Source organism: Flavobacterium sp. SORGH_AS_0622 (genome assembly GCF_030818825.1).
Taxonomy (GTDB): Bacteria; Bacteroidota; Bacteroidia; order Flavobacteriales; family Flavobacteriaceae; genus Flavobacterium.
This window is the reverse complement of the sequence record NZ_JAUTAX010000001.1, coordinates 2595218-2710560: the sequence shown is the minus strand read 5'-3', so window position 1 is coordinate 2710560 and position 115343 is coordinate 2595218. Positions and strand designations below refer to the sequence as shown.

Annotated in this window: 85 protein-coding genes, 4 tRNA genes, 5 rRNA genes and 1 pseudogene (2 of these 95 running past the window's edge); 47 read left to right on the top strand and 48 right to left on the bottom strand. The window is 34.2% G+C overall.

The features are described from left to right. A 23S ribosomal RNA gene (locus QE431_RS11830) occupies window positions 1-1686 on the top strand; it begins 1196 nt to the left of the window's first position. A gap of 170 nt (window positions 1687-1856) precedes the next feature. After that, window positions 1857-1966: ribosomal RNA gene (gene rrf, locus QE431_RS11825) — 5S ribosomal RNA — on the top strand. 166 nt (window positions 1967-2132) lie between these two features. On the opposite strand, the gene QE431_RS11820 is transcribed toward rrf (QE431_RS11825), so the two are convergent. From QE431_RS11820 to QE431_RS11800, 5 genes are all read right to left on the bottom strand, one after another. Then, window positions 2133-3368: a response regulator gene (locus QE431_RS11820; protein WP_134142912.1), complete on the bottom strand. Its 1236-nt coding sequence runs from the start codon at window positions 3366-3368 to the stop codon at window positions 2133-2135. Between the two features lie 9 nt (window positions 3369-3377). Beyond that, the gene (locus QE431_RS11815; RefSeq protein WP_307296041.1) at window positions 3378-9743 is read right to left on the bottom strand and encodes a HAMP domain-containing protein; all 6366 of its coding nucleotides are present in this window, start codon (window positions 9741-9743) and stop codon (window positions 3378-3380) included. A 59-nt stretch (window positions 9744-9802) separates the two neighbouring features. After that, window positions 9803-10237, bottom strand: a complete 435-nt coding sequence (locus QE431_RS11810) for a response regulator (RefSeq protein WP_134142910.1) — start codon at window positions 10235-10237, stop codon at window positions 9803-9805. Further along, window positions 10234-11685 (bottom strand): ATP-binding protein, encoded by a 1452-nt coding sequence (locus tag QE431_RS11805; RefSeq protein WP_307296038.1) that lies wholly within the window; start codon window positions 11683-11685, stop codon window positions 10234-10236. Before QE431_RS11805 ends, QE431_RS11810 begins: the two co-directional genes overlap by 4 nt. Window positions 11686-11796: 111 nt before the next feature. Beyond that, window positions 11797-12174, bottom strand: coding sequence for a response regulator (locus QE431_RS11800; protein WP_057114997.1), 378 nt, complete (start codon window positions 12172-12174; stop codon window positions 11797-11799). Between the two features lie 520 nt (window positions 12175-12694). On the opposite strand from QE431_RS11800, the gene QE431_RS11795 reads away from it, so the two are divergent. Next, window positions 12695-13072 carry a nuclear transport factor 2 family protein gene (locus QE431_RS11795; protein WP_307296033.1) on the top strand — a complete coding sequence of 126 codons (378 nt, stop codon included), beginning with the start codon at window positions 12695-12697 and terminating at the stop codon, window positions 13070-13072. A 95-nt stretch (window positions 13073-13167) separates the two neighbouring features. On the opposite strand, the gene QE431_RS11790 is transcribed toward QE431_RS11795, so the two are convergent. Beyond that, window positions 13168-13800 (bottom strand): DNA-3-methyladenine glycosylase, encoded by a 633-nt coding sequence (locus tag QE431_RS11790; protein ID WP_307296030.1) that lies wholly within the window; start codon window positions 13798-13800, stop codon window positions 13168-13170. A 285-nt stretch (window positions 13801-14085) separates the two neighbouring features. Here QE431_RS11790 and egtD point away from each other — a divergent pair, with 285 nt between their 5' ends. Both egtD and egtB read left to right on the top strand, forming a co-directional pair. After that, window positions 14086-15078: an L-histidine N(alpha)-methyltransferase gene (gene egtD / locus QE431_RS11785; protein WP_307296027.1), complete on the top strand. Its 993-nt coding sequence runs from the start codon at window positions 14086-14088 to the stop codon at window positions 15076-15078. Window positions 15079-15089: 11 nt separating this feature from the next. Then, entirely contained in the window at window positions 15090-16271 is a 1182-nt protein-coding gene (egtB, locus tag QE431_RS11780) for an ergothioneine biosynthesis protein EgtB (RefSeq protein ID WP_307296025.1), read from the top strand. A gap of 53 nt (window positions 16272-16324) precedes the next feature. Here egtB and QE431_RS11775 read toward each other — a convergent pair whose 3' ends face one another. Further along, entirely contained in the window at window positions 16325-17311 is a 987-nt protein-coding gene (locus QE431_RS11775) for an SDR family NAD(P)-dependent oxidoreductase (protein ID WP_307296022.1), read from the bottom strand. 309 nt (window positions 17312-17620) lie between these two features. Here QE431_RS11775 and QE431_RS11770 point away from each other — a divergent pair, with 309 nt between their 5' ends. Next, window positions 17621-18634: an aldo/keto reductase gene (locus tag QE431_RS11770; protein ID WP_307296020.1), complete on the top strand. Its 1014-nt coding sequence runs from the start codon at window positions 17621-17623 to the stop codon at window positions 18632-18634. Window positions 18635-18698: 64 nt separating this feature from the next. On the opposite strand, the gene QE431_RS11765 is transcribed toward QE431_RS11770, so the two are convergent. Together QE431_RS11765 and QE431_RS11760 are read right to left on the bottom strand one after the other, a co-directional pair. Then, window positions 18699-19394 (bottom strand): LytTR family DNA-binding domain-containing protein, encoded by a 696-nt coding sequence (locus tag QE431_RS11765; protein ID WP_307296017.1) that lies wholly within the window; start codon window positions 19392-19394, stop codon window positions 18699-18701. Beyond that, complete coding sequence (locus QE431_RS11760; RefSeq protein ID WP_307296014.1) at window positions 19391-21037, bottom strand: histidine kinase; 1647 nt, start codon at window positions 21035-21037, stop codon at window positions 19391-19393. Before QE431_RS11760 ends, QE431_RS11765 begins: the two co-directional genes overlap by 4 nt. Window positions 21038-21161: 124 nt before the next feature. Between QE431_RS11760 and QE431_RS11755 the strand changes: the two genes are divergently transcribed. Further along, the gene (locus tag QE431_RS11755) at window positions 21162-23537 is read left to right on the top strand and encodes an outer membrane beta-barrel family protein (protein WP_307296012.1); all 2376 of its coding nucleotides are present in this window, start codon (window positions 21162-21164) and stop codon (window positions 23535-23537) included. 459 nt (window positions 23538-23996) lie between these two features. Here the strand turns inward: QE431_RS11755 and QE431_RS11750 are convergent, their stop codons facing one another. Then, entirely contained in the window at window positions 23997-24812 is an 816-nt protein-coding gene (locus QE431_RS11750) for an AraC family transcriptional regulator (RefSeq protein WP_307296006.1), read from the bottom strand. A 29-nt stretch (window positions 24813-24841) separates the two neighbouring features. Continuing rightward, entirely contained in the window at window positions 24842-25837 is a 996-nt protein-coding gene (locus tag QE431_RS11745; RefSeq protein WP_307296004.1) for an SDR family NAD(P)-dependent oxidoreductase, read from the bottom strand. A gap of 244 nt (window positions 25838-26081) precedes the next feature. Here QE431_RS11745 and QE431_RS11740 point away from each other — a divergent pair, with 244 nt between their 5' ends. Next, on the top strand, window positions 26082-26441 hold the full coding sequence (locus tag QE431_RS11740) for a hypothetical protein (RefSeq protein WP_307296002.1): 360 nt from the start codon (window positions 26082-26084) through the stop codon (window positions 26439-26441). A gap of 50 nt (window positions 26442-26491) precedes the next feature. On the opposite strand, the gene QE431_RS11735 is transcribed toward QE431_RS11740, so the two are convergent. The 4 genes from QE431_RS11735 to QE431_RS11720 all read right to left on the bottom strand — a co-directional run bounded on the left by QE431_RS11735 (window position 26492) and on the right by QE431_RS11720 (window position 31946). Continuing rightward, entirely contained in the window at window positions 26492-27016 is a 525-nt protein-coding gene (locus QE431_RS11735; protein WP_307296000.1) for a PPC domain-containing DNA-binding protein, read from the bottom strand. Window positions 27017-27033: 17 nt separating this feature from the next. Beyond that, on the bottom strand, window positions 27034-28566 hold the full coding sequence (locus tag QE431_RS11730) for a glycosyl hydrolase family 32 (RefSeq protein ID WP_307295997.1): 1533 nt from the start codon (window positions 28564-28566) through the stop codon (window positions 27034-27036). 127 nt (window positions 28567-28693) lie between these two features. Further along, on the bottom strand, window positions 28694-30874 hold the full coding sequence (locus QE431_RS11725; protein ID WP_307295994.1) for an HAD-IIB family hydrolase: 2181 nt from the start codon (window positions 30872-30874) through the stop codon (window positions 28694-28696). Between the two features lie 172 nt (window positions 30875-31046). Next, window positions 31047-31946, bottom strand: a complete 900-nt coding sequence (locus QE431_RS11720; RefSeq protein ID WP_307295991.1) for a carbohydrate kinase family protein — start codon at window positions 31944-31946, stop codon at window positions 31047-31049. Window positions 31947-32318: 372 nt separating this feature from the next. Between QE431_RS11720 and QE431_RS11715 the strand changes: the two genes are divergently transcribed. The 5 genes from QE431_RS11715 to QE431_RS11695 all read left to right on the top strand — a co-directional run bounded on the left by QE431_RS11715 (window position 32319) and on the right by QE431_RS11695 (window position 44221). Then, window positions 32319-33947, top strand: a complete 1629-nt coding sequence (locus QE431_RS11715; RefSeq protein ID WP_307295989.1) for a T9SS type A sorting domain-containing protein — start codon at window positions 32319-32321, stop codon at window positions 33945-33947. Window position 33948: 1 nt separating this feature from the next. Next, on the top strand, window positions 33949-39393 hold the full coding sequence (locus tag QE431_RS11710) for a DUF5977 domain-containing protein (protein WP_307295986.1): 5445 nt from the start codon (window positions 33949-33951) through the stop codon (window positions 39391-39393). A 34-nt stretch (window positions 39394-39427) separates the two neighbouring features. Further along, complete coding sequence (locus tag QE431_RS11705; protein ID WP_307295984.1) at window positions 39428-42880, top strand: DUF6443 domain-containing protein; 3453 nt, start codon at window positions 39428-39430, stop codon at window positions 42878-42880. Window positions 42881-42884: 4 nt separating this feature from the next. Further along, the gene (locus QE431_RS11700; RefSeq protein ID WP_307295979.1) at window positions 42885-43328 is read left to right on the top strand and encodes a hypothetical protein; all 444 of its coding nucleotides are present in this window, start codon (window positions 42885-42887) and stop codon (window positions 43326-43328) included. Between the two features lie 638 nt (window positions 43329-43966). Continuing rightward, window positions 43967-44221: a hypothetical protein gene (locus tag QE431_RS11695; protein WP_134142913.1), complete on the top strand. Its 255-nt coding sequence runs from the start codon at window positions 43967-43969 to the stop codon at window positions 44219-44221. Window positions 44222-44316: 95 nt separating this feature from the next. On the opposite strand, the gene QE431_RS11690 is transcribed toward QE431_RS11695, so the two are convergent. From QE431_RS11690 to QE431_RS11670, 5 genes are all read right to left on the bottom strand, one after another. After that, entirely contained in the window at window positions 44317-44967 is a 651-nt protein-coding gene (locus tag QE431_RS11690) for a hypothetical protein (protein WP_307295974.1), read from the bottom strand. A gap of 2 nt (window positions 44968-44969) precedes the next feature. After that, complete coding sequence (locus tag QE431_RS11685) at window positions 44970-45956, bottom strand: hypothetical protein (RefSeq protein ID WP_307295971.1); 987 nt, start codon at window positions 45954-45956, stop codon at window positions 44970-44972. 232 nt (window positions 45957-46188) lie between these two features. Further along, window positions 46189-46998, bottom strand: coding sequence for an SDR family NAD(P)-dependent oxidoreductase (locus tag QE431_RS11680; protein ID WP_057115009.1), 810 nt, complete (start codon window positions 46996-46998; stop codon window positions 46189-46191). 67 nt (window positions 46999-47065) lie between these two features. Next, the gene (locus QE431_RS11675) at window positions 47066-47653 is read right to left on the bottom strand and encodes a TetR/AcrR family transcriptional regulator (RefSeq protein WP_307295966.1); all 588 of its coding nucleotides are present in this window, start codon (window positions 47651-47653) and stop codon (window positions 47066-47068) included. 678 nt (window positions 47654-48331) lie between these two features. Beyond that, a complete protein-coding gene (locus QE431_RS11670; RefSeq protein WP_307295964.1) occupies window positions 48332-50686 on the bottom strand; it encodes a mechanosensitive ion channel family protein in 2355 nt (784 codons plus the stop codon). 443 nt (window positions 50687-51129) lie between these two features. Between QE431_RS11670 and QE431_RS11665 the strand changes: the two genes are divergently transcribed. Continuing rightward, window positions 51130-51423, top strand: a complete 294-nt coding sequence (locus tag QE431_RS11665) for a helix-turn-helix domain-containing protein (protein WP_057115013.1) — start codon at window positions 51130-51132, stop codon at window positions 51421-51423. 138 nt (window positions 51424-51561) lie between these two features. Here QE431_RS11665 and pdeM read toward each other — a convergent pair whose 3' ends face one another. From pdeM to QE431_RS11635, 6 genes are all read right to left on the bottom strand, one after another. Beyond that, a complete protein-coding gene (pdeM, locus tag QE431_RS11660) occupies window positions 51562-52197 on the bottom strand; it encodes a ligase-associated DNA damage response endonuclease PdeM (RefSeq protein WP_307295960.1) in 636 nt (211 codons plus the stop codon). Window positions 52198-52203: 6 nt separating this feature from the next. After that, window positions 52204-54663, bottom strand: coding sequence for a ligase-associated DNA damage response DEXH box helicase (locus QE431_RS11655; protein ID WP_307295958.1), 2460 nt, complete (start codon window positions 54661-54663; stop codon window positions 52204-52206). Further along, window positions 54664-56265: an ATP-dependent DNA ligase gene (locus tag QE431_RS11650; RefSeq protein WP_307295955.1), complete on the bottom strand. Its 1602-nt coding sequence runs from the start codon at window positions 56263-56265 to the stop codon at window positions 54664-54666. A gap of 227 nt (window positions 56266-56492) precedes the next feature. After that, complete coding sequence (locus QE431_RS11645) at window positions 56493-57497, bottom strand: ligase-associated DNA damage response exonuclease (protein WP_307295953.1); 1005 nt, start codon at window positions 57495-57497, stop codon at window positions 56493-56495. 48 nt (window positions 57498-57545) lie between these two features. Beyond that, the gene (locus QE431_RS11640) at window positions 57546-57932 is read right to left on the bottom strand and encodes a YidH family protein (RefSeq protein ID WP_307295951.1); all 387 of its coding nucleotides are present in this window, start codon (window positions 57930-57932) and stop codon (window positions 57546-57548) included. Window positions 57933-57949: 17 nt separating this feature from the next. After that, a complete protein-coding gene (locus QE431_RS11635; RefSeq protein ID WP_057115019.1) occupies window positions 57950-58267 on the bottom strand; it encodes a hypothetical protein in 318 nt (105 codons plus the stop codon). Window positions 58268-58471: 204 nt separating this feature from the next. On the opposite strand from QE431_RS11635, the gene QE431_RS11630 reads away from it, so the two are divergent. Further along, the gene (locus QE431_RS11630) at window positions 58472-58603 is read left to right on the top strand and encodes a hypothetical protein (RefSeq protein ID WP_262487354.1); all 132 of its coding nucleotides are present in this window, start codon (window positions 58472-58474) and stop codon (window positions 58601-58603) included. Between the two features lie 84 nt (window positions 58604-58687). Here QE431_RS11630 and QE431_RS11625 read toward each other — a convergent pair whose 3' ends face one another. The 6 genes and pseudogenes from QE431_RS11625 to QE431_RS11600 form a co-directional block, all read right to left on the bottom strand. Further along, window positions 58688-59317, bottom strand: coding sequence for a DsbA family protein (locus tag QE431_RS11625; RefSeq protein ID WP_057115021.1), 630 nt, complete (start codon window positions 59315-59317; stop codon window positions 58688-58690). A gap of 391 nt (window positions 59318-59708) precedes the next feature. Beyond that, entirely contained in the window at window positions 59709-60827 is a 1119-nt protein-coding gene (dnaN, locus tag QE431_RS11620; RefSeq protein WP_307295948.1) for a DNA polymerase III subunit beta, read from the bottom strand. A 107-nt stretch (window positions 60828-60934) separates the two neighbouring features. Then, window positions 60935-62620 (bottom strand): gliding motility-associated ABC transporter substrate-binding protein GldG, encoded by a 1686-nt coding sequence (gene gldG / locus QE431_RS11615; RefSeq protein WP_307295946.1) that lies wholly within the window; start codon window positions 62618-62620, stop codon window positions 60935-60937. Beyond that, window positions 62620-63345, bottom strand: a complete 726-nt coding sequence (gldF, locus tag QE431_RS11610) for a gliding motility-associated ABC transporter permease subunit GldF (RefSeq protein WP_307295945.1) — start codon at window positions 63343-63345, stop codon at window positions 62620-62622. The genes gldG and gldF overlap by 1 nt, the downstream gene beginning before the upstream one ends. A gap of 73 nt (window positions 63346-63418) precedes the next feature. Beyond that, window positions 63419-63716, bottom strand: a pseudogene (locus QE431_RS11605) (putative quinol monooxygenase). Between the two features lie 211 nt (window positions 63717-63927). Further along, window positions 63928-64755, bottom strand: coding sequence for an S-adenosyl-l-methionine hydroxide adenosyltransferase family protein (locus tag QE431_RS11600; RefSeq protein ID WP_057115025.1), 828 nt, complete (start codon window positions 64753-64755; stop codon window positions 63928-63930). A 273-nt stretch (window positions 64756-65028) separates the two neighbouring features. Between QE431_RS11600 and QE431_RS11595 the strand changes: the two genes are divergently transcribed. From QE431_RS11595 to QE431_RS11575, 5 genes are all read left to right on the top strand, one after another. Then, window positions 65029-65979, top strand: coding sequence for a PhoH family protein (locus QE431_RS11595; RefSeq protein WP_134142876.1), 951 nt, complete (start codon window positions 65029-65031; stop codon window positions 65977-65979). Window positions 65980-66383: 404 nt separating this feature from the next. Further along, the gene (locus QE431_RS11590) at window positions 66384-66746 is read left to right on the top strand and encodes a DUF1801 domain-containing protein (protein WP_307295942.1); all 363 of its coding nucleotides are present in this window, start codon (window positions 66384-66386) and stop codon (window positions 66744-66746) included. 139 nt (window positions 66747-66885) lie between these two features. After that, the gene (locus QE431_RS11585) at window positions 66886-67716 is read left to right on the top strand and encodes a Cof-type HAD-IIB family hydrolase (RefSeq protein WP_134142872.1); all 831 of its coding nucleotides are present in this window, start codon (window positions 66886-66888) and stop codon (window positions 67714-67716) included. Between the two features lie 136 nt (window positions 67717-67852). Then, window positions 67853-68806, top strand: coding sequence for a phosphoribosylaminoimidazolesuccinocarboxamide synthase (locus tag QE431_RS11580; protein WP_307295937.1), 954 nt, complete (start codon window positions 67853-67855; stop codon window positions 68804-68806). A gap of 287 nt (window positions 68807-69093) precedes the next feature. Next, the gene (locus QE431_RS11575; RefSeq protein WP_307295935.1) at window positions 69094-69474 is read left to right on the top strand and encodes an ankyrin repeat domain-containing protein; all 381 of its coding nucleotides are present in this window, start codon (window positions 69094-69096) and stop codon (window positions 69472-69474) included. Between the two features lie 61 nt (window positions 69475-69535). On the opposite strand, the gene QE431_RS11570 is transcribed toward QE431_RS11575, so the two are convergent. Then, on the bottom strand, window positions 69536-70078 hold the full coding sequence (locus QE431_RS11570; RefSeq protein WP_307295933.1) for an SRPBCC family protein: 543 nt from the start codon (window positions 70076-70078) through the stop codon (window positions 69536-69538). A gap of 359 nt (window positions 70079-70437) precedes the next feature. On the opposite strand from QE431_RS11570, the gene QE431_RS11565 reads away from it, so the two are divergent. After that, window positions 70438-70818, top strand: a complete 381-nt coding sequence (locus QE431_RS11565; RefSeq protein WP_134142868.1) for an ankyrin repeat domain-containing protein — start codon at window positions 70438-70440, stop codon at window positions 70816-70818. Window positions 70819-70986: 168 nt separating this feature from the next. Here QE431_RS11565 and QE431_RS11560 read toward each other — a convergent pair whose 3' ends face one another. The 6 genes from QE431_RS11560 to QE431_RS11535 form a co-directional block, all read right to left on the bottom strand. Then, window positions 70987-74085, bottom strand: coding sequence for an efflux RND transporter permease subunit (locus QE431_RS11560; RefSeq protein ID WP_307295931.1), 3099 nt, complete (start codon window positions 74083-74085; stop codon window positions 70987-70989). Window positions 74086-74092: 7 nt separating this feature from the next. Further along, complete coding sequence (locus tag QE431_RS11555; RefSeq protein ID WP_307295930.1) at window positions 74093-75175, bottom strand: efflux RND transporter periplasmic adaptor subunit; 1083 nt, start codon at window positions 75173-75175, stop codon at window positions 74093-74095. Window positions 75176-75187: 12 nt separating this feature from the next. Further along, window positions 75188-76435 carry a TolC family protein gene (locus QE431_RS11550; protein ID WP_307295928.1) on the bottom strand — a complete coding sequence of 416 codons (1248 nt, stop codon included), beginning with the start codon at window positions 76433-76435 and terminating at the stop codon, window positions 75188-75190. An 85-nt stretch (window positions 76436-76520) separates the two neighbouring features. Next, window positions 76521-77882 carry a HAMP domain-containing sensor histidine kinase gene (locus QE431_RS11545; protein WP_307295927.1) on the bottom strand — a complete coding sequence of 454 codons (1362 nt, stop codon included), beginning with the start codon at window positions 77880-77882 and terminating at the stop codon, window positions 76521-76523. After that, complete coding sequence (locus QE431_RS11540; RefSeq protein ID WP_307295925.1) at window positions 77879-78559, bottom strand: response regulator transcription factor; 681 nt, start codon at window positions 78557-78559, stop codon at window positions 77879-77881. The genes QE431_RS11545 and QE431_RS11540 overlap by 4 nt, the downstream gene beginning before the upstream one ends. 59 nt (window positions 78560-78618) lie before the next feature. Next, a complete protein-coding gene (locus QE431_RS11535) occupies window positions 78619-79707 on the bottom strand; it encodes a M42 family metallopeptidase (RefSeq protein ID WP_307295922.1) in 1089 nt (362 codons plus the stop codon). Window positions 79708-79788: 81 nt separating this feature from the next. On the opposite strand from QE431_RS11535, the gene QE431_RS11530 reads away from it, so the two are divergent. The 9 genes from QE431_RS11530 (at window position 79789) to QE431_RS11490 (ending at window position 87545) form a co-directional block, all read left to right on the top strand. Continuing rightward, on the top strand, window positions 79789-80472 hold the full coding sequence (locus QE431_RS11530; protein ID WP_134142859.1) for a DUF4294 domain-containing protein: 684 nt from the start codon (window positions 79789-79791) through the stop codon (window positions 80470-80472). Window positions 80473-81475: 1003 nt separating this feature from the next. Next, window positions 81476-82989, top strand: a 16S ribosomal RNA gene (locus QE431_RS11525). Between the two features lie 125 nt (window positions 82990-83114). Further along, window positions 83115-83188, top strand: a tRNA-Ile gene (locus QE431_RS11520). A gap of 155 nt (window positions 83189-83343) precedes the next feature. Beyond that, a tRNA-Ala gene (locus tag QE431_RS11515) sits at window positions 83344-83417 on the top strand. Between the two features lie 127 nt (window positions 83418-83544). Continuing rightward, window positions 83545-86426: ribosomal RNA gene (locus QE431_RS11510) — 23S ribosomal RNA — on the top strand. 171 nt (window positions 86427-86597) lie between these two features. Further along, window positions 86598-86707: ribosomal RNA gene (rrf, locus tag QE431_RS11505) — 5S ribosomal RNA — on the top strand. The 16S, 23S and 5S rRNA genes sit together here with 4 tRNA genes alongside, the layout of an rRNA operon. 59 nt (window positions 86708-86766) lie before the next feature. Continuing rightward, window positions 86767-86839 (top strand) — tRNA-Phe (locus QE431_RS11500). A gap of 6 nt (window positions 86840-86845) precedes the next feature. Continuing rightward, window positions 86846-86931 (top strand) — tRNA-Leu (locus QE431_RS11495). 179 nt (window positions 86932-87110) lie between these two features. Continuing rightward, complete coding sequence (locus tag QE431_RS11490) at window positions 87111-87545, top strand: nuclear transport factor 2 family protein (RefSeq protein ID WP_307295915.1); 435 nt, start codon at window positions 87111-87113, stop codon at window positions 87543-87545. Here the strand turns inward: QE431_RS11490 and nth are convergent, their stop codons facing one another. After that, the gene (gene nth / locus QE431_RS11485; RefSeq protein WP_307295913.1) at window positions 87546-88196 is read right to left on the bottom strand and encodes an endonuclease III; all 651 of its coding nucleotides are present in this window, start codon (window positions 88194-88196) and stop codon (window positions 87546-87548) included. It lies immediately after the preceding gene. A gap of 47 nt (window positions 88197-88243) precedes the next feature. Further along, window positions 88244-89110 carry an alpha/beta hydrolase gene (locus QE431_RS11480; RefSeq protein WP_057117848.1) on the bottom strand — a complete coding sequence of 289 codons (867 nt, stop codon included), beginning with the start codon at window positions 89108-89110 and terminating at the stop codon, window positions 88244-88246. Window positions 89111-89224: 114 nt separating this feature from the next. Between QE431_RS11480 and QE431_RS11475 the strand changes: the two genes are divergently transcribed. From QE431_RS11475 to QE431_RS11450, 6 genes are all read left to right on the top strand, one after another. Then, on the top strand, window positions 89225-90652 hold the full coding sequence (locus QE431_RS11475) for a glycogen synthase (RefSeq protein WP_307295911.1): 1428 nt from the start codon (window positions 89225-89227) through the stop codon (window positions 90650-90652). Next, window positions 90642-91922, top strand: coding sequence for a glucose-1-phosphate adenylyltransferase (locus QE431_RS11470; RefSeq protein ID WP_281865725.1), 1281 nt, complete (start codon window positions 90642-90644; stop codon window positions 91920-91922). Before QE431_RS11475 ends, QE431_RS11470 begins: the two co-directional genes overlap by 11 nt. Window positions 91923-91985: 63 nt before the next feature. Then, window positions 91986-93890, top strand: coding sequence for a 1,4-alpha-glucan branching protein GlgB (gene glgB, locus QE431_RS11465; RefSeq protein WP_307295908.1), 1905 nt, complete (start codon window positions 91986-91988; stop codon window positions 93888-93890). Between the two features lie 205 nt (window positions 93891-94095). Beyond that, entirely contained in the window at window positions 94096-96495 is a 2400-nt protein-coding gene (locus QE431_RS11460; RefSeq protein WP_307295906.1) for a glycoside hydrolase family 31 protein, read from the top strand. Between the two features lie 83 nt (window positions 96496-96578). After that, window positions 96579-97388 carry a M48 family metallopeptidase gene (locus QE431_RS11455; RefSeq protein WP_134141160.1) on the top strand — a complete coding sequence of 270 codons (810 nt, stop codon included), beginning with the start codon at window positions 96579-96581 and terminating at the stop codon, window positions 97386-97388. A 161-nt stretch (window positions 97389-97549) separates the two neighbouring features. Next, window positions 97550-98875: an MFS transporter gene (locus QE431_RS11450; RefSeq protein WP_134141161.1), complete on the top strand. Its 1326-nt coding sequence runs from the start codon at window positions 97550-97552 to the stop codon at window positions 98873-98875. Window positions 98876-98959: 84 nt separating this feature from the next. Here the strand turns inward: QE431_RS11450 and QE431_RS11445 are convergent, their stop codons facing one another. Genes QE431_RS11445 through QE431_RS11430 form a run of 4 tightly spaced genes read right to left on the bottom strand, consistent with a single transcriptional unit; the run spans window position 98960 to window position 101854 of the window. Further along, entirely contained in the window at window positions 98960-99691 is a 732-nt protein-coding gene (locus tag QE431_RS11445) for a head GIN domain-containing protein (protein ID WP_307295902.1), read from the bottom strand. Window positions 99692-99710: 19 nt separating this feature from the next. After that, entirely contained in the window at window positions 99711-100769 is a 1059-nt protein-coding gene (locus QE431_RS11440) for a hypothetical protein (RefSeq protein ID WP_307295901.1), read from the bottom strand. After that, a complete protein-coding gene (locus QE431_RS11435) occupies window positions 100753-101286 on the bottom strand; it encodes an anti-sigma factor (RefSeq protein WP_307295900.1) in 534 nt (177 codons plus the stop codon). The genes QE431_RS11440 and QE431_RS11435 overlap by 17 nt, the downstream gene beginning before the upstream one ends. 13 nt (window positions 101287-101299) lie before the next feature. Beyond that, window positions 101300-101854 (bottom strand): RNA polymerase sigma factor, encoded by a 555-nt coding sequence (locus QE431_RS11430; RefSeq protein ID WP_307295897.1) that lies wholly within the window; start codon window positions 101852-101854, stop codon window positions 101300-101302. 264 nt (window positions 101855-102118) lie between these two features. Here QE431_RS11430 and lon point away from each other — a divergent pair, with 264 nt between their 5' ends. The 6 genes from lon to QE431_RS11400 all read left to right on the top strand — a co-directional run bounded on the left by lon (window position 102119) and on the right by QE431_RS11400 (window position 109349). Next, window positions 102119-104572, top strand: a complete 2454-nt coding sequence (lon, locus tag QE431_RS11425) for an endopeptidase La (protein WP_307295895.1) — start codon at window positions 102119-102121, stop codon at window positions 104570-104572. 277 nt (window positions 104573-104849) lie between these two features. Then, complete coding sequence (gene porQ / locus QE431_RS11420) at window positions 104850-105869, top strand: type IX secretion system protein PorQ (protein ID WP_307295893.1); 1020 nt, start codon at window positions 104850-104852, stop codon at window positions 105867-105869. A gap of 4 nt (window positions 105870-105873) precedes the next feature. Continuing rightward, window positions 105874-106476, top strand: coding sequence for a murein L,D-transpeptidase catalytic domain-containing protein (locus QE431_RS11415; protein ID WP_281865718.1), 603 nt, complete (start codon window positions 105874-105876; stop codon window positions 106474-106476). A 91-nt stretch (window positions 106477-106567) separates the two neighbouring features. Next, window positions 106568-107173 (top strand): murein L,D-transpeptidase catalytic domain-containing protein, encoded by a 606-nt coding sequence (locus QE431_RS11410; protein WP_307295891.1) that lies wholly within the window; start codon window positions 106568-106570, stop codon window positions 107171-107173. A 38-nt stretch (window positions 107174-107211) separates the two neighbouring features. Continuing rightward, window positions 107212-107904: a (d)CMP kinase gene (gene cmk, locus QE431_RS11405; RefSeq protein WP_057117861.1), complete on the top strand. Its 693-nt coding sequence runs from the start codon at window positions 107212-107214 to the stop codon at window positions 107902-107904. 68 nt (window positions 107905-107972) lie between these two features. Further along, complete coding sequence (locus QE431_RS11400; protein WP_307295888.1) at window positions 107973-109349, top strand: nucleoside permease; 1377 nt, start codon at window positions 107973-107975, stop codon at window positions 109347-109349. A 69-nt stretch (window positions 109350-109418) separates the two neighbouring features. Here QE431_RS11400 and QE431_RS11395 read toward each other — a convergent pair whose 3' ends face one another. Then, on the bottom strand, window positions 109419-109628 hold the full coding sequence (locus tag QE431_RS11395; protein WP_307295885.1) for a hypothetical protein: 210 nt from the start codon (window positions 109626-109628) through the stop codon (window positions 109419-109421). A gap of 70 nt (window positions 109629-109698) precedes the next feature. On the opposite strand from QE431_RS11395, the gene QE431_RS11390 reads away from it, so the two are divergent. Further along, window positions 109699-110172 carry a hypothetical protein gene (locus QE431_RS11390; RefSeq protein WP_307295883.1) on the top strand — a complete coding sequence of 158 codons (474 nt, stop codon included), beginning with the start codon at window positions 109699-109701 and terminating at the stop codon, window positions 110170-110172. 24 nt (window positions 110173-110196) lie between these two features. On the opposite strand, the gene QE431_RS11385 is transcribed toward QE431_RS11390, so the two are convergent. Continuing rightward, complete coding sequence (locus QE431_RS11385) at window positions 110197-110706, bottom strand: hypothetical protein (protein WP_307295880.1); 510 nt, start codon at window positions 110704-110706, stop codon at window positions 110197-110199. A 59-nt stretch (window positions 110707-110765) separates the two neighbouring features. Next, entirely contained in the window at window positions 110766-111140 is a 375-nt protein-coding gene (locus tag QE431_RS11380; RefSeq protein ID WP_057117865.1) for a helix-turn-helix domain-containing protein, read from the bottom strand. 98 nt (window positions 111141-111238) lie between these two features. Here QE431_RS11380 and QE431_RS11375 point away from each other — a divergent pair, with 98 nt between their 5' ends. The 4 genes from QE431_RS11375 to rpsA form a co-directional block, all read left to right on the top strand. Then, the gene (locus QE431_RS11375) at window positions 111239-111784 is read left to right on the top strand and encodes an NAD(P)H-dependent oxidoreductase (protein WP_307295876.1); all 546 of its coding nucleotides are present in this window, start codon (window positions 111239-111241) and stop codon (window positions 111782-111784) included. 941 nt (window positions 111785-112725) lie between these two features. Beyond that, window positions 112726-113460 (top strand): hypothetical protein, encoded by a 735-nt coding sequence (locus QE431_RS11370; RefSeq protein ID WP_307295872.1) that lies wholly within the window; start codon window positions 112726-112728, stop codon window positions 113458-113460. Between the two features lie 136 nt (window positions 113461-113596). Next, window positions 113597-114094, top strand: a complete 498-nt coding sequence (locus QE431_RS11365) for a DUF805 domain-containing protein (protein WP_307295869.1) — start codon at window positions 113597-113599, stop codon at window positions 114092-114094. A 409-nt stretch (window positions 114095-114503) separates the two neighbouring features. Further along, window positions 114504-115343, top strand: the beginning of a protein-coding gene (gene rpsA, locus QE431_RS11360; protein ID WP_057117869.1) for a 30S ribosomal protein S1. 939 nt of this gene lie beyond the right edge of the window; only the first 840 of its 1779 coding nucleotides appear in the window; it begins with the start codon at window positions 114504-114506; its stop codon lies off the right edge, out of view.

The window sequence follows — 115343 nt, the reverse complement described above, 5'->3', positions numbered from 1 at the left end:
ACAGTTTACTGTAAGTGGTAGGGGAGCATTCTGACAGGGCAGAAGGTGTATCGTAAGGTATGCTGGACCGGTCAGAAAAGAAAATGTAGGCATAAGTAACGATAATGCGGGCGAGAAACCCGCACACCGAAAAACTAAGGTTTCCACAGCTATGCTAATCAGCTGTGGGTTAGTCTGGTCCTAAGGCGAACCCGAAAGGGACAGTCGATGGCCAACGGGTTAATATTCCCGTACTGCTTATTACTGTGATGGGGTGACGGAGTGATGAAAGCGCCGCGGACTGACGGAATAGTTCGTTAAAGTACCTAGCTATATTCTCTGCAGGCAAATCCGCAGAGAATGGTGAAATACGATAGTACTCGGAGTCTTCGGACAAAGAGATAGTGCGCCTAAGGGCTTCCAAGAAAAACCTCTAAACTTCAGGTAATAAGCACCAGTACCGTAAACCGACACAGGTAGTTGAGGAGAGAATCCTAAGGTGCTCGAGAGATTCATGGCTAAGGAATTAGGCAAAATAGACCTGTAACTTCGGGAGAAAGGTCGCCCCGAGCAATCGGGGCCGCAGTGAAGAGGTCCAGGCGACTGTTTATCAAAAACACAGGGCTCTGCAAAATCGTAAGATGAAGTATAGGGCCTGACACCTGCCCGGTGCTGGAAGGTTAAGAGGAGATGTTATCTTCGGAGAAGCATTGAATTGAAGCCCCAGTAAACGGCGGCCGTAACTATAACGGTCCTAAGGTAGCGAAATTCCTTGTCGGGTAAGTTCCGACCTGCACGAATGGTGTAACGATCTGGACACTGTCTCAGCCATGAGCTCGGTGAAATTGTAGTAACGGTGAAGATGCCGTTTACCCGCAGTGGGACGAAAAGACCCTGTGCACCTTTACTATAGCTTAGTATTGACCTTGGATAAATGATGTGTAGGATAGGTTGGAGACTTTGAAGGGGCGTCGCCAGGCGCTTTGGAGTCATTGTTGAAATACAACCCTTTGTTTATCTGAGGCCTAACCCCGCAAAAGCGGGGGACATTGCTTGGTGGGTAGTTTGACTGGGGTGGTCGCCTCCAAAAGAGTAACGGAGGCTTCTAAAGGTTCCCTCAGTACGCTTGGTAACCGTGCGTAGAGTGCAATGGCATAAGGGAGCTTGACTGAGAGACATACAGGTCGATCAGGTACGAAAGTAGAGCATAGTGATCCGGTGGTTCCGCATGGAAGGGCCATCGCTCAAAGGATAAAAGGTACGCCGGGGATAACAGGCTGATCTCCCCCAAGAGCTCATATCGACGGGGGGGTTTGGCACCTCGATGTCGGCTCGTCACATCCTGGGGCTGGAGAAGGTCCCAAGGGTTGGGCTGTTCGCCCATTAAAGTGGCACGCGAGCTGGGTTCAGAACGTCGTGAGACAGTTCGGTCTCTATCTACTGCGGGCGTTAGAAATTTGAGTGGATCTGATTCTAGTACGAGAGGACCGAATTGGACAAACCTCTAGTGTATCTGTTGTCCCGCCAGGGGCACCGCAGAGTAGCTACGTTTGGAAGGGATAAGCGCTGAAAGCATATAAGCGCGAAACCCACCACAAGATGAGATTTCTTTTAAGGATCGTGGAAGATGACCACGTTGATAGGCTATAGATGTAAAGGCAGTAATGTCATAGTCGAGTAGTACTAATAATCCGTAAGCTTATGTACACCCTTTTCTCCCGGCTGCGGCCGGGAGAAGAAACTTTCTAAACAAATTTACTTTTCTTTATCTCAGTATGTTAAAATATTTGCCCGTCGCGGGCAGTTATGAGTCCTGGGTTATAAGTTTTGAGTTGAAAAACAATAAACTAAAAACCAAAATCCATAACTAAAAACCTTAAGGTGGTTATTGCGGCGGGGCTCACCTCTTCCCATCCCGAACAGAGTAGTTAAGCCCGCCTGCGCAGATGGTACTGCAGTATTGTGGGAGAGTATGTCGCCGCCTTTTTTTCAAAAACCCTGTTTCTAATCGAAACAGGGTTTTTTCGTTTTTATTGGTTTTATTTTAAACAGCCAATAAAGATTTCTTGATATTCTCATTATTGCAATATTGGCTGTATCTACACTATTTTAATCCTTTGTATAATGAAAAGTAAATGCTCTGAAAGATAGAATTATTGAGGAATATAAATGTGAAAAGTGGCTCCTTCCATATGTTTTCCTGTCGCTGTAATTATTCCGTTATGATTGTCTACTATCTTTTTCACAATAGCCAGTCCTATTCCGGTTCCATCGTAATCATCTCTGCTGTGCAGTCTTTGAAAAACACCAAATATTTTCTCGCTGTGCTGGGAATCAAAACCAATCCCATTATCTTTAAAAGCAATGTGGCAGTAGTTTTGCTCGGGCTGTAACTTTTCATTTTCTAATTCCTGTCCAGAAAGCATACGGCTTTTAATTTCAATGGTAAGAGGAATATCTTTCTGTGAAAATTTTAAAGCATTATTGGTTAGGTTTTCCAGCAGTTGTACAAATAAAAATGGGATAATATAAATCTTACCATGTAGTTCAGTTGTAATGACAGCTTTTTTATCCTTGATGTTTTCAGAGAGAGCTTCTTTCACATTTTCGATAATGACGCTTAGATCTGTATGTTCATAAATGTGCTCCGTAGTGCTTGCTTGTGAGAATACTAGTAAATCGTTAATTAGATTTCGCATGCGGTTGGCTGCATATAAAATCCTGTCAAATTTTGATTTTCCATCTTCGCTCAAATTCGAATATTCTTTTGTAAGAATCATGTTGGAAAAAGTCTGGATTTTTCGCAGCGGTTCCTGAAGATCATGGCTGGAAATCTGAGTAAATGCATCCAGTTCCGCATTCTTCTGTTTTAATTCTGTCGCATATTTTTCAATAGCTGCATATTGTTGAGCTAATTTTTCGTTAGCTTTTACAATTTTATGATTTAAGGCAGCTGTTTCTTCTTCCTTAAGCTGCAGTTCCTTATTCTTTTTATACAATTCGGTAAAAACTAAAACTTTGGCTTTAAGAATTTCTGAAGAAAGCGGTTTAATCATATAATCTACAGCTCCAGATTGGTATCCTTTGAAAATATAGTCGGAAGTATCCATATTAGCTGTTAGAAAGATAATAGGAACATGCTTAAGTTTATCACTTTGGCGTATGAGCTCGGCTGTTTCAAAACCGTCCATAAGCGGCATCTGCACATCCATGAGGATAATGGCAAAATCTTGGTTTTTTAGGAGTATTCTTAAAGCATCTTTACCTGAAGAAGCTTCTACAAATTCATATCCCTGACCAGCCAGAATGACTTGAAGAGAAAGTAGGTTTTCTTTCTTATCATCGACTATTAATATTTTTACGGGATGTTTTTCCATGAGGCTTTCCATATTAAAATATTATTTTAGCCATACTCTCATCAGTGAAGACAGCTGTTCCACATTGACAGGTTTAGTAATGTAGTCAGAAGCTCCAGATTCAATACATCGTTGTCTGTCTCCTTTCATGGCTTTAGCAGTGACTGCAATAATAGTCAGATCTTTATGTCTAGGATTTCTGCGAATAATTTTCATAGTTTCATAACCATCAAGTTCGGGCATCATGATATCCATTAGTACAATATCGATAGTTTCGTTTCCGTTTAGTATTTCAACCGCCTCGTGACCACTTTCGGCGCTTATAACATCCAGTCCAAATCGTTCCAGTGCTGTAGTAAGGGCAAAAAGGTTTCGAACATCGTCATCTACCAAAAGTACTTTTTTATTTAGTAGTACATCTTCTTTTAAGTAAAACGTTTCAATACGCTTTTTCATATCTTCAGGCAGTTCTTTATGCACACGATGCATGAAAAGAGCAGTCTGGTCCACAAGCTCATCCATTGAAACAGCACTTTTGGTAATAATACTATGGGCAAAACGGCCGAGTTTACTGCGCTGTTTTTTGCTTAGATCACCAGCTGAATGGACAATAATTGCTGTTTCCTGTCCGCTGATATTGTTTTCAAGATCGCTGATGAGATCTAGTCCGTCTGCATCAGGAAGAACAAGATCTAGTATAATACAGTCGAAAGATTTTGTCTCAATAAGCTCAACTGCCTGTTTCGCTGTCAAAGCAGTATCAATTGAAATATCGTCTCCCTGTACCGCTTTAATTATACGGTCCAGTTCCGCTGGATTGTCATCTACAATAAGCAGGTTTTTTTGTGCATTATTTTTGAAATTCTGAATATCATTAAAAAGTGAGGTTAGAATATCATTTTTTACAGGTTTGACTAGAAAGTTTCTGGCACCTCGTTTGAGTCCTTTGTTTCTTTCATCTTCTCCCGAGATAATATATACGGGAATGTGGCGCAGGGTAAAATCAGTTTTTAATCTGTCTAGAATTTTCCAGCCGCTGGTATCGGGCATATTAAGATCCATTGTAATGGCATGAGGCTGGAAGTGACTGATATAATCCACCACATCATTACCTCTTGTGGTTACAATGGCTTTGATATTATGCTGATGAGCTCTCTCAAGAAGAATTTTAGCAAAGGTTTCATTATCCTCCGCGATCAGTAGCACTTTGTCTTCTGGTTTGATAGAAGTCCTGTCATCACCAATTTCGTCTGCAAAATACAGATCAGTATCTGATGATTTAAAACTCGAAGATGGAAGTGATTTTAAACGGCTCTTTCCAGCATGAAGCACACTTGTTTCTTCATTGACTGTAATATCTTCGATTTCTGGAATATGGACAAATTTTAAAGGTAGAAATAAAGTGAATTTACTTCCAATGTTGGTGTCACTTTCCAGTTCTATGCTTCCTCCCAGTAGGTCAGAAAGTCCTCGGCTGATTGATAATCCAAGACCTGTTCCTCCATACTTACGGCTTGTAGAACCTTCTGCCTGTTGAAAGGCTTCAAAAATAATATTCTGTTTTTCTTTAGAGATTCCAATTCCAGTATCTGATATTTCAAAAGCTACGACAGCTTCGGCATTATCCAGACTGCTGCTTTTAGTTTTCCAATTATGTTCTGCCTTGTAAATGTTTAGTTTAACAGATCCTTTTTCAGTGAATTTAAAAGAGTTCGATAAAAGATTTTTCAGAATTTGGTTTAAACGTTGTGAATCGGTTTCCATAACTTCAGGAAGATTTTCATCCATTTTGATTTCAAAATTAAGATGTTTGGCCTCTGAAATAGGGTTGAAGGTAGAAGCTACAAAACGGCTTATCTCCTCAAAGCTAATCGGGTTGTAATCCACAGAAATATACCCTGACTCAATTTTAGAAAGATCCAGGATGTCATTAATCAGCTGAATAAGGTCATCTCCGCAAGAGTTAATGGTTTTCGCAAACTGAATTTGTTTTTCGGATAAATTCCCGTCTCGGTTCGCAATTAGTTCATTAGCTAGAATCTGTAAACTGTTCAAAGGAGTACGAAGTTCGTGAGACATATTGGCCAAGAACTCGGATTTGTATTTTGAAGTAAGCGTCAGCTGATCGGCTTTTTCCTCAAGTGCTTTACGGGCAACCTCGACTTCTTGGTTTTTAAGTTCAACTTCTTCTTTCTGATTGGCCAGTAATATCGCTTTTTCCTCTAATTCTTCGTTGGTATTTTTAAGTACTTCCTGCTGACTTTTAAGCTCGCTGGCAAGTGATTGGGATTGTACCAGCAGTTCTTCAGTTCTTGAATTGGATTCGATGGTATTAATTACAATACCAATACTTTCTGTAAGTCCTTCAAGGAAATCCAAGTGTATCTGGCTGAAGGTATCAAGTGATGCCAATTCAATAACTGCTTTAAGTCTACCTTCAAAGAGTACTGGAAGAATAATGACGTCTTTAGGTCTGGCATCGCCAAGTCCTGAATTTATTTTAATGTAGTCTTTTGGAACGTTGCTCAGTATTATTCTTTCTTTTTCTACTGCAACCTGACCAATTAGACCTTCTCCCATACCGTATTGAGTAAGGGAATTTTTTCGTTTTATATAAGCGTAAGAAGCAATTAGGTTTAATTTAGAATCCATAAATTCTTCACCTTCTTCTAAAATATAAAATAGACCATGCTGAGCGGTTACCACTGCAGCAAGTTCTGAAAGGATTTTTTTAGTAACTGCATTCAATTCTTTTTGACCCTGAAGCATTTGGGTAAACTTAGCCAAATTCGATTTCAGCCAGTCTTGTTCTTGATTACGTAAAGTAGTTGCTTTAAGATTAAAAATCATCTGATTAATAGTGTCTTTAAGTGCCTCAACTTCACCTTTTGCTTCAACACCAATAGTTCGTGTTAAATCTCCCTGTGTTACTGCCGATGCTACCTCAGAAATCGCACGTACCTGAGTGGTTAGATTCGCCGCTAACTGGTTTACATTTTCTGTTAAGTTTTTCCACGTTCCAGAAGCTCCTGGTACGTTTGCTTGTCCTCCCAGTTTTCCTTCGGCACCAACTTCACGCGCAACTGTTGTTACCTGATCTGAGAATGTGGCAAGCGTATCAATCATTTCGTTGATGGTATCGGTTAACTGTGCAACTTCACCTTTGGCATCAATGGATAATTTTTGTTTTAGATTTCCTTTTGCTACAGATGTTACCACTTTTGCGATTCCACGAACCTGACCTGTTAAGTTAGAAGCCATTACGTTAACCGAATCGGTTAAATCTTTCCATGTTCCCGCAACACCTTTTACTTCAGACTGTCCGCCCAGTTTTCCTTCGGTACCCACCTCACGCGCCACACGCGTAACTTCAGAAGCAAATGAATTTAACTGTTCTACCATCGTATTAAAGGTATTTTTCAAATCTAGAATTTCTCCTTTTACGTCAACGGTAATTTGTTTGGAAAGGTCACCATTTGCAACTGCTTTGGTTACATCGGCAATATTACGCACCTGACCGGTTAAGTTCGATGCCATCTGGTTAACCGAATCCGTTAAATCTTTCCATGTCCCAGCAACACCAGGCACGAATGCTTGTCCACCCAGTTTTCCGTCGGTACCCACCTCACGCGCCACACGAGTTACCTCAGAGGCGAAGGCACGAAGCTGATCCACCATTGTATTTACGGTTTCTTTCAATTGTAGAATTTCTCCACGAACGTCGGCCGTAATCTTTTTCGACATATCTCCATTCGCAACTGCAATCGTTACCTCGGCGATATTACGAACCTGAGTGGTTAAATTACCCGCCATTTGGTTAACAGAATCTGTTAAATCCTTCCATGTTCCAGCAACTCCAGGCACATTAGCTTGTCCTCCTAGTTTTCCTTCGGTTCCTACCTCACGTGCCACACGAGTTACCTCAGAGGCAAATTCGCGAAGCTGATCTACCATTGTATTTAAGGTTTCTTTTAGCTGCAAAATTTCTCCACGAACGTCAACAGTAATTTTTCGGGACATATCTCCATTCGCCACTGCAATTGCCACATCGGCAATATTACGTACCTGAGCGGTAAGATTTCCTGCCATTTGGTTAACGGAATCTGTTAAATCTTTCCAAGTTCCAGCAACTCCTGGTACGTTGGCTTGTCCTCCAAGTTTTCCTTCTGTACCTACTTCTCGAGAAACCCTTGTTACCTCCGAAGCAAAGCCTCGAAGCTGATCCACCATGGTATTAATTGTATTTTTTAACTCTAAGATTTCTCCTTTTACGTCAACCGTAATCTGGAGCGATAAATCTCCTTTTGCTACGGCTGTTGTTACTTCGGCAATGTTACGCACTTGTCCAGTAAGGTTCGATGCCATTTGGTTTACCGAATCCGTTAAATCTTTCCAAGTTCCACCAACACCTTCAACCTGCGCTTGTCCTCCCAGTTTTCCTTCGGTACCAACTTCACGTGCCACACGAGTTACCTCAGAAGCGAAAGAGTTCAGCTGACCCACCATGGTATTAATTGTATTTTTTAACTCTAGGATTTCTCCTTTGGTATCAACCGTAATCTGGCGGGATAAATCTCCTTTTGCTACGGCTGTTGTTACCTCCGCAATATTACGTACTTGTCCGGTTAAGTTGGAAGCCATTTGGTTCACAGAATCAGTCAAATCTTTCCATGTTCCTCCGACACCTTTTACTTTCGCTTGACCGCCTAGTTTTCCTTCTGTACCCACCTCAAGTGCCACACGCGTAACCTCAGAAGAGAAAGAGTTCAGCTGATCCACCATTGTATTAATGGTTTTTTTCAACTCGAGGATTTCTCCCTCGGCTACAGCTGTAATTTTTTTCGAAAGGTCACCATTTGCCACGGCCGTTGTTACCTCTGCAATATTACGAACCTGTCCGGTAAGGTTAGATGCCATCTGGTTCACCGAATCGGTTAAATCTTTCCATGTTCCTCCGACACCTTTTACTTTTGCCTGACCTCCCAGTTTTCCTTCAGAACCTACCTCGCGCGCCACACGAGTTACCTCAGCACCAAATGAGTTCAGCTGATCCACCATGGTATTGATGGTGTTTTTTAATTCCAGGATTTCTCCTTCAACGTTTACGGTAATTTTTTTAGATAAATCTCCTTTTGCCACGGCTGTTGTTACCTCGGCAATATTACGCACCTGACCTGTTAAGTTGGATGCCATTTGATTTACTGAATCGGTCAAATCTTTCCAAACTCCGCCGACCCCTCGTACTTTTGCCTGACCGCCCAGTTTTCCTTCGGAACCTACCTCACGAGCAACACGGGTTACTTCAGAAGAGAACGAGTTCAGCTGATCCACCATCGTGTTAATGGTATCTTTAAGCTCCAGGATTTCTCCTTTTACGTCTACTGTAATTTTTTTAGATAAATCTCCTCTTGCTACGGCCGTTGTTACATCGGCAATATTACGTACCTGTCCGGTTAAGTTTGATGCCATCTGATTTACGGAATCCGTTAAATCTTTCCAAGTTCCGCCGACACCTTTTACTTGTGCTTGTCCGCCCAGTTTTCCTTCGGTTCCTACCTCACGCGCCACACGAGTTACCTCAGAAGAAAATGAGTTCAGCTGATCTACCATGGTATTAATGGTATTTTTTAATTCTAAGATTTCCCCTTTTACGTCAACGGTAATTTTTTTAGACAAATCTCCTTTTGCTACCGCAGTGGTTACATCTGCAATATTACGTACCTGACCCGTTAAGTTACTCGCCATTTTATTTACAGAGTCTGTCAAATCTTTCCATACACCACCCACACCGCGAACTTTTGCTTGTCCGCCTAGTTTTCCATCAGTTCCCACCTCACGAGCCACACGGGTAACCTCCATAGAGAATAGGTTCAGCTGTTTTACCATCCCGTTTACCTCTTTGGCAATTCTAAGGAATTCTCCTTGAAGTGGATTTCCTTCAATGGATAAAGGCATTTCCTGCGATAAATTTCCTTTTGCAACAGAGGTAATTACGTGTGCAATTTCAATTGTTGGATGCACCAGATCAGAGATCAGTGTATTAACAGAATCCACGCAGGAACTCCACGAACCGCGTGCACCGTCTAGAACGACACGATTCGTTAATTTTCCTTGTTTACCAATGCTTTTTCCAACTTTCTGAAATTCGAATACCATTCGTTCATTCAGATCAATTATTTCATTTAAAGTGTCGCAGATTGATCTTTTAATGCCATTCTGATCGGTAGGAAAACGCTGCGAGAAATTACCGTTTTTTACTTTCATCAGAATTTTTAAAAACTCGGCATCGCTTAGCACGGATTCTTCGGACTGATCTTTGATCTTGGCGTTTTTTTTATCAGTTACCACGGGAAGTACAAGCAGTTCTTCGCCGCTGGATTTTTTTGTGACAGGTTTTGATTTTTTCATAATAGACGGTTCTTGGTTTGATTAAATTTTTGGTTTATGGGATGTGTAAAAGGAATGCTTTAAACGCTTTCGTCCAATAATATTTTACGCAGATGAAACTGTACAAAAGCATCCATTGAATCAGGTCTTTTGGTATTGTCTGTATAATTGAGAGGCTTTATAATATAGCCTGATATTCCTAAATTTTCTGCATTGATGCGGTCATTACTTTCAGAAGAGGTAGTCATTATAAAAACTTTCAGGTCTTTTAATTTTTCATCTCCACGTATGATTTTAAGAAACTCTATTCCATTCATTCTTGGCATATTAATGTCCAAAAGAATCACATCAGGATAAAGAGCTTTACCAGTTTCACCACGTAGAAGATGCAACGCTTCAAGTCCGTTATAAGCGGTATGAAGCTCGTATTGGATTTCTAGTTTTTTTAATGAACGTTCTACAGATATAGTGTCCAGTTCATCATCTTCAATTAGTAAAATGGTGGGTGTTTTCATATTCTTTTATTATTTTTCCAAGTGAAAGTAAATGTTGTTCCTTCTCCCAATCGTGAGTGTACTTGTATGCTTTCTCCCTGATCGTCAATAATTTTTTTCACAATTGCCAGACCAACACCAGTGCTTTCCATTTCATTTTTTTCTCGAAGTGTTTGAAAGATTTCAAATATTTTCTTGTGATATTCGGGATCAATTCCAATTCCATAATCTTTTACGGAAAATTCGTAAACATCTAAAATTGTCAGGCAATCAATTTCAATACGGCCCTCGTTTGGTTTTGAATACTTAACGGCATTGCTGATTAAATTAGAAAATACCTGTTCAAGTTTAAGACGCTCGGTAAAAATTTCAGGCAGGTTACTCAATTCAACAGTAAAATCCCTCGGTACTATGGCTTGAGTGATTTCATTTATAAGTGCATTTGTATCAACTAATTCGGGAGCTGATTTCTGGTTGATGCGGGCATAGTCGAGCAGTCCGTTGATCAAAGCTTCCATGCGTTGAGTTCTTTTAGGTATGATGTTTAAATAATTGCGAAGAGCAGGAGAAATTTCCTCCGACAAGTCTTCTTCAATCCAGGTGATAACATTATAAATCCCACGCAGCGGCGCCTTTAGATCATGAGAAACCACATAAGCAAATTTATTAAGTTCTTCATTTTTGTTTTCTAGTTCCTGAATATTCTTCTCTAATTTTTGGGACATAATGTTTAAAGAGGAGGCTAGGGCGCTGAGTTCGTCGTTTTTAGAATCCCGAACTATGGTAAAACGACCTTTAGAAATGGTATCAGCAAGACGCACCATCGAATTAATGCGGTTGGTTATCATAATTACAATATAAGCAGTACTGCATATTCCAGCGAAAATAGTCATGGACAAGAAAATCAAAGAATATGTTCTTGTCTTATGAAGGGAATGCAGCAGCATTTCACTATGATGTTTTCGAGTTTTATATTCTAACTTGTCAAATCTTTTAAATTTAGCTGTTATAGAATCATTAATATTTTTACCGACATGTTTTCGAAGTTTGGAATCTAACAGTAACTGATAAGTTTCAGGGTTTTCCATTCTGGCGTTTATTATTTCAGCAGTATAGACAAGCCATGCATCATGGAGCACGGCTACTGAGTCCAAAATACGACGCTGTGTTTCATTATCATCAATAAGTTTATGCTGTTGTTTGAAAAATAGCGGTACTTTTTCCAGTCCCTTGTAATAGGGGCGCAGAAAAGTGGTATCATTAGTAAGCAGGTAGCCCCTCAAAGCACTTTGCATTTCCAGTATAGCTCTATGGGTCTTGTTTGAGTTACGGATCACATCTTCTGATTTGGAGAGAAACTGTGAGTTGAGATGCACTTTACGAGATAAGCGGTAATTCGTATATGAATCTGCAACAGAAAGTAGTATGATCAGCGAAAACGCCAGAAGTATTTGTGTTGATAATTTCATTTTCCAACTGTTATAAAGCCGCGTAAATGGTCAGTTTCTTTAAAGATAAAAATAGCGGGAAATATGCTGTTTTTGAAAATGAATACATTACCAATCTCAGGTGTAAATTTCTCACGCTGTATAATGGGCTAGAATTTTTTTCATTTCATCAAAGTCACTTGGTTTGGATATATATTCATCAGCCCCATAGTTTCTTGCTTTGCGTTTTATCTCTTCCATCTGTGAAGTAGAAAAAATAATAACTGGGATGTTTTTTATAATTTCCTGTTTTTTTATTTCAATTAAAAACTCAAAACCAGACATAATAGGCATATTCAAATCAAGGAATATTATATCAGGTTTAAGTTCTTTTAGAATCAATTTGTTAAGCGCTTCTACAGGATTATGCATAGAAGTATATCCCGCTTGAGATACTGCCTGGAGCGCTTCCATAAAAAATTCGCAGTCGTCAATATCGTCATCTATCTGCAGTATATTTTTATAATTCATTTTAGTTTGCTGTTAAATTAAAGTGCAATAATTAGGAAGCCTCATTAACCAAAGCTCGATGTGCGAGCCGTTAAAGTATCGGTGAGTTAGAGAAGCATTTTGCATTCGTCTAATCTTCATTTTTAAATTTTGGGACAACCGGATTTAATTATGCTGTTAATTAACAAACAGTAAAAATTTTGAGTAATTTTTTTTCATATTAGATTTTTAGATGTATAGAATTTGGTAACTGAAAAGTAAAATTACGGCAACAATTAAATTTATATAATTTCAACTTCGATTTATATAATTAACATTTTAAATTGTTTTTTAATCAAATTTATACAACTAATAGGGTGGAATATTTTTATTAAAATCCATTTCATTTAAAGAATTTACCTTGCTGTAAATTAACATCTACATATCTGAAATTTTCTCGCTTTGAATGATCAAACTCTACATTAAATCTATGTTAAAAATGTAACGCATTTCGATTTTAGTTTGAACTTTGTATAACTGTTTAATTAATAATAAGATAGTCATGGAAAAGCAAATTATTGAACTGGAAAAAAAATATTGGCAGGGAATGGAAAATCACGATTATGAAACGGTTAAACAACTTACTCATTTTCCTTGTATAATCGCTGGAAAGAATGGTGTGCAAAGTGTAAATGAAGATAAGTTTAAAAAGATGTTTGAGTCAGGAGATGGAGATAAAATAAAAGTATTGAATATTTCTGATATTGAGGCGCAGTTACTTACTGAAAATACGGCGATAATAGCTTATTCAATAGAATTAGGAATGGCAGATGGCACAAAAAAAAGTTCTATGAAATGTGCCTGCACTTCTACTTGGATTAAAGAAAATAATAACTGGGTTTGTGCGCTACACACCGAAGCTGAACTATCGCAGGAGTAAATTATTCTGTTTTAGGATTCACTATAAAGAAATCACGAATCGTCAAAATCTCGTAATAGTTAGTACGAGATTTTTAATTATGAATAAAGCTGCATTTAAATTTTATTTGGTTTACTGACATATTTATTTCCCTTAATGAAAAATCTCCACGGGAGTAAGGCATGATCTTGAGCATAAGCTACGCCAACTCTAGGCGATGCTGCAATTTGTTCCTCTTTATAACGGATGCCATGATCTTCAACCCATATTTCATCGCCGCCTAAATCTTTTTTATTAAAAGAGCGATCAATTCCTAAGGCTTTTGCTGCGGAGCCAGGTCCAGCCGAAATAGCGCCTTTTGAAGAAGACATTTTCCGTCTTTCTTCCATAATATCTTTTCCTATCAATGGTTCGATACCTCGTATTAAAACGGCATGTGGTTCGCCTTCAACAGAACTTACAATATTAAACAAGTGATGAATTCCATAACAGAGATAAACATAAGAAATACCGCCTTGGCTGTAAAGTGTTTCTGTTCTATCAGTTCTTCGTCCGCCATATGCGTGAGAAGCTTTATCATGTACACCAAAATAGGCTTCTGTTTCAACAATTATTCCAGCAGTTATTTTTCCATCGATTTGAGTAAAAAGTACTTTTCCCAAAAGATCTTTCGCAAGGAAAATAACATCTTGGTTTAGAAAATAAGAAAATGGCAGTTTAATAGGAGTTGTGAAAGATAATTTAGTCATTCTAGGTTTTTCATTTATCATTAAAGAAAGTAAAAATTACGGAGAATTTTTGGATCAAGTATTAAGTGGTATAAAATAATTGTAATTGAATTTTTAAGGATTAGTAAAATATAATGTCTGTCACAGCTATTAATGATGGTTGCTGCAGTTTTTTTAAGTTAAGATTCTGTTTAATAAAGAACTTATGAGACATGAATAAAACGTACCTTTAAGTAAGAAAAAGTTACAGTTATAATATCTCTAATTAAATGGGGAATTATTTTCTGTCAAAAAAATGCGATACATATGAAATTATTTGAAACAGCTATAAAAGAAAATATAGAAACAGAAGAACAAAATAAAAATAATTTTCTTCAGGATGTAATTGCTGGTTTACGGCAGCATCCAAAACATCTCCAGTCAAAATATTTTTATGATCAACGTGGCGACACACTTTTTCAGGAAATTATGAACTTACCTGAATATTATTTGACTCGCTGTGAAATGGATATTTTTGAAAATAAAACTGCTGAAATAGCGGCTGGTATTAATGCAGCTCAAACGCCATTTGATTTAATTGAATTAGGAGCAGGTGATGCATCAAAATCAATGCATTTGCTGCGATATCTAAAAAATGAACTTACAGATTTTAGATACATGCCAATTGATATATCAGGAAATATACTTTCGGTTTTAGATGAAAAATTGAAGAAAAATATACCAGGCCTAGATATTTTATGTCTTGAAGGAGAATATTTTGACATGCTGTACAAAGCTGCACAACTTTCCTCTCGTAGAAAAGTGATATTGTTTTTAGGAAGTAATATCGGCAATATGGAGTTAGAAGAAGCCTATCGTTTTTGTTTTGAACTGAGAAAGAATCTCAATAAAGGCGACATAGTTATGATTGGCTTTGACTTAAAAAAAGAACCTAATACAATTCTTAATGCATACAATGATGCAAAAGGAGTAACAGCTTCCTTTAACCTTAATCTGCTTGAGCGTATTAATAAAGAGCTGAAAGCTGATTTTAAGGTGGATAAATTTGAGCATTATGAAACTTATGATCCTCTTAGCGGCGCGTGCAGAAGTTATCTAATTAGTCTTGAAGATCAGAAGGTTTCTATTGATGACGCTGTATTTCATTTTGCCGAAAATGAGGCGGTTTATATGGAGGTTTCACAGAAATTCTCTACTGAAGATACCGAGAAAATGGCCGCACAGTCGGGATTTACACAGGTTTATAGCATTAAGGATAGCAAGGAGTGGTTTGTCGATGCGTTTTGGGAAGCCGTTTAAAAACAATAATTATGGAACAGACAGCACAAAAAAATGATGCGCTATTAATTTTATCGCAGTACAAAAAAATACGCAGACATTCTGAGACAATATGCCGTCCACTTGAAATAGAGGATTATGTAGTACAGCCTATTGCAGATGTGAGTCCGCCCAAATGGCATTTAGGACATACTACTTGGTTTTTTGAGACCTTTATTCTTATCCCAAATTTTCAAGGATATAAAGAATTCAATCCACAGTACAACTTTGTTTTTAACAGCTATTATGAAACTGTAGGAGCCAGAGTAGTGCGTACAGACCGTGGTAATCTAAGCCGTCCGTCGGTTGCCGATATATATGCATACCGAGCCTATGTCGATGAACAGATGGAAGCTTATTTAAATCACCATAATGATCTTTCAGACGAGCTTTACGCTGTTTTAGAATTAGGTTTGAACCACGAACAGCAGCATCAAGAACTTCTATTAACCGACATTAAATATATTTTAGGGCACAATCCACTTTTTCCTGTCTATAAAGAAATGGAAGAAGTTATTGTAAAAAGAGAAGAATCTCCATTTATTGCGATGCCAGAGGACATTTATGAAATAGGATTTAACGGGACAGGTTTTAGTTTTGATAACGAGTCTGGAAGACATAAAAAGTATTTAGAAGCTTTTGAAATCTCTTCAACTCTTGTAACAAATGCAGAATATTTGCAATTTATGGAAGAGGGTGGTTATGAGAATTTTAAATACTGGCATTCCGAAGGCTGGGACTGGGTTACACAGCAAAAGGCAAAAGCACCACTTTATTGGCATTCTATTGATGGTAAATGGCAGCACTATACTTTGGGCGGATTGCAGGATATTGATCCACTTGATCTAGTCTGCCATGTGAATTTTTATGAAGCTTCGGCGTTTGCAGCATGGAAGAGTATGAGACTGCCTACAGAAGAAGAATGGGAAGCAGCGTCCAGTCATTTTAATTGGGGTGAAAGATGGGAATGGACGGGAAGCGCCTATCTTCCTTATCCTAGGTATAAGAAAGAAGCAGGTGCGATTGGTGAGTATAACGGTAAATTTATGGTCAATCAGATGGTTTTAAGAGGAGCTTCAATCGCTACTCCACAAGGTCACAGTCGTTCATCCTATCGTAATTTTTTCCATCCAAAACACCAATGGCAATTTTCAGGAATTCGTCTGGTAAAATAGAAAGTTATTTATAATAATATTTTTTTGGCGAAAACATACAAGCTCGTCAATTTTTACAGCTTTTTACTCACTAACAGTAAAGCTGCAGTTATACCTAATCCTGCAAGCAGTCCTAAACCGAAGTTATGAGTAGTTTTTGATGGAAGTTTTCCATGAACTCGAAGAGGTTCTTTAGAGTTTTCCAAAACATTTCCAGGATTATTTTCCTTAGCGTCGTTAAGCTTCATTTTTAGCCTTACGGCTGCAGATGCTGTATTAATCACAGTTTTTGGAAACAATCGATAAAGGTTTGTTATTGCCGTAGCGGGAAAATCGGGAAACATATCTTTTTTAGGATGTTTTGCTAGTTCTACCATTTTAGCTGCGGTATTACGCGGATCAGAAGCAATAAATGGAATTTTCATATCAAACCCCGAGTATTTTGCTGAATGCAGATTTCCAGTTGAATTTTGTAACTGAGGATATAGATTACAGATGTGAATATTTGAACGGTTTGATATTTCGCCTTGGAGACATTCCATCATACCTTTTATTCCAAATTTTGAAGCAGAATACACAGCGCTATAAGGCGCAGGCATAAATCCACCAATAGATATGTTATTAATTAAAATTCCTTCATCTTGATTCTTAAAAATTTTGATGACATTATAAGCCCCATTCATGTATCCGAACAAATTGGTTTTAATGACCTGCTGATGAATTTCTAAAGGAATTTCTTCAAATTTTCCGCTGGCCATCACGCCGGCATTATTTACCCATATATCAATTTTACCATTTATGGCAAGAGCTTCTTTAACGACTTTCTCAACATCTTCAGCAATTGACATATCTGCACTTACACCAACACACAAAACATTTAAATTTCGACAATAGTCCACAACTTCATTAATGCCTTTCTGACCTCTGGCAACTGCAACAATATTACAACCCTCTCTTGCGAATGCTTCTGCTGCAGCCCGGCCAACACCACTGCTTGCTCCAGTTATAACTACATTTTTTCCTTTAAGACTGTTTTCAAGTATTTTAATATCTTCCATCATCTTTATTATTTTAAGTTGATAATTATTATTGTCCTATAACATTTATTTAAGTTACTAAAAATAATTTTTGGAGTGTTAAGCTTTAAGAAAACTTTAATTTCCAGAAGATTAGTTCAGTTATGTTTGAATTGTCTCTTTTTTTATACGACGAGTATTTATTGCTGTTAATAATGTAATCTTCGAATTGTAATTCTATATTATAAAAACCAAGATTTAGCAGAAATTTGTAAATCATTCATCATTCGATGTATGAGCACTAATCTTTTTCTGTCTGTACGTTCATTCAGAATTTTTTAAAATAAAATTGCTATGGAACAAAATAATCAAAACAAACGTTATCGTCCCTTAAGTGTATCAGGACTGGGCGGAGTCGCAGCGGGAAACGGATTTCATGAAAATCCCGATACTAGTATTACGCAAGCCTTGGAAGAGGCATGGAATAATGGTGTACGTTATTTTGACACTTCACCTTGGTATGGCTTAGGACTTAGTGAACGCCGCTTCGGGCATTTTCTTAGAAATAAAAAACGTGAAGAATTTACTCTTTCCACAAAAGTAGGCCGTTTGCTTACTCCAGACAAAGATTTCAAATTAGAAAATGGTTTGTGGAAAGGAAAGCTTAATTTTTCTTATCGTTACGATTATTCCGCAGAAGGAATTAGAAGAAGTATCGAAGATAGTTTGCAGCGCTTAGGCCTGCCGTATTTAGATATTGTTTATATACACGATCTCTCTCCAGATAACGAAGATATGAAGGAAAACTGGACAAAGTACTTTGATGAAGCCATGAAAGGAGCGATTCCGGAACTAACCAAAATGCGTGAAGAAGGTATTATACAGGCCTGGGGTTTTGGTGTAAATACTCTTGAACCAGCATTGAAAGCAATTGAGCAGGCAGATCCCGATATTTTCCTTTCAGCAACACAGTATTCCTTAATTAAGCACGAAGAGGCATTAAACAAATTGTTTCCTCTATGTGAAGAAAGAGATATTTCTATAGTTGTAGGTGCTCCGCTCAATGCTGGCTTTCTGGCAGGTGTTGAACGATACGATTATTTGGGAACATTCCCTGACGGTGTAATTGAAAAGAGAAATAGACTGCTTGATATATCTATAAAACATGACGTTGATCTACGTACAGCTGCGCTTCAGTTTTCGGCAGCACCTAATGTTGTTTCTGCGGTTATTCCCGGAGCCTGGAATGCAGAACAGGTTTTTGAAAATGCCAATTCTTTCAAGAAATCAATTCCTAAAGCTTTTTGGGAAGAACTTAAACATGAAAAACTGATTGCAGAAAATGCTCCTGTACCGGATAATAAATAGATATTATATTTTTAAGAGGGACTTTAAGTCCCTTATTTGATATAGAAAAGAAAATGATTAAAATCTATATCAGTTTTTGTTTGATTTCTTTATATTTTGAACGGCCAACAGGTAAAAGTTCGCTATTTTTAAGCAGCATATTATATTTTCCTCCCGCTTCTACAACAAGTTTATCTACTTCCTCCCAGCGGAGAATATAAGATTTGTGTATTCGCTCGAAAGTTGATGGAAGCAATTTTTCTAATGATTCCATAGACTTGTCATGAAGTTCTATACGTCCGCTTGACAAATGCAGTTCCGTATAAATTCCTGCACCTTTTATGTATCTAATATCATTAATTGCGATGAGTTTAATATTTCGCGCTTTTTTTACGGCTAAAAACTGAATTTCCTGACCGTTGTTTTTTTCTGGTGTTGTAAAACGAATAAAAGCTTGTGTGAGTCTGTTTGCATCAAAAGGTTTAGGAACAAAATCCAAAACACCATATTGAAATGCTGTAATAGCCCTATCGGTATAAGCCGAAATAATAATGGTTTGAAAAGATCTTGCAACAACTGTCTGCAATACATCAAATCCGTTTTCTCCATTTAAATTTAAATCGAGAAGCAGTAAATCAATTGATTGTTTCTCGATTGTGTTTAATCCGTTTTCAACAGAATCACAAAGCAAGATCTGAGTATCTTTATCAAAAAAATCGCGAGTCATTCTTTCGATTCGTTTGGCAATTCTAGCCTCGTCTTCAATAATTAGAATTTTCATTTTTTATCAAAAATTTTAATTGTTGTACACCATCCTTTTTCTACAGCAAAAGATTCAAAATGCCAATTATTGCCGTAACTTTCATTTAATCGCGCTTTGATGTATTTAAAACCTGTTCCGTTGCTGTTTTCCTTTTTTCTGTTTCGGTTTTCTGCCATGGTCAACAGAGTATATTGTTTGTGATTTTTTTCTCTGCTAAAGCTCAAAGAGAAAGTAATACAGCCTTCTTTAGGAGGTAAACTATGGGTAATTCCATTTTCTATAATGGTATGAATAACCGCAGGTGGAATTTCTTCATTTGGATCAATATTTTTTTCTTCCCAAGTATAGCATATTTCTTTTCGAAATGACATTATATCCAAATGTTTCCTGCATAGTTCAATTTCCCGCTGAATAGGTATTAGTGTATCTTCCGAAATGGAGTTCATAATATCAAATTCATCTGCCAAAGCGCGAATAAATACAACGCCCTGCTGAGGCGATTCTTCGATCCAGTCAATCAATGAAGTCAGCGTATTACGAAGAAAATGCGGTTGAATATTTTTCTTAACCAGCTCTAACTGTAATCTGGATGAAAGTAATAATGATGCATTATGAGCTTCTTCTAAAGCTTTAGCACGAATGGTATGCAGGTAAAGCATAGAAAGGACAATAATGGTAAAAGCGATAAATAATCCAAAATCATAAAATATAAATTTATTTACAATTACACTTGCCAGTAAACCAACAACTACAATCAACCCGCCCTTAATTTTTCGGATAGTCGCGTCAATAGCAATAATGATGGAGACTGCACACATTGCATAACTAAAATATATAGCTGTAAAATCATAGTGACCGTACCATATAATATAGATTGTAAGAAGACTTATAAGTAAAAGAAATAATAACAGCTTCTTTTTTTTGAAGTCAAACTGCAGCATAAAATACCAAGGAACTAATATGGAGATTACGAATGTAAGTAACCCGACAATCTGTAATCGGTTATAAAAGTTTGTATATGGAATGTCGATATAAAATTTTATATATTCTATGATAAGAAGGCAGAAGAATAGCAGACAAATTATTCCAAAAAGTAAAACTGTAGCTTCTTTGCGAGTGCTATTTATGTAGAGAAAAAAATAATAAATAGAGGCAATAAGAAAAGCTCCTGCCATGAGGTTCATAAAAGACATCACAATAAGTGGTGCACGATGAAGCCTTAAATAGCTTTCAAGTTTTACTTTTATGCCTCGTCTGGACTCTCGTAAATCTGCCTGCGTTCCAATTACTGTTACAGTATGTTTGCCTATTTTGGCCAAATTTTCGGGTATTTGGTAATAAGTCATTTCAGTTCCTGGTATTTCTGCTCGGCCAGATTTAGCCATTTTTCCGTTACTTCCCACTAAAAAGCCATCCCAGTAAACATCAAAAGCACCAAACCCATTAACCTGTAAACCCAGCGGATAGGAAGTGTTTTCTCGACTAATAAGTTCAATATCAATATAAACTTTAAATATAGAATCTGCCGACTGACCCAGAAAATCTTGAGGCTTATCATCATCAACATAATAAGTTACATCCGATTTAACGTACTCGGTATATTGCTTACACGATGTAAACAATAGTAGTAATAAAACTATAAAAAAGGTCGGTCGATACATAAGATAAAGATAAAATAAATATCGAATGAAGAAATGCATTTCGCAAGCTCTTGGAGCCGTTTGCATGTTTTAAAATGCAGTCTGTTATTTTATCAATTAATCTTGTACTGTAAAATTAATAAATATGAAAACCTTAATAACCAGTATTTTAATTCTATTTATTTCTTTATCCGCCGTTGCACAGCAAGCAGATATTTCGGGTAAAGTTCAAAACAATATAACTAAAGAAGTAATTCCGTATGTTACCGTTTCGATACAAGATCGTAACTCTAAAACAATAGCAGCTGGAGTAACTGATGATCATGGTATATTCCGTTTTGAAGGACTTCCAATTGGTAAAATGACTATCTTTTTCAGTTATATAGGATATCAAAATTATTCAATGCCATTAGAAATTACTTCTGGGAAACCCAAAATAGAATTAGGTACTATTAGTTTGTATACCGATGCCGTACAATTAAATGCCGTAGAAATTAATGGACAAAAATCCAGCATCAGCTTAAAGCTGGATAAAAAAGTTTTTGAAGTGGGTAAAGATGTGCTTTCGCAAAATGGTTCTGCTCACGATGTTCTAAATGGTGTTCCTTCTGTAACAGTAAGTCCAACGGGAGGAATAAGTCTTCGTGGCAACAGCGGTGTATTAGTATTAATTAATGGACGTCAGTCTGGTTTAACACAGAGCAATTCACTGGATCAAATTGCTGCCGACCAGATTGAACGTGTTGAGGTAATAACAAATCCATCGTCCAGATATGATGCTTCGGGCTCGGCAGGAATTATCAATATTATATTAAAGAAAAATAAGAAAAGCGGTTTTAGTGGTCAGGTACGATTGGTTGCTGGATCACCAAATGACAGCCGCCTTAATCCAAGTATCAATTTTAAATCAGATAAAATCAATATTTTTTCCAATTTCGGTACACGTTCCTCAGACTATGTTGGATTGTATACTACGAATCAGTCAACTATGAATAACGGTATGCCAAACTATCTTAATCATGTTCAGAATGAGGACCGCCATGATGATGGCAAATTAATTTATCTTGGTTCTGATTATTATATTGATGAACATCGTACAGCTACTGCGGCTTTTTTAAAAAATGCCACACAAGATGACGATAAAACTCAGTTGTTTTACGATTATAGCAGTATTAACAATCCAAAAGATAGTGTTTTGACAAGAGAAGGAAAATCACTTGAAAAAAGAGATTACAACCAATTAGAGTTAAATTATACACAAACGTTTAAGCAGCCCGTAAAAAAATGGACTATTGATCTTCAATATGATTGGTGGAACAGTGATAAAAACTGGAATCTTGCAACACAGCGTACATATCCAGATGTATTGACTTATCCGGGTATTAGAACTAGATCAATAGGAAACAGTAAAGATTTACTTATTCAGAGTGATTTTATTCAGCCAATTGATACTGTTTCTGTTGTTGAAATTGGTGTTAAGACGGAACTGCGTAAAGTCTCAAGCCAGTTTTTGGCTGAGCAGGAGCAGGAAAATATTTGGACAATCTATCAAGATATTGACAATGATTTAAATTATACAGAAACAATTTCTAGTGCTTATGCACAGTATAGCAATAAAGCCAGACGGTTTAACTACATGCTGGGTTTGCGTACAGAATTTACCAAAATTGCTATTACAGATATTAAAAACACGTATAATGATGACAAAAAGTACAATAGATTATTTCCAACCGTTAATTTAGGTTATAAGTTTGAAGCATCTACTTTGCAGTTAAATTATAGCAAACGTATTAATCGACCATCGTTATATGCACTATATCCTTTTAACGAACTGACCGATTTAAATGCACAATATATTGGAAACCCAGATCTTAATCCTTCTTATACTGATGTATTTGAATTGGCATTCCTTAAAACATGGAAAAAGTTTACGCTAAATCCATCTCTTTATTATCAATGGGAAAGCGGTTATATTCAGGATTTTACTTATCGTGAAAATGATATATTTTTTACAACGCCTATTAATATTCAACATGAAATACGAAGTGGTATCGAACTTTCAACATTGTATAATCCGTTAAAATGGCTTCAGGTAAATTTAGAAATGAATTTTTATCATTTTAAACAAAAAGGAAATTATAAGGAAGAGAATCTTGACTATGAAGGAAAAACTTTCACCGGACGTTTAAGCACACAGGTAAAACTGCCATCAAAATTCAGTTTTCAAGGACGTTATAACTTTCGTGGTGCACAGCAAAATGCACAAACAAAAAATAATGCATTGCAATCGCTTGATTTTGGTTTAAGCAAAACTTTACTTAAAGACAAAGCAACTTTGGTATTTGATGTATCAAATGCTTTCGATTTACGCCAAAATAAAAGCACTACAGCTGATACAGATTATTATATTATCCGAAATAGTATTCCAAACGCAGCTCGTTATCGACTTAGTTTTGTATATCGTTTTAATTTGACGGATCCAAAAGCAATAAGACAGGCAAACAGTGCGAATCGAAATTAATAAGAATAACTATTTTAAAATTTTAGAGAGTCTTACTATTTGATATATGGCGTGATTTTTTAATGCTAAAGAGCGTGCAATTTCTGGAATACCCTGCATATGGACTTTGCAGATATAGCCGAATTCTAATTTTGATATAATTTCACAATGATTTGAAATTAATTTCTTTATACTCTTTGTTGTTTTATATAGTTCAATATAAACTAAATATAGGTCGTCTGAATATTCCTTAGGAGTACCAGCGTTTTTTAAAAGTAAGTCAAAATTAATTTTTTTGGTTATTGATTTGTAATTTATTGGTAGGACATTACTGAATTACAATCTATTTTGTCTTTTCGTACTAATTTTTCATAGAATTGAATTTGTACAATCAAATATAGAATAAATCTTATAATTATAACCTTTGATTAAGATGAGATATTTTTGGTTAAAGAATTGTTTTTAGTTCACTTTAATCTTTTAGCGCTCTGTCATTCTTTGTAATTCAGTAGGAGAGAAGCCAAACTGTTTTTTAAAGGCAAAAGAAAAATGCGATAAATTTTCAAACCCAATTTCATAGTAAATGTCCACAGGTTTTTTATTTTTCTCAGTCAGCTGATAATGTGCAGATTCTAATCTTTTTTTGGTCAGCCATCGTTGAGGTGTTGTATTGAAAGCCTTATAAAAATCTCTTTTGAAGGTTGTCAGGCTTCGGCCTGTTAAGTATCCAAACTTTTCCAAAGGCATATTGAACATAAAGTTCTTCTCCATAAAAGTTTTTAAATCAATTTTATGAGGTTCACCAAAATCAGCTAAAACATTGTCAATTTCTGGATCAATGGTTCTAAGGATGGAAATTGCTTCTATGATTTTTAAAGAAGCTATGTTTTCTGGAAAATTTTCCTGCATTTCAAAATACGGAATCAGCGAAGCTAAACAGCTTTCGAGAAGAGGATGTTTATGAAAACTGAAAATTTTTGGGACAGTTGCTTTTCGGCTTGAATTGTCGTGGCTGTAAAATTCCTTAAGTCTCTCAGCCGATAAATGCATGGCAACTGCTTTGTGCGGCAATCCATCTTTTGGAATATTGATAATTGTAGCCAGTTGATTTCTTGGAATTAAAAACGTGCTTCCTGCTCCAAATATAAAACTTTCATCTGCCTGAATAATTTTTGTTTCACCAGAAATTAACCACACAAGCAAATGATCATTAAACGCCGCTTCTGTTTTAAACAGCCTGCCTGTGTAATTAGAAAGTTTAATGTCTGGGTTTATATAATTTACTTGATAATCCATAATTACTTGTGTGGTATAAAGATACAATATTAACTAAGATTGAATTTTATTCCTGTCATTTCTTCGCTTAATTTCCATAATCGTTTTGCATTTGTTTTATCTAAAGAGTAAGGCTTAATTCCTCCAATGATAGACACATCAGAATTTAGATTTGCTATATCTACATTTTCACAATAAACACCGCCAATATTATTGAGCAATTTACTTGTGGCCGCCCAGACTGTCGTGGCCGCACCTTGCGGTATACTCTTTAAAGATGCTGCAACTTCTGGAAGTATGTTCCCTTCGGCATCAGTGTAACCCAATTTTTGAAATAAATCAATTGGAGCTTCTCTTGCTAATTCTGTTTCTCCAACAGCACCTGGACATAGAGAATAGCTGCGCACATTATGGGCTTTTGCTTGAGTATCTAATTCTAATGAAAAAAGATTAATAGCCGTTTTAGATTGTCCGTATGATTGTAAAGTTTCATATTCTCGATTTAAAAAATTAGGATCTTCAAAATCAAAATCTGAAAATTGATGTCCGCCAGAAGAAACATTTACGACTCTTGCTCCATCTGCTTTTTTTAGCGCAGGCCATAATCTTGCTGTGAGATGAAAAAGAGCCAGATAATTGGTGGCTAACTGGGATTCGTAACCTCGATTGTCTCTGCGCAATGGCACCCACATAATCCCTGCATTGTTAATGAGTAAATGGAGCGGTTTTCTTGAATGCAAAAATTTATCAGCAAAAGTATCAATAGAATTTGGGTTCATTAAATCCATTTCTTCTATCATTACATTTGAAATTCCGTCTAAATTTCTTCTCGCTTTTTCTACATCTCTTGCAGGTACGATTACTTCAGCACCTGCTCCAGAAAGTGTTTTAACTGTTTCTAAGCCAATACCAGTATTTCCGCCAGTAACAATGGCAACTTTTCCCGTAAGATCAATTCCGTTTATAACTTCACTAGTTGTAGATTTAGCGTTAAATCCTGAACAAGCACTTTTTTGTAGTGCACCTTGATAATTATTCTGTTCCATTTTTTTTAAATTTAAATTGTTTTATGGGACAAAATTAGATTGTATCAATTGCACTGACTTTGTTTAAACGTCCGAAGTTGTTTTGTTTAAAAGTCCTATTTTTTGCTGTTGAATAATTTTATGATATAAGTATGAAAAGTGTAATGAGGCTTAGCTTAGATAGATATTTGTTTTTATTAATTTTTTTTTACTGTAATTTTGTGTCATATTTATGCCTCAAAGGTGTAAATCATTATAATAACAAATGACTATACAAGATTTAGCAGGTAAATATTCCATTTCTGGAAGTAATCAAGATGAGAGTAGCGAGATAACGTACAAAGGTATTTTAACGTTGACCTTAGATAAAAATAATAGAATTGCAGCACATTGGCTCATTAACGATTCGCAGATTCAAAAAGGACATGGCTTTTTTAAGGATAATATTTTAGTAATTAATTTTAGTTACAAAGGAGACGATAAGAAAACTTATAAAGGTGTTGCAGTTTATAGATGCATTACCAAAGATGTCTTGAATGGATTTTGGTCAGAAAAACACGGAAATCCGCTTTATTTGGGAGCAGAACATTGTTTAAGAATAGAAAGTACTGAAAGATTAAATTAAATCTCGTAGAAAATCCAAACTAAATGTAGATATTAGATTTTCATTAATCTTTATTTCACACAAGGTAACTGCAAAACATTCGCATTCAAAGGCTGTTCAATTTTTCTTTCCAGCTTTTCATCATTCACGGTGATATAAATTTCCATCGAACCTGTTCCAACTTTTAGAGCAAGGATGTGACCTCCGTAAGCATCAAATTTGTCATCGGTTGCAACTCCGTGCATGTGTATCGATGATTTGTTTTCACTCCAGGCAATAGAACCAGTAATACTTCCCATTTCTACTTTATTGAAAGTTTTTGGATGAAATTTCTTTTCTCCAAAATCATAAAAACCAAAAGTAGCATCTTGGGCAAAACCAATTCCTGTAAAATTTGCTGATGGAATTTTTTGTTCTTTTGCCAGATTTTCAATTTGAGAAAGAACATTATCGCCTTCGCGAAGAACCATTAAATAACCATAATTTGTTTTAGTGTAACGACATTTTTGAGTGTCATTACTTTGCTGCGCTTGTGATAAATTAAAAGCCAGACAAAAAAATAGTCCAGTGATAATTCTTTTTATTTGAGTTTTCATAATCGTAAATTTTAAATTTAATTGGTATTTGTACGGGTATCTAACTGCATAATTCTATTATAATCTTCGTTATATTTTTCTGGATCTGAAGCTGCATATTCATTTTCTGGTTCTGGAATTACATGAATTTTTGAATCGCTTATAGAGATAACTGCCGAGCAGACATAAATTCCAACTTTTCCTTCGTTGTATTTAAAATCCAACAAAGTTAATTTGACAATATCATTGATTGATAGTTCGTAATAATTTCCGTAACGGATAATCTTAAAATAGATTTGTTTTTCTTCTCCAATTTCAAACTGATTGGTTTGAATATTTTCGAAGATAAAATTGTTCTTCACGTCTTTTTCATTAAATCCCCAAGCTCTAAACTGAACAAAGCCATTCATAAAATCAATCGAAATATAATATCCTGTTCCTTCTTTGTCACATTCAATTACAAAGCCGGTTTTTCCCATTCCTTCAACAGCAAGAGTTCCTTCCCAGACAAAATCGCTTGAAGGTTTTTCGAAACCATAAATTTCGTAACCGCTTCGACAGCCAAAGCGCCATTTATTTTCATTCTCTAAAACAAATTCGGCGGTTGGATTTCCTAAAATAGGCAAAGGATGAGGCAGATCTTTTTGTAGAATGGTCTTTTGATAAAGTTTTTCCCAGTAATAATAGCTTTTTAAAAGAAGTCTTCCGCTTTTATCAATATCTAATTCTTTTGGCGGCGGAATAACACGGTGTGTGTTCACATTTCCGTCAGCAAAATAAAAATTATAGACCAAAAAGTGTTTACCATCTTTTACAACACGTGCAGCATAATTTCCTTGTGGCAGCAATACATTATTATGAAACGCAAAATATTCGCCTTTAAATTCAGGAGCAGACCAATAACGGACTTTAATATCTTCTCTAATAGATCCTAAAAGATAATGCATTCCCTTGATTTCGAAAACGCATGGGCATTCCACATCGTCATAAACGTATGGAATATGAAGCGGTTTTTGCAACACATATCCTTCTTTTTCTCTCTTGGCAACACCAATGCATCCTCTACGATAAATTGGCCCAGAGGCACTTCGAGCACAGATTAAGAGATAATCTTCGCCTTTAAATTGATATTTAAAAGGATCTCGAAAACTAATCCATTCTCGCGGATTATTATTTTTTCCTTCATAATGCGGCGCTTCGCTTTTAAATGGAAGTCCATATAAGTTTTCTTTTTTCCAAGTAATTAAATCGGTTGAAATTGCTCGGCCAACTTTCTGTTCAATTCCTTTATCTTGACGTTTTAAGCCTGTATAATACATTTCGTAACCATCACCTTCCGATTTTTTGCTGACATGCATAGTCCATAACATATCATCATCCCATTCTCCTGGATCGCCTACAAATAAGGCGTTTTTTACCCTTTTCCACGAAAGACCTTCTTTTGATACTGCATGAGCAATATAATCGTGATTTGGAATAATTAAATGAAATAAATGGTGAATTCCTTTTTCATCTATAAATACATCAACATCTCCAATTTCCCAACTACTAAACCCTGAACCTGAATACATTTTATTACTTATTTAATCTGTTAGTATTTTTTTTTTGAAACACATAGTATAGATCGATAACTATAAAGAAGTTTTATCTATTCAAGAATATAAATTCTATGTATTTATTTTTTTAAGAACCAACTTGTTATTTAATTATTTTATAATGTTTCAATCCTTCTAAAATCCCTTCAGATGCTGCAGTTTTGGCAACGTAAATACTTTTTGTTGTCTCGTAATCTGCCAGCTCGGCACTTCTGTTTCCAACAATAATTCCTTTTACAGGACCTCTAAACATATCTACATCATTTCCTGAATCTCCTGCCGCAATGACATTTGACAACGGAATAGACCACTTACGGCATAGAAATTTGATAGCATTTCCTTTAGAAGCTCTTTTCGGAATAAAATCCAAAAACTGACCGTGACTCGGAATTATATTTACTTTGTACCAGCCCGTTCCTAAAACGCGGATTAGTTCTTCATGATCGTAGTTTTCCTTTTCATAGTAATAAGAAATTTTATAAGGATTCTGAGCTTCTTCTTCCTGTAATTTGATCCATTTAACAGAGCTTAATCTGTTTACAATGTCATCTCTTTTCCATCGTCCTGCTAAAAATTTTGCCCAGCCTTTGTCAAGAATATAATCTTTGCCGTTGGTATAATAAATTTCGGTCCCAACAGAGCAGATAATAAAGTCGGGGAGAGGAAATTCTTCTTCGTCAATTACTTTTTTGACCAAATCTAAATTTCGTCCAGAAGCCATTGCAAAAGCCATTTTATCCGTACGATTGATAAGATGTGTTTTTAATTCCTTTAAACCAGGATTGGCAAGTTTAGGTTCAATAAGAGTTCCGTCAATATCTGAAACTAATAAATGATCGATTTTTCTTTTTAAGCGGCTGATATTAATATTAGGATAGTGCTGTTTTTTAATTCCAGCTCCAGAAGAAAGCGATAAATTTTCATTAATCAATTCCACATATTGATTGACGTGGCTTACCCAGCTGTAATGTTTTTGAATATTGATGGCGCCATTATTAGAATAATATTTCCATTGATTTTCATCGGTTAAAATATTTCGAAGTGCTTTTTTAATTTGATTTTCTTCCTGCGGATCTACTAATTCTCCATTTTGGCAGACAGGAATAATTTCTGATGGTCCTCCGTTTTTGGTAACAACCACCGGAAGTCCCGAACTTGCTGATTCAATAACGGTCAAGCCGAAATTTTCATGCAAAGCCAAATTCACAAAAACACCTCTTTTTTCTGCGGCATATCGATAAATAATAGAAACTTCATTCTCGACATCATGCTTTTTAGGAATGGCCATTTTTCCGTACAAATCGTATTTATCCATTAGCAGAAGCAAGTCAGTCAAAACGTTTTTTTCAGATTCAGGCATTTTGGCTATATCTTTTCGGATACCAGCAAAAATCACCAAATTGGCAATGCTTTGGAGCTCTTTGTCTTTTCCGTAAACTTCAATTAACGTATTCAAGTTTTTATGACGGTCAGGTCTTGAAAGTGCCAGAATAATAGGCTTATGCGGATTGGTAAGAAATTTTGAAATGCTTTCTGAAACCCAGTATTTTCGCTGTATTTCTTCCATATTTTTTTCAGAATCACCTTCTTGAAAATAATACGGAACAAATTTTCTTGTATCTATTCCTGGAGAAATCGCATGGTATTTTCCTAATTCGAAATTTTTGTAAGCTTTATAAGTTTCAATTTCCTGTTCGGTTGAAGTAACAATAAATTCGGAAAGTTCTAAGGTTCTTTCTTCAGCCGCCATTCTTGCTTTAAATTTGAATTTCTTTTCAAGATCTTCCTCAATTTGTCCGCTTTCTAATAATTTTTTCTTTTTGTAGAAACCTAATGAATGTCCTGTATGAGCAAAAGGAATATTTAAAATTGCTGATAATTCTGCAGCAGCATATCCGGCATCGGCATAATGAGAATGCAGCCAGTCGGGAAAAATGTTGTACTGTTTAATATGTTGTACAACGCCATTTACAAAAGTGTCCAAACCTTCCCAAAGTTGTTCTTTTGCCTTGTATTTTTTTCCTAAAAACGGAATTCGTCTGATGTCTAATTTTTCATTGATAATTTCAACTGGAACTGCGTATTCGGGAGAAAGAGATGGATCGTCAATTAATCTTGTAAAAAGGTGAACGTGTTCTACGTCTTCGTGTTGTGATAAAAATTCTGCTAATTCGTAAATGTATTTAGTTTGTCCTCCATTATCGGCATCTCGTCCTATTTCAAGACCAGAACCTTTTAGGAGTCCGTGAATATTTATAAGAGAAATTCGTAATTTTTTCATCATTCTTCATTATTGTTTGAATCGCCAAGTTACTATGCTCATGCTGATTTAGTAGAAATAATTACAGTTTTAATTTACATATTTCCCATGTTTTCCGTGCATTTTCTAATGTTATAACTATAAAAAAACCCGATATTGAGATATCGGGCTTATATTAATAAATTTTAATTTAGTGCTAATTTTTATTTATTAAATCGTCAATAGCCACTAAAGGAATTTCAGGGTTTGCACCATCCGATCCTGCTACTAAGGCTCCTGTAGCACAAGCAAAATTTAAAGCTACCTGCGGTTCTTTGCCAGTTAAAAGAGAAGTCACTAAAGCGCCTAAGAAAGAATCTCCAGCACCAACAGTGTCGGCCACTTTAATGGTATAACCAGAATTTGAATAAAGATTTTTGTCCCATAGCAATAATGCTCCGTCTTTACCTTTCGTTACACATATTGCTTTTGCATTAGTTAAAGAACAGATAAAATTCATGTTTTCTTCTAAAGTATGAAAAGGAGAATTTAAAGCCTGGCTAATCTCTGTTATTTCTTCATCATTAAACTTTATAAAATCAGCAGACTGCATTAATTGCTGGAGAATCTCGTATGTGTAATGGGGCTTTCTTAAATTAACATCAAAAACTTTATAAGCATTGGTAATTAATAATTCTTCAAGCGCTTGTCTGGAGACCTCATCTCTGCAGACTAAACTTCCGTAAATTAAAACGTCTGCATCTTGAACTAATTTTCTAGCCGTATCATTTGGAATAATTTTATCCCATGCAGACGGATATAGAATTTCATAAGTCGCAGATTTACTTTCGTCTAAAGTTACATTCACTAATCCTGTTGGAAAATCGTCTGATTTTAAAATCGTATCTGTATCTAATCCCAGTCGTTTTACCTCAGCAATAATCGCTTCTCCATCCATATCGTTGCCGACACAGCTTATCATATTTACATCAGCTCCTAATGATTTCATTCGAAGTGCAACATTAAGCGGAGCGCCACCGATTTTTTTTTTATTTCCAAAAATATCCCACAATACTTCTCCGAAAGCGACAGCTTTAAGTTTTTTGTTGTTAATCATTATAAATTATCTTTTTGTATGTATTCAAGCAATTTTGATTTTGCAATTTTATAAAAATAGTGAAGATAGGTGGTATATGCAACTCAATTCTTGATTGATGTCTTTGAATTTTTGGATTGTTAACTAAAATTCAGTTTATTCAAAAATTTTAGTTTAAGCCATTGCTAATAAGTTACTGTCTTGAAAATTTTTAAATCCTTAATTTTTTAAGTCATTATTTCCTTTATAAGAAACAATCAACAAAAGTTAAATTTTTACGGAAAGCCGTAAAAAAATACCAAATTATTAAATTATTTTGGCAGCATAATTTACATAACCCCAAATTATATAAAAATGCTTATGCGGAAACTTTACCTACTGTTACTTTTTTTTGTGTCTTTTATTATCCATTCTCAAGATATACTTTGGGAAAAATCCTATGGAGGCACACATGCTGATTACCTTTTTGATGCTCAGCCAACAGCCGATTATGGCTTTATTTTGGCTGGAAGTTCACTTTCTAATAAAACAGGAAATAAGGCAGAAGAAAATCATGGAGATTTAGATTATTGGATCTGGAAGATGACCGAAAAGGGAGAACTGGACTGGCAGAAAAGTTTTGGCGGTTCCGGTTTTGATATGCTTCAAAGTATCAAAAATACCAGTGACGGCGGATTTATTCTTGCAGGAACTTCAAGCTCAGCTAAGAGTTTTCAAAAGAAAGAAAATTGTAAAGGTCTTTCAGATTTTTGGGTAATTAAACTTAATGCAGCCGGAGATGAGCAGTGGCAGAGAACAATTGGAGGAATTGGTCAGGAAGAATTACTCTGTGCCTTTCAAACAAAGGATGGAGGTTATATTCTTGGAGGTTCTTCCAGCTCAAGTCCGAATTCTATCTCAACTTCAAAATTTGACGAAAAATCCTTAATAACCGATCCTTATGCTAAGTCCGAAAAAAGCAGAGGAAATATGGATTATTGGATCGTTAAATTAGATAAGCAAGGTGTTATAGAATGGCAGAAAACCTATGGCGGTCAATATGCAGATTTATTAAGGAGTATGGAGCAGACTTCAGATAACGGTTATATTCTGGCAGGTTATTCGAATTCACCTATTTCCGGCGATAAAACAGAAGGCAATAAAGGAATTGGAGATTATTGGATTTTAAAGCTTAATGATACAGGAGAAATTCAATGGCAGAAGACCTATGGCGCAGATGGAGATGACCAGCCGTATGTAATACACCAGACTAAAGACGGCGGTTATATTGTTGGCGGAAACTCAAACAGTTCTAGTGCATTGAGTAGTCAAGGTGGCATCGTCGGAAATGGAACTGATTATTGGATTTTAAAGCTGGATGAAGAAGGAGAGGTTGTCTGGAGTAAAACATTCGATTTTGGAAAAGTTGACATTTTAACATCGCTGGTAGAAAATAATGATGGTACTTATTTAATCGGCGGTCATGCACGTAATTCTGGCCCAAGATCAGGGGGCGGGTTAATGTCAAAAGCAGCAAGTTTGATTGCTAAAGAAAAAGATGGTATTAACGATTATATAGCTTTAAAAATTAACGATCAAGGAGAAGAAATTTGGAGTAAGACTGTAGGAAGCGGTGGAGAAGATATTCTTAGAAAGTTAATAGAAACTCGTGATGGCGGTTATCTGATGGCTGGTACATCTAATTCTGGTTCATCAAAAGATAAAAATTCCAATATCGGCTCTAATGACTTTTGGGTGGTAAAACTTAAGGATAAAGCCAAGGTAGAAAAGGTTAAAGCAAGCATTGAAGCTATCCCGAACCCAGTTTCGACTTATACCAATGTGATTATTGGTTATGATTTTAATAAAGGAACAGCAAGTGTTGTGGATATGTTAGGCCGCACACTACAGAATTTTGAAATCTCCAGTAGAACGGTTCCAGTTGACTTAAGTTACTATGCTGAAGGAATCTACATTATTAAAATCCAGACCGATGTTAAAACCGAATCGGTTAAAGTAATTAAAAGAATAACAGGTAAATAAAATGAAATATTTTATACTTTTCAAAAAGGCGTCAGGTTTTCTGCTGTCTTTAATATTGTTTTTGAGTTTTTCTGAATGTTTGTTTGCACAGAGCACAAATACTCCGAAACCCGATTTTGTTCCCAAGTCTCCTGAGGCAGCGGCATTTTTAAAATATGGCGAGTATCCTGTAGATTTATCTACTGGAGTTCCTGGAATTTCAATACCATTATATACTATTGATACAAAAGATTTTAAACTACCAATATCTTTAGACTATCATGCTTCTGGAATTAAGGTAAACCAGGAAGCAACATGGGTTGGTCTTGGCTGGAACTTGAATGCTGGTGCACAGGTTATTTTAAGCCCAAGAGATGAGATTGATGAGAATAATCTTTATGTAGATGAGATTCCAGACGCGGATGGTCTTATTAATTACTTTAAACTTCATCCTTATAAACATGAAGCGATAGCTTCCATATCTCCTGAGCTAGATAAATCAAGAGTTAAGGATATATATGTTTTTTCATCTCCAACTGTCAATGGAAGTTTTTATATAAAAAATTTCTCCAGCAATGAAGTTGTAACAATACCTCCAAATGCTTTTAAAGTTGATTTGGTTGGTAATGATAGAGCAAATTTAAAGTTTAAAATTACGGATTCACAAGGAAACATTTACACGCTTAACACAACAGAATCTTCTGTTAGATCAATGACTCACAGTGATCGCTATATTAGTGCTTGGTATGTGGATGAAATTAAAACTCCATCTAATAACAAAATAACATTTGTTTATCAGAACGATGGAGTTCTAACAGACAAGAGTTTTTCGCAAAGAGTTGAAATTACAAAGAAAACCACTTATGGTTCTACTTGTACAAGTCCTGTTACTACAAATACCGTAGGCGCAGTAATTGACGAGAACAGTAATACAGAAACAACGTTAAAAAAAATAAAAGAAATTTATTTTAACGATGGAAAGTCCAGAATTTTGTTTACAAAAAATATTGGCAGACAAGACTTGTTTAATGGAGCTACAAATGGTTATTTAAGTAAAATCGAAATTCAACAAATTGCATTTGATGGCTTTGAAAGTATTAAGGGATATACATTTGAATATTCTTATTTCAATACAGGAAGCACTTACAATGATAAAAGATTAAGATTAGATCGTCTAACAAATTTATTTGGAGAAAATGAGGAAGAATTTATCTATTCAACAATTTCTTTGCCTAACAAAACATCAAAAGGGCAGGATTATTTTGGTTACAATAATGGTATGACTAATAATATTGATTTGATTCCAAAACACTATCTAAGTGCTCCTTATCCTACTGAAGTTGGTAAAGCAGATCGTTCCGTTAGTACATCGGTAATTCAGGCAGGAATTTTAAAAGAAATACACTATAGAACAAAAGGTTGGACTAGATTTAATTATGAAAATAATCAATTTTATGGAGTTGACATTTTTAATAAATACGTTCCAGTAATAGTAAATAGCAATCTAATTCAAGGTACAGGAGGTACAGTACCGGTAAAAGAAGGACCAGGACCTGATGATGGCAACATTTGTTTGAATACAAATCCTGAAGATTGTGTTAATTATGTATCCATCCCTTATGTAGCCAATAACGCTACAGGAACCCTGACATTTAAATTAAATAAGCCAGTAGGAGATAATCCTACTTTACTTAAATATCACTATGCAAAGGTGAGAATATTTTCTGGGTCAAGTATGGTCTATAATTCAGGAAGTCTGGTTGGACAAGAATATAATGTTTCGCTTTCTTTACCTCAGTCTGGTACAATTGAAGTTGAAGTGTATGGAAAGTATTACAGTGTTCAGAATCTACAGCTTAAATATGTTAATAATGACGCAACACTTAAAAATGTTTTAGGTGCAGGCTTAAGAATTAAGAATATTGAAAATTATGATGATAACAACTCACTATTGTTAAAAAAAGAATATGATTATTCAGATATAAATGATGCAAGCCGTACAAGTGGGAAACTGATTAATGAAATGACCACTACTTTTTCAACAAAGACTTTTACTAACTATAATTATTACACATGTGATGTTGAAGGAGCAATTTGCATGCCAGGATTAAATTCTCAAGGTACTTATAGTATTTCTTCAAATTCAAGGTTTGGTATAGAAGGAAATTCTGTTGTTTATAAATATGTAAAAGAAAAGCAGGTTGATATTAAAAATCAAACCAATAATGGTTTTACACAATATGAGTTTACTACAGGAGGAGATGAAATTCCGCTCGGTAGTCCTGCAGTACAAATTTCTACAACATGGAAAAGAGGAAAAGCTCTTTCAAAAAAGATATACAAAACAATTGGAGCCAATAACTATATAGTCGAAGAAGAAAAAAACACATATTTTGAAGATAATTCTAACACTTCTTTTTATGTTGGTTTTAAGATGTTTCGTAATTCAACAACAAATATTCGAGAAAATTCTTCTGATCCTTTTACTCCAACATGTCCATATTTTCTTGATGGTGGTATTGAAGTTTTGCAAAGTATTGAACCCGTTAGTTTTAGGGTGCCTTTATTATGGTATTATCAAAAAGCATCACAGAAATTAAATTATTTTTATAATTCGTCAAATAGTTTGACAGGTACGGTTGTGACCACAACAAATTTTAATTATAATCCCTCATACCTTCAGCTGTCGTCTCAGACAACTACAAATTCAAAGGGCGAAATTTTAGAATCAAAGTATTTTTATGCGGGAGATCCAGAAATGACTTCCAAACCATTTATAAATGAGTTAAAGAATGCTTACATGATTGGCATTCCTTTAAACACGCAGACATTTAAAGGTGGAGTTAAAGTATCAGAGCAATTAACTAATTACGATAAAAGTCTTTCCACAAATAATTTATTACTTCCTAAAGCTGTATATGCTAACAAAGGCGCAGCAGTAATAGATTTAAATGCAGACAAGAAAATTACCTATGATTTGTATGATGATAAAGGAAATGTTTTGCAGTATACTCCTGAGAGTGGAATTCCGGTTTCAATTGTATGGGGATACAATAAGACACAGCCCATCGCTAAAATTGATAATGTAGCTTACTCTTCTATTTCTCCAGAAATAATCACAAATCTGCAGACTCTTTCCAATAGTGACAATGATAATTGTATGTCAGGTAATTGTTCAGAACAATTATTGCGAAATGCATTAAACTCGTTTAGAGATTCTCTTCCAGATGCATTTGTTTCAACATATACCTACAATCCGCTTGTAGGAGTTACAAGTGTAACAGATCCAAAGGGATTATCTTCTTATTATGAATATGATAAAGAAGGCAGGTTAAGATTTGTAAAGGATAAAGACTTAAATATACTTCAGAAATACTGTTACAATTATAAAGGCCAGACAATTGACTGTGGAGATAATTCATCAGGCAGTGTTGTAATTTATAAAAGCGCAGCACAGAACGGTTCATTTACAAAAAATAACTGCTCTTCTGGTGGTACTGGTTCAAGTGTAATATATAATCAGGCTGAAGGGGTAGCAATTTCTACAATTTCACAAGCTGATGCAAACACATTAGGACTGGCTAAATTCAATACAGATGGACAGGCTTACGCCAACTCTAATGGATATTGTACTTATTACAGCACTGCCCAAAGCGGCTCATTTATTAAAAATAATTGTTCTGCGGGAGGAACTGGATCAAGTGTGTCTTATAGCCAAGGTGCTGGAATTTTAACTTCGACAATTTCTCAGGCAGATGCAGATGCGTTAGGTGTGGCAAAGTTCAATGCTGATGGTCAATCGTATGCCAATGCAAATGGATATTGTACATATTACAGTGCTGCCCAAAGTGGAACATTTAACAAAAATGATTGTGCTCTGGGCGGAGCAGGTTCAAGTGTATTTTACAGTCAAGCGGCTGGAGTTGTTACTTCAACAAACTCTCAGACAGAAGCAGATGCATTAGGATTGGCTAAATTTAATACTGATGGTCAATTTAATGCGAATGTCAATGGGTATTGTACTTTTTACAGTGCTGCACAAAATGGTTCATTTACCAAAAATAATTGTAGTCCTGGATCAACAGGTTCAAGCGTAGTTTATACTCAAGATAGCGGAGTGTTATCTTCTAATATTTCACAAGCTGACGCTGATGGCATAGGATTAGCAAAGTTTTATGCTGATGGTCAGGCTTATGCTAATGCAAATGGTTATTGTACATATTATAGTGCCGCAATGAGTGGTCAATTTACCAAGAATAACTGTGCTGCCGGAGGATATGGATCAACCATGACATACTCTCAGCCTGCTGGTTTTATGACATCGACATCCTCACAGGCAGACGCTGATGCATTAGGATTGTATTTCTTTAATGCGAATGGTCAATCGTATGCCAATGCAAATGGATATTGTACTTTTTACAGTTCTCCCCAATATGGATCATTTACTAAAAACAATTGTCCTTCAGGAAGTGCTGGTTCAACTGTCGCTTATGGGCAAAACTGGGGTGTTTTAAGTTCAACAATTTCACAGGCAGATGCAGATGCTTTAGGATATTCTAAATTTATTACAGATGGACAAGCTTATGCCAATGCTAATGGATATTGTACTTATTATAGTGCAGCACAAAGCGGTTCTTTTACCAAAAATAATTGTGCTTCAGGAGGAATGGGCTCAACAGTAGTTTATACTCAAGGAACTGGGGTCTCAATATCTACAATTTCACAGGCCGATGCAGATGCAATAGGATATTCTAAATTTCTTAATGATGGACAAGCTTACGCCAATGCAAACGGGAATTGTACATTCTATAATGCAGCAATTAGCAAAACATTTTTCAGGAATAACTGCCCGGCGAATTCAGATCCGGGAACGTTTACATATTCTGTCCCTTATGGAGAATATACAAGTAATTTGTCTCAGAGACAAGCTGATCAACAGGCTCAGGATGCAATAGATTTATATGGACAAAATGCAGCAAACCTAGAAGCAACTTGTACTTTTTTTAGTTCTGGTCTATCAGCAACTTTTACCCGAAACAATTGTGGCGCAGGTTATATAGGGGGCTCTTATACTTATACGTTGCCTACGGGGGCTTATTTATCCACTATTTCGCAGGCTGATGCTGATAATAAGGCCGCAGCACAATTTGTTAGTAATGGGCAAACAACTGCTAATACATATGGTTCATGTACATTGATTCCTCCACCACTTACGTTTAATTACGAGTATATATTCAATTCTTCTACAAAGAGTTTATATATTGACATTTGGGCTTCAGGCGGAGGCCATAATGGTGCAACTTTTACCTTTAATATTAATTATATACGTACAAGTGGGGCGGCAGCTACTAGGACAGAAACAATTGTATTTCCCGCTGGTCAGGGAGATAAACAGTATATTATTTCACTGCCTATTAGTACTGCAAGTGTAACAAGTGTAGATTTAATCTCATTAGTCAAAAACTAAAAATTCAGAAATAAATTAGATAACAAAATTATTTATGAAAAAATACATAGTAGTATTCAGTATATTCTTATTTACAAGTTTGGCTTCAATAGCCCAGACTTTCAGCGATGATAATTTTATATATACTATAGCGCCAAAAAAGCCAGTTCAGTCAACCAATTTGAATACGCTGACAAAAGAAGAAATGACTCAGAATCTGACCTATTTTGATGGGCTTGGCCGCCCCATTCAAACTCAGATTATAGGACAGGGCGGACAGGGGCAAGATCTTATTACGCCAATTGAATATGATGGACTTGGCAGACAAATAAAAGAATATCTTCCTTATGCAGCAGCAAATAACGGAACTAACTATTCTAAAATTGATTTTAATACCGCTCTAAGCTCATCAATTTCATTTTACAGCGGAATGTATAACACATCAAACCCATATTCACAAAAAGAATTAGAATCCTCTCCCTTAAACAGAGTTCTAAAGCAGGCAGCTCCAGGAGCTTCATGGGAAATTGGAAATGGACATGAAATAAAATTAGAGTACCAGAGCAATACTGCAGATGAGGTAAAGTTGTATCAGGCATCAACATCCTGGAGCGCTGGTTCTGGTTTGTACGATATTTCATTTTCAGATGACGGATATTATGCAGAAAACCAGTTGTATAAAAATGTAACTTATGATGAAAATACAACTGCAAGCCCTGCAGAAGGTTCTGGATCTACGGTTGAATTTAAGAATAAAGAAGGCCAGGTTGTTTTAAAAAGAACCTATGATGCAGGCGATAAACACGATACCTATTATGTTTATGATATTTACGGAAACCTGGCTTATGTAATTCCTCCAATGGCCGAAGGGACTATTACTGCAGATGTTTTAAACGGTTTATGCTACCAATACAAGTATGATGATAAAAATCGTCTGGTAGAGAAAAAACTGCCTGGAAAACAATGGGAATTTATTGTTTACGATAAATTAGACAGGCCGGTTGCAACAGGACCAGCATTATCTCCTTTTAAAGATGATACGGCATCCGGCTGGATTATCACTAAATATGATGCTTTCAGCAGGCCGGTTTATACAGGCTGGAGTAACCAGACATCAAATGCTGCAACTCGTAAATCTTTTCAGGATGCCCAGAATGCCGCTGCAGTTTTATTTGAAACTAAGCAGACATCTGGAAATATTGACGGAATCGAAGCATACTACAGTAATGTAATAGCACCGACAAATTTTAAACTGCTCACAGTTAATTATTATGATAATTACGAATTTCCAAACGCACAGCCAGTTCCAGGCACCGTCGAAGGACAAGCGGTTTTAGCAAATATTAAAGGTCTGGCTTCGGGCAGCTGGACAAGAGCAGTAACTGCAGCATCTTCTACAGCCGGTGAAACGAGTACGATATTTTATGATGACAAAGCCAGACCTGTAAAAAACTATCTTCACAATTATTTAGGAGGTTACACTTCAAGTGAGAGTAAAATTGATTTCGCAGGCAAAACGCTGTATTCCATTACAAAACACAAGAGAACTTCTGGAAATACTGAAATAACAGTACGAGAAGAATTTACATATTCGCCTCAAGATCGCCTGCTTACCCATACACACCAGATAAATGGCGGTGCAGTACAACTGCTTGCAGATAATACCTATGATGCACTAGGGCAGCTGGAAAGTAAAAAGGTTGGAAACAATACAGGAGACCCGCTTCAAAAAGTAGACTTTAAGTATAATATAAGAGGCTGGCTTACCGCAATAAACCAAACCAGCAACTTACAGCAGGATACAGATCCAGTTGACTTATTTGCTTTTAAAATTAATTACAACACTACTCAGACCAGTGCAGCAGGGGTAAGTGCATTATATAATGGTAATATTTCTGAAACATTCTGGAAAACAGCTTCGGATGTAACAGAAAGGGCTTACGGGTATAAATATGATAACCTAAACCGCCTTAAAAATGCAGTTTACGAGAAAAATGGCGTCACGACAAGTGCTTATGATGAAAATCTGACTTACGATAAAAATGGTAATATTAAAAAATTGAGCCGTAAAGGAGATTATGATCCTCAGGTAGGGAATATTGATATTGATGATTTAGTCTATACATATAATGCAAACACTAACCAGCTTACCAAAGTAGTGGATAATTCTAACAACGTAAGCGGATTTAATGATGCAAATAAAGCAGACGATGATTACAGCTATGATGATAATGGTAATATGATTACCGACAAAAACAAAAACATTACAGCCATAAGCTACAATCATTTAAATTTACCAAAGAAAATAACATTTGGAACAACTGGAAGTATTGAGTATTTTTACACTGCAGCAGGGCAGAAAATTGAGAAAATTGTTACCGAAGGTACCGTAACCACTACAACCAATTATTTAGGAGGCTATCAGTACAAAGACAATGTTTTAGAGTTTTTCCCGACAGCAGAAGGTTATGTGAAGAATACAGACGGTGCACTTTCGTATGTTTTTCAATACAAAGATCATTTAGGAAATGTTCGCTTGAGTTATGCTAAGAACCCCGCAACACAAGTTCTTGAAATTATTGAAGAAAATAATTATTATCCTTTTGGATTAAAGCATAAAGGGTATAATGATTATACGGCGAATAGTAATAAGTATAAATACAACGGAAAAGAGCTGCAAGACGAACTGGGGCTTGGGTTTTACGACTATGGAGCACGTAATTATGACCCAGCACTTGGTAGATGGATGAACATCGACCCAAAAGCTGAAATGTCAAGACGTTTTTCTCCTTACACTTATGCACTCAATAATCCTGTTTATTTTATTGATCCAGATGGAATGTTAGCTGAACCACCTGTTGGATTCGATGCTAAGCAGGGGCAATATTACGAAGATAAAGATGGTAGCTGGGTATATGACAAAGAAACTACGACGTGGTACGGTCTGAAGGGGGCTAAAAACATCGGCAATACTATTGAATTGGAAGAAGTTGTTATTGGCGGTAATAAAGAAACTTCTGTACCTTCAGGAGAATATGGAATGCCAATGCAATTGTGGGGCGATGATAATAAATTTATGAATGGTTTAAGTAATACTTTTTTTGGTGTTGTAGGAACAGTTGGTGCAGTTGCGGCGATACCTGAAACAGGTGGAGCTTCTGGCATTGCATTGCCATTGACAATAGGAGAAGTATCTATTGGGGTTAGTCAAATGGCTGATTCATTTAATGAAAAACCAAGTGATGTTCTTCATGAATATAGTACTGTACCTGGACTTATAGCTGGAGAAAAAGGAAGTAGTTATGCTCCATTAATCGATGGTGTTTCTGGATGGATACCAGGAAGTATGTCTGGAGGTAATATTATGGGGGCATGGGACAATATTTCAGGTTTAGCTAAAGGTCAGAACGCAATTAATAATGGAGCAAATCTCACAGATGCTGTAATGGACGCGAATGGTTTAATACAAGGAGTGAGTTCAGGAGTAGAAACATATAAAAAGAAATAATTAAATGATTTATAAATTAAATTTATCGACAGTATTATTAAAGCTTTTCCTGATTGGGATGGCATTCAACGGTTTGTTTTATTTCACTACTAAAGATTTTGATTTTATAGTTTATATAGTTTCTTTTGTAATTATTGTTGGATTAGAGGTTTTGATTTTCTTCTTAAAACCTTTTTTGTACAAAATCGTTATACTTGAAAATTCAATCTGCTTCTATTATAAAAAGTTTTTAATAAATAATCATTTTAAAGAAGTGAATCAGGAAGATCTTAGTTTTTCATACAAACCCGAAAAAGGGGCTAGAGGAAGTGAGGCTGAGGAATTAAGATTTTATATCAATGGAAAGAAAATAACTGGAATAGGAAGGGGGCTTGATGGCTGGAATAAAGAAAATGTAACTAATATAATTAAAAAATTAGAAAACTTAAATATAAATAAATTAGAATAAATGAAAACAAAGAATAAAATATTGATTCTAGTTATTTCTTCTGTCATTGGCATATTATATGCGATACACCTGCTCTACAGCAAGAAGGGATTTCTGAGCACAAGTGATTATATAGCTTTAAGCTTTACCTCGATATTTGTGATAGGATTAGATTATTATTTTATTAATAAATGGAAAAAAGAAGAGATAGAGTAAAATTCAAAAAAATAATAGTAAAAAAAATGAAAAAGATAATTTTGCTTGTAAGTTTTTTGTTCATCCAAGTTGGTAATGTATCAGAAGTGTTGGTGGTTAATTATTGCATATAACATTTACAGAAAATCAGATATTTATATTAATATCGCATAAAAATTAAAACAGCCTTCGGGCTGTTTTTTTATTTTATAATGCCTTAAAATGAAAAATGAAGTCAAACCCAACTAGGTGTTACAGATGTGTTGTTGGCAAAACTATACATTTATACTTAAAATTATATTCTTAAAAAATTGCATAATGCTATTGGGATATGTTAAAAAAACATGTTCATAAACTGTTGATAAATAATGCATTGCGAACTGTGTTAAAATATTATTTCCAGTCATTAATTATTATAAATTTATAATTGAATGACAGCTAATTACTGTGAAATTTTTTTAAATATGGGAAAAGCTATACAATTACAGGTACGTAAGGAACTGAACGGAAATCAACAGTTCAATATTATTAAATTAAAAGGCAGTTTGATCTCTAAAGGATATACTGAAATTATACATATCAGCGATCAAGATGACGAATTTCATATTAATTCATTTGAGACAAAAATTGAAGCACGAAGAGAAGTACAAGAATTCATTCAGGATTTTATTATGAAAGAAGATCTAGCCAATACAATTAGTGTATTAAGTAAAGGGTAGATGCTATCAAAGTCATAATAAAAAAAGCTGCACAAATGTCTCTGACTTTGCGCAGCTTTTTTGTATAAATTTCCTAAATTTTAAATAAAGTAACTTTAATCCTGCTTAAAACTCTTTAGCGAACCATCATCATTAAATTGTATTGTATATCTTTCACGGCTGCCGCTAATAGTAGTTGGATACCATTGAATTTGATTTTTATAGATTGCAATATATACATTTTCTGCAGGTACAGCTCCTTCGATAGTTTCGGCTTTTTTGTTGTAAAGAGCAGACATTTTAGCGGCATTTACAAAACTGATTTTATTCAGTGAAATTAAACGATCTCGAATATCATCTTTAACAGATAGCTGAATTGGTCTCGGCTCCGACCATTTATTATCCCTGTATTCGTAACCATCAACATATTTCGGATTTTCAGGATGCTGAAGCATAACGTTTATAATTCCATTATCATAAAAATATAGAGTTGAATAAACAAAAATTTCTTTTCCATTATATTGTGGCAGTTTTCGAAGTTCTTCTTCTGCTTTTGTTAGTGTATTAATATCTGAAAGAAGCGCTCGTTTTTCGGTTGAAGAATTTACTTTCGCAGGATTATTGATAATTGTTTGATCCTCTTGTTTTTTGTTTTCTTTATTTACTAATGTGTCATTGGGTTTAAATGTTTCATCAATACTTTTAGATATTTGGTTACAGCTTATAAATGATAAACCGCAAACCATTCCTATAATTAGTTTTCTCATATTTATACAATATTGTTTAAATCGCTTGCAAAAGCAATTTGTGTTGGATTTTCGGGTAAATAAAAAATCTCAATCTCTTTTTGTTTGGTCATATCAAGTTCTAGAAGTCCAATAACTTTCTTTAAACTGCTTTTATGAATATGCTGTTTGTTGTCTTTATATTCGAGCTCAAAACGCATCATTGGTTGTTCATTAATATATGTTCCTGTCTGACTGACATTAATCAATCTCGCCGCAGTTTTTATTCCTTTAAATTTAATCAGAACCGAATCATCATTTAGACCGGTTAGTTTGCTTAAGATAAATCGCAAAAGAAAACGATAGAATAAAATTACAATTGGGCAAATAATTAACGGATGTCCAAAACTCATAAAGCGCCAGCCCATACCTTGACTTTCAGTTTTATAAGCATACATATAATAACCAGCTACAGCAATTATAACAATTATCCAGGTCAATAGTCTTAATACCAGACCCAAATAATTGAATCCTGCATTTGTCGTTGCAATAATAAAATGGGGAAGCTGTTTAGAATTTCTATTGAGCAGTAAGTTTAGTTTCTTGCCAGTTTCAAAACGATGTTCTTGAGGTTTACTATCCGTAATAATTGTTTTATGGGTAATTTCGGTATCAGAAAGATTTTTAAACAATAACTCAAGTTCGTAAGTATTTAATTTAGATGTTGGTTTTGAAATTTTTACTGCATTTATAATTTTTGCTTCTCTTTTTACACCAGTCTCTTTTATTGCTTCTAAATTTCTTTTTGTGATAAAAACCTGCAATATCCATTTTTGGAAGTATCCAATTAAAATAATCAGCCATATTACTATTGATAAAAATACTATGCCGAGCGCCAGCCACGGATTTTTATCATTTAATGCATTAATATCAAATTCGTCATTGATATTATAATACATCAGCATCGGAAAAGGAATTGCAAAAAAGAACATATAGATTGCCCAAAATGTAATAGCAAGATATTTTTTCATTCCTTGTGGTATTTAAAGTTATGAATTTAATTATGATTTGTAAACAGCATTAAAATGCTTTTTTACAATTGGGTACTAATCAAATTTACATAAAATATTAAATTTCTTACGTGCGATTTAGCAAATTTTAGATATTGACTTTTGAAATAGCTTTTTCTAACAACAAAAAAGTCCCAGTTTTTTTCTGGAACTTTTAATTTTGTAATTGAAAATGCTATAAATCAAGATTTATTTATCCATGAGCTTCAACAGAAACATTGTTCCATTTCTCCCAATTTTCTAATCTTTGTTCATAGCTCTGTTTTACAAATGGCAACGCTATTTTTCCAAGTAATAATCGTAAAGGAGGATTTTCGTTTTCGACTAATTTTACAATTATAGGAGCTGTTGCTTCAACTTTTCCGAATATATTTTCTGATGCCGCCATAGCTTTTTTAATTTCATCATAAACAGGTAAACTTTCGCTGTTAATTCCAGTGTGCCAGATATTTGACGCGTATCCGTTTGGTTCTAGTATCGTTACTTTGATTCCGAATTGTTTTACTTCCGAAGCTAAAGTTTCACTTAAACCTTCAATAGCAAATTTTGAAGCGCTGTAAAGTCCCATTGTGGCTGGTAAAGTTGCCAATCCTAAAATAGAAGAAACTTGAATAATATGCCCGCTTTTTTGCTCTCTCATAATAGGTAAAACGGCTTGTGTTAACCACAAAGTTCCAAAAAAGTTAGTTTCAAATTGTTCTCTTGCTTCCTGTTCACTAGCTTCTTCAACCGCGCCGGTAAGTGCGTAGCCTGCGTTGTTTATTAAAACGTCAATTGTTCCAAAATGCTGTTTTACTTTTTGTATTACTTGAAGAGATTCCTCTCTATTATTTACATCCAATTGTAAAGGTAGAATCGTATTCCCGTATTTTTCTTTTAAATCGTTTAAAGTATCTAGATTTCTAGCAGTTGCTGCTACATTGTATCCTTTAGCTAAAAAAGCTTCTGTCCAAGTTCTTCCAAATCCTTTTGAAGCTCCTGTAATTAAAATTGTTTTTGACATGGTAATTGTTTTTATAATTAATTAATTGAAAAATGTGACTGATCGGTCATTTTTATGGTAAAAAAAATTATATCGAGTTTTCAGATATAATTTTTTTAAGTGTTTCTTCTATTGTTTTCATATTATCATTATTGCCAGACATGCGCGACATTAAATGACCGCCTTCAAGCATGGCAAAAAGCACAGTGGCAAATTCTGATCCTTTCCATTTCGGATTAAATTCTCCATCAGCAATTCCTTTTTCTATAATAGCAGATAAAAGCTCTTGTCCTCGTTTAATACCTGTGTTCACTTTTTCTTTTACAATCGGATTAGTATCGTCAGCTTCCGTTCCAAAATTTAATAACGGACAGCCGCCGCTAACAGGTGGATTAAGTGGATTGCTGAAAAAATCGATATAAGCCAAAAGCTGTTCTTTGGCACTTTTCCCCTGACTTAATTGCGCCTGAAGTTTTGTACTTAATATTTTCATATTGTGGTCTACGGCAGCGCAGGCCAAAACATCTTTATTTTCAAAATGAACATACATACTTCCTTTAGACAATTTGGTCGCCTCCATAATATCGCTCATAGAAGTAGCTGCAATTCCTTTTGTATTAAAAATAGGAGCGGCTTTTTCTATAATAAATTGTTTGGTTTCTTCCCCTTTTGTCATGATAGATTGTATTTGATGATGCAAATATATGACCGATTGGTCATATATACAAGTATTTATGAGATTAATTTTTTAATTATTTGGTTTTAAGGTTTTTATTGAGAGTTGTTTTAAGTGAAAATTGCTTAAATCACTGGACTTAACGCAGTTTTTTATCAATTTAATTCGCTCGATCGCTTTCGCCTTCATTTCCAAAACCCCGATCTAATTTATTAGATTCATTGTTTGTACATTATTCCAAAAGATAAATAAAAGTTACTGATGGAAATCAGATTTTAACAAAAAGTGGCAATATTCATTAGACTTCCTAAAATAAGAAGGTCTGCTCTCGACACGCCGGGCAAGCCATTAAAATATTTTCATTTATAGCTACGCAAGCTTCAACCATTGCAGTATCTGGTAGATAATCCAAATCACGGATATATGTCGACATTCCTATGAGCAGAACCTTCTTCTTTAATTTTAAATTTAATCCAAGTTTATTTGAAATGCTTTTAGCTTATAATTTGAATAGGGTAAATGTATTATCATCATTTTTTTCAAAACATGATTCTAATCATACTGTTAGATATTTATTTTTTTATTTTTTGCGTAACTTTTATGGATTATCTAAAAAAATAAAGCTGCAACTTTTTTAGAGTTGCAGCTTTATTTTAAAAATGGTTAACGCTTTTTTATTTAACTAGAGAAATGTAAACCTTTGTTTTTAAAACTATTATATAATTCTTGTCTTGCCAAACTTATAGTTTCTTCGGTTCTGTAAATACTACACCAAAATTTGATCAGAAGTTTATATTTTCCGTCAGAAATAGCGCTGTAATAAATCTGAGATGGTTTTGCATTATTTACCATTGGCAAGTTAGCAAGTGTTTCGTTTACAACTAAGTTGATTTCTTCTGGAACGGTTTCACCAACGATTTCAAAAGTAACTTCAACAAGTTTGAAATTATCAGTATAGGTCCAATTGGTAATGTTTTGAGATAATAAATTACCATTCGGAATAATAATTTCGGCACCGTTTGGCGCATTAATTTTGGTAGTTCTCAGTCCCATAGATTTAACGCGGCCAGATTCTGAACTAATTTCAACAACGTCACCAATCTGAATCGGTTTATCAAAAATCAAAATGATTCCCGATACAAAGTTGCTGACGATATTTTGAAGACCAAGTCCGACACCGACACCTAAAGCTCCTAATAAAATACTTAATTTGTCTAAAGGCATTCCTGACGCCGCAACCGCAAGCAGATATCCGCTTATTAAAACTACTAATCGGGTAATTAATAATTTTGAATGCTGTCTTTTGTTGACGTTTTCTTCGTTTTCATCATCAATTTCACCAAAGAAATACGCCACATACTTTTGCAATAAATGCGCAACCCAAATAATAATAAAGAACAGAACAATGTTACCAAGTGTAAATGTGATGCTTCCGATAGTATTTGGATGGTTTAATATTTTTTGAAAAGCAGCACGAAGTGATTCCCAAATATTAAGATTTGAAGCAATTACAACAAGCCACATATAGCTGATTACGATAATAAAAGGCTTTTTTAAGGTATCTGATAAATTTTCGAAATCAAACATTTTTTCGATGCCTCTTTTTACTCGCGTAGTATAAATCTGCAAAAGGATAATCTCTAAAATAATTTTTAATAAAACGCTTAAAGCGACAATCTGCGTAAGCGAAATAAATGCTGTAAGGCTTAACATATTGGAAAGAGAAACTCTTCCGAACAAATTAAAAAGAATTGATAAACCATTTAATCCGATAAAAATGATGCTTGCCCATTTAAAAAATCCTTTAATATAAAGTTCTTCTTTTAGGGTTTTAATTTGCACCAAACCATATCGAATTCCTAAAATATTAATTGCAACAAAAGCAAAACGCTGTAATAACCCTATTGTAATAAATAAGTCTAAGAAACAAAGGGCAAAAAACAATCCGAGTAAGAAAAGCCAATTGCGCATAGCAACTTTAGACCATTGATTTTTAAAGAGTACAGTTAAAACTCCAAGTAAAAGAAGCTGCATTAATTCTAAAAATAATGCTGGTGCATATAAATTAGTAACAACAGCAATGTTTAGTGCAATTACTAAAACAGGCAGTAACACACCACGATTTAAATATTTGAAATTTAAAAGAGAAAGACTTTCGCTGTATCCATTTGCATTTAGATATTTTACGTTTCTGGAAATGTACCAAAACAAAAGGCCCATGAAAAAACATAAAGTGATCAATCCGCCGGCTTTGTAACCTAGATAATAGGCAGCAACATTTTCTTCAATTATAATTTTATTTTTAATGTTGTGTGTCACCTTTTTATTGGTAGCCGAATCTGTTATCTGCCATAAAGTTGGATATTCTTTCTTAAAAATGCTGATTCCAGATTTTTCAAGTTTACTTTCAACTGTAATTAAAGCGCTAGAAACAGCAATTTTTCGCTGTACGGTCAATCGCTTCTTATTGTTTAAAATGGTTTGGTTTTTAGTCATAAGACTATCAGTACCAATATATCTCTTTTTAAGATCGGCAAATTCTTTCTTGAACTGCTTGCGGCGAATGGTGTCTTTAAGTAAAGTAATTAAAGTTTTGTCTTTACGAAGATCAATTACGCGGGTTTTAATTTTTTCAAGATTAAGATTTCGAGCGTTTATAGCTTTATTCTGTTCTTCTAATTCTTGCTGGATTTCCTGAAGTACAATGCGGTACATCTGCTGGTTGCGCACATTAGGATTGGCGCCTTTTAAACTGGCTAAAATAAGGTTTAGTTTACTTTCTGTGCGTTTCATTTCGCCAAAAAGATGATGAGTATCACCTTCAAAATCAATGTCATTGTAAGCAGATTCTAATACTTCTCCTGCTTTTTCGATCGCCATTAGGTAATCGCTGTCTGTTGCTGTGGTGTCGTTAAATAATCTGCCTGGACTTTCTTTTTTGACAGGTTTTTGTTCTTGCGAAAAACTTTGCAGAGAACAGAAAAGAAATAAAAACAGAGCGAAAAAATAAAATGTTCTTTTTTGAAAAATCATAAGGTAAATGGCTTATTTAGGGAGATCAAATTTAATTTTTTTTGCAAAACTTTTCGTGAAGAAAAAATTAAATTAGACATTTCAGCACATTTTATCGTCAGATTACGATTATATCTCTCTCAAAGTGATTTCGCGCTTAATTTCTTTTAATGAATTTGAGTTGTCAATTATAATTGAAATCATCGAAAAGGGAATTACAATTAAAGCGCTAAATTCCTTTTTTAGAAATAAAAACACGATAATTAAAAGTAAAAGTATAGAAGCGCCCAGTAGAATATATATCATAAATTGTATTGTTTTCTGTCTTTTTAATAGTTGCTCGGTCGTCATTTCGCTAGGTTTCTTTGTTTTCATTTTATATTTTTACATTAAGTTTTCTACAAAATTTAATTAAAAAACATTCCGAAACAATAGGTCAGATTTTCTTGACTACCCAATAAATTATGGAAGAAACAGAAACTTGTCCAGCACAAAGACTTTTAAAAATGTTATCTGGAAAATGGAAAGCAGAAATTTTTCGTTTAGCAGTAGAATCACCTCTACGATTTAATACTTTACTGCGACAAATTCAGGGTTCCAACAAACAATCTTTGTCTACCGCTTTGAAAGAATTGGAAGAAGAAGGACTTTTAGAAAAAACGACAATTAAATTAAAGCCTTTGCATATTGAATATTATCTGACAGCGAAAGGAAAAGCTTTGATCCCAGTTTTTGAACAATTGGAAGGATTATCTTAACTGAAATGGAAAAGATTTGCTGTTGTTAATAAAACAAACCTAGTAAATTTAGTTTTGATTATTTTTTAAATTTTACTTTAAATAAAATGCTATAAATTGCTTATTATCAATTTTATAACATAATATTATAATGTTTTTTTATTCTTTACTAATCTGAATTACCTCATTTCCAGCAATAGCATAAACTATATCTTCAACATTAGGTTTCAGAAAATACTTTCCAGTAAACTCACCAAAAGCAGGTAAAATCATTTGATTTGGTTTATGAAAAAAGCAGGGAAGTCTAAGACTTTGTAAACCTAAACCACGCAAGAGAATTCCAGGATGAATATGCCCAGAGAAATTAAAAGAATTCTCTTTTTCAGTTGGGTGATGTGTAAAAAAGAAGTGATCAATTTCTAACATTTCAACTATAATTACGCCAATTTTTCTATAATGAGTTTCATCGATAATATCGTGATTTCCTGTAATTAAATACGTCTCATGATTATTATCTAAAACCCAGTTTTCAAACAAATCCCATTCTGCATTTTTGGTGCTGTGGAATAAATCTCCTAAAAAGATAATTTTCTTTGGATTAAAATAATCTAAAACTTCTGTAATTTTTCTGAAATTCTCTGAAATGGCATTTTGCGGAATAGCGATTCCGTGTTTTCTAAAATGCGTCACTTTTCCTAAATGAACATCAGAAATAATTATTGTATTTTTTTCTTCCCAAAAAACAGCTCCATTGCAATGCAATATAAATGTTTCGTTATTGATTTTAATTTTCATAAAGTATTATTTCATGTTAGAAGCGGTCATTTTCTGAATTCTTTCTGCTAATGTTTCGCTTGAAAGTTTTTCTCTTAAACGGTCTGTAATTATTGGAAAACTAAATGGAGTAGGTTTAAGACATTGTTTCCAAACGATTTTTTGATTGGCAATTCGTTCCAAAGCCAAAATCAAACGTCCTTCTTCCAGCTGATGTTCGAAGGTCTCACGATACGCTTGATGCAGCAATAAGTTATCAGGCTCAAAATCCCTGAATACTTCAAACAGCAATTGAGAACCGCTTTGTAGATGTTTTGTTTTGACCATTTTTCCAGGAAAACCTGTAAAAACCAATCCTGCAATTACGGCAATATCTCGAAATTTTCTTCTTGCCATTTCCGTCGAATTTAAACTTTTCTGCAAATCATGATGTACATATTCTGTTGATAATAGATTGTTATCCAATACCGCTTCAATATCAATTTCCTGATCAGAAAGCAATTCAAATCCGTAATCATTATAAGCCAGAGAAAAACTGATCGATTGCAGTAAACTAATTCTGTAGGCCAATAAACTTGCCAGCGCTTCGTGTACAAAACGTCCTTCAAACGGATAAAATATCGCATGATAACCTTCTCGGCTTTTAAAAGTTTCTATCAAAAATTCATTGTTATCAGGAACAATCGATTCTTTTCGCTGTCTATTAAACAATGGCTGAAGCGCTTTTAATTCGGGTGAAAGATTATCAGTATTGGCTCGATATAGTTCCTGACGAAGCAATTCACTCATTTGTGCAGATAACGCCATGCGTCCGCCCATCCAGCTGGCAATTTTTGATTCTTTTTTTGGACTGGCTTTTTTGACCAAAACCTGCATATTTCGAATTCGGAATAATTCCAGTTTTTTTCCTGCAAAAATAAAAGTATCACCAGGTTTCAATTTCGAAATAAACCATTCTTCAATAGTTCCGATATAACCGCCGCTCATGTATTTTACATTCAAAACAGCATCGCCTACAATTGTTCCAATCTGCATTCTATGATGCATTGCAATCATTCGGTTGTTAATTTTATAACGTCCGTCTTCTTCAATTTCTACCTTTTTGAATTCGTCGTAAGCATGAAGGCTCTGACTTCCGTTTGTAATGAAATTGAGTATCCAGTTCCAGTTTTCTTTTGTAATGGCTTGGTAGCTGAATGTTCCCTGTACTTCTTTAAAAATTTCATCTGGAAAGAAACCGTCAGAAACCGCTAAAGTATTGAGATACTGAACCAAAACATCCCAACTGTTTAGATATGGAACACGATCTTCAATTACACTGTTTTCTACTGCTTTTTTCAAAGCAGAAGCTTCTATAAGTTCGATAGCATGCGTGGCAAGAAAATAAATAACACTTTCTTTTCCTGGCTGATGACCGCTTCGTCCTGCTCTCTGCATAAATCGCGCAACGCCTTTTGGACCACCAACCTGAATAATAGATTCGACTGGAGCAAAATCAACTCCCAAATCTAAACTAGAAGTGCAGACAACGACTTTTAATTCTTCATTTCGAATAGCATTTTCAACCCATTGTCTGGTTTCTCGATCAATGCTACCGTGATGCATTGCCATTTCGCCGGCAAATTCAGGATATTTTTCTAGTAATCTCTGATACCAAATTTCGCATGCCGAACGAACATTGGTAAAAATAAGTGTTGTTTTACTGGCTTTTACAATTTTTGCTGCTTCATCAATTAAATGTAAGCCCATGTGTCCTCGCCAAGGATAAGTATCCATTTTCTCTGGAATAATCGAGACAACTTTTATTTTTTTATTAATTACAGCTTTGATTAAAACAGAATTATGATAAGCCTCAGAATCGACACCGAGCAAAACTTCCTGAGCCTGCTGCAGGTTGCCAATTGTTGCTGAAATTCCCCAAATGCGAATGTTTTTAGCGATTGTTTTGAGTCTCGATAAACCTAATTCTACTTGAACGCCACGCTTTGTTCCCAGTAATTCGTGCCATTCATCAATTACAATTGAATTACAATTTTTAAAAGTAGATTCGTATCCTTTTGAGGCTAAAAGCAATTGCAGGCTTTCTGGAGTTGTAATTAATAAATCTGGCATTCTTCCTTTTTGCTTGGCTCTTTCCGCTGCGGAAGTGTCTCCAGAACGGATTCCAACCGTCATTTTAATATCTAAATCATTTATAACTCTTTCTGCCGCTTGCTTGATTTCGACTGATAAAGAGCGCAGGGGTGTAATCCAAATAGCTTTTAAGCCAGGAGTTTGTTTTGTTTTATAGTTTGGATTTTCTTTAATATAATTTAGAATTATAGGCAGCCAAAGTGCATACGTTTTCCCGCTACCAGTTGGCGCATTTAGCAAGCCATTTTTTCCCTGCAGGAAAGCAGTCCATGTCTGAGTTTGAAATGGAAAAGGTTTCCAGCCTTGATTTTTAAACCAATTGCTGGCAATTGTAAATAACTGCTCTCTATTCATTTATGAAATCATATTTTTTAAATCTTCGATCGAATTTGCTTCATCGATTTTTTTATCCTGACGCCATCTTAAAATTCTGGGAAAACGGGTTGCAACACCGCTTTTATGTCTTTTCGAAAGTGCAATTCCTTCAAAACCAATCTCAAATACTAATTTTGGTGTCACACTTCTTACAGGCCCGAATCTTTCTAAAGTGTTTTTTTTGATAAAATCGTCTACCATTCTAAATTCGGCGTCAGTTAAGCCAGAATACGCTTTCGCGAAAGTGACGAGTTCACGTTCATTATTTTCATTTTCATGCCATAAGGCAAAAGTATAATCGGTAAACAAATTAGATCTTCGTCCGTGGCCTCGCATGGCGTAGGTGAGAACCGCATCTATTGTTAAAGGTTCAATTTTCCATTTCCACCAATCGCCTTTTTTTCGTCCAACTAAATAAGGAGAATCTTTTCGCTTCAACATTAAACCTTCGCTTCGCATTTCGCGCGATTTTAGTCTTTCAGCTGTTATTTCTTCCCAAGTTGAAAAATTAAGTCTTTCTGATAATTGAAGCGGAATATCTTTTCCGATTAAAGTCGTAAATAATTCTTCTAATAATGTACGGCGTTCTTCATAAGGCAGATTTCGAATATCATTTCCCTGCCATTCCAGTAAATCATAAGCTTTTATAATAACTGGAGTGTTTTTTAAAACAGAAGCTGATACATTTTTTCGTCCAATTCTCGTCTGCAGATCATTAAAAGTACCAATTTGATTATCTATGAAAGGAAGAATCTCGCCATCAATTACAGTTCCATTTGGAATATTTAAGATGAACGAATTGAACTCAGGATATTTATCGGTTACTAATTCTTCGCCTCGGCTCCAGACGTAAATTTCATTATCTCTAATAATAGTTTGAGATCGAATTCCGTCCCATTTATGTTCGGCGCTCCAATCTTCTGGATTTCCAAGATTCGAAAGTTCTCCTTCAACTGGATAAGCTAAATAGAACGGATATGGTTTTGATAAATAATCGCTGCTTCTTTCGTCTAAAATTAATTCTTGAAAAGTAATCGTGTTCGGATTCCAATCTCCCATTAATTTGTATGCAAGAGTATCTTCGTCAATATTTTCAGATTTAGAAAGTGCTCGAGTCATTAATTTCTGACTTAAACCAATTCTAAAACTACCTGTAATTAACTTTGTGAAAACGAATCTTTCGTAATAATTTAAATTAAGCCAGTTGGTCTGGAGATATTCTTTTTTTTCAATATCGGTTTTCTTTTTTAAAGCGATAATTTCTTGTAGAAATTCCGTCAGACTTTTATCAGAATGTTCTTTAGTAGTTGGAATAACCAATGCAATAGTTTCGGCTAAATCACCAACAATATGATAACTTTCTTCAAACAACCAAAGCGGAATATTCGCCAGTTCGTTTGCCCACAATCGTAATAAAGTTGTATTAACAGGTCGGGGAGGGCGACGGTGCGAAAGAATAGCTATTGTCCAGACTTTGTCTTCATCGCTGGCTTTTTGAAAGTAATTCGTTAAAGCATCAACTTTTACCGATGTTTTATTAGAACTATCCAGGGTTTTTATAAGCTCGGCAAAGTTTTTCATAGTTTTTTAATTGATGGTTGATGGTTGATGGTTAATGGTTGATGGTTAATAGTTAATGGTTTATTGTTTATTGCTGTTTAGTTAATCCTCTGTATTGGTGATTGATGTTTAGGGTGTGATTTTGAATAAATTGACAACTCACAACTCCCAACTCACAATTCACAACTCACAATTCACAACTCACAATTCACAACTCACAATTCAAAACTCACAATTCAAAACTCCTTTCAGTTTTCTTCAGAGTCATTCGTTTCTCCTTCGTATTGTGTGTGGGCGGTTCTGGCGTCGTAACCCAATTCTCTTAAATATTTTGAGAATATATCCGAATATCCATGTGTGCAGATTACCTTTTCTGCGCCTGTCGCTTGAATGCTTTCTAATAATCCTGTCCAGTCGCAATGATCGCTTAGAACAAATCCGCGGTCAACGGCTCGTCTGCGTCTGGCTCCTCTAAAAGCCATCCAGCCGCTTGCTGAACCTGTTACAAAAGGCGTCATCCTTCTAATCCAAGTACTTCCATGCGCGCTTGGAGGTGCGATAACGATACTTCCCAGCAAATCTTCTTTTTTAGTTTCAGGCGTTACTCGAATTGTTGCAGGTAAATCAATTAACGGACGAACAACTTCGGTCATATTTTCGATTGCACCATGAGTGTAAATTCTTCCAATATTTGGATCCAAATTTTTTAATAAACGTTGTGCTTTTCCTAACGAATAACCAAATAGAACAGAGGTTTTTCCTTCAGCGCGATTTTCTGCCCACCAATTATTAATATCGGTCATTACATCTGTCTGCGGTTCCCATTTAAAAGCGGGAAGTCCAAATGTACATTCCGTTATAAATGAATGGCATTTTACGACTTCATAAGGGACAGAAATTCCATCGTCTTCTGTTTTGTAATCTCCTGTAAATACCCAAATCTCACCTTTGTATTCTACTCTTATTTGAGCAGAACCAATTATGTGGCCAGCAGGATGAAAAGAGAATTTTACGCCGTTTATCGTAAAAGTTTCGTTCCAGTTTTTCCCTGTTACATTAATATCGCCAAGACGATGTTTAATGATAGGCACATTGGTGTAATGAGTAATATAATTTTGATGTCCCCACCTTGAATGATCTGAGTGACCGTGTGTGATAATAGCATTTTTAACGGGGCGCCAAGGGTCAAGATAAACATCTGCCTGCTGACAGTAAATGCCTTTATCGTTAAATTGTAATAATGGTGAATTCATCTTTATAATTTAAATAATTAGATAATGTGAGAATTAGACAATTACAATTTATGTACTTGCAGCAATAATAAGATAAGCAATGAGAGAAATACTCAAAACAAAAAGCATCATTGTTATAAACGTCAGCATTGCAGTTGAATATTGGTATTTGCCCTGTTTCAATAATTTGACAGTTTTAGTGTAGCGCAAATAAGATAGAAGAATCGTTAAAGCGCCTGCAATCAATAATCCAATTCCTAAATAGATAGTAAAATTACTATTTGGAGGGACAGTTTCTGCTAAATATTTAGCGGGAAGCTGTCTTAAAAACAGAGAAAATTTTACTGCTACAAAACCAAAAACCATTATTCCAATTCCAGTACGAAGCCACGCTAACAAAGTTCTTTCGTTAGACAAATATTCATTCATTATTTCTTGATCATTTTTTGGCGACATAATTTACTAAAGGTTTTTTAATTTTCAAGATTTTTATAAGGAGGATTAGAGTATTTTTCGTCTTCATGATCCAAATTATAACTATCATACGGATTTGATTGATCATAAGTTGAAAATGAAGTATTATCTTCAGCTAGATTTAATCCGCTTTCTATAATTTCATAACTATCTTCAGAAAACTGATCACATTTATTTCTATAAGTAGTATCAGGATTTTGGCCAGTTGTGAATTCTTCATCCATTGCCTCATTTTCATGAGCTGTATCAATATGATCTGGTCTACTGCATATGAAGTGATTTTTTGCAGCAATGCTGTTGTCGGCATTTGTTTTCATAGCTGTTATTTTAAATTAATAAACATTCAACTTTTGCATATATACAAATTTGAAAATTAGTTATTTAAAAAAATTATAGGATTTAATTTTAATCTTACATGATTGTTTGCTTTTTATTTTATAAGATTCGAATTTAATTCTATAAAAAAATCAATCGCCTATTTTGCAACTTTGTATATCAATAATTTAAAAAATTATATTATCATGGAAACTTCAAGAAAAGATTCGAAATCTGGAATGAAAGATTCTGGAAAAACTCAAAAATCATCAACTGGTTCTAGAGGAAAAAGCACTACAACAAAATCAACAGATTCAAAAGGTAGAGGTAGTCATTAATTTTTAGTTTGAAATAAACTAAATAATAAAAGCGTGCTGTTTAAATATAGACAGCACGCTTTTACGTTTTTTTAAATGTTTCTTTTATTTGAGAATTTCTTCAATAGTTTTTATAAAGGTTTCTACAGGCTGTGCTCCAGAAACTGCGTATTTGCGGTCGAAAACAAAAAACGGAACTCCTTGAACTCCAATTTCACCAGCTTCTTTAATATCTGCTTGTACTTCTTTTATAAATAAATTATCGCTTTCAAGTACTTCTCTAATTTCATTTTCTTCCAAACCCGCTTCAATTCCTAATTGAATTAAAGTAGGACCGTTGTTTAAATCTTTTCCATCAGTGAAATAAGCTTTGAAGAAAATTTCTTCCATACGATCGCCAATATTTTTAGTTTTAGCCAATTGAATGATTCGGTGGGCGTTTAATGAATTTGATATAACGGCTTTGTCAAAATTATATTCTAAACCAACACTTTTAGCGCGTTCAACGACTCCTTTGTGCATTTCTTTAGATTGTTCGATTGACATGCCTTTTCTCTCAGCTAAAAACGTGTAAACGTCCATATTTGGCTGAGAAGTAATAGTTGGATCCAATTGAAAGCTTTTCCATTCAATTTCAAAATCATTATTTGGGAACACAGCAAGCGCTGTTTCCAACTGTCTTTTTCCGATATAACAAAACGGACACATGATGTCCGACCAAATTTCTATTTTCATTTTACAAAGTTACAGAAAATTTTGTTTCAGGTTTTCAAGTTTCACGTTTCTGGTTTAAAGTTTAACTGCAAAGGTCGCAGAGGTTTTTCGCAAAGGTCGCAAAGTTATCATAGAGCTTTGCGAACTTTTTGCGTTTGTAGACATATAAAGCTTAGAAAAAAAACTTAGCGAACTTTGCGGTTAAAAAACATACAGCATATGTACAAACCTGAAACATGAAACCTGAAACAAAACCAACCAAACCTTAAAATAAAAAACCGCAACTCTTTATAGGAATTGCGGTTTCTAGGTATAAAAAATGGTTGGTTAATAGCGATATCTTTTTTTTTACAATGATAGATCTTTAATCTGAAACTAAAAAATATCCCTGTAACAGAAAGAAACTTTAATGTTAACTATTTAACATTACAGGCATTACAAGCATAGTAACTGTTTCTCCCTCTTCTAAACCATCTACAGGCGTTAAAATACCTGCTCTATTTGGTAATGACATTTCAAGCATAATCATGTCAGATTGCAGGTTTGTCAGCATCTCAGTTAAGAAACGAGAGTTGAAACCAATTTGTAAATCATCTCCTTGATAATCACAAGTTAATCTTTCTTCTGCTTTGTTTGAGTAATCAATATCTTCTGCCGAAACATTCAATTCAGCTCCAGCAATTTTTAAACGAATTTGGTGTGTAGTTTTATTAGAGAAAATCGCAACACGCTTAACTGAACTTAAGAATAAAGAACGGTCAATCATTAATTTGTTTGGATTTTCTTTTGGAATAACTGCTTCGTAATTAGGATATTTTCCGTCGATTAGACGACACATTAAGATATAATTGTCAAATGAGAAAGTCGCATTTGAATCGTTGTATTCAATTTTTACTTCAGCATCAGAAGTTCCTAAAATACTTTTTAAGATATTCAAAGGTTTCTTCGGCATAATAAAATCTGCTACTTGAGAGGCTTTTACATCTGTACGAGCATATTTTACTAATTTGTGCGCATCAGTTGCTACGAAAATTAATCCTTCAGGTGAAAACTGGAAGAAAACTCCAGACATTACCGGACGTAAATCGTCGTTTCCAGCAGCAAAAATAGTTTTACTTACCGCAGTTGCCAAAACTTCTGCAGGAACAAGTGTTACAGACGGATCTTCTAAACTTACCGCTTTAGGAAATTCTTCTCCAGCCGCATAAGCCAATGCATATTTACCAGAATTTGAACTTATTTCTACTGTATTGTTATCCTCAACAGTAAAAGTTAATGGCTGTTCTGGGAAAGTTTTTAAAATTTCAAGCAAAAGTTTAGCTGGTACAGCTACGCTTCCTTTACTTGTAGAATCGATCGATAATGTAGCCGACATTGTCGTTTCAAGATCTGAAGCCGAAACTGTTAACTCACTATTGTTTAGTTCAAATAAAAAGTTGTCTAAAATTGGCAACGTGTTGTTGCTATTGATTACACTACCTAAAACTTGTAATTGTTTTAATAAGTACGAACTCGATACTATAAATTTCATCTGTTTTATTTTATTTTTTGATGGATCTTTTAGCAAATAAAGGGCTAAATATACGGATTACAAATATATCTTAAACAATCCAAAGTATTACATTTTTTTATTAACATCTAGTTACTGTACCTTCTTTTTCTGATAAAGGTAAAGGCAAGTCCAAAAACTAATAAAATTAGAATTGGAACTCCGATAGTTATGAATTGGGTCCTAGTGTAGCTTTCGTAAACTTTTTCTTTATCTAATAAAGGCAGCTCCACATCTTTACTTCTAATGTTAATAAGTCCAGTATCATCCAGCAGATAATTGATGCAATTCATGATAAAGTCTTTATTGTCGTAAAGATTTCCAGTTCTTTGATCGTAACCTAATTCTACAGGCATTCTGTTTTTGTCTAATTGATTTCTTGCCAAGTCTCCGTCAGCAATAACAATCATTTTATTTGGTTTTCCTTTTGCGGTAAAAGAATTGTCTTTAAATGGCAATACTCTATTTTCAAAAGCAGAATGAAAAGATCCTTCTAATAATACGGCAAGAGGTAAGTTTCCTTTATTCAAATACTCTTCTGGAGTAGATTTTTCGGTTACCATATTCAGATTAATTTCTGCGGGCGAACCGATGGTTTTAGAATATTGAGAAGACTGCAGTAAAACAGTTTTTTTAATTCCATTTTTTAAAGTGTCAATCGGACTTGCAAAATCGAATTTAATACCGCCAAGATTTTTAACGATCGGGTGCTGGCTTGCTGGGTAAACCTGAGGAGCAAATTTCCAGACAAAATCCTGATATTGAGTTGCGCTTCCTTGTTCTCCGGTTGCCAGTTTTATTGGACTTCCTTGTTCATCTTTTATCAAATCAGGATTAATTCTGAACCCGTATTTAAAGAACATATCGTTCAAATTTAAATCTCTCGGATATGCTAAAGTGGCGCCCATATCATTATACAAACTATCCATATCGGCAGCAACTTGGTCAATTAACCAAATTGTTTTTCCTCCGTTCATTATAAACTGATCCAGAACTTCTTTTTCTTCGTCAGTGAATTTTTCTGTTGGTTTTGAGATAATGGCTAAATCGTATTTTTTTAGCGCATTTAAAGTTCCATTTGGATCTTTTGCAACAGAATCTAATGTAAATGGTCCGATGAAATAACTTTCTCTAATCTGCAGCAGCATTTTAGCGATATGAATTTCTTTCAATTCACCGTTACCTCTTATAATTGCAACTTTTTTCTGTTTGTTTTTAGTAATTTTATTGATGGCATCTGCGATAGAATATTCTAAATGCTGAATCGATCCCATTACTTTTTGTGTAGTCGAAGCACCCATTATATTTTTTAGTAATGGAATATTAACTTCTTTTCCGTTATAAACCGCAATTGCCCAAGGAAAAACCATTGCTTGAGATTGTTTTCCTTTATCGTCAACAGTTATGTTTACTGGCGTTAATCCTTTTTTGAAAAGCGATTTCGTAAGTTCGTCACTTTCTTCTTCATTTTCTAAAGGATCAACAAATTCGAAAACAATATTTTTATTGTACGCTTGAAATTCTTCTAATAATTGTTTGGTTTCCTGCTGCAAACGTTTAAAATCTGCTGGAAGATCGCCAGCCATATAAATTTTTATAGAAAGCGGATTCTCAACTTGTTTTACAATTCCTAATGAAGTAGGAGACAGTGTATAACGTTTGTCTTTCGTTAAATCAAAACGCTGGAAAAATAGGGTACCAAGTACATTTAAAACAACTAAAATGAATATAGTAATGCCTAATGTTTTTAAATTTTGCTTTGTAGATGCTTTCATTACGCTTTATAAGATTTTAATTGGTAAACAGTAAAAGATAGAAAAGCGATTGTAATGCTTAAAAAATAAATAACATCGCGTGTATCAATTACACCACGACTCATGCTTTTAAAGTGATTCTGCATTCCTAAAACTGAAATAAAATTGTTTGAACCAGGAATTAAAGAACTTAAACCTTCAAAACCAAAATACAAGAAAAAGCATAAGAAAACAGCAATAATAAAAGCGACAATCTGATTTTCTGAAAGGGTAGAAGTGAAGATCCCGATTGCTGAATAAGAAGCGATTAAAAATAACAATCCGAAATACGAACCAATTGTGCTTCCCATATCAATGTTACCTTCTGGCAAACCTAAATATGAAATTACTTTTACATAAATAAGTGTCGGAACAATTGCCAAAATAATCAAAAGAAAAGAGCCGAAAAATTTTCCGTTTACAATTTCCCAGATTGATAAAGGTTTTGTCAGTAACAATTCTAAAGTTCCTTGTTTCTTTTCGTCAGAGAAACTTCTCATAGTTACGGCTGGAATTAAGAAAATTAGAATCCAAGGCGCTAAAGTGAAAAACGGAGTTAAATCGGCATAACCTGTATTTAGAATATTGTAATCTCCTTCAAAAACCCATAAAAATAGTCCGTTGCTGATTAAAAAAATCGCAATAACCAAATAGCCGATAGGAGAGCCAAAAAAAGATTTTATTTCTCTTAAAATGATTGATTTCATTCGTGTTTTGTTTTTATTGTTTCATGTTTAAGGTTTCAAGTTGCCTGCTTAACGTGAAACTTGAAACTTTAAACTATTTTAAACTAACCAATTTATCCACGCTCCAAGCTTCTGGCTTTGCATTGAATAAATTTTTTTGTAAAATCCCAAACCATATTAAAAAGCTCAGAATTCCTATAATTTTCCAAATCAGCTTCGGTTTCCCAATAACTGTAAGTGAAAAAGATGCATTTATCATTTTTATCCTGATACAGTTCTAAAAAACGATTTCCCTCAGCATTTCTTATTTTTTCTTTCACGGATTCAAAATTCTCGAGAAAATCAGGAATTTTTTCTTCATGAAAACTCATTTTTACTATTCTGACAAACATGTTGTTATTTTAAATTTGATAGTTCAAATTTTAGATTTTTTTAAATTGTATAAAGTCTTACAGGTGCGCAAAAGTACCAAATTTGATGGTTGTTTTTATAAAAAAATAAAATTCCAATAGAGAAATTTCAAATTCCAAACTTTAGAGTTTCCTTAATCTAAAATTTATCCCGTCCCGAGGTTTCGGGATCGGGACTAAAATCTAAAATTATTTACGAAAACTTAATCGTAATCACATCACGATAATTCAATCCTAGCAAACTATTAGCAGAACCTACTTTAGAAGGATTGCTTCTAAATATTGCGATTTCAAGAAAACCAGCTTCATTAAAAATCGCCAGTTTCTCTCCTTCATACGTTTTAATCGGATATTTATCAGAAGTTGCAATAGCCGAATAATTAGGCAGAATCGTTTTGATATTTTTAGGTTTCATTACAATTTCATACTGGCGTCCGCGTGAAACTTCTAAGAATTGTTTCTTTGAAATATTAGTGACAACGTTTCCAAAATGATCAATATAAATTATATAACCTTTTAACGAGTTTCCGTCGTCGGCAACAATAGCTTGAAGTTCAGTCGCTTCTTTTATTGAAGTAATTTCTTTGCCAATTACATTCAATAAACCGCCTTTTGATAAATGAGAAGCCACTTGAATAAAGATATCCATATCAGTTGACTCTATCGGGAAACGGTCATGAATATTGATCGCAACAATTTTTTGCGGTACGATCTTCTGCGTAAGCATGCTCAGAATTCCATTATCGGCACAAATAAAATAGTGGTCATTCCACTGCATGGCGATATGCTGGTTCTCTTTATTGCGTTCAATATCGACGCCAATAAGGTGTACAGTTCCTTTCGGGAAGCTTAAATAAGAGGCGCCAATTACATAACTGGCTTCTGCAGTATTAAAGGGATCAATGTCATGAGAAATGTCAATTATTTGAACCTCTGGATTTTCAGAAAGTATTTTACCCTTCAGCGACCCCACAAAGTGATCTTTTAAGCCGTAGTCTGTAGTAAGGGTAATTATTGACATCATTTTGTTTATAACTATTGATAGTATTTAAATCTAATTTTCATTAAATTTGAGAAATGCAAAGCTAATAATAGTAAACACAAATTGAAAGAAAGAAAAGACAAATTGTGATTTTAAAAATTAACTTGCTGTTATAGAAGTCTCTGTGGGAATGCAGCTCCAAGTTTCTACAAAAATGGAAAACTGAAACTGCAGCTGGAAACTGAGACTAATAAAAAAGACCCGACAACCCCTAAATAAGAAAAAAGGAATTTTAATTTAAAACTACTTCATTTGAACGAAAGAATAATCGAGCTAGTAGATATTGCACCAAAAGAATTTTGGGGCGCACAGGACAGCCATCTAGAAATTATTAAAAAGTATTACCCAAAGCTTAAAATCGTAGCGCGAGGGACAACTTTAAAAGCATTTGGCGAAAAAGAAGTTTTAGATGAATTTGAAAAAAGATTTCAAAGATTAATGCTTCATTTCACACGATACAATAATATTGATGATAATGTAATTGAACGTGTAATCATGAGTGATGGTCAAGAAGATAAAAGAGCTTACGATCATGACAAAATCTTAGTTCATGGTGTTGGCGGTAAGATTATCAAAGCGATGACGCCAAATCAGCAATTGCTGGTTGATACTATTAAGAAAAATGATATGGTCTTTGCTATTGGTCCTGCTGGAACTGGAAAAACGTATACCGGTGTCGCTATGGCGGTTAAAATGTTAAAAGATAAAGAAGTAAAAAGGATTATTTTGACTCGTCCTGCAGTGGAAGCCGGAGAAAATCTCGGATTTCTGCCTGGGGATATGAAAGAAAAACTCGATCCTTACATGCAGCCGCTTTACGATGCGCTGCGTGACATGCTTCCCAACGAAAAACTCGAAGATTACATTTTAAAAGGAATTATTCAGATTGCGCCTCTTGCGTTTATGCGCGGTCGAACGCTTGACAATGCCTTTGTAATCCTTGATGAAGCCCAGAACACCACTCACTCACAGATGAAAATGTTTTTGACCCGTATGGGTAAGAACGCCAAATTTATGATTACTGGCGATCCTGGACAGGTAGATTTACCACGAAGAACTATTTCTGGTCTGAAAGAAGCGATTTTGGTTCTGAAAGATATTGACGGAATCGGAATTATTTATCTGGATGATAAAGATATCGTTCGCCACAGATTGGTTAAAAAGGTAATTGATGCCTACAAACAAATAGAGAATCACGACTAATTTTTAATTTTAGTAAAATGTTAAATGTAAATCGTGAATTGTGTTTTAACATTTATTAATATTCGTTTTACACTTGTTTCTTTGGAAAAGTGTAAAACGAATATTTTTTTTAAAATTAATAAATGAAGACTATAAAAATCATTGGTAATAGAGTTTTTGCATTTAAAATTTCTTTATTTATGTAGGATTAGGAACGTTGTCTGTATGCTCCACTTATCCTAAAGATTTATTTTAAGGAAGTTGGTCATTGTTTGGATTAATAATAACTTTTCCTGTATCAATTGTAAGCTTTGGTTATAGATATGCTAACGCTGATTTGCTTTATCCTGTTTTTTTAATTCAGTTAATTATGTTATTTCCAACATTTTTAATTTTAAGTCGATTTATTAAAAAGTGAAGATACAATGAAACAATTAGATGATTTCTACTTAAATCAAGAAGAACCTGTAAAAGGAATATTTTTGGCATTAAAAGAAATCATTTTGAAACAAGATGAAAATATAACGAATACTTTAAAATACGGAATGCCTTTTTTCTGTTATAAACGTAAAATGTTTTGCTATTTATGGATTCATAAAAAACTTAAAAAACCGTATATCGGAATTGTGGAAGGAAAACATTTTGACGAACCATTTCTGATTCAGGAAAAGCGTTCGAGAATGAAAATTATGATGTTTGATGTTAATGAAGATTTACCTTTAGAAGAAATTGAAATTGTAATTCAGAAAGCTGTAAACTTATATAAATTAGGAATTATAAAAGTTTAAAATATTTAAAACGCAATATTTAATCAAATAGTTAAATAAATAATAAACTTAGCCCATTTTTGGATTTCAAAGTTAGGAAACTTTGTCTAAACGAGCTTAAAGCCGTAAATTTGCATAACATCAATATTTGATAATTAATATGACAAAACTTAAAAATATAAAAGTTGTAGTAAGTGACCTTGATGGAACTTTACTCAACCCTCAACACAGAATTTCAGAATATACTAAATCAATTTTTCAAGAACTGCACAATCAAAATTACCTTATAGTTGTAGCAACTGGCCGTCATCATCTTGATGCAATGGCAATTATTGAAACACTTGAAGTTCCTGTATATTTAGTGAGTTCAAACGGAGCTAGAATTCATTCACCAAATAAAGAAGAGCTTTTTGCTTTTAACCTAGACAGTGATGTGGTTAAAGCCGCATTGAATGTTGAAATTGATCCTGCAATTACAGTAGTTTTATTTAAGGAAAATGTTTGGCAGACTAACAAATGGAACGAAAGACTTAATTCTTTTCAAGCCGAATTAAAATACCGTCCAGAATTAGTAGATTATAAAAATCTGGAAGATTTTGGCGCAATCAAAATTTTCTTTTCATGCGACGATCATGAAAAATTAGTAAAACTAAAGGACGATGTTTTAGCAAACTCTTCAGAACATTTGCATCATGCTTTTAGTTTACCAACCTGCTTAGAGTTTATGGATAAATCTATAGATAAAGCAGTTGCAATTGAACAAGTATTAGAAAAAGAAGGTTACACTTTAGATCAAGCAGTTTCTTTTGGCGACGGATTTAATGATGTGCAAATGTTATCTGCGTCTGGAAAAGGCTTAATTATGGGCAATGCACCAGCGGTTCTAAAAGAAACTTTACCAGATTTAGAAGTTATTAAAACCAATGCAGAAGATGGTGTAGCAAGATATATTGCATCTAAAATTTTAGATAAAGAATTAGCTTCAAGTTAATTTTGAATCATATTCAAACTAAAATCCTTAAATATTTTATTTAGGGATTTTTTTATTTCTGAATCTTAGAATTTCATGGTGTAACTCTCTGAAATAATTTTAAATTTGCATTCATAAAAAACAACACAACAAGATAATGAGCAATACAATCACAACTACAAATTTTAATTTCCCAAATCAGAAATCAGTTTACCGCGGAAAAGTTAGAGAAGTTTATAATATCAACGACGAACTTTTGGTAATGGTAGCAACCGACAGACTTTCTGCTTTTGATGTAGTTTTGCCTAAGGGAATTCCATATAAAGGACAAATCTTAAATCAGATTGCTACTAAATTTATGGAATTGACTCAAGATATTGTTCCTAATTGGTTAATTGCAACTCCAGATCCAAACGTTGCTGTTGGACATTTATGTGAGCCTTTTAAAGTAGAAATGGTAATTCGTGGTTACTTGTCTGGACATGCAGCTCGTGAATATGCAGCAGGAAGAAAACAAATCTGCGGTGTTGCTATGGCAGAAGGTTTAAAAGAAAACGATAAATTCCCAGAACCAATTATTACACCAACTACAAAAGCAGATAATGGTTCTCACGACGAAGATATTTCTCGTGAAGATATTTTGGCAAAAGGAATTGTTTCTGAAGAAGATTATTTGATTTTAGAAAAATATACTCGTGCTCTCTTTCAAAGAGGAACTGAAATTGCAGCTTCTCGCGGATTAATTTTAGTGGATACAAAATACGAGTTCGGAAAAACTAAAGATGGTGTTATTGTTTTAATTGATGAAATTCATACACCAGATTCTTCTCGTTATTTCTATGCTGACGGATATGCCGAAAGACAAGAAAAAGGGGAGGAGCAAAAACAACTTTCTAAAGAATTTGTTCGCCGCTGGTTGATCGAAAATGGTTTTCAAGGGCAGGAAGGACAGCAGATTCCAGATATGTCTGATGAATATATTGAATCTGTTTCTGAAAGATATATTGAATTATACGAGAATATCTTAGGAGAAAAATTCGTAAAAGCTGATATTGATAATATTGATCAGCGTATTAATAAAAACGTATTAGAATACCTATCTTCTAAATAATAATTTCTGGTTTAAACTAACTATTTAAACCGTAAAGTAAAAAGAGTGCCCTGCTATTTGTATATCTTACAGCAGGGCATTTTCTTTTGTGAAGATTGATTTGAAATAGCAAATTCAAATTAAAAATATAATGTTAATTATGCAAAAAGCGCATTTCAGTTTTTCTGATTGCGCTTTCTTGTTTTAAGAGTTTTTAATTTTTTTTTCATTTTGATGCAACGTTTTGCCTATAAGATGCGTCTAATTAGAAATCATCACAATCATTAATTATTTAACAAACATCAATCATGAAAAAGAAAGTAATCATTCTGGGAACGGCTTTGGCTGTATTTACAAATTTTGCAACAGCTTCTAATCAAAAGCCGGCAATTAAAAATCAAATTGAAATTTCAACTTACTTAGCATCACCTTTGCATGAAGCTATATGTCAGGGTAATCTTGAAAACGTTAAAAAAAGTATCGAATATGGTGCTGATGTTAATAAAATTGTACGAAATATGACGCCTTTAATGCTGGCCGCTCGTTTTAATCATGTGGACATCATTAAAATTTTATTAGCCAATGGAGCCAAACCTTCAATCGAAAATGACCATGGCTTAAAAGCATTAGATTATGCCAAATATGCAAAATCAGAAGAATCTGTAGCTATTTTAAAAGGGTTGAGATAATACCATTAAAAAGAAAAGCATCATTGATAAAATGATGCTTTTCTTTTTATAAAGTTCTATTTTATTTTTCTTCCATTATATTTTTAAGATTTTCCAAACCTTTTTGTAAATCGTTTCCAATCATTTGGTTTAATCTAAGCATTGGAAGCATAATATTTGTTGGATACGGAATTTCGCCATTTATTTCCCATTTTACTTTTGTTTGATTTCCAGAAATAGGTTCCGTTGACATAAATCCAACCGCTGTGTCTTCCATTGGTTTTTTAAAGCGAAGCGCAAAATCTATTCGCCTATTTTCCGTTATTTTTGTTATTTCTTGTTCACCAACTCCTACTTCTTTTACATTACTTTCCCAAGAAGACACAGATCCTACAGTTCCATCAGTACCTTTATAACTCACTTTCATTTTCGGATCTATATTGGCCCAAACACTAAATTCATTCTGATTTTTTAATGACTTTACATATTTAAAAACACTGTCAACAGGTTTATTGATTGTAATTTCTCTTTCAACGACATATTCTTTTGGCATAAAATAAGCCACTATTAATACTATTGAGATAATTAAAATTAAAATGACAAGTATTCTTTTGATAATAATCATAGCTATTGTTTTTTGGTTATTATTTAAAGTAAAAATGCTATTAAATCAATTGACTTTATAGTTTGAATTGTATAGTAAAGTTAAAAAATAAAGATTTCTATTTACACTGATTTAAAGAATTTGAAAAAATAAAAGAAAAATTTTTCAAGTTTTTTGTAACATTTTTTATTTTTTGTAGTCTATTATAGTAAAACCATGAATTTGGTAACGTTCAAGTCTTTTAATTATGTTTTTATTAAGTTACTGTTAACAATTAGTTAAAACATGGTACTTTGCAATGCATAATACGATAAAAATAGTTACTTTTACATGGAAATTAAAAATCATCATCATCAATCATTTAACAACAATCAATCATTATGAAAAAATCAGTTATTTATTTAGGACTAGCCTTGGTAACATTTGGAAATGTAGCAATGGCTTCAAATGGAGTTTCAACAATTAAAAATCCAATTGAGCGTACAGGTTATACAGCAAACCCATTAAATATTGCTATTAGTAAAGGAGATTTGCAAACCGTTAAAAAGTTTATTGAATACGGTGCAGATGTTAATCAAATCTCTGAAGATTTTACACCTTTAATGATCGCTGCTCGTTATAACAAGCATGAAATTGTTAAAATTTTATTGGAAAATGGAGCTCGTCCAAATTTGAAAAATGAAAAAGGATACACTGCATTAAAATATGCAGAATTATCAAATGCTACAGAATCGATTGCGATTTTGAAAGAATTGAGATAACAGTTTAAAAGTTTTGAGTTAGTATTAAAAAGACCTTTCTGAGCAAAAGGTCTTTTTTTATGCTTTATTTTCTTGTACAATTTATAAACAGAAAAGCACCATTACAAAGAATGATGCTTTCCTTTTTTAAATCCAACAAATTGATTTAAACTAAAACTATTAAAATTATTATTCAATTGGTACATGTTTTTTTCTGTTGAATACCCAGAATAAAATTGGAAATACCAATAAAGTTAAAACTGTGGCTGTTATAAGCCCTCCGATAATTACAATTGCAAGTGGTTTTTGTGATTCTGATCCAATTCCTGTAGAAATTGCAGCAGGCATTAATCCAATTGAAGCCATTAATGCTGTCATTACAACCGCTCTTGTTCTGGCTTTTACTCCCATAAATATGGATTCTTCGAGCGTGAATTTGGCCTTTAAATTATGATGGAATTCAGATATCAAAATAACTCCATTTTGAATACAAATACCTAACAGGGCAATAAAACCAACCCCGGCAGAAATTCCGAAATTCATTCCTGTAATATGCAGTGCAATAATTCCACCAATTATAGCAAACGGAACATTGGCTAAAACAAGAAGAGAATCTTTAAAGTTTCCGAACAATATAAACAACAATACAAAAATTCCAATTAAACTAATAGGCACAACTTGAGCCAAACGCGCACTCGCACGAACCTGATTTTCAAATTCTCCGGTCCATCCAGTTGTGTAACCTGCAGGAAGTTTCAATTTATTAACTTTTGACTGTGCTTCTGCAATTGTACTTCCTAAATCTCGATCACGAACAGAGAATTTTACACCAATAAAACGTTTCGTATTATCTCTATAAATAAATGCTGGACCTGTAATGGTTTTAATATCGCAGATTTCTTTCAAAGGAATTTTGATGCCGCTTATGGTTGGAACTTTAATTTCTTCAAGATCTTTTTCATCTTTTCTGTATTCTTTAGAAAAACGAACACGAACATCAAATTTCTTTTCATCCTCGTATTTTTCAGTAGCAGTTTTTCCTCCAAAAGCTAATTCTAATACCGCTTGAGCATCACTTAAAGTTACTCCGTAAGCTGCCATTTTTTCACGATCTAAGATTACGCTTATTTCCGGCTGTCCCACATTTCTTAAAATTCCTGCATCTTTTATACCTGGAATATCTTTAATTTGAGCTAGGACTTCATTGGCAAGCTGATCTAATTTATTTAAATCATCACCATAAATCTTAACCGCATTTGAAGCTTTAAATCCAGCTACTGATTCTGCAACGTTATCAATTACTGGCTGTGAATAATTATAAGTAATTCCTTGATGTACTTTTAATTTATTATCCATTTCATTAATCAGATCATCCATAGAAATTTTTCGTGTCCATTCTGCTTTTGGTTTTAAATCAACTTGAAGCTGAATAAATCCAAAACCATTTGGGTCGGTTCCATCATTGCTTCGTCCAGTTTGCGATAAAACATTTTTAACTTCTGGAAAACTTTCTAGGTCTTTTCTAATTATTGCTGCTGTTTTAACACTTTCTGGCAATGAAGTACTCATTGGTAATTCAGCAGTAACCCATAATGCACCTTCATTTAACTGCGGCAAAAATTCCGTACCTAAAAATCCTGCAGAAAAGAAAACTGCGGCTAACAAACCAATAGAAGCAATTAAAGTTTTTGCTTTATGCTTAAATGTCCATGCAAAACCTTTAGAAACAATTCTGTCCCAAAAATTCACAAACGGATTATGTTTCTCTTTTACATTTTTATTCAATAAAATATGAGAAAGAACAGGAACTAAAGTTAAAGTGAAAATAAGTGCCCCTAATAATGCAAAACCTAAAGTAAAGGCTAGGGGAGAGAACATTTTCCCTTCAACTTTCTGGAATGAGAAAATTGGAAGTAAAGCTGTAATAATAATCAATTTAGAAAAGAAAATAGCCTTACCCATTTCTGTTCCTGTTTTCTTAATTAAGCTTCCTTTTGCAATTTTATTAAATTTTTCCATTCCCAATTGATGTGCTCGATGATCTAAAACTACAAACAAACCTTCGACCATTACGACGGCACCATCAATAATAATTCCGAAATCGACTGCACCTAAACTCAATAAGTTGGCGCTCATTCCCATCATTTTTAGACATAAAAACGCAAATAATAACGAAAGTGGAATTACAATAGAAACTGTAAAAGTAGTTCGCCAGTCGGCCATAAAAAGAAATACAACACAGGTAACTAGGATAATACCTTCAAATAAATTGTGCATTACCGTTTCGGTCGTAAAATTCATTAAATTATCCCGATCGTAAAAAGTCTCTATTTTAATGTCTTTTGGAAGAACATTGTCATTTAAGTCTTTGATTTTTGCTTTTATTAGAGCAAGCGTTTCCTGCGGATTTTCTCCTTTTCGCATTACAACGATTCCTTCAACCGCATCGTCATTATTTCCAAGACCAGTTTGTCCAACCCTTGGCATAGAACTTTCGTAAACATCGGCTAGATTTTTAACCAAAATTGGATTTCCACCAGCATCATCAACAATAATATTACCAATATCAGCTCTAGATTTTAATAAACCTACACCACGAACGACAAAAGCTTGTCCGTTTTTTTCAATTACATCACCACCAACATTTAAATTTCCTGCATTAACTGCATTGTAAACTTGTAATGGAGTAATATTGTATTTAGCAAGTTTAATAGGATCTACGCCAACTTCGTAAGTTTTAGTCTGACCTCCAAAAACATTTAAATCTGCAACACCAGGAAGAGAGCGAAGCTGTTTATCTATTACCCAGTTTTGGTAAGTCAATAATTCCCTGCTGTCTCTGCTGTTACTTTTAACAATATATCTGAAAATTTCACCAGTTGGACCGTATGGTGGCTGAACATCTGGTTCTACATCATCTGGTAAAGAAACGTTTTTAAGCAGATTATTTACTTGGAAACGAGCAAAAGTATCGTCGACTCCATCATCAAAAATGATTTTAATAACAGATAATCCGAACATGGTAATGCTTCGAACACTCGTTTTTTTCTGAACTGAGTTCATTGAGATTTCGATAGGAGAGGTAACAAAACGTTCTACTTCTTCAGCACTTTTCCCATTCCATTGTGTAATTATAATAATCTGTGTATTGGTAACGTCTGGAAAAGCATCAATAGGCATATTTTTGAATGAAATAAAACCTGCCACAGCCAATAACCCAACCCAAAAGAAGGTAAATGCTTTATTCTTTAAGGAAAAAGCAATAATATTTTTAATGAATTTGTTCATGTTTTAATTATTTAAAGCACCATAAATAAACAGCTGATTGTTTGTGATTACCTTTTCGTTTTCTTTTAAAACCACTTGAGATATAAGTAATATCGCCAACAACTCTATATACTTCTACTTGTCTAGTTTCTATATTATTACGGTCTTTAAATACCACAACAAAGTTTTTACTTTTATCAAATACAATAGCTTTACTAGGTACGGCTATCATAGATTGATTTTCGCTAAAAGACAATTTTATATTTGCATTCATATCCGGTTTAAGCAGGTAATCCGTATTTTTCAATTTGATTCTTGCCTGCATCGCTTTAGTTTCGGGATCAATTACGTTGTAGATTTTGTCAACTTTTCCGTAAAATGTTTTATCTGGATAACTCAATGTAGTAACCGCGGCACTTGTTCCCAGTTTTACTTTATTAATATCAATTTCGTTGATGTTGGCCATTGCCCAAACTTCACTGATTTCTGCTATATCAAAAATGTTTTCAGAGCGGTCATTACGTAAAAGCATGTCTTGATTAATACTTTTTTGAATAATAAAACCACTGATTGGCGCTGTTACTTCGTAAATTGATCCTGGCTTGATATTATAAATTTTGTAGGTTTCCTGAACCTTGCTCAATTGCGACTGCGCTTTATTTACTTCAGATTTAGCTTGAAGCACATCACTTTCAGAGTTTAATTTACCATCGAATAATTCTTGGGCAACTTTTAAGTTGTTTTTAGCAACAAGCAAATCACTTTTAGCATCTATCGACTGCTTTTCAAAATCTGCTACATCGGTACTTTTTATAGTTGCAAGGACTTGCCCTTTCTTTACATAATCTCCAAGTTCAACGTTTACTTTCATTACATTTCCTCCAACTAACGGATAAACATCGATCATTTTATTGTTGTCAGCAGTAATTTTTCCATAAAAACTAAGTTCATTTTTTAATGGCTGAGTTTCCGCAGCAGCAGTTGTAGTTGTTTTGAGCATATCGTTACTTAAAACAAAAGAGGTATTTGTTTCAGGATTTTCTACTTCTTTTTTGCAGCTTGCCAGAGATAGACTTACAATTGCGATTCCTATGAATAATGTGTGTTTCATTTCTTTAATTTTTTAAAATAAATCTTTATTTACTGTACTGTTTAATTCTTCACCCGCCAACACTACTTTTTTCTTTAATTCATTTAATTGAATTATAGCTTGATTGTAGCTTTCCATAAAATCGGTAAATTCTAAAAGACTTACATTTCTTTTCTGAAAGTTGGTCAGCATTCCGTTGTAAACAGCTTCAAAGTCTGAATTTACAGTAGGTTTAATAACAGCATAATTTTGTCTCGATTCATCCCATTTAGTCCAAGCCGAAGTAATCTCTGTTTGCAGCTGCAATTCGAAGTTTTGTTTTTCAATTTTAGATTGTTCCAGAATAGTTTGAGCATATTTAATATTTCCTTTATTTTTATTCCAAAGCGGTAAAGGAATTCCAACTGTTAAATTAGCTTCATTATTAAAGGCTCCACTTCGCTGATCGTAATTTGCTCCCAATGTAATATCTGGAACAGAAAGTGATTTTTGCCATTTGACATTCAATTCATTAGCATCAATTTCTTTTTGTTTTGCTAAATAATCTGGTCGATTGGCAATTGCTTGGTCTTCGAAACCTTCTAGATCAAACGGAATTGTTTTCAAATATTTATCAGAATCATCTTTGCTTACAACTGGAATCACATTTTCAGTTTCATTGAGCAGCAGTTTTAAGTTTGCCTGTTCTTCTATATTGTCATTAACGACTTCCATTCGTTCGTTCTTAAAATTAAGATAGAGCGATTGTAAACGCACAACATCTTTTAGTGGAATATTTCCTTTTTGAGCCTGAACTGAGTACGAATTAATTAAGTTTTCAATATGTACAATTTGCTTATCAGTATTTTCAAGATTCTTTGTGTTGTAATACACGGTGAAAAAACTTTTGCGAAGCTGTAATTTTAAGGTGCGGAGTAAATCGTTGAATTGAAGTTCTGCAAGCTTTTCATTTGCTTGCGCTAATCTTACTTCATTTCTTTTTTTTCCGCCAAGATAAATTAACTGTTCTACCGCAAAAACTTTCTGGCCATCTTTACCAATGTCAAAATACTTATCGCGTTCTGGATTATAAGCATTCAATTCTGCAGAAAGTGTGGGGTTATCCCAAATACGGGCCTGAATGGTTAATGCTTTTGAGGCATCGATGTTGTATTGAGATGCCAGTAAAAAAAGATTCTTTTTTAAGAATTGGCTTTCGCAGTCTTGAAGTGTGACTGTTTTTTGAGCCATTACTATTTGATTGAGCAATACAAATAGTAAGAATGCATATAGTTTTTTCATTCGTATCAAATTTATTTTATACAAATATGCTATCGGCTGACTTTAAGACACCTTAAAATCCACCTTAAAAATAGCTTAAAATAAATTATTTACGAAAAATAATACAAAATAAATTTATGTTATTAACTGGAATACTGTATGTTATGTGTGAATTATGAAGAGTAAGGATTCTATTTACAATACGAAGTCCAAGTCCAAAACCTGTTATTCCTTTCGCATTTTCTCCGCGCATAAAAGGCTGGAAAAGATTTTTTTGTTCTAACTCTGTCAAAGTTCTGCCAGAGTTAGAAATCGATAAAACAAGCAAATCGTCTTCTGTACTAATTTTAACTTTAGCCTGCTTATTATCTGAATAAACATAAGCGTTTTTTAAAACGTTTGTAATGGCTATTTCTAAAAGATTTCTGTTCCCCTCAATTTCTAATGCAGTTTCTAGATCATCACTTTCCTCCATTTCAAAAAGAATCACAAAATCTGGAAAAGTTTTGTTTATCTTTTCAATAGATGAAAATAAAATTTCGTCTATGCGCTGAATTTCATGACTTTCAGCATTTCGATTGTCGATTTTTGAAAGAATTAATAACGAATTAATTAATTCACTTAAGTGATTAACATCTGTTAATATTGCATTTAAGAAGGATTTACTTTTAGGTTTAATATCAGGATCTGCAACGGCATTTTCTATTTGTGAAGTCATTCTAGAAAGCGGTGTACGCAATTCGTGCGACGCGTGTGCCGTAAACTCCTTTTGTTTTTGGTAGGAGATTTCAATTCGATCCATCATAAAATTGAATTCGTCGGCAATTAGATCAATTTCATCTTTACTGCTTTTAGATTCAATTCTGGTATCGAGATTATTTTCGTTTATGTTTTTTATTTTTTGATGAAAAGCATTAAGCGGATTCATAGCTTTCCTAACCATGAAAGAAGTCAAGAGCCAGCAGATAGTAGTGAAAAAAATGTATGAAATGACCAAAGTATATCGAAGAAAAAGCAGTTTTCTATTTCCGTAATCATCTGTTGCGGAAATTAAAGCATAAAAATCTTTATCATTAGTATCATAAAATACACCATAAACTTCATAATTACCCTGTTGTTTAAAAAAAGTTTTATTCTTTTTTAAATACTTTAAATCGTCAACAGACCAATTAATTTTAGCATCATCAATACTGCTGTAAATCAATTTGTAATTAGAATCAAAAACTAATGTTTTTTCATCATATAATTTATTAATAGAATTTTGATCTATTATTTTGAGAAGCTGATTGTCAACCTGTTTTACATTTACTAATAATTTTATATTAGATAATGCTTTGATTTCAAGTCGTTCACGAAATTCTTCTTTTCTATAATTAGAATATAAAATGAATATCACCGTAGATGCCAATCCAAATAGAATGGTAAACAGTAAACTAACTAAAAGTGATATTCGATTTTTTAATGTCATTCTTGATCGCTTAGATAATATCCGTAACCAACTTTGGTGCGAATAAGTTTTGTATCATGATCTTTGTCTATTTTCTTTCTCAAAAAATTAATATAAACTTCAATAGTATTTTGATTGGTTTCAATATGATAATCCCAAAGCTTTTCTGCAATAAATTGCTTTGAAAGAACCTTTCCTTTTGCATGTGCGAGAATAAGAATAAGTTTAAACTCTTTTGGAGTAAGTTTAATTTCTTCACCACATCTAAAAACCTTCATATCGTCTTCAAAAATCTCAAGATCATTTATCACTATTCTGTCTTGTACCTGTTGCGGAACATCTTTTCGTCTTAAAAGAGACTGAACTCTAGCATACAATTCATCAAAGTGAAAAGGTTTTACTAAATAATCATCTGCGCCATTATCAAAAGAAGATAGTTTATCTTCAATTTCGCTAAAAGCAGTCAGCATAATAATAGGTGTCTTTTTGTCGACTTCTCGAATACCTTTGCAGACATCGATTCCGTTTGTGCCAGGTACATTAATATCAAGAATGATTAGATCATATTCATATGGAAAATATTTTTTCAGCAATAGAGAACCATCATAATAAGGAATACACTCGAACGTCTTTGAAGTAAAGAATGCTGAGATTTCCTTTGATAAAGTAAAGTCGTCTTCGAGTAGTAATATTTTCATGTGAATTTATTATTTGTAAACCCGGTTAAATCAAATCCAACCGGATTTACATTTATGTCTTATTTAAAATATGAAAAAGTCTCGTTATTTTCAATTTTCAAAAGCGATTCATAAATCAATTGAATTACATTTTCAACATCATCTCTATGAACCATTTCTACAGTCGTATGCATATAACGCAATGGAAGTGAAATCAATGCTGACGGAACTCCTCCATTACTATAAGCAAAAGCATCAGTATCTGTCCCTGTAGATCTTGATGTAGCATGACGCTGAAATGGAATTTTATTTTCTTGCGCCGTCTCAACAATCAAATCGCGTAAATTATTCTGTACAGCAGGAGAGTAGGCGATAACCGGACCTTTTCCCATTTTCAAATCACCTTCTACTTTTTTATCAATCATCGGAGTTGATGTATCGTGACATACATCAGTCACAATAGCAACATTTGGTTTTATCCTATGTGCAATCATTTCAGCTCCGCGAAGACCAATTTCCTCTTGAACAGAATTTACAATATAAAGACCAAACGGAAGTTTTTTGTTGTTCTCATGAAGTAAACGAGCCACTTCAGCAATCATAAAACCACCCATTCTGTTATCGATAGCGCGGCAGACAAATTTGTTTTCATTCAAAATCATAAATTCATCTGGATAAGTGATCACACATCCAACATGGACCCCAAGAGCTTCAACTTGCTCTTTATTTTCGCATCCTAAATCAATAAAAATATTACTTGTTTTAGGAACTTCTTCCTTATCACGTAATCTAGTATGAATCGCCGGCCAGCCGAAAACACCATTAACAATACCTTTTTTAGTATGGATATGAACGCGCTTAGAAGGTGCAATCTGATGATCTGAACCTCCATTTCTAACAACATACAATAATCCATCTTCAGTAATATAATTGACATACCACGAAATTTCATCAGCATGACCTTCAATAACAACCTTATAAAGAGCATCAGGGTTAATTACTCCAACAGCCGTTCCGTAAGTATCTGTGATAAAAGTGTCAACATAAGGTTTCAAATAATTCATCCAAAGCTTTTGTCCTTCGCTTTCGTAACCAGTAGGAGAAGCATTATTTAGGTAGCTTTCTAAGAAAGCTATAGAAGTATCTTTTAAGATAGATTTTGTACTCATAAAAATATTTTTCCGCTAAAATATAAATTTGGTATTAGAGTTGTGTATAAATATATAATTTTACATTTAAATTATGATTCAATGAGATTTACCAGTTTTATTTTGTTTATACTATTAGTTTCCTTTTCATCCAGCGCTCAAGTTACTCCAAAAGAGAACGAACAAATGGGGTATATATTAACAGAACAAGATTCTATTTTAAACGATACCATCCAGTTACCTGAAATAATTATTTCAAAAGGAGAGAAGATGAACCCTGAGGAATTGAAACAATTTCAAATTCTTCAGAACAGAGTATATAAGGTTTATCCGTACGCTAAATTAGCCTCGGATAGATTGACAGCTTTAAACAATGGGATGGCGCGTTTAAAAACAAACCGTGAAAAAAAGAAGTATTTTAAAATAGTAGAAGATTATTTAAATAACGAATTCGAAGAAAGACTTAAAAAGCTTTCTAGAAAGCAAGGACAGATTCTTGTAAAATTAATTCATCGTCAAACGGGAATCACAACTTACGATCTCATCAAAACCTTGAAAAGCGGTTTTAAAGCTTTTGTGTCTAATACGACCGCAAACTTATTCGATATAAGTTTAAAAACAGAATACAAACCATACGATGTAAACGAAGATTATTTAATAGAAACAATTTTAGTTCGAGCGTTTGAGTCAGGAAGATTAGTAAATCAAAAACCAGCTAATCCTGTAAACTACGACGACCTTTCTGTTAAATGGCAACAAAGAGCAAAAGAGCTAAATAAAAAATAACTCCTATAGATAATAGGTTCTGCAACCCGACAGGTTTTTAAAACCTGCCGGGTTTGTTTTTTATACATATATAAAGGAGAACTATAATTTAATTTAAATGTCAAGTGTCAGGCTGAGCGGAGTCGAAGCTCAATGCTATGATTTGAAATTTGGAATTTAAAATTTAGAATTTAGAATTTGTTTTTTAATCAGGAGCTATTCCCGCTGTCCGCTTCAATCTTTTTGAGGCGAACCCCGCCCCAAAAAGGATTTCCTCCCGAATCCTCGGGACTATCGGGGCTGGGGCCATTAGTTTTCAGAAGAAAAAAATCGGCAAGAAAAGACCATTTCAAAAAAAACGAAGTAAAAAATAGAAACTTAGCGCCTCTGCGCCTCTGCGAGATTAAAAAAACATAGAAAAAACTACACTTCGGACCTTAGTGCCTTGGCGGCAAAACCAGGCAAAGCGAAGCAAAACAGCCAAAATCCGCAATAAAGGCAAAACGGCGAAAAAAACTTTGTCTTGTAAAAAACACAAGACCAGTCGTTTATAAAAAACATGGAAAAAATATAAAAAAAAGTCTTGCAGATGTAAATAAAGGTGGTACTTTTGCACCCGCAACAACGAAATGTTCACAGACAGACTGGCAGGAAAAGCTAATTAAAAGAGAAAAGAAATTTTCAAAAAAGATTAGAAAAAGCTTTGTGGGAATGGAAAACGGATATTACATTTGCACCCCGCAAATACGGGAAGTTCCTTGAGATACTGAGAGGAGAATTAGAGAAAAAGAGATTTAAAAATTTCGAAAAAAAACTTTAATTTTTTCTTGCAGGAAACAAAAAGAATTTTTAGTTTTGCACCCGCTTTGAAACACAGGCGGAATGATAAAGAAGACACGTTCGTAGACATATTGAATTGACAGCCGTTTTAACAGAGATGTTAAAACAAAAGAATAAGAGTAATAGAATCGTAAGATTCGAAAAGAACCGATAGATAAATCATCGCAGTATAATATTACAATATACGATGAAGAGTTTGATCCTGGCTCAGGATGAACGCTAGCGGCAGGCTTAACACATGCAAGTCGAGGGGTATAAGTCTTCGGATTTAGAGACCGGCGCACGGGTGCGTAACGCGTATGCAATCTGCCTTTCACAGAGGGATAGCCCAGAGAAATTTGGATTAATACCTCATAGTATTACGACCCGGCATCGGGATGTAATTAAAGTCACAACGGTGAAAGATGAGCATGCGTCCCATTAGCTAGTTGGTAAGGTAACGGCTTACCAAGGCAACGATGGGTAGGGGTCCTGAGAGGGAGATCCCCCACACTGGTACTGAGACACGGACCAGACTCCTACGGGAGGCAGCAGTGAGGAATATTGGACAATGGGCGCAAGCCTGATCCAGCCATGCCGCGTGCAGGATGACGGTCCTATGGATTGTAAACTGCTTTTGTACGAGAAGAAACACTGATTCGTGAATCAGCCTGACGGTATCGTAAGAATAAGGATCGGCTAACTCCGTGCCAGCAGCCGCGGTAATACGGAGGATCCAAGCGTTATCCGGAATCATTGGGTTTAAAGGGTCCGTAGGCGGTCTTGTAAGTCAGTGGTGAAAGCCCATCGCTCAACGGTGGAACGGCCATTGATACTGCTGGACTTGAATTATTAGGAAGTAACTAGAATATGTAGTGTAGCGGTGAAATGCTTAGAGATTACATGGAATACCAATTGCGAAGGCAGGTTACTACTAATGGATTGACGCTGATGGACGAAAGCGTGGGTAGCGAACAGGATTAGATACCCTGGTAGTCCACGCCGTAAACGATGGATACTAGCTGTTGGAAGCAATTTCAGTGGCTAAGCGAAAGTGATAAGTATCCCACCTGGGGAGTACGTTCGCAAGAATGAAACTCAAAGGAATTGACGGGGGCCCGCACAAGCGGTGGAGCATGTGGTTTAATTCGATGATACGCGAGGAACCTTACCAAGGCTTAAATGTAGATTGACCGTTTTGGAAACAGAACTTTCGCAAGACAATTTACAAGGTGCTGCATGGTTGTCGTCAGCTCGTGCCGTGAGGTGTCAGGTTAAGTCCTATAACGAGCGCAACCCCTGTTGTTAGTTGCCAGCGAGTCATGTCGGGAACTCTAACAAGACTGCCAGTGCAAACTGTGAGGAAGGTGGGGATGACGTCAAATCATCACGGCCCTTACGCCTTGGGCTACACACGTGCTACAATGGCCGGTACAGAGAGCAGCCACTGGGCGACCAGGAGCGAATCTATAAAGCCGGTCACAGTTCGGATCGGAGTCTGCAACTCGACTCCGTGAAGCTGGAATCGCTAGTAATCGGATATCAGCCATGATCCGGTGAATACGTTCCCGGGCCTTGTACACACCGCCCGTCAAGCCATGGAAGCTGGGGGTGCCTGAAGTCGGTGACCGCAAGGAGCTGCCTAGGGTAAAACTGGTAACTAGGGCTAAGTCGTAACAAGGTAGCCGTACCGGAAGGTGCGGCTGGAACACCTCCTTTCTAGAGCCTCAATTGTTAGCTGAAAGGCACGATGAGGAAAAAAGATGGTTATCTGCAGGTATCTGAATTGGAGATTGTATTACTCTTGCTGTTAATTTAAAAGAAATGAAAATTAAGTAAAACAGAGTCTCGTAGCTCAGCTGGTTAGAGTACTACACTGATAATGTAGGGGTCGGCAGTTCGAGTCTGCCCGGGACTACTTTTTTAAGATTGTTAATTGTAAATTATGAATTATAAATTACAAAAGACGGAATAAAAAAAGACTGTAAGCTTGATTAAAAGGAAATTTTAGGGGTTGAGGCCTTATGAGAACTAATTCATAACTCATAACTAATAACTCATCACTAAGAAAATGGGGGATTAGCTCAGCTGGCTAGAGCGCCTGCCTTGCACGCAGGAGGTCAACGGTTCGACTCCGTTATTCTCCACAGGTCCGAAAGGACAAAAGTTCATTGACATATTGAGATAAGAAAATAATAAGAAAGTAGAAAGCGTTTTTTGTTATTAGTAACAAAAAACAAAAAAAAACGGTCATAATTGATTTTAAGACTGGTACAATAAGCAAAATAAGGGCGTATGGGGGATGCCTAGGCTCTCAGAGGCGATGAAAGGCGTGATAAGCTGCGAAAAGCTGCGGGGACGGGCACACACCGACTGATCCGCAGATACCTGAATGGGGCAACCCGCTATGCTGAAGGCATAGCACACCGATAGGTGGGCAAACCCGCTGAACTGAAACATCTAAGTAGGCGGAGGAGAAGAAAACAAAAGTGATTCCGTAAGTAGTGGCGAGCGAACGCGGATTAGCCCAAACCGGTGCTGTTACGGCAGTGCCGGGGTTGTAGGACCGCGGTATTTTATGTACAAGGAACCGGAAGCTTCTGGAAAGGGGCACCATAGAGGGTGACAGTCCCGTACGGGCAACGAGTATAATAGATAGCGGTATCCTGAGTAGGGCGGGGCACGTGAAACCCTGTCTGAATTTGGCGGGACCATCCGCTAAGGCTAAATACTCCTGAGAGACCGATAGTGAACCAGTACCGTGAGGGAAAGGTGAAAAGAACCGTGAATAACGGAGTGAAATAGATCCTGAAACCATACGCTTACAAGCGGTCGGAGCCCTTTCGTGGGGTGACGGCGTGCCTTTTGCATAATGAGCCTACGAGTTAACGTTGCTGGCAAGGATAAGTGTTTAAGACATGGATCCGCAGCGAAAGCGAGTCTGAATAGGGCGCTTTAGTCAGTAGTGTTAGACGCGAAACCGTGTGATCTACCCATGGGCAGGTTGAAGCTGTGGTAACACACAGTGGAGGACCGAACCGGTTGACGTTGAAAAGTCTTCGGATGACCTGTGGGTAGGGGTGAAAGGCCAATCAAACTCGGAAATAGCTCGTACTCCCCGAAATGCATTTAGGTGCAGCGTTATTTTAGTTATACAGAGGTAGAGCTACTGATTGGATGCGGGGGCTTCACCGCCTACCAATTCCTGACAAACTCCGAATGCTGTATAATGATTGATAACAGTGAGGGCTTGGGTGCTAAGGTCCAAGTCCGAGAGGGAAAGAACCCAGACCATCAGCTAAGGTCCCCAAATATATGCTAAGTTGAAAGAACGAGGTTTGTCTGCCCAGACAGCTAGGATGTTGGCTTGGAAGCAGCCATTCATTTAAAGAGTGCGTAACAGCTCACTAGTCGAGCGGACGAGCATGGATAATAATCGGGCATAAGCATATTACCGAAGCTATGGATTTACAGTTTACTGTAAGTGGTAGGGGAGCATTCTGACAGGGCAGAAGGTGTATCGTAAGGTATGCTGGACCGGTCAGAAAAGAAAATGTAGGCATAAGTAACGATAATGCGGGCGAGAAACCCGCACACCGAAAAACTAAGGTTTCCACAGCTATGCTAATCAGCTGTGGGTTAGTCTGGTCCTAAGGCGAACCCGAAAGGGACAGTCGATGGCCAACGGGTTAATATTCCCGTACTGCTTATTACTGTGATGGGGTGACGGAGTGATGAAAGCGCCGCGGACTGACGGAATAGTTCGTTAAAGTACCTAGCTATATTCTCTGCAGGCAAATCCGCAGAGAATGGTGAAATACGATAGTACTCGGAGTCTTCGGACAAAGAGATAGTGCGCCTAAGGGCTTCCAAGAAAAACCTCTAAACTTCAGGTAATAAGCACCAGTACCGTAAACCGACACAGGTAGTTGAGGAGAGAATCCTAAGGTGCTCGAGAGATTCATGGCTAAGGAATTAGGCAAAATAGACCTGTAACTTCGGGAGAAAGGTCGCCCCGAGCAATCGGGGCCGCAGTGAAGAGGTCCAGGCGACTGTTTATCAAAAACACAGGGCTCTGCAAAATCGTAAGATGAAGTATAGGGCCTGACACCTGCCCGGTGCTGGAAGGTTAAGAGGAGATGTTATCTTCGGAGAAGCATTGAATTGAAGCCCCAGTAAACGGCGGCCGTAACTATAACGGTCCTAAGGTAGCGAAATTCCTTGTCGGGTAAGTTCCGACCTGCACGAATGGTGTAACGATCTGGACACTGTCTCAGCCATGAGCTCGGTGAAATTGTAGTAACGGTGAAGATGCCGTTTACCCGCAGTGGGACGAAAAGACCCTGTGCACCTTTACTATAGCTTAGTATTGACCTTGGATAAATGATGTGTAGGATAGGTTGGAGACTTTGAAGGGGCGTCGCCAGGCGCTTTGGAGTCATTGTTGAAATACAACCCTTTGTTTATCTGAGGCCTAACCCCGCAAAAGCGGGGGACATTGCTTGGTGGGTAGTTTGACTGGGGTGGTCGCCTCCAAAAGAGTAACGGAGGCTTCTAAAGGTTCCCTCAGTACGCTTGGTAACCGTGCGTAGAGTGCAATGGCATAAGGGAGCTTGACTGAGAGACATACAGGTCGATCAGGTACGAAAGTAGAGCATAGTGATCCGGTGGTTCCGCATGGAAGGGCCATCGCTCAAAGGATAAAAGGTACGCCGGGGATAACAGGCTGATCTCCCCCAAGAGCTCATATCGACGGGGGGGTTTGGCACCTCGATGTCGGCTCGTCACATCCTGGGGCTGGAGAAGGTCCCAAGGGTTGGGCTGTTCGCCCATTAAAGTGGCACGCGAGCTGGGTTCAGAACGTCGTGAGACAGTTCGGTCTCTATCTACTGCGGGCGTTAGAAATTTGAGTGGATCTGATTCTAGTACGAGAGGACCGAATTGGACAAACCTCTAGTGTATCTGTTGTCCCGCCAGGGGCACCGCAGAGTAGCTACGTTTGGAAGGGATAAGCGCTGAAAGCATATAAGCGCGAAACCCACCACAAGATGAGATTTCTTTTAAGGATCGTGGAAGATGACCACGTTGATAGGCTATAGATGTAAAGGCAGTAATGTCATAGTCGAGTAGTACTAATAATCCGTAAGCTTATGTACACCCTTTTCTCCCGGCTGCGGCCGGGAGAAGAAACTTTCTAAAATATATTTACTTTTCTTTATCTCAGTATGTTAAAATATTTGCCCGTCGCGGGCAGTTATGAGTCCTGGGTTATAAGTTTTGAGTTGAAAAACAATAAACTAAAAACCAAAATCCATAACTAAAAACCTTAAGGTGGTTATTGCGGCGGGGCTCACCTCTTCCCATCCCGAACAGAGTAGTTAAGCCCGCCTGCGCAGATGGTACTGCAGTATTGTGGGAGAGTATGTCGCCGCCTTTTTTTCAAAACCTCGTTCGTAGAACGAGGTTTTTTATTCCAAATTTACTTTAAGTAAATACGGTACCTTAGCTCAGATGGTAGAGCAATGGACTGAAAATCCATGTGTCCCTGGTTCGATCCCTGGAGGTACCACATAATGCTCGGATGGTGAAATTGGTAGACACGCTGGACTTAAAATCCAGTGAACAGCAATGTTCGTGCGGGTTCAAGTCCCGCTCTGAGTACTAAAAACTTCAATTGGCTTTGCTAATTGAAGTTTTTTTTTGCTTTAAAGCGAAATTATAAATTCAGTCAAACTGAATATTTTTTATATTTTTACTTTTTTATTGAAGAGGAATAATATGTTTGTTAGATATTTAAAACATCATTTTACACGATAAAGGTTTAATTTAATCTATTTTATATGAAGACTTATTTTATTCTATTTTCTCTTTTTCTCTGTATTTATTCAAATGCACAAAAGCAAGAAGTTCAAAAGAGTATCGATGTATTCTTTGAGGGTTTTCATCAAAGAGATTCAATGAAGATAAAATCGGTTTGTGCAGATAAAATGATTCTACAATCGATTAGTGAAAGTTCTTCAAAAGGAAATAAATTATCTGATGAAAGCACTAAGGAATTTTACAAATCTATCGCTTCTATTCCTTTAAATATGAAATTTCAAGAGAAAATTTTAAATTATAATATCCAAATTGACGGTACCATGGCTCATGTCTGGGCTCCTTATGAGTTTTACATCAATGATAAATTAAGCCACAGAGGCGTAAATACTTTTACTTTATTTAAAGAAAAAGATATTTGGAAAATCATTTATTTGATTGATACCAGAAGAAAATAGTTAATTATGAAGTACTTGAGTATAATAATATAAACAAATATCTGTTAGTAAACATTCTTCGCATTTTGGTTTAGGCCTGCATATTTCTCTTCCTAAAAAGGAAATTGCCATTCCAATTTCTGACCAGATATTTTTTGGTAAAACCTGCATCAGGTCTTTTTCTATTTTATTTCCGTCTTTAGACTCTTTTACAATTCCAATTCTGGGCGCAACTCGGATTACGTGTAAATCAGCAATAATGCCTTCTGCTGGTTGGTGAGTTTCTCTTAAAATAACATTGGCCGATTTTCTTCCAACACCTTTTAAAGCGGTTAAGCCTGACATTGTTAATGGAATATCTTTATCGTTTTTAATTGATTTAGCAATTTCCAAAAGCCAATTTGCTTTTGTTCCATGGTTACGAACTTTACTTACATATGGTAAAAAAGTTTCCAAATCAGTTTTTGATAAACTATTTAATGTTGGAAATTTTTCAAGCAACGCCGGAGCAATATTATTAATATTGGCATCAGAATCTTGGGCAGACAGAACAACCATTACCAAAAGCTGGTACGTATTTTTGTATTCTAAAGGATGTTTCTTGTCCTTATATTTCTTTAAAATGGGTTTTAATTTAGTTTCCCAATTTAATGTTTCTCCAAATAAATCCATTCGTGATATTTTTTTAAAATTGATATTGAAGTGTTACTTATATAAAGTTAATTTATTTTAATGAATTCTAAAGTTTTTTTAATCACATTATGATTGCCTAATATTTTTCTGTGACCAAGTCCGTCTGTTAGGTAAAGGGTTCCTTGTTCAAGATTTTGATGAATGTGAATTCCTGCTTTAACCGGAACTTCGGGATCATCATTATCATGTATTACTAAAACTGGAATTTTTATTTTCTGAGCTGCTCGATATGCTGAAAAGTCATCCATTTTGACTTTATATTTTTCTTCAAATAAATCTCTTAAATTATCACCAATTTCCTTTTTTAATCCTAATTTAAAAATAAACTCATTCAAAATATCTTGTACAATATCACCGCTTCCGATTATTACAGCTTTATTTACTTTTAAACCGTCTTTAATCGCATTTAAAACAGACATTCCGCCAAGTGAATGTCCAATTGCAATTTCAAAAGGTCCAAATTCCTTTTCAATTTCAAGAATAGAAGCTATAAACTCAGACATTATTGTGGTTTTGCCTTCTGATTTTCCATGTGCTGGAGCATCAAAACTAATAGTTGAATAGCCATTTTGTAAAAGCTCATCAGCGATTTTGAATAACTGTGTTCCGCGACCAGACCAGCCATGAACTAATAATATTTTATGCTCACTTTTGCCATATTCATAAGTCACAACGCTCTTATCGATTGCAGGAACATTAATTGTTTTTTGAATGCTTTTACGATCCATTTCAAATTCTCGTTTTGGAACTTTATGTTTTACTGGTGTTGTAAATATTCTTGCAGCAAATTTTGTAACTAATTTTTTAGAAATAAAAGCGCAAATTTTGGCAGATATTATAATTATCTGAGGAATTTTTAATGATTTAGTGGGATTGATTGCCTTTTTTGCCATTTCAATAAAACTTTTTTGGAAGCGGAACTTTGCTTATTTTTTGCTAAATTTAGAAAACATAAAAGTAACATATTACTGATTGTTCTTAAATAATAATTGCAAATTAATTTCTAAATGGAAATATTTCATATTAGTGCAGAATGTTATCCAATGGCAAAAGTTGGTGGTTTGGCCGATGTGGTTGGAGCGCTTCCTAAATATCAAACTAATGCTGGCCATAATGTACGAGTTGTTGTTCCTGCTTATGACACAAAATTTAAAAAAGAAAATCAATTCGAATGCGTTCATTGGGGATCTGTTAAACTCGGAAGTTTTAATTTTCCTTTTAGCGTTCTTAAAGAAAGCACAGATATATTAGGTTATGAGCTATATCTTATAGAAATAAATGAATTATTCGATCGTCCAAATGTATATGGTTATGAGGACGATATAGAGCGGTTTTTATCTTTTCAGATTGCGGCCTTAGATTGGATAATTGCTCGAAATGAAGTTCCAGATGTAATTAACTGCCATGATCACCATACTGGGTTAATTCCATTTTTAACTCAATTTGCTTATAAATATGAAAAATTAAAAGATCTAAAAACAGTCATAACCATTCATAATGGTTTGTATCAAGGATGGTTTGGTTTTGATAAACTGCACTATCTGCCAGAATTTGATTTGAAGCACGTTGGATTTTTAGAGTGGAACAATTCAATAAACTCACTAGCTGTTGCAGTAAAATGCGCTCAGGCTGTTACTACAGTTTCTCCGAGTTATTTAAATGAAATTAATTACGCAGCAAACGGTTTAGAAAATTTATTTAATTCTGTTAGAAATAAATCAAAAGGAATTTTAAACGGAATTGATATTGAAGTCTGGAATCCTTTAAAAGATAAAATGATTGCGGAGAATTATTCGATAGAGAATTTTGAAATTGGCAAACAAAAAAATAAGGAAAAATTGTGTGAACAATTTGAACTTGATCCTTCAAAACCCTTGTTTAGTTTTATAGGACGTTTGTTTGAAGAAAAAGGCGGAGATTTATTACCTCAGGCTTCTGCATTAGCCTTATCTGAAAATTTTGAAAACATCAATATTTTAATTTTGGGTTCAGGAAATTCAGAAATTGAATCGCAGTTAACACAATTGCGTAATGACTATAAAGGAAATTATAATGTTTTTATTGGGTATAATGAAGAATTAGCGCATTTGATTTATGCAGGATCTGACTATATTTTAATGCCTTCGAGAGTTGAACCTTGTGGTTTAAACCAAATGTACGCCATGCGCTACGGAACAATTCCGATTGTTAGGAGAACGGGAGGATTAAGAGATACGGTTATTGATTTTGGTGATGAAGGCAATGGAATCTGCCATGATCAGGCTTCGGTTGGAGATATTTGTTATTCCATAAATCGAGCTGTTAAATTATACGATGATAAAATAAGTTTCAATAAAGTTTTAAAAAGAGGAATGGAAGCTGACCATTCCTGGGAAAGTGTTTGCCAAGATTATATCGAGATATACAACCTAATAATTGAGAAAAATGAAATTTAAAAAGAAAAATGTTGTTGCTATTATTTTAGGAGGAGGACAAGGATCACGTTTGTTTCCATTAACAGAAACAAGATCAAAACCAGCCGTTCCGATTGGAGGAAAATATCGTTTGGTGGATATTCCAATTTCTAATTGTATCAATTCTGATATTTTTAAAATATTTGTTTTGACACAGTTTAACTCCGCATCTTTAAATGCACATATTAAAAATACTTTTAATTTTAGTATTTTCAGTCAATCTTTTGTAGATATTTTGGCCGCAGAACAAACTCCAGATAATCCAACTTGGTTTCAGGGAACTGCAGATGCTGTGAGACAATGTATGTCACATTTTTTAAAACACGATTTCGATCATGCTTTAATTCTTTCTGGTGACCAGTTATATCAAATGGATTTTAATGAAATGCTTGAAGCACATATTGCTGCCGATGCTGAAATTTCTATTGCCACTTTACCAGTAAATGCTAAAGATGCACCAGAATTTGGAATTCTTAAAACTGATCATGAGAATAATATTCATGCCTTTATAGAAAAACCGCACGCTTCATTGCTGCCTGAATGGGAATCTGAAGTGAGTGAACATATGCAGGAAAAAGGTAAAAAATATTTAGCTTCGATGGGGATTTATATTTTTAATAAACCATTGTTAGTGGAATTAATGGGGGATCAGGAAACTAAAGATTTTGGTAAAGAAATTATTCCTCAGGCCGTTGGAAAACATAAAATATTAAGTTATCAATACGAAGGCTATTGGACAGATATTGGAAATATTGAATCGTTTTTTGAAGCCAATATTGGTTTAACAGCAGATATACCAGAGTTCAATTTATTCGACAATGAGAATAAAATTTTTACCAGACCAAGATTATTGCCGCCTTCAAAATTTAGAAATTCTATTATTAACCAATCTTTAATTTCTGAAGGCTGTATTATTAATGCCAAAGAAATAAAAAGTTCTGTTATTGGTATCCGTTCCAGAATTGGAGAAGGCACCGTTTTAGAGAACTGTTATGTAATGGGTAACGATTTCTATCAAGATCTGGATGAACTAAATTATGAAAGCGGTATTAATAAAATTCATGTAGGTATTGGTGAAAATTGTTTTATTAAAAATGCGTTAGTCGATAAAAATGTACGAATAGGAAATAATGTTCACATTAACGGCGGAAAACATTTGGATAATTTTACTAATGAATTATACAGTATAAAAGACGGAATTGTTGTGATTAAAAAAGGGGTTACGTTATCTGACAACTTTAGAATTGAATAAAATTTAGAATTCCAATAATTAAACTCAAAATTGCAATTTCAATCGTTACCTTAAAAAACAAATATGACTAAAGTAATCACACATTCTCTATTTACAGATTTTGATATTGATTTATTCAAAGCTGGTAAACACTTCAAATTATATGAAAAATTAGGAGCGCATTTAATTGAAGTTAATGGAGTTAAAGGTGTTTACTTTGCCGTTTGGGCACCTACAGCACATTCTGTTTCAGTTGTAGGTGATTTTAATTATTGGACTCAAAGCGAACATAATTTAAATGTTCGCTGGGATTCTTCTGGAATTTGGGAAGGATTTATTCCTAATATTTCAAAAGGAGCTCTTTATAAATATAAAATCCAATCGAATATTGGAGGAATTGTAACCGAAAAAGCAGATCCTTTTGCTTTGTATTGCGAAAAACCACCTCATACTGCATCTGTAGTCTGGGATTTAGATTATAGCTGGAAAGATGAAAACTGGATGCAGAATCGTCAGCAATTTAATGCTTTAGACAAACCTTATTCTGTTTATGAAGTTCATTTAGGTTCTTGGAAAAGAGCTGAGCACAATCGCTTTTTAAGTTATTTAGAGCTTGCCGATGATTTAGTTAAATATGTAAAAGAAACGGGTTTCACGCATGTAGAATTTATGCCGATTATGGAATATCCTTATGATCCTTCTTGGGGTTATCAGCTAACAGGATATTTCGCGCCAACTTCACGTTTCGGGAAGCCTCAAGATTTTATGGTTTTGGTTGATAGATTGCATCAGGAAGGAATTGGTGTAATTTTAGACTGGGTTCCATCACATTTTCCTGATGATGCGCACGGTTTGGGTTATTTTGACGGATCACATTTATATGAACATCCAGATCGAAGAAAGGGTTATCATCCAGATTGGAAAAGTCTGGTTTTTAATTATGGAAGAAATGAAGTCCGCGCCTTTTTAATCAGTAACGCTGTTTTTTGGCTTCAGAATTATCATGTTGACGGATTAAGAGTTGATGCTGTAGCATCTATGTTATATCTTGATTATTCTAGAAAAGAAGGCGAGTGGGAAGCTAATACTTTTGGAGGAAGAGAAAATTTAGACAGCATAAGCTTTCTTAAAGAATTTAACGAAGTAATCTATGCTAATTTTCATGGAGTACAGACCATTGCAGAAGAAAGTACTTCGTTTCCGATGGTTTCAAGGCCAACATTTACAGGCGGATTGGGTTTTGGAATGAAGTGGATGATGGGATGGATGCACGATACCTTAAAATATTTTGAAAAAGAAACTGTCTATCGAAAATATCATCAAAATGATCTGACTTTCTCGATGACCTATGCGTTTACCGAAAATTTCATGCTTCCTTTTTCTCATGACGAAGTAGTGTATGGGAAAAAATCTCTTAATTATAAAATGCCGGGCGATGAATGGCAGCGATTTGCCAATTTGAGATTGTTATACGGTTATATGTTCACTCATCCAGGAACTAAATTATTGTTTATGGGAGCTGAATTTGGTCAGACAAGCGAATGGAATTTTGAGCAAAGTTTAGACTGGCATTTACTGCAATATGATTTTCATTCGGGAATAAAAAGATTGATTACAGATTTAAATCAGCTTTATAAATCATGTCCTGCATTGTATGAAAAGCAATTTACAGTAGATGGTTTTGAATGGATAAATTACTCCGATCATCAAAATGCGGTTTTATCTTATATCCGAAAAGGAAATAATCCCGATGAAAATGTAATTGTAGTCTGTAATTTTACAGAAGTAATAAGAGAAAATTACAGAATAGGAATTCCGAAGAAAGGTAAATTACAAGAAATTTTTAATAGCGATGCATTGATTTATGGCGGTGGCGGTGTTGGAAATGGAAAAACATTAAAAATTGATTCAATATCTTATGACGGAAGGGATTTTTCTGTTGAATTAATTTTACCACCTTTAAGTGTAACCGTATATTCTTTCGTTTAAAAAAAATCTTACATTCATTTCCATAAGTGCTGTTTTGTCATTTTATTGTTCTTAAATTATCGATTTTTCGATTTTTTGAGCAGTAATTTAATTCTCGATCAGAAAAAACGTTTTCGTGAATAAACCTTTTATTCATAGGGCTTTACTAACTTTTTTTGTATGTTTGAAATAGAGATTAGCGTTTTATAATTAATTCATTAGCGATATGATTACAAACACATCATTAGAATACAAAGGCGATTTATATCCATCAAAAATTGTTTCATACGAACAGGAAGGAGATTCGATTTTTTTCAATACGGATAATAAAGTTATTTTAAAAGTCACTATTCTTAGAGACAGTTTGATTCGATTTCGCTTCACTACAAAAGGTTATTTTAGTAATGACTTTTCATATGCGATTGATAAAACACAACTTCATGGTTACAATTTCTTGGAACTTACGGAGGAAGAAACTTTCTTTCAGATTAGAACCAGCAAAGTAAAATGTAAAATTCAGAAAGCAGATCTTCGTCTGGCTATTTACGATCTTAATGACTTTTTGATTCTTGAAGATGAACTTGGTTTTCATTGGGAAGAAAGCTACGAATACGGTGGAAATATCGTAAAAATGAGTAAGTTTTCTAAAGATGGCGAATGTTATTATGGCCTTGGTGATAAGGCAACTCAAATGAACCTTAAAGGCAAAAGAGTCGAAAATTTTGCCACAGACCAATATGCTTATCAAAAAGATCAAGAGCCTTTATATAAGGTAGTTCCATTTTATATAGGACTTCATAACAAACAATCTTATGGTATTTTCTTTGACAATACTTTTAGAACTTTTTTTGATTTTTGTCAAGAAAGAAGAAATGTTACGAGTTTCTGGGCCGAGGGTGGAGAAATGAATTATTATTTCTTTTATGGTCCGCAAATGCAGGATGTTGTGACAACTTATACCGACCTGACCGGTAAGCCAGAATTACCTCCTTTATGGGTTTTGGGATACCATCAATGTAAATGGAGTTATTATCCAGAAAGTAAAGTAAAAGAAATTACTTCAAAATTTAGGGAACTTCAAATTCCTTGTGATGCCATTTATCTAGATATTGATTATATGGAAGGATTTCGCTGTTTTACTTGGAATAAAAACTATTTTCCAGATCCGAAAAAAATGGTTGCTGAATTAGCAGAAGATGGTTTTAAAACGGTTGTTATAATAGATCCCGGAATCAAAATCGATAAAGATTATTGGGTGTATCAAGAAGCTTTAGAAAAAGATTATTTCTGTAAAAGAGCCGATGGACCATATATGAAAGGAAAAGTTTGGCCTGGTGAATGTAATTTTCCAGATTACACAAATCCCGCAGTTAGAGAATGGTGGGCTGGATTATTTAAAGAATTAGTTTCAGAAATAGGAGTGAAAGGAGTTTGGAATGATATGAATGAACCTGCAGTGATGGAGGTTCCAAATAAGACTTTTCCAATGGATGTTCGTCATTTTTATGATGGAAATCCGTGCAGCCATAGAAAGGCCCATAATATTTATGGAACGCAGATGGCAAGGGCAACTTATCATGGTGTAAAACGATTTACTTATCCAAAACGTCCTTTTGTCATTACAAGATCGGCATATTCTGGTGCTCAGCGCTATACTTCTTCTTGGACAGGAGATAACGTGGCAACTTGGGAACATCTATGGATTGCTAACATTCAAGTGCAAAGAATGTCAATTTCAGGAATGGGATTCACAGGGTCAGATATTGGAGGATTTGCAGAACAGCCAACGGGCGAATTATATGCGCGATGGATTCAGCTAGGCGTTTTTCATCCGTTTTGCAGAACGCACTCTTCTGGAGATCATGGAAATCAGGAGCCTTGGGCGTTTGATGAAGAAGTGATTAATATTACCAGAAAATTTGTAAGTCTTCGTTATCAATTATTACCTTATTTATACACCATGTTCTGGCAGTATATTGAAGAAGGACTTCCAATGCTGAAACCTTTGGTTTACTACGATCAAGATGATACACAAACACATTATCGTAATGATGAATTTATCTTTGGAAATCAAATTTTAGTATGTCCAATTCTTGAACCTAATGCTGTAGGTCGTCGTATGTATATTCCAAGAGGTGAGTGGTATAACTACTGGACAAATGAACTTTTTATTGGAGGAAGAGAGATCTGGATTGACACTAAATTTGATGAAATTCCAGTTTTTGTAAAAGCAGGAGCCATTATCCCAAAATATCCAGTACAGCAGTATGTGGGAGAATTAGAATTTGATGAATTGACGCTTGATGTTTACTTTAAAAACGGAAAAGAAAAATCTGTTGTATATGAAGATGCACAAGATGGTTACGATTATAAAAAGGGACGTTACAGCTTTTTATCTTTTAGATCTATAGGAAAAGAAAAAGAACTAATTATTCAGCTTCATAAAGAAGGTAAATACGATACTCCTTATAGCAAATACAAAATTAATTTAATCGGTTTGCCGTTTAAAGTTTCTGAAATAGAAATAGACAATGAAAAAATTGAATTTGATAAAATTAATTTCAAACAAAATAATTTCTTAATTGTTGAAAAAGAGTTTAATGAATTACACATCGTAGGTGAATAGTTAAATTCTGATATTTTTTCACTTAATTGTATAAAATAAAATATCTTTTTAATTGTATTTTTGGAAGAAAATTAGCTAGAATTATGAAAAAATATTTCTTTTTAGGAATTTTTGGAGCACTTGCAATGGCTTGTGCAACAAATCCAATCACAGGTAAGCAAAATTTGAATTTTGTTTCTAATAGTGAGTTATTTCCATCTTCATTTCAGCAATATAGTCAGTTTTTATCTGAAAATAAAGTGATCACTGGAACTGCAGATGCAAAACTTGTTGAAACTGTTGGCTATAAAATTAAGCTTGCAGCAGAAAAATATTTAACGTATTTGGGACAATCTCAGTATTTAAAAGACTACCGTTGGGAATACAAATTAGTAGACAATAAAGAGGTTAACGCATGGTGCATGCCAGGTGGAAAAATTGTTGTTTATTCTGGTATTTTACCCATAACTCAAAATGAAGCTGGTTTAGCAACAGTAATGGGACACGAAGTTTCACATGCACTTGCTAATCACGGAGCACAAAGAATGTCTGCAGCACAGTTACAGCAAATTGGAGGCGTAGCATTAGATGCAGCCACAAGTGGTAAATCTGAGTCTACAAGACAAATATTTTCGCAGGCTTACGGACTTGGTTCTGAAGTGGGAGTTATGCTGCCATTTAGCAGAAGCAACGAGAGCGAAGCCGATAAAATTGGTCTGACTCTTATGGCAATTGCAGGTTATAACCCAGATGATGCTATTGCATTCTGGACTAGAATGTCTTCAAAATCTGGAGGAGCTGGAACACCAGAATTTATGAGTACGCACCCTTCTGATGCTACAAGGATTGCAAATATAAAATCTTTAATTCCAGAAGCTAAAGCTATTGCGCTTAAAGTTGGAACTATAAAATAAGTTTATATTCTCAAGGGTATAATTTTAAAAGCTATTCATTTTTTGAATAGCTTTTTTGTTTTTAGTACAGTTGATAATTTAATAATGCACGAATTGAATAATTAATATTTGATTATAATAAAAATTGGATAAATTCGTAGGCTGTTATCAAAACCATATATATGAAAAACCTACAAAAAGGAGATAAGAAGCTGTTAAACGCCTGGGCATTTTATGATTGGGCCAATTCGGTTTATACATTGACTATTGCATCTGCAGTATTTCCAATTTTTTACGAAGCATTATTTAGTGACAGAGATCATTACATAGATGTTTTTGGACTTCATTTAAAGAACTCAGCTTTAATAAGTTTTATTACTGCTGCAGCATTTTTGGTTGTTTCGTTTATTTCCCCATTACTATCTGGGATTGCAGATTATGTGGGAAATAAAAAATCCTTTATGAAGTTTTTCTGCTATTTAGGAGCATTATCTTGTATGGGATTGTATTGGTTTGATCTGGACAATATTTACATTGGATTATTATTTTATTTCCTAGGATTATTAGGATACTGGGGAAGCTTAGTTTTTTATAATTCTTATCTTCCAGATATTGCTTTTGAAGAACAGCAGGATAGAATTAGTGCTAAAGGATATTCATTAGGATACGTAGGAAGTGTCATTTTGCTGATTGTTAATTTAGCGATGATTATGAAACCAAAGTTATTCGGAATTACCGGTACAGATGGAGAAGCTGCAATGAAAGCAATGCGCTATTCGTTTATAATGGTAGGAGTTTGGTGGATTTTATTCAGTCAATATACCTATTATTATTTGCCAAAAGGAAGTAAAGATACAGGGCAAAAATTAACTAGATCTGTAGTGTTTAACGGATTTAAAGAATTAAAGAAAGTTTGGGCATTATTACAGGAAAACATTCCTTTAAAACGTTATTTAGGAGGTTTCTTTGTTTCGAGTATGGCTGTACAAACGGTTATGCTTGTAGCTACTTATTTTGGAGCGCAGGAAATTCAATGGTCATCTAAAGAAGAAAGCACTATTGGACTTATCATTTGTATTTTAATAATTCAGTTGGTAGCCGTTGTTGGTGCTGTTTTAACTTCAAGAGCTTCTGCCAAGTTTGGAAATATTCCAACTTTAATTGTGATTAATATCATTTGGGCCGTATTTTGTGCGCTTGCCTTTTTTATAATATTACCAATACATTTTTATGTTATGGCAACAGTTGCAGGTTTTGTAATGGGAGGAATCCAAGCGCTGTCCCGATCAACGTATTCCAAATTATTACCAGAAACAGAAGATACCGCTTCGTTTTTTAGCTTTTATGATGTTGCTGAGAAGATCGGAATTGTAATAGGAATGTGCGTTTACGGCATTATAGATCAAATTACAGGAAGTCCGCGTGCGGCGATTGTAATTTTAGCAATCTTTTTCGTTACAGCCATATTTCTTTTAAGAAGAGTACATAAAAAAGACGTTTCAAATTAATGAAACGTCTTTAATAATTATATCACGAATTGCAGTAATTATTGATTGATGATAGTTTTTGTAATTCGTGATATTTTTTAATAATTAACCTTTTGAAATACTTCCTGAACCCGAAACTTTTACATCTCTTTTCTCAGGATTTCCTAAATATTTAATATTTCCTGAACCGGAAACTTTTCCAGTTAGGCTTGATTCGCAGTTTACAGTGCTGTTTCCAGATCCAGAAACATTAGCTTCTACATTTTTAGATTTTAAATTAGAGGCATTTACATTTCCCGAGCCAGATATTTTGCTGGTAAAAGAATCAGCTCTGCCTTTTAAAACCACATCACCAGAACCGCTTAAGGCTAAATCAAGATTTTTTGCGTCAATTTCTAAATTAAAATTTCCAGATCCTGATAATTTGGCAGATAAGTTATCGCTTGTAATTTTATTTTTTGTTCTAATATCCCCTGAACCAGATAAAGTAACAGCAGAAATTTTCTCAAAAGGAACTATAACTTCAATTTTCTTCCCTATACTTGTGCGAATTTGAGTTCCTTTTTCAACATAAATTTTTAACTCATTTTCTTCAACTTCAACCTTAATTACGGCGAGTAGATTTTCTTCTCCTTTAATTGTAATTTTCCCTTCTTTTCCGGCAACTAAATCAACATCAAAAGAGCCTGCAATTTTGATTCCGTCATAATCGCCAGTTGTTCTTGTTTGGGTCACGATCTTACCGTTTCCATTTACTTTATTATTAGACCATTGTGCTTTAGCATTGCCGTTCACTAGAAAAACTGCTAAAAGTAAAAGTAAAATTGATTTTTTCATTGTTTTGATTTTTAGATGATTAATTTTTTATTAATGAAATGTTCCCATAGTTCGAATTAATATTAATCTTATTTTGTCCTTTTTTTCTGTAGAAACCACTTATTCTTTTGCTGTTGCTTTTTGTTTCTGAAACTGAAATATCTAAAGAATTATCATGTTTGATGTTTGAATATCGGGCAGAAACATCAAAATCAAATGAATAATTAGGCGCGTATCCAATAGCAATATCTGTGTATCCAGAATTTATGTTTACATTTCCAGCTTTTTCATTCAGAGTTCCAATATTGATTTTGCTGTAGTTTGTATCAAAACTAAAGTTGCTTGAAACCTCTCCAATAATAAGCGTTAAATAATTTCCTGAACCATTTAACGAATTGATTTTTTGGAACTTAAATGTACCATAATTGCATTGGTATTTTATATTTTGAGCCTCGTTAAGATTAACATCGGTATAATTTGCATTTAGATTTAAATTACCAGAATCATTAATTTTTAGACCAGAATATCTGGCGTTAATAGATCCTGTTTTGATATAATCTATACTTGAATTTTGACAGTATGCAATTTCAATTTGATTGTTGGATCCATTTAGTTTATCTAAGGTAACTTTGCCGTATTTACAATTAATATCAGTATTTGCTTCTAAGCTCAAAGCAGAAATATTACCATATTTGTTTACCAATTTGACAGAACCATTTTTAGGAATTTTAATTACGTAATTGATCTCAAAACTATTATTGCTTCCTTTACTTTTAAGAGAAGAATTTCCAAGATTAGTTACAGCTGAAACCAAACTTTTAAGAGCAGAAATTTCTACGTCAATACTGTTTAAACGTTCGTTAACCCAGTTTTCATTTGGTCCATTCACTTTGATCGTGATATCAAGATCTATTTTGTCTTCATTCCATGTTGAGACCATAATATTTCCGTATTTATTATCAATATCAATTCCAGCGTTTGAATTGACGATGTATGTTTTTTTAATGTTTTTTTGTTTAGTAATAAAAGTGTCATCATTTGAAAATCCTAAAAAAGGAATCAAAATAAATAAGATTAATACGTTATAGTGTTTTTTCATTAGAGGTGTTTTTTAATTTTTCGTTGTCTTCAATTCTTTTTAAAACGGTTTGCAAAAAAGAAATTCTGGTTTGGAGATTACTAATCATTGCATAAATAATCTGTTTGTTTTCGCCATTTTTTTGCAGTTCGTTAATGATTTTTTGATAATCAGCATCAAAGGTTTTCATTTGTTTTAAAGCATCATTAATGATCTGCTCATTTTCTGGCGAACTCTTTTCTTTTAATTTAACCAGCTCATTATCGATCAGAATATTGAAAATAGAATCGGTTCGTTTAGTTTCTTTGGAGGCAAATTTGAATTGTTGTGGTTTTTCATTTTTATAAAAAATAGAAATTCCGAGCATTAATACAATCGAAGCGGCAATAGCTGTCATAAACCAGTATTTTTTCTTCGGTTCTTTTTTATTTAATTTTTGCATAAAATCAACTTGATGATCGGAGTTTAATTCCTGAACATCCCATTGGTTTTCCAATCTGCTGAATAATTTATCTAAACTGTCTTTTTCATTTTTCATATTCCAATTCATTTTATATTTCTTCCATTTTTTTTCTTAGACTATCTTTGGCTCTGCTCAAGGTCGTTCTGCAGTTTGCATAGGTAATATTCAAAATTTCGCAGATTTCCTCCTGATCGTAGCCTTCAATGTAAAACAGTGTTAAAACCATTCTGTAATTATCCTTTAGCTGCAGGATAGTATCTAGAACCTGTTTTACTTTAAGATTGTTTAAGTCAATATTTTCAGAAATTATTCCATCATTTTCTTCGACTTTGTATAATTGTTTGCTTATATCTTCTACTTGAAAAGCATTATTTTTTTTATAAAAATCGATACTATAATTAATGATTATTCTTTTTAACCACGCACCAAAAGCCACTTCTTGTTTGTAGTCGTTAATTTTTGTAAAAGCCTTTAAAAAACCTTCCTGCATGACGTCTTGTGCAAAATGTTCGTCTTTTACAATGCGGTAAGCCACATTATACATCGCCTTGCAATAGCGGTTGTAAATTTCAAACTGCGCTTTCTGATTATTACTTTTACAAAGCGCAATTAATTCCTCGATATTTTGGTTGTTTTGACTCAAGTCGTGGCTTTTGGTTTTTAATAGGGACTGTACTTTTTTTGGTTTGTTACACTTTTGATAAAATTAATTTTATTTTTTTTCAATCAGCAGAAAGTTATAAATCAAAATCTGATTTTAAAACTGACTTATTTTGCATTTGGCATAATGATTGTCTATTTTTATGGCCTGTCTTGTAAACTAAGCCCTTATCAAAAACAATACTTTTTAAGGAACGATTTACAGATAGTTTTAAACTTTTAATGACAAAACGACTTATATATTATTATGTCAAATCATAAAATACTTACTATTGACAATCTGTCACTTCAGGAATTCGATTCAGAAGCAGAATTAATTCCATTATTAACTCCAGAGGACGAAGAGGAAATGAACAATGAGGAACTGCCTGTTTCTCTGCCAATTTTACCTTTACGAAATACAGTTTTATTTCCAGGAGTTGTAATTCCGATTTCTGCGGGAAGAGATAAATCTATTAAATTGATTAACGATGCCAATGCGGGCGGAAAAATCATTGGAGTTGTATCTCAAATTAATGAAGAAGACGAGGATCCGTCAAAAGACGATATTCATAAAATAGGGACTGTAGCACGTATTTTACGTGTTTTAAAAATGCCTGACGGAAACGTAACCGTTATTCTTCAAGGTAAAAAACGTTTCGAAATTGACGAAGTTGTTTTAGAAGAACCGTACATGACAGCAACAATAAAAGAAGTTGCTGAAGAACGTCCTGAAGAAAATGATTCTGAGTTTACAGCCATTTTAGATTCTGTAAAGGAATTGGCAATTCAAATTATAAAGGAAAGTCCAAATATTCCTTCTGAAGCTACTTTTGCTATTAAAAACATTGAAAGCCAGTCGTTTTTAATCAATTTTGTTTCTTCTAATATGAACTTATCTGTAAAAGAAAAACAAGGTCTTTTATCGATAAATGGATTGAAAGAGCGTGCTTTAGAAACATTGCGTTATATGAATGTTGAACTTCAAAAATTAGAATTGAAGAATGACATTCAGTCAAAAGTTCGTTTTGATTTAGATCAGCAGCAAAGAGAATATTTTCTTCACCAGCAAATGAAAACCATTCAAGAAGAATTGGGAGGCGTTTCGCAGGAAGAAGAAATGGACGAAATGGGGCTGAAAGCGAAAACTAAAAAGTGGGACGAAAAAACGCAGAAACATTTCGAAAAAGAATTGTCAAAAATGCGCCGTATGAATCCGCAGTCTCCAGATTTTGGAATCCAGAGAAATTATCTAGAATTATTTCTAGAACTGCCTTGGGGCGAATATTCTAAGGATAAATTTGATCTGAAATTTGCCCAAAAAGTTTTAGATAAAGATCATTTTGGATTGGAAGAAGTTAAGAAAAGAATGATTGAACATTTGGCAGTTTTAAAATTGCGAAATGACATGAAATCTCCAATTATATGTTTAACAGGGCCTCCAGGAGTTGGTAAAACTTCAATTGGTCGTTCGGTTGCAGAAGCTTTAGGCCGTGAGTATGTACGTATTTCATTAGGCGGTTTACGCGATGAAGCAGAAATTCGCGGACACAGAAAAACCTATATTGGTGCAATGCCGGGAAGAATTATTCAAAGCTTGAAAAAAGCTGGAACCTCTAACCCTGTATTTATTCTGGATGAAATTGATAAATTATCAAGCGGCAATAGTGGCGATCCTTCTTCTGCTTTATTAGAAGTACTTGATCCAGAGCAAAACAGTGCTTTTTATGATAATTTCCTAGAAATGGGTTATGATTTATCGAAAGTAATGTTCATCGCGACATCAAACAATATGGCAGCGATTCAGCCAGCATTGCGCGACAGGATGGAAGTTATAAAAATGTCTGGTTATACTATTGAAGAAAAAGTAGAAATAGCAAAAAGACATCTTTTTCCAAAGCAATTAGAAGCACACGGTTTAACGGCAAAAGATTTAACTATTGGTAAAAAACAATTAGAAAAAATTGTTGAAGGATATACAAGAGAATCTGGAGTTCGTAATTTAGAAACTAAAATCGCTCAGGTTATCAGAAACGCTGCAAAATCTGTAGCAATGGAAGAAGAATACAACAAAAAAGTTACTGATGAAGATATTGTTTCTATTTTGGGAGTTCCAAGATTAGAGCGTGATAAATATGAAAATAATGATGTTGCAGGAGTAGTTACAGGTTTAGCTTGGACAAGTGTAGGTGGTGATATATTATTTATAGAATCATTGATTTCTGAAGGAAAAGGGGCTTTGACCATTACAGGAAATTTAGGAAATGTAATGAAAGAATCTGCAACTATTGCTTTAGAATATATTAAGGCAAATGCAAAGAAACTTGGTTTAGCAAGCGAGTTGTTTCAAAAATATAACATTCACTTACACGTTCCAGAAGGAGCGACACCAAAAGACGGACCTAGTGCTGGTATTGCAATGTTAACTTCTTTGGTCTCTTTATTAACGCAAAAGAAGGTAAAGAAAAGTCTTGCCATGACAGGAGAAATTACTTTACGAGGGAAAGTTTTGCCTGTTGGCGGAATTAAAGAAAAAATCTTAGCTGCAAAAAGAGCGGGTATTAAAGAGATTATTCTGTGTCACGAAAATAAAAGTGATATTGACGAAATAAAAGCTGAATATTTAGAAGGACTTACTTTTCATTATGTAAAAGAAATGAGTGAAGTATTATCTTTAGCTTTGACAGATCAAAATGTGAAAAATGCTAAGACCTTAAAATAAAAGTCAATTAAATTTCAATATATTAAAATCCAAATTCCAACTTTACTTAAAGATTGGGATTTGGATTTTTTTATTCAATTCAGTGAAAGTTCTTTTAATTGAATTGTGGAATTCTTTTTTAATTGGAATCTGTGTTTTTTTTATAATTTTTTCAAGCGTTTGAAGTTGAAATTATGCTATAATTATTGAAAAACAGATACTTATAAAAATTATTTTTTAAGTTATATAATTTTATCTTTGTATTTACGTTATTCCCATATAGGAACGTTCCAAAAACATGTTAAAACAGATCGTTTTATTTCTGATATTACTGATTTGCTCGGCTTCGTTCGGACAAGTTGGAGGGCGTTACACTTATCAGTTTTTAAACTTAACTACTTCACCAAGGCAGGCAGCGTTAGGAGGAGATATTATCACCATATATGATGAAGATGTTAATCAGGCCATGTCTAATCCCGCACTTATAAACGCTGATATGGACAATCACTTGGCAATGAATTACGGGAGTTATTACCGAGAAGCCTCTTACGGCACTGCTTCCTATGCTTATACTTATGACAGGCATTTGCAGACTTTTTATGCTGGCGTGAGTTATGTAAACTACGGATCATTTGAAGGTTATGATGAGAATGGTCAGGCAACATCAAATTTTACAGGAAGTGAAGGAGCGCTTACCGTGGGATATTCGTACAACGTACCTTACACTAATTTTTATGTTGGTACAAATGCGAAACTAATAACTTCTTCTCTGGAAAGTTATAATTCTATAGGTGGTGCGATTGATTTAGGGCTTTTATATTTAGACGAAAAAAATGATCTGAATTTTGCCTTGGTATTTCGCAACCTGGGAACGCAGTTTACCACATATTCAGGAATAAAAGAAAATCTGCCTTTTGAAATCGTTGCAGGAGTTTCACAAGAATTAGAACACGTGCCCATTCGCTGGCATCTTACTTTAGAGAATTTACAGCAGTGGAATATTTCTTTTTCAAATCCTAATAGGGGAGAAACCAACATTGACGGATCAACAAGTGAGGAAAAAGTTTCGTTTTTTAATAATGCTTTAAGGCACGTAACATTTGGTGTAGAGCTTTTTCCGAAAAGAGCATTTAATTTACGTTTAGGATATAATTTCCGAAGAGGAGAAGAGTTGAGAGTAGATGAACAACGTAATTTTTCAGGAGTTTCCTTGGGCTTTGGTTTAAAAATAAACAAGCTAAAATTTAATTATTCGTATTCTAGATATACATTGGCAGCTAACACAAGTCTTTTTGGTCTAATTTTAAATTTTCAGTAGTTATATGAAAATATTCTATTTGTTTTTGTTCGTAACTGTAGGGTTTTTAACGGGTTCGAAACTCTCTTTTAAAGAAGATGATGCTATTTCTACTATAGAAATGGAAAGAATTAACAGCAGAATTATTGATTTAAAAAATATGATTAACATTGATCATAAATACAATCAAAAAATTGCTTTTTTAATCGACATGAAAGTTCCTTCTGGGAAAAACCGCTTTTTTGTTTATGATTTAGAAAAAAACGTAATTATAGACCAAGGTTTAGTGGCTCACGGTTCTGGATCTGAAACAGGAATAAAAGGAATGCTTAAGTTTAGTAATATGCCAAATTCTAATTGCACTGCACTTGGAAGATACGCTGTAGGAAAAACGTATAAAGGCATTTTTGGGAAAGCATATCGATTGGCTGGTTTAGAAGAAAGCAATAACAATGCTTTAAAAAGAGCAATTGTCCTTCATTCTTATTCTGCAGTTCCTTTAGAAGAGCAAGATTATTACATTAGCAACAGCCACGGATGTCCAATGGTTAACGAGCAATTCTTTAAAAGAATAGAAAAAATAATTGATGGTTCTAAGTCAAATATTTTAATGGATATTTACTATTAATTAGAACTTTTAACTAATTTAAAATATAGCTTTTTATTGTCGAAATCGGTTTGATTTTCGATAATAGAAAGTTTTTTTTTGCAGATTCAATATGAAGAAAATAGCGCTAATTTGTATTTTTATTTTTTTAGCTTTTGTAGCTTACTTTATAGTATCTAATAAAAGAAATCAAGATTTATCTTCTTCGGATGCCAGAAGAATAGAATATCAAGTTCTTAAAGTTAAAAAGCTTATAGAAACAAGTCCGCGATATAACAAGAAAGTTGCCTTTTTTATTGATATGAAAATCCCTTCGGGTAAAAATCGTTTTTTTGTTTATGATTTAAAAACAAATAAAATTATCGATAAAGGATTGGTCGCTCATGGTTCTGGTTCTGAAACCGGAGTAAAAGGAAAACTTCGATTTAGTAACGTTCCCAATTCACTAAAAACTTCATTAGGAAGATATTCAATCGGAAATCATTATGTAGGGAAATTTGGGAAAGCCTATAAATTGTATGGACTAGATACCACTAATAGTAATGCATTTAAAAGAGATTTTGTTTTTCATTACTATTATGATGTTCCATATAAAGAGAAAGATGGCTACATTTGCAATAGTTATGGCTGTCCAATGGTAAATAAAAAATATTTTGAAAGAATATCCAAAATAATTGATAGTTCAGAATCGGATATTTTGATGAGTATTTATTATTAACCTAGCTTTTAATAGAATAAAAATTTAAAAATAGAAAATTGAAAAAAATTACTATCGCTATCGATGGATTTTCATCAACAGGTAAAAGTACCTTAGCAAAACAATTGGCAAAAGAACTTGAATATGTATATGTAGATACAGGCGCTATGTATCGTGCAGTTGCTTTTTTTGCTATGCAGCAGAATATTATTGGAGCTGACTTTTTTGATAAAGACGCCTTGATTAACGCTTTGCCTAATATTCAATTGGAATTTAAATTTAATGCAGATTTAGGTTTTGCTGAAATGTTTTTGAATGGTGAAAATGTTGAAAAGCAAATTAGAACTATTGAAGTTTCTAATTTCGTTAGTAAAGTTGCCACCGTTTCTGAAGTTCGTGCTAAATTGGTAGAACAACAACAGGAAATGGGAAAAAATAAAGCTATTGTAATGGATGGTAGAGATATAGGAACAGTTGTTTTTCCAGATGCCGAACTTAAAATATTTATGACTGCAAGTGCTGAAACCCGCGCTCAAAGACGTTTTGACGAATTACAGCAAAAAGGAGATAATGTTTCTTATGAAGAAGTTCTTAAAAATGTTGTCGAAAGAGATCATATGGATACACACCGAGAAGATTCGCCTTTAGTTATTGCTGAAGATGCAATAGAAATAGATAATTCTTACTTAAATAAAGAAGAACAATTTGCAGCCGTTTTAGAATTGGTAAATGATGTTGTTAAAACACCATAATTTTTTGCAGATATTATTTTTAATGGTAGTTTTACCGCTTCATTTTTACTAAAGACAATTTTAAATATATGGGGATTAAAAACAGATTGATTTTAATGAGCTTTCTTCAATTTTTTGTTTGGGGAGCCTGGCTTATAACAATTGGAAATTATTGGTTTGGCACAAAAAACTGGGAAGGAACTCAATTCGGACTTGTTTTTGGAACCATGGGAATTGCATCTCTTTTTATGCCTACACTTACGGGTATTATTGCTGACAGGTGGGTAAATGCAGAAAAATTATACGGTGTTCTGCATATTCTTTACGCTGTTGTTTTATTTGCAATTGCACAGGTAAGTACTCCAGATACTTTTATTGCAGTTATGCTTTTAGCAATGTGTTGTTATATGCCTACAATTGCTTTAAGTAATTCTATTTCTTATACATCACTTAAATTAAACAATAAAAATATTGTAAAAGATTTTCCGCCTATTCGAGTTTGGGGAACAATTGGTTTTATTGTAGCGATGTGGATTACCAATTTGAGCGGAAGTAAAGCAACAGAATATCAATTTTATATTGCTGGAATTGGAGCTTTAATTCTAGGAGTTTACGCTTTTACACTTCCAAAATGTGAACCACAGCGTTTAATTAAAGAAAATGCAACTTGGATTGAAACTTTTGGTTTAGAATCTTTTAAATTATTTGGAAACTACAAAATGGCTTTGTTTTTTGTTTTTTCTATGTTTTTAGGAGGGGCGCTTCAATTGACAAATGCTTATGGAGATGTATTTTTAGATGAATTTAAACATTTCCCGAAATATGCAGATTCATTTGTAATTCAGTATTCTACAATTATTATGTCGATTTCTCAAGTTTCTGAGACATTATTTATTTTGGCAATTCCATTTTTCTTAAGACGTTTCGGAATCAAACAAGTTATGCTTATTAGTATGCTGGCATGGGTTTTACGTTTTGGATTGTTTGCTTTTGGAGATCCAGTAAATGGTTTGTGGATGATTATTCTTTCTTGTATCGTTTACGGAATGGCGTTTGATTTCTTTAATATTTCAGGTTCTTTATTCGTAGAAAGTAATACAGATTCTAAAATTCGTTCGTCTGCTCAAGGATTATTTATGATGATGACCAATGGGGTAGGAGCAGTTTTAGGAAGTTTAACTTCTGGCTGGGCTATCGATCGTTTCTTTACAAAATCGTTTACTACCACAACAGAATTAGCGGGATTTTTACAAACAGATCCAGCTAATGAAAAAATGGTAGAATTTGTAAAAAGTCAGGGAAATTCTATTTCTGCAGACGGAGCTTTTACAAATGCGGTTTTAATGAAAGACTGGCATACAATCTGGTTGTCATTTGCTATTTACGCTTTGGTAATTGCAATTGCTTTTGCTGTTTTATTTAAGCATAAACACGATCCAAAAGAAATTGAGAATTTGAGTCATTAATTGACTTTACAACATATTTTTAAGCCCATTTTTCAAACAGAAAATGGGCTTTTCTTTTTTAATTTATGCTTATATTTGATATTCATCTCTGGTTTCTATGCAAAATTCACCACAAGAATCATTACCTCCTTTTAGATCTATTAGCTCAAAACCCATGCTGTTTCTAAATCTTATCTTGGGGTCTTTTTGGGTGTTTTTGACACTGTTTTTTCTAACAGGATTGATTTTTTTACTGACAAGTTCTCTTAATGAAACTGGACTAGATGAAGCAGGAACCATAGTAATGTCTTTGGTATTTTCAATTATATTGTTAGGAATCGCAATATTGCTTATTTACTCAAAAAATAAAATGTTCACAACTACAATAATTGATGAAAAAGGAATTCACTATTTCAACAAATTTAATGGGAGAATTGTAAAAGGAATACCTTGGAACAGCTTTGCAAAAAGAGAAAAACTCAAGCATTATTTTGAACCTCCAAAATATGATGTTACATCAATTAGACCTTCGAAATCTTTTTATGATCAGTTTTATTGGCCTGTTATGATAGATGGAAAAGTTATAGCTCATAATGATGCTTTTCTAGGAAGGCATTTTTTTGTGATGCTGTATGCTAATCGAGCAGAATTGATTCGGACTTTTTTATTAGGAATAAAGCACTACCGACCAGATATTACCATTGATCCTATCATTTATACCGATCATTATATAAATCCAGAAACTTTTACAATTGATAAGAAGCAACGCTTGAAGGTCGAAATTATAGGAGGATTATTGTGTATTCTAATCTTTGCGCTTTTGTGCTATTTTATTGTAGAATGAGAAAATAGCTCTAGTCATACAATCTTACTGTAGTGAGATAATCAGATCGTCGACTTGTTTTTTTTGTTCGCCGTATTTCTTTTGAAGTTCAGAGCCTACACCCATTCGGTTGTAATATTCTAAACCCTTTTGAGCGAAGAATTTTTTATGAAAATTGGAAATTTCTGGAACTTGCGGAAATAAATTATGAAAGTTCATTTCGTAATATGCCTGCCATTCTCGTTCGTTTTTATCTAAAATATAAGGTTTTATTGTTTTTTGTTTTACATGAACCATTTCGTGTACAATGAGAATCAGCATTAGTTCTAATGGAAATTCGAATGTGTTTTCTGGAATCCTGATAATTTGACGTTCTCCAAAATCGCCTTCGGTAGTCATTAGAATAAAATCTGGCTTGGCTTTTTCTCTAAATTCAAATCCTTTAAGATTTGAATTTTTAAGATTATACTTTTTTAAAAGCCAATAAACGGCATTGATTACTTGCCCATTTTTGTGAAAAGTTTCTATTTTAAGTTTTATTTCTTCTAATGTCATGATTTTATATGGAAGTAAAGTACCCTATAAATATTTAGTAAGGTTTAATAGGGAATAATTTAAGCTACAATAAATTCTCCTCTTTCAGAAGCAATTGTATTTCCCAATTGGGTAATTGATTCTAAAACAGTTTTAAAAGATTTTCCAAAGTCCGTTAAACCGTAGGTTACCTTTATTGGAGGCTTTTTTCCATCTACATTTCTAAAAATTAACCCATCTTCTTCCAACTGTTTGAGTTGTAAGCTTAATGTTCTTTCTGTCACTGTAGGCATTTCTTTTCGGAGTTCATTGTATCTTTTTGGATTGTCTTTTAAATGATACAGAATTACCGCTTTCCATTTTCCTCCCATTAAATCCATTACTAGACTAACAGTGCACGGATAAGTTTTTCCGTCGAGTTTAATTAAATCAGGTTCGCATTCGATCTTTTTCATACTGCTTGTTTGACCTATCCAATTGGATAGTTATTGTGAGATTGTAAAACTATAAATAATTTTGTAACTATAAAAATGATAGTATAAATAATTAAAAAATGGCATTAATAATTTTAGGGCATCCACAAATAAAAGAATCAGTCGCAAATAAAGCAATTATTGAAGAAATTCAGATAACGAATCCAGAAATAGAAATTAGAAATCTGGCTGAATTATATCCTGATTTTAAGATTGATATAAAAGAAGAGCAAGAAGCTTTACTTCGTCATGAAGTTATAATTTTTCAATATCCTTTATATTGGTATAATATGCCGGCGATTTTAAAACATTGGTTTGATGTGGTTTTCGAACATCAATTTGCTTATGGTTCAAAAGGAGATAAGCTCAAAGGCAAAAAAGTTTTAGTGAGTGTGACAGTTGGTTCGTTGGAGCAGGAGTACAGAACTTTTGGAAAACATAATTTTAGAATTGCTGAATTTTTTAAAAATATCGAGCAGACAGCCTATTTTACTCAAATGACTTTTTTAGATCCGATTTTTTTTCACGGAACATCTGCAGTTGATGGTTTTACACAAGATGAAGTCAAAGAAAGAGCAAAGATGTATGCGAATCGTTTGCTAAATTATGTTTTAAAATTGAAATGATATTAATAATAATATGAGTTTTCTTTTAGGCTTTAATAGAAACTTTTATGTAAGATTTCTAGATAATTTATGCTGGCTGCACCTTACAGGTATTTGAAACCTGTGAGGTGTAATTATATAGATATTTTAACGTATAAAATTGGAAGGATTTTTTGTCGAATTTTATAAAAATAAGTATTTTCGTACTTTTTATAAATAACATGAACCAGCAAAATTTACCACCCTTTAAGCCTATAACTTCAATAACATCGAAACTGGCTAGTTATAGTTATGGCATCATGACGTTATTTGTTTTGATAGTTTCTTTTGGGTTGTTGTTCTTTATTTTGTTTTTAGTAGATATAACAGAAGAGTCACTTTTTATACTAATATTTTTAAATATTCCTCTTATTTTAATAAGTGTAGTTTATATTAAAAGAACATTAAGTTATACTACAATAACGATTGATCAAAAAGGGATTAAGTATTTCAACAAATTTAAAGGGAAATAATCGAAGAGATACATTGGAAAAATTTTGAATCGATAGACAACTTCGAAGGTTCGGTGTATTTTTTGAATAGGAGAACCGATTCAAATTATTTTAACTATGACGTTGCTTCACAGGTTGTAAATAATAAAGGAGCTCTAAGATTTTACTGGTTTACGAAAAAAACGGAACAGTATTGCTTCATAAAGAAACATTTCAAGGAAAACATATTTTTAATATGTTTTATTCAAATAGATTAGAACTTGTTCGAAGTTTATTATTAGGGTTAAGACATTTTAGACCAGATATAAGAATTCATCCTCATGCTTACGGGTTGTACTTTATTAATCCAGAAACTTTTAAGATTGATTACGCTAAAAGGGATAACGCTATGGTATTAGCCTTTTTAATATTGTTGATTGTTGGATTGGTTTTGTTTTTTATCATAATGTCAAACTTAAATCATTGTTGTTGATGAAAAAAAGTAAAAAGAATAGTTTACCTCCTTTTGAACCCATAACATCGATTCCGCTAACAGTAATAAATTATAGTATTGGTGTGTTATGTATATTTCCTCTTGTATTGCTTGTCGCATCTGTATTTGTTTTTTTAAATGAGAATAATGTTTTAGCGGCAGTATGTATTACGATACTGCTTTTAGTAACCACTATTTTTATTATAGTTCATGCAGTTGATGTTTGGAAGAGGATATATACAGCAATGAGTATTGATGAAAAAGGTATTCATTATTATAATAAATTTAATGAGAAAGTTGTTAAAACTATAGCTTGGAAAAACTTTGTAAAAAAGAATACACACACACCTGGCTTTGGAAATGATTTATATGACATTACGATAGAGTATCCACTTAGAGGGATTCGTGCATATTTCTGTTTCTATATTTTAGTTAATAAAGAGGAAGTAATGATTAAAGAAATTTTTCAGGGAAATCATATTTTTTATGCATTCTATTATAATAGAATACAATTAATTCGGACTTTTTTGCTAGGTGTTAAACATTTCAAACCTGAGTTAGAAATTTCTCCTATTGTTTTCATAAAGCATTTTATCGATCCTGAAACTTTTGTGATTCAGTATGGTAAAAGAAGGCTTCTTTTCTTTTATTCTACTTTGTTGGTGGTTTTGTTTTGTTTAATTTGTTTTTTAATAGTTTTTTGGAATAATTTTTTCGCGCAAGTAACTAGATAAATTGTAAAACTATAGGCTATTTTATTTTAATTCATCATTCTCCATTTGTTAAGTTCTTTTTTTACTAAAACTAAATATTAATCATTTAAAAATATAAGAAAAATACTATATATCTGTACTTTTATAGATAGATTATATGAACTGGTATTTAAAAGTTTTTAGGGACTACTTCAATTTTGAAGGCAGAGCACGAAGAAGTGAATATTGGATGTTTTCGCTTTATAATTTTAGTTTTGCAACAATACTATTTATAACAGATGCGATTTTTCGTTTAAGTTTAAATTTCTTTCCTTTCGGGTGGTTTTGCATATTATATGCTGTCACTTCATTTGTCCCAAGTATTGCTGTAACTGTTAGACGGCTTCACGATGTTGGCAAAAGCGGCTGGATGATTTTATTGTGTTTAATTCCTTTTTTTGGTGGAATTTGGTTATTTATTTTATTGATTTTAAATGGTGATTCGCAAAAAAATGAATACGGTGAAAATCCAAAATTTGAATCTAAAGATGAGGATTGTTCAAATGCAGATTCTATAATTCAGCTCGTATTAATTTCTACATTGATTAATGTATTAATCTATAAAGTTGCCGCAGAGTTTATTAATTCAGAAGTTTTTTATAAGTTTTACAAGTAAATTAATTATCCTAGTTTGTTATTTTGGTCAATTGTACCAATCACTCTTTCTTTTGCACTAAAGGATAAAAACAAACGCCTTCCATTTTTAATTTTAGGAAGTATCTATTTTCTTTACACCATGAAAGAAGTATTTGATACGCTTAAGGAACTTTTATATAATTGGTATTTATTTTCTTAAGGTTAAAAACATGTGAAGTCTTGAAAAAAAACAAAATTTTCTGCTCTTGAATAATTGCCTAACAATCAATCGGATTTATTTTGTTAATTCAGAAAAATGTATTAATTTTGCAGTCCTTTTGGCAGAGAAGAGTTTCCATTAGGAATCAACCATTTATGTAAAACAACTTCTGTATTTTCTATCGCATAAAGAAACTCGAGAAAAACAGAATACAAATTTTTTTATCAGCATGTCTGAACAAACAAAATCACAAGAAGAGTTTTTAGCAAATTTTAACTGGCATAACTTCCAAGAAGGAATTGATGCAGTAGATGAGAAAAACTTACAAGAGTTTGAAGAACTAGTATCAAAAACTTTCATCGCTACAGATCAAGAAGAAGTAGTTGAAGGAGTTGTTGTTAGAATTACAGATAGAGACGTTATCGTTGATATCAATGCTAAATCTGAAGGTGTTATTTCTTTAAACGAATTTCGTTACAACCCAAATTTAAAAGTAGGTGACAAAGTAGAAGTATTAATTGACATCCGTGAGGATAAAACAGGTCAATTAGTATTATCTCACAGAAAAGCACGTACTATCAAATCTTGGGATAGAGTTATTGCAGCTAATGAAACTGGAGAAATCGTTAACGGTTTTGTTAAATGTAGAACTAAAGGAGGTATGATTGTTGACGTATTCGGTATCGAGGCGTTCTTACCAGGATCTCAAATTGACGTTAAGCCAATTAGAGACTACGATGTATATGTAAACAAAATGATGGAATTCAAAGTGGTAAAAATCAACCACGAATTCAAAAACGTTGTTGTATCTCATAAAGCTCTTATCGAGGCTGACATTGAAGTACAGAAAAAAGAAATCATCGGTCAATTACAAAAAGGACAAGTATTAGAAGGTGTTGTTAAAAACATTACTTCTTATGGTGTGTTCATTGACTTAGGTGGTGTTGACGGATTAATTCACATTACTGACCTTTCTTGGAGTAGAATCAACCACCCAAGTGAAGTTCTTGAATTAGACCAAAAATTAAACGTTGTAATCCTTGATTTCGATGATGAGAAAACAAGAATT

What these genes read in the sequence shown, in the direction of transcription:
- QE431_RS11820 (WP_134142912.1), bottom strand. Translation starts at nt 3,368, where the DNA reads ATGGAAAGCCTCATGGAAAAACATCCCGTAAAAATATTAATAGTCGAT.
- QE431_RS11815 (WP_307296041.1), bottom strand. Translation starts at nt 9,743, where the DNA reads ATGAAAAAATCAAAACCTGTCACAAAAAAATCCAGCGGCGAAGAACTG.
- QE431_RS11810 (WP_134142910.1), bottom strand. Translation starts at nt 10,237, where the DNA reads ATGAAAACACCCACCATTTTACTAATTGAAGATGATGAACTGGACACT.
- QE431_RS11805 (WP_307296038.1), bottom strand. Translation starts at nt 11,685, where the DNA reads ATGAAATTATCAACACAAATACTTCTGGCGTTTTCGCTGATCATACTA.
- QE431_RS11800 (WP_057114997.1), bottom strand. Translation starts at nt 12,174, where the DNA reads ATGAATTATAAAAATATACTGCAGATAGATGACGATATTGACGACTGC.
- QE431_RS11795 (WP_307296033.1), top strand. Translation starts at nt 12,695, where the DNA reads ATGGAAAAGCAAATTATTGAACTGGAAAAAAAATATTGGCAGGGAATG.
- QE431_RS11790 (WP_307296030.1), bottom strand. Translation starts at nt 13,800, where the DNA reads ATGACTAAATTATCTTTCACAACTCCTATTAAACTGCCATTTTCTTAT.
- egtD (WP_307296027.1), top strand. Translation starts at nt 14,086, where the DNA reads ATGAAATTATTTGAAACAGCTATAAAAGAAAATATAGAAACAGAAGAA.
- egtB (WP_307296025.1), top strand. Translation starts at nt 15,090, where the DNA reads ATGGAACAGACAGCACAAAAAAATGATGCGCTATTAATTTTATCGCAG.
- QE431_RS11775 (WP_307296022.1), bottom strand. Translation starts at nt 17,311, where the DNA reads ATGATGGAAGATATTAAAATACTTGAAAACAGTCTTAAAGGAAAAAAT.
- QE431_RS11770 (WP_307296020.1), top strand. Translation starts at nt 17,621, where the DNA reads ATGGAACAAAATAATCAAAACAAACGTTATCGTCCCTTAAGTGTATCA.
- QE431_RS11765 (WP_307296017.1), bottom strand. Translation starts at nt 19,394, where the DNA reads ATGAAAATTCTAATTATTGAAGACGAGGCTAGAATTGCCAAACGAATC.
- QE431_RS11760 (WP_307296014.1), bottom strand. Translation starts at nt 21,037, where the DNA reads ATGTATCGACCGACCTTTTTTATAGTTTTATTACTACTATTGTTTACA.
- QE431_RS11755 (WP_307296012.1), top strand. Translation starts at nt 21,162, where the DNA reads ATGAAAACCTTAATAACCAGTATTTTAATTCTATTTATTTCTTTATCC.
- QE431_RS11750 (WP_307296006.1), bottom strand. Translation starts at nt 24,812, where the DNA reads ATGGATTATCAAGTAAATTATATAAACCCAGACATTAAACTTTCTAAT.
- QE431_RS11745 (WP_307296004.1), bottom strand. Translation starts at nt 25,837, where the DNA reads ATGGAACAGAATAATTATCAAGGTGCACTACAAAAAAGTGCTTGTTCA.
- QE431_RS11740 (WP_307296002.1), top strand. Translation starts at nt 26,082, where the DNA reads ATGACTATACAAGATTTAGCAGGTAAATATTCCATTTCTGGAAGTAAT.
- QE431_RS11735 (WP_307296000.1), bottom strand. Translation starts at nt 27,016, where the DNA reads ATGAAAACTCAAATAAAAAGAATTATCACTGGACTATTTTTTTGTCTG.
- QE431_RS11730 (WP_307295997.1), bottom strand. Translation starts at nt 28,566, where the DNA reads ATGTATTCAGGTTCAGGGTTTAGTAGTTGGGAAATTGGAGATGTTGAT.
- QE431_RS11725 (WP_307295994.1), bottom strand. Translation starts at nt 30,874, where the DNA reads ATGATGAAAAAATTACGAATTTCTCTTATAAATATTCACGGACTCCTA.
- QE431_RS11720 (WP_307295991.1), bottom strand. Translation starts at nt 31,946, where the DNA reads ATGATTAACAACAAAAAACTTAAAGCTGTCGCTTTCGGAGAAGTATTG.
- QE431_RS11710 (WP_307295986.1), top strand. Translation starts at nt 33,949, where the DNA reads ATGAAATATTTTATACTTTTCAAAAAGGCGTCAGGTTTTCTGCTGTCT.
- QE431_RS11705 (WP_307295984.1), top strand. Translation starts at nt 39,428, where the DNA reads ATGAAAAAATACATAGTAGTATTCAGTATATTCTTATTTACAAGTTTG.
- QE431_RS11700 (WP_307295979.1), top strand. Translation starts at nt 42,885, where the DNA reads ATGATTTATAAATTAAATTTATCGACAGTATTATTAAAGCTTTTCCTG.
- QE431_RS11695 (WP_134142913.1), top strand. Translation starts at nt 43,967, where the DNA reads ATGGGAAAAGCTATACAATTACAGGTACGTAAGGAACTGAACGGAAAT.
- QE431_RS11690 (WP_307295974.1), bottom strand. Translation starts at nt 44,967, where the DNA reads ATGAGAAAACTAATTATAGGAATGGTTTGCGGTTTATCATTTATAAGC.
- QE431_RS11685 (WP_307295971.1), bottom strand. Translation starts at nt 45,956, where the DNA reads ATGAAAAAATATCTTGCTATTACATTTTGGGCAATCTATATGTTCTTT.
- QE431_RS11680 (WP_057115009.1), bottom strand. Translation starts at nt 46,998, where the DNA reads ATGTCAAAAACAATTTTAATTACAGGAGCTTCAAAAGGATTTGGAAGA.
- QE431_RS11675 (WP_307295966.1), bottom strand. Translation starts at nt 47,653, where the DNA reads ATGACAAAAGGGGAAGAAACCAAACAATTTATTATAGAAAAAGCCGCT.
- QE431_RS11670 (WP_307295964.1), bottom strand. Translation starts at nt 50,686, where the DNA reads ATGATTTTTCAAAAAAGAACATTTTATTTTTTCGCTCTGTTTTTATTT.
- QE431_RS11665 (WP_057115013.1), top strand. Translation starts at nt 51,130, where the DNA reads ATGGAAGAAACAGAAACTTGTCCAGCACAAAGACTTTTAAAAATGTTA.
- pdeM (WP_307295960.1), bottom strand. Translation starts at nt 52,197, where the DNA reads ATGAAAATTAAAATCAATAACGAAACATTTATATTGCATTGCAATGGA.
- QE431_RS11655 (WP_307295958.1), bottom strand. Translation starts at nt 54,663, where the DNA reads ATGAATAGAGAGCAGTTATTTACAATTGCCAGCAATTGGTTTAAAAAT.
- QE431_RS11650 (WP_307295955.1), bottom strand. Translation starts at nt 56,265, where the DNA reads ATGAAAAACTTTGCCGAGCTTATAAAAACCCTGGATAGTTCTAATAAA.
- QE431_RS11645 (WP_307295953.1), bottom strand. Translation starts at nt 57,497, where the DNA reads ATGAATTCACCATTATTACAATTTAACGATAAAGGCATTTACTGTCAG.
- QE431_RS11640 (WP_307295951.1), bottom strand. Translation starts at nt 57,932, where the DNA reads ATGTCGCCAAAAAATGATCAAGAAATAATGAATGAATATTTGTCTAAC.
- QE431_RS11635 (WP_057115019.1), bottom strand. Translation starts at nt 58,267, where the DNA reads ATGAAAACAAATGCCGACAACAGCATTGCTGCAAAAAATCACTTCATA.
- QE431_RS11630 (WP_262487354.1), top strand. Translation starts at nt 58,472, where the DNA reads ATGGAAACTTCAAGAAAAGATTCGAAATCTGGAATGAAAGATTCTGGA.
- QE431_RS11625 (WP_057115021.1), bottom strand. Translation starts at nt 59,317, where the DNA reads ATGAAAATAGAAATTTGGTCGGACATCATGTGTCCGTTTTGTTATATC.
- dnaN (WP_307295948.1), bottom strand. Translation starts at nt 60,827, where the DNA reads ATGAAATTTATAGTATCGAGTTCGTACTTATTAAAACAATTACAAGTT.
- gldG (WP_307295946.1), bottom strand. Translation starts at nt 62,620, where the DNA reads ATGAAAGCATCTACAAAGCAAAATTTAAAAACATTAGGCATTACTATA.
- gldF (WP_307295945.1), bottom strand. Translation starts at nt 63,345, where the DNA reads ATGAAATCAATCATTTTAAGAGAAATAAAATCTTTTTTTGGCTCTCCT.
- QE431_RS11600 (WP_057115025.1), bottom strand. Translation starts at nt 64,755, where the DNA reads ATGTCAATAATTACCCTTACTACAGACTACGGCTTAAAAGATCACTTT.
- QE431_RS11590 (WP_307295942.1), top strand. Translation starts at nt 66,384, where the DNA reads ATGAAACAATTAGATGATTTCTACTTAAATCAAGAAGAACCTGTAAAA.
- QE431_RS11585 (WP_134142872.1), top strand. Translation starts at nt 66,886, where the DNA reads ATGACAAAACTTAAAAATATAAAAGTTGTAGTAAGTGACCTTGATGGA.
- QE431_RS11580 (WP_307295937.1), top strand. Translation starts at nt 67,853, where the DNA reads ATGAGCAATACAATCACAACTACAAATTTTAATTTCCCAAATCAGAAA.
- QE431_RS11575 (WP_307295935.1), top strand. Translation starts at nt 69,094, where the DNA reads ATGAAAAAGAAAGTAATCATTCTGGGAACGGCTTTGGCTGTATTTACA.
- QE431_RS11570 (WP_307295933.1), bottom strand. Translation starts at nt 70,078, where the DNA reads ATGATTATTATCAAAAGAATACTTGTCATTTTAATTTTAATTATCTCA.
- QE431_RS11565 (WP_134142868.1), top strand. Translation starts at nt 70,438, where the DNA reads ATGAAAAAATCAGTTATTTATTTAGGACTAGCCTTGGTAACATTTGGA.
- QE431_RS11560 (WP_307295931.1), bottom strand. Translation starts at nt 74,085, where the DNA reads ATGAACAAATTCATTAAAAATATTATTGCTTTTTCCTTAAAGAATAAA.
- QE431_RS11555 (WP_307295930.1), bottom strand. Translation starts at nt 75,175, where the DNA reads ATGAAACACACATTATTCATAGGAATCGCAATTGTAAGTCTATCTCTG.
- QE431_RS11550 (WP_307295928.1), bottom strand. Translation starts at nt 76,435, where the DNA reads ATGAAAAAACTATATGCATTCTTACTATTTGTATTGCTCAATCAAATA.
- QE431_RS11545 (WP_307295927.1), bottom strand. Translation starts at nt 77,882, where the DNA reads ATGACATTAAAAAATCGAATATCACTTTTAGTTAGTTTACTGTTTACC.
- QE431_RS11540 (WP_307295925.1), bottom strand. Translation starts at nt 78,559, where the DNA reads ATGAAAATATTACTACTCGAAGACGACTTTACTTTATCAAAGGAAATC.
- QE431_RS11535 (WP_307295922.1), bottom strand. Translation starts at nt 79,707, where the DNA reads ATGAGTACAAAATCTATCTTAAAAGATACTTCTATAGCTTTCTTAGAA.
- QE431_RS11530 (WP_134142859.1), top strand. Translation starts at nt 79,789, where the DNA reads ATGAGATTTACCAGTTTTATTTTGTTTATACTATTAGTTTCCTTTTCA.
- QE431_RS11490 (WP_307295915.1), top strand. Translation starts at nt 87,111, where the DNA reads ATGAAGACTTATTTTATTCTATTTTCTCTTTTTCTCTGTATTTATTCA.
- nth (WP_307295913.1), bottom strand. Translation starts at nt 88,196, where the DNA reads ATGGATTTATTTGGAGAAACATTAAATTGGGAAACTAAATTAAAACCC.
- QE431_RS11480 (WP_057117848.1), bottom strand. Translation starts at nt 89,110, where the DNA reads ATGGCAAAAAAGGCAATCAATCCCACTAAATCATTAAAAATTCCTCAG.
- QE431_RS11475 (WP_307295911.1), top strand. Translation starts at nt 89,225, where the DNA reads ATGGAAATATTTCATATTAGTGCAGAATGTTATCCAATGGCAAAAGTT.
- QE431_RS11470 (WP_281865725.1), top strand. Translation starts at nt 90,642, where the DNA reads ATGAAATTTAAAAAGAAAAATGTTGTTGCTATTATTTTAGGAGGAGGA.
- glgB (WP_307295908.1), top strand. Translation starts at nt 91,986, where the DNA reads ATGACTAAAGTAATCACACATTCTCTATTTACAGATTTTGATATTGAT.
- QE431_RS11460 (WP_307295906.1), top strand. Translation starts at nt 94,096, where the DNA reads ATGATTACAAACACATCATTAGAATACAAAGGCGATTTATATCCATCA.
- QE431_RS11455 (WP_134141160.1), top strand. Translation starts at nt 96,579, where the DNA reads ATGAAAAAATATTTCTTTTTAGGAATTTTTGGAGCACTTGCAATGGCT.
- QE431_RS11450 (WP_134141161.1), top strand. Translation starts at nt 97,550, where the DNA reads ATGAAAAACCTACAAAAAGGAGATAAGAAGCTGTTAAACGCCTGGGCA.
- QE431_RS11445 (WP_307295902.1), bottom strand. Translation starts at nt 99,691, where the DNA reads ATGAAAAAATCAATTTTACTTTTACTTTTAGCAGTTTTTCTAGTGAAC.
- QE431_RS11440 (WP_307295901.1), bottom strand. Translation starts at nt 100,769, where the DNA reads ATGAAAAAACACTATAACGTATTAATCTTATTTATTTTGATTCCTTTT.
- QE431_RS11435 (WP_307295900.1), bottom strand. Translation starts at nt 101,286, where the DNA reads ATGAAAAATGAAAAAGACAGTTTAGATAAATTATTCAGCAGATTGGAA.
- lon (WP_307295895.1), top strand. Translation starts at nt 102,119, where the DNA reads ATGTCAAATCATAAAATACTTACTATTGACAATCTGTCACTTCAGGAA.
- porQ (WP_307295893.1), top strand. Translation starts at nt 104,850, where the DNA reads ATGTTAAAACAGATCGTTTTATTTCTGATATTACTGATTTGCTCGGCT.
- QE431_RS11415 (WP_281865718.1), top strand. Translation starts at nt 105,874, where the DNA reads ATGAAAATATTCTATTTGTTTTTGTTCGTAACTGTAGGGTTTTTAACG.
- QE431_RS11410 (WP_307295891.1), top strand. Translation starts at nt 106,568, where the DNA reads ATGAAGAAAATAGCGCTAATTTGTATTTTTATTTTTTTAGCTTTTGTA.
- QE431_RS11400 (WP_307295888.1), top strand. Translation starts at nt 107,973, where the DNA reads ATGGGGATTAAAAACAGATTGATTTTAATGAGCTTTCTTCAATTTTTT.
- QE431_RS11395 (WP_307295885.1), bottom strand. Translation starts at nt 109,628, where the DNA reads ATGGTTCCTGCTTCATCTAGTCCAGTTTCATTAAGAGAACTTGTCAGT.
- QE431_RS11390 (WP_307295883.1), top strand. Translation starts at nt 109,699, where the DNA reads ATGTTCACAACTACAATAATTGATGAAAAAGGAATTCACTATTTCAAC.
- QE431_RS11385 (WP_307295880.1), bottom strand. Translation starts at nt 110,706, where the DNA reads ATGACATTAGAAGAAATAAAACTTAAAATAGAAACTTTTCACAAAAAT.
- QE431_RS11380 (WP_057117865.1), bottom strand. Translation starts at nt 111,140, where the DNA reads ATGAAAAAGATCGAATGCGAACCTGATTTAATTAAACTCGACGGAAAA.
- QE431_RS11375 (WP_307295876.1), top strand. Translation starts at nt 111,239, where the DNA reads ATGGCATTAATAATTTTAGGGCATCCACAAATAAAAGAATCAGTCGCA.
- QE431_RS11370 (WP_307295872.1), top strand. Translation starts at nt 112,726, where the DNA reads ATGAAAAAAAGTAAAAAGAATAGTTTACCTCCTTTTGAACCCATAACA.
- QE431_RS11365 (WP_307295869.1), top strand. Translation starts at nt 113,597, where the DNA reads ATGAACTGGTATTTAAAAGTTTTTAGGGACTACTTCAATTTTGAAGGC.